The following is a 115,343-nucleotide window of genomic DNA, read 5'->3' as shown; positions in this document are numbered from 1 at the left end:
TCTCCGAACAGCCGAGAAACCAGCAAGATGAGAAACAACGCCATCAACAGCGTCTCGATTGCCACGGTTTTCCTCCGCTTTTTCCCTGCTTTGTTACACTTAGTATAGGGAGGAATGTGAGATTCCTCACAAACGAGTGGCGCGATTTCCACTCATCAAACCGTGCAAATTGCGGGAGTCACATATGAGTAAGTTATTTATCATTGAACCGCAGGAAGCCGCGCAAACAGATGTCATCGCAAAAGGAGTTGAGCTAGCAAAGTTACTCAATAAAGAGCCACAGGTATTTGCGTATTGTTATGAGTCTTTGCCGCAAACCGTTGTTTATGAAGAAGCTGAACAACAGATTCTGGCGCATAAAAAACGTCAGATGGCAGAGAAGATGCAGCGAATGGGCGCTGAAGATGTACCGGTGAATGTCACCTGGTATAAGTACTTATGCGAACACGCCGTTAATTATTCGAAGGAAAATGACTTCGATTTAATTGTCAAAGGCATGTGCGAAAGTGACCATATGTTGCCAACCGATTGGCATTTACTGCGTACCACCAAAGTCCCGGTGATGTTGCTCACCGAAAATCCACTCAACCAAGGTAGCGGCGTTTTGCTGGCGCTGGATCTCGATACGATTAAGCCGGAAAAACTCAGGCTGAACGAGCAGATCCTGCAGCAAGGTCGGCAGTTGGCCGAAGCCACCGGCAGTGAATTGCATGTCGCCCATATTGTGCGGGTGCCGAAGATCATTCGCGATCTGGAAGTGCTGAACATGCAGCAACTGGTGAAGGAGGCTTATCAACGCCACCAAACCCTGTTGGATGATTTAGGTCTGGATAAAGAGCAGATCCACATTATCTGTGGCGATCCGGCGCAGTGCCTGTATCAACTCACGTGTCGTTTACGCAGCCAATATCTGGTGATGGGGGCTTGTCAGCGGCAGGGCTTAATGGGCTGGGTTATCGGTAATACCGCGGAAGCGATTTTGCATCACATCCGCTGTAATGTGTTGGTGATACCGACGACTAGTTAGTTTTGCGCAGAATGGTGCGACGACTTAACGTCAGCAAGGCATCTGCCGCTGGCGTTAGGGGTAGATTGTTGCGCCAGATTAAGCCGATCTGCCAAGTCAGCTCTCGCTCCATTGCTCTGAAGATTAGTTTATTACTGCCGAGTTTTTGGCAAATAGGTTCCGGCATAATTGCTAGACCCATGCCTTCTTCCACCATAGAGCCAATAAAGTCCCACTGACCACTTCGAAACGCGATATTGAGGTTGATGCCTAGCTCGCGGGTAATGCGGGAGAACTGTTTGGTCAGCGAGAAGTCATCGTTATACACAATGAAAGGATACTGGGCCAAGTCGTGCCAGCTGATCTTCTCTTTCTCTGACAACGGATGGTGTTGCGGCAGGCAGACTTTCAGTGGATAGGCCTGCAGCAGGGTTGAGGAGAGTTGTTCCGTGTGGGTCACTGGCAGCGCGGTAAAGCCGATATCGATCATATCGGCCAGCAGGGCTTGTTCGCTGCCAAAGCCACCAAACTCCTGCATCTGCAATTCGACACCAGGGTAGGCTTTACGGAATTCGGTGAGTAAATCGATAGTGAGGCTGCTCATCATTGGACACACGCCTAAGCGTAGATGCCCCGATTTTAAGCCGCTGAGGTTTGCCAAATCTTGTTCCATACGATGCCACTGGCCCATGATTTGACAGGCACTGGCATGAAACAGCTGTCCGGCTTGTGTCAGTTCCACTTTCTGGTTGCTACGGATAAGTAGCTGCTGCTCCAAGGTTTCTTCTAACCTTTGGATCATCTTACTCAGAGTCGGTTGCGTCAGGTATAGCTGCTCCGCGGCACGGGTAAAATTGCCAATCTCTACGAGGCGTAAAAAGCAGTGTAACGTCTTGATTGGAACATTCATGCTATTTGGGCATCCCTACTATCAATTTAATTCATTTTACCTATTACGGTATCAGATATTAATCTTTAGTCGAATAAATTGACAGGGGTATTTCCATGAAAGCTTATCAAGGTGGTTGGGTTAGTGCGTTATTTGACGCTGCGGTTGCACCAGTTGAAGCCAAAGCCAAAAAAGACGTGACTAAATCACAACGCAGCTCTCACGTGCTGACACCAAAAACCGTGAAACACGCATAAAAAACACCCGGAAAACCCGGGTGTTTTTTTATACTCAATATTTACGCGATCACGTCATTCACGACTTGGATCTTGCGGCCTTAGGCTTTTTTAACGAACTCAGATTTGAGTTTCATTGCACCAAAGCCATCGATTTTACAATCGATATTGTGGTCACCTTCCACCAGACGAATATTCTTCACGCGAGTGCCCACTTTCAGCGGGTTCGATGCGCCTTTTACTTTTAGGTCTTTAATCACGGTAACGGTATCGCCATCAGCGAGCAGATTGCCGTTGGAATCTTTGACAATCAGTGTGTCTTCGTCGGCCGTTGCAGCTTCTGCAGGATTCCATTCATGGCCACATTCAGGGCATACCAGCATGCTGCCATCTTCATAGGTATAAGCAGATTCGCATTTTGGGCAGTTCGGCAGTTCACTCATGGTTAAATCTCTTTTTATCTCGATTAACGTCCGCCCTTGGGCGCACAACTAAATAGGAAAACTTAACTTGAGGTTAGCGTTAAGCTCCTTTGGGCGCGGGATTATAACCATAAACTCAGTAGGGATTCATTGTTTGTCGTTATTTTTTCGCCGAAGCGTGATTTTGACAAAGATGAGCTACAGCCGCAGAAATGCTAAAGTGTGCGCCATAGCAGTTTATTGGCGAACGTGATGACATTGATGCTCAAATGCCCACTTTGTGGTGATACTCAGGAAAAACAGTTAGTTGCTACGCGGGTAAAACGTGACTACTACCATTGCAGCCATTGTCAGCTGATTTTTATGGCACCTAAATGCCACCTGAGTCTAGCGGAGGAGCAGGCCTATTATGCGACCCACGAAAATAATCCCGAAGATGTCGGTTATTTGAAGTTCTTGTCACGCTTAGCTACGCCAATGCGCCAATATCTGCGCGCCGGAATGCAAGGACTGGATTTTGGCTGTGGCCCAGGACCCGCTATGCCAACACTCTTTGCTGAGCAGCAGGTTAGCTGTGATAACTACGATCCCTACTTTTTCCCGATACCCCTTAAACATCAGTACGACTTTATTGTCTGCAGCGAATGCTTTGAGCATTTTCATCAACCGGCAACTGAACTGCAGCAACTGGCCAGCCTGTTGCCAAAAGATGGCTTGCTTGGTGTGATGACCGATAGCTGGCTGTCGTTTGAACACTTCTATGATTGGCACTACACCCGCGATCCCACTCATGTGAGCTTTTTCCATCGACAGACGTATGACTGGATTTGTCAGCAATACGGCTTTGAACTGCTTGAGTGGCAGGCGCCTCGGGTGGCGATTTTACGTAAGTGCTAGCAGGGACTGTCAGATAAAGAAGATGAGGCCATAGCGTTATTGACTATGGTCTCATCGTTTTCCCCCGTTACCTCGTCATTCCTTGATGCGGTAAACGGTCATCGTCCGCTGCCAGGAATCACCAGCAGACGATGTTTGACGCGTTACATCTTGAAGCTGTTACCGACTAAGGCACCCTTGTTGTCGGCCTGCGGCACATGGCATTGCGTGCAGAAATAGTTCTTACCATTTAGCGTGCCCTGCGCATCAATTACATGCGATTTCGCCACCGGCGTGGCTTTCATGCGCTCGGCTTTATTCCACGCGTGGCAGCTCATACAGCTATTGCGATCCAAGCTGATACTGTAATCCGCCTTGTGCGGGATCAGCGGTGGCTGCTCAGCAAAGTTACGGCTAATGGCATGCCCTTTTTTAGGGTAACTTGCCATTGCCGCAGCGTCCTGAGTCACAGGCACTGGTTGGTTACCGGCCAGTGATTGCACGTTTACCGGTGCAGTGGCTGCTTGATTTTGTTGGCCGCTGCAGGCTGATAACATCAGCAGTGCAGCAACAGTTATAAATTTTTTCATCATTCTATCTCCGCCTGTTGAGGGCAAATTAGCGTGTTGATTCAGCCACTATCAGGCTTTCACTACCTTCACCGGACATTTCTTAAAGTCAGTTTCTTTGGAGAGTGGATCGGTCGCATCCAACAACAGCTTATTGACCAACTGACGTGCGTCGAAAAATGGCATAAACACCACACCGCGCGGCGGTTTGTTGCGGCCATCGGTTTCCACTCGCGTTTTGAGTTGACCACGAGGAGATGACACCATGACTTCATCACCGCGTGCTACGCCACGGGCTTTGGCATCTTCCGGGTGCATAAAGATTTGTGCATCGGGGAAGGCGCGATATAACTCGGGGACGCGCGCGGTCATGGTGCCGGTGTGCCAGTGTTCCAATACGCGGCCGGTACTCAGCCACAGATCAAACTCTTCGTTTGGCTCTTCTGCCGCAGGTTCATAAGGCAGGGCGAAGATGACGGCTTTGCCATCGGGTTTACCGTAGAAGCGGAAGCCTTCACCTGCTTTGACATAAGGATCTGAGCCTTCAACGAAACGGCGTTTGGTTTCCTGACCGTTCACTACTGGCCAGCGCATACCGCGGCTTTCGTGGTAGGCATCGAATTTGGCTAAGTCGTGACCGTGGCCACGACCAAAGGCAGCGTATTCTTCAAACAGGCCTTTTTGAATGTAGAAGCCGAAATCTGCTGCTTCATCATTCATCTCACCTTTACAGTCACTGCTTGGGAATTGATTAACTTTGCCGTTGGCAAACAGGATGTCGTACAGCGTTTTGTCGGCGTATTCTGGTTTTTGCGCCACTAACTCGGTAGGCCAGACGTCACTGACTTTAAAGCGTTTGGCAAACTCCACGACTTGCCACAAGTCTGACTTTGCTCCCTCGGGTGCTTTCACTTGCTGATGCCACATATGGGTACGACGTTCAGCGTTACCATAGGCACCTTCTTTCTCAACCCACATTGCGGTTGGCAGAATCAGATCGGCACTTAACGCGGTCACCGTTGGATAGGGATCTGACACTACAATAAAGTTGGCTGGGTTACGGAAGCCCGGGTAGATCTCCTCGTTGATGTTAGGTCCCGCCTGCATGTTGTTGGTACACATGGTCCAGTAGCAGTTGAGTTTGCCATCCTTCAGCATGCGGCTTTGCAATACGGCGTGGTAGCCGGGTTTCGGTGGAATTGTGCCTGTTGGCAGTCCCCAAGCGCTTTCACAGATATCGCGGTGTTCTTTTTTCGCTACCACCATGTCGGCTGGCAGACGGTGGGCAAAGGTGCCCACTTCACGGGCAGTACCACAGGCCGATGGTTGGCCGGTCAGTGAGAATGGGCTGTTACCCGGTGTCGCGATTTTACCGGTCAACAGGTGAATGTTGTACAGCATGTTATTGGCCCACACACCACGGGTATGTTGGTTGATGCCCATGGTCCACAAACTCATCACTTTCACGTTTGGATCGGCGTAAGACTTAGCCAGCTCCAGCAGTTGCTCTTTTGGCGCGCCACTCATTTCGCTAGCGTATTCCAGGGTATAGCTGCTGACGAACTTGGCGTACTCATCAAAGCTGATTGGCGTAGATTTGCCGTTCCCTGGGTTTTTGGCTTTTTTCTCCAGCGGATGATCGGGGCGCAGGCCGTAACCGATATCGGTGGTACCCAAGGCAAACTTGGTGTGTTTGTTAACAAACTCGGTGTTCACCGCGTTGTTTTGAATAATGTAGTTGGCGATAAAGTTCAAAATCACCAAGTCAGACTGCGGGCGGAAGATGATGGCATTGTCGGCCAAGTCAAAGCAGCGGTTTTGGAAGGTCGACAGGACGTGCACTTTGCCGTTGGCATTGTTCAAGCGACGGCCAGACAAACGTGCCCACAGAATTGGGTGCATTTCGGCCATGTTCGCGCCCCACAATACAAAGTGGTCAGCGGCTTCAAAGTCATCGTAACAACCGGCTGGCTCGTCGATACCAAAAGTGCGCATAAAACCGCCTACGGCTGAAGCCATACAGTGGCGTGCGTTCGGGTCGATGTTGTTGGTACGGAAACCGGCTTTGTGCAATTTCGCAGCGGCGTAGCCTTCCCAAATGGTCCATTGGCCGGAGCCAAACATGCCGACTGAGGTTGGGCCTTTGGTCTGAATGGCGTGTTTCCATTTCTCCGCCATGGTGTCAAACGCCACATCCCAAGAGACTGGCGTAAACTCGCCTTCTTTATCGTATTTGCCATCTTTCATGCGCAGCAGTGGCGTGGTTAGGCGGTCTTTGCCATACATAATCTTCGACAGGAAGTAGCCTTTGATGCAGTTAAGTCCGCGGTTAACTGGGCTTTCTGGATCGCCTTTGGTCGCGACAACGCGGCCATCGCGGGTGCCGACCAATACCGAACAACCTACACCGCAGAAGCGGCAAGGGGCCTTATCCCATTTGATGTTATCGGCTTGCTCAGCAGCTTCGACCATTTTTACCGGCAGCGTGGCGCCAACGACTGTGGCGGCGGCGACAGCAGCATTGGCTTTAAGGAACTCGCGGCGACTAATGCTCATGGTGTTTCCTCGTTTTTCTTGATGTTATTTAGTGGCTGACATTGTCAACTTGGTGATAGATCAGGCTGCTGGACAAGACGCCAGCGAGGCCGTTAATTGTTTCAACCTGGTCGAGTAACTGTTTTTGCGAATCACCTTCGATGGTGACCACCAATTTGCCGTCGGCAGTACAGGCATGTACCTCAGTACCGGCCAGCCCATTGAGGATGGTGGTGAGTTGCTGTTGCTCAGCAATGGCTGCGTGGATCACCAGACTGGTGATATGGAATTCCGCTTCGGCTGCGTGAGACATGACGTCAGTCCTCGACTTATGGGCAGTGTTTAGCTCGCCCTGTTGTTAAGTTAGGAAAAGTCTAGAACTTACAAAATGTGCGGGAATATACCTCAAGGGAGGTAAACGCGGCGTTTGGCGATCCGCATCAAGTTTTTGGCGTGATCCGCTTCGCATAACCGGATGATTTAGGTGGCACTCATTTAGCTTTTGCTTCGTAGTGGGGGAGAAATACAGGGAGTGGTTATTTCGTTAACCCGCAGCTGAGCTGGAGTGCCAAACTTGCCGCGAGTTTCATGATTTCTTCGCTGCAATGCCTTCAGCTGCACTGCACTTTTCGCCATCTCACAGATGCTAAAGTAAGTTTCAGTAAAGTAGCTAAACGTTCTTTATGAAATAAAAAAACGTAATAAATCGGCTTTTTTAAGCTGCTATGTCGATTAAAGCTGAAAATTAGTGCGATTTTCGTATTTATATTACAAATTTTTAGGCTTCTGTGATTTAGATGACGGAAAATTTATTGACGCGAATATACCATGTGAACAGTTTCCTAAAATCTTGAGAGCGATCCGCAATGTCAAGTACTTCTGAGCGTGTAATCACAGTAAAAAAGGGCCTTGATGTGCCCATTTCTGGAGCGCCCAGGCAGATCATTGAACCGGCCGCCACTACCTCACAAGTTGCGCTTTTAGGCAGCGACTATGTTGGCTTAAAGCCAACCATGTTGGTAGAAGTTGGTGATCGGGTCAAAAAAGGCCAGGCGCTGTTCGAAGACAAAAGCAATCCGGGTGTACGTTTTACCGCCCCTGCTGCAGGTGTTGTGTCTGCGGTTAACCGTGGTGAACGTCGCGTGCTGCAATCTGTTGTTATCGATTGTGATGGTGATGACGCCATCGATTTCGGTGCGGCAGAGACCAATACGCTAGACCGTGAAGCGGTGCAGCAAAAGCTGCTCGATAGCGGTTTATGGTCAGCACTGCGTACCCGTCCATTCTCCCGTGCGCCAAAACCGGGCTCTGCTCCGGCTGGCTTATTCATTACCGCTGTTGATACCAATCCGTTGGCGGCTGACCCTCGTGTCGTGATTAACGACGCGGCCGATGATTTTGCTTATGGTATCAAGGTGCTGCGGTTACTGACCGACGGCACAGTGTTCTTGTGTCACGACGGTAAGGACTCGCTGCCGGGCAGTGATATCGACGGTGTTGAAAGTTATGGTTTCCAAGGTGTGCATCCAGCAGGCTTGGTGGGTACCCATATCCATCATCTGATGCCGGTGAATCTGGAGCGTCAGGCTTGGCACATTAACTATCAAGACGTTATTGCGGTTGGTAAATTGTTTGCCACAGGGCAATTGGACAGTAGCCGCGTGATTTCGTTGGCAGGTCCTTCAGTGCTCGATCCTCGTCTTATCCGTACCGTGATTGGTGCGAGAGCCAGTGAACTGGTGGCCGGACAGATCAAAGATGTTGAGCTTGCTCGAGTCGTATCCGGTTCAGTGTTATCCGGCCATAAGGCTGAAGATGAACTGGATTTCCTTGGCCGCTTTAAGCTGCAACTGTCAGTGCTCAAAGAAGATCACACGCAAGGCGTTTTACCTTGGGTGCGTCCCGGCGCCGATAAATTCTCCATCACTCGTACCGTTATTTCTCGTTTCCTACCAAGCAAGTTGTACGACATGACCACCCATGTTGGTGGCGCTAAGCGTGCCATGATGGCGTTTGGTCAGCTCGACCGAGTGATGCCGTTGGATATTCTGCCGACCTTGTTGGTACGTGATTTGGTGGTGCGTGACACCGATGAAGCGCAACTGCTGGGCGCTCTGGAGCTGGATGAAGAAGATCTGGCGCTGTGCACCTTTGTCTGCCCAAGTAAGTACGACTTCGGTCAGGAGCTGCGTGCTTGTCTGACGATCATCGAGAGGGAAGGTTAATGAGTAACTCCAATAAACCCGGTGCTCAGGACGCCTATTACGCGCCTGGTAGCACGATTAAGGATTTTTTCCGTTCGCTGTTTATCGGCCACGGTGGCAGTACTCAAGATACAGTGCATGTGCGTGATGCGATTGAAGTTAAACGTACCATGACCATCGTTGGCATGTGCCTGCTACCGGCCATTCTGTTTGCCATCTATAACATCGGTCTGCAAGCGCAGTTGGCATTGGCGGGTGGTGCTAAGCTGCCTGACACTTGGCATCAGGCCATTTTTGCCGCGCTGTTTGGTCCCTTATCTGCCGAAACCGGTGTTGCTGGGTTGGTGGTATATGGGGTGATTTACTACCTGCCAATTTACTTAGCGGCCTTAGTTACCACGCTGTTTTGGGAAGTGGTGTTTGCCAAAGTACGGAAGCAGCAGTTGCATGAAGGCTTCTTTGTTACTGCGTTACTCTTTAGCTTGTGTATGCCGGCCAACATCGCCTTGTGGTTGGTCGTTATGGGCATCAGCTTTGGTGTGGTGGTGGCGAAAGAGCTATTTGGTGGTATGGGATATAACTTCCTGAACCCTGCGCTGGCGGGTCTTGCCTTTATCTACTTTGCCTATCCAACTGAAGTGTCCACTGCGCATCAGCTAGTGGCCGTTGATGGCTATACCAGTGCTACCACGCTGGAAATTGCCGCTAAAGGTGGCCGACTGGCACAGAAGCTGAGCTTCGCGGGGGCTGACTACAGCTGGTATCAGGCATTTTCCGATGCTAACTGGTGGAATGCCTTCTTAGGGTTTGAAGTGGGCGCCGTGGGTGAAACCAGTGCCTTGGCTTTATTGCTGGGTGGTTGTGTGCTGCTTATCACTCGTTTAGCTGACTGGCGCATTGTGGCTGGTGTACTGCTGGGCATGATCGTGACTGCAACTGCATTCAACCTGTTTGGCGATGCGAAAAACGTTTACTCCTCCATGCCTTGGACATGGCATCTGGTCACAGGTGGCTTTGCTCTGGGGATGATGTTTATGGCGACCGATCCGGTGACGACCGCTTATACCCGTCCGGGCAAACTGATGTTTGGTTTGTTGGTGGGTTTTATGGCCGTAGTGATCCGCGTTGCTAACGTCAAGATGCCTGAGGGCATCATGCTGGCGATTCTATTTGCCAACTTGTGGGCGCCGTTGATGGACTCGCTGGTGGCACGTTTCAATATCAAACGGAGGATGAAACGTAATGGCATTCAATAAAGACAGTATTGTGGGCACTATGGTGTTCACCATTGTGCTGTGCCTTGTGTGTTCCTTCATGATCACTGGCACTGCCGATGTGCTCAAAGAGCGTAAGCTCGCCAAGCAACGCGATGAACTGATGCGTAACGTGCTGGTGGCAGCCAATGTTGAAGGCGTCACCCATGATAACTTCCGCGATATTTTTAAGGCCAAAGTCACCCCGGTATTAGTCAATCTGGACAGTGGTGAGCAAGTGCCAGCAGAAGATCTGCTTGATTTTGATACCCGCATGGCGGCGATCAATCCAGAGACTTCTAGCACGATTAATAAAGATATCGCGCGCATCAAAACCCGCGCAAACAACATTCGTATCTTCAAAGTGAACGACGACCAAGGTCAACTGCAAACTGTGGTGTTACCGATTTACGGTAAAGGTTTGTGGTCAATTATCTATGGTTTTATTGGCATGGAAAAAGACCTGAATACCGTTGAAGGCATTGTGTTTTACGAACACGGTGAAACCCCAGGTATTGGTGACTTTGTTAACCGTGAAGAATGGCGTACTACTTGGCATGGCAAGCAGATCTATGACAACAGCGGCGATGTGGCGCTGAAAATTGTTAAAGGTGGTGCGGCGCCAGATGATGTCAATGGTGTTGATGGTGTCAGCGGTGCAACCCGTACCGGTGCTGGTGTGCAAAAGCTTATCCAGTTCTGGTTTGGTACAGAGGGTTACGAAACACTGCTGCAAAAGTTAAAAGCGGCGGGGGTGTAACATGAGCGCACGTTTATCAACCCGTGATTTAGTTGTTTCACCGATCTTCGCCAACAACCCGGTTGCCATGCAGGTGTTGGGGGTGTGCTCGGCGCTTGCGGTCAGTAACTCAATGCAAACCGCATTGGTCATGACACTGGCGGTAACCTTTGTGTTGGTGTGTTCCAACCTGTTTATTTCGGCGATTCGTCAGTTCATTCCTAACAGTGTGCGCATTATTGCGCAGATGACCATCATCGCGTCTTTGGTGATTGTGGTGGATATGGTGCTGCAAGATATCGCGCCAGATCTCTCTAAGCAGCTGTCGGTATTTGTTGGTTTGATTATCACCAACTGTATCGTGATGGGCCGGGCTGAAGCCTTCGCGATGAAAGAGCCGCCACTACTGTCTGTATTTGACGCTATTGGTAACGCAGCGGGTTACGGTTTTATTCTGCTGTCGGTCGCCTTTGTTCGTGAGCTGATTGGTGCTGGTTCGTTGTTTGGCCATGAGATTATCAAAACCGTGGCCAACGGTGGCTGGTATTTGCCGAATGAGATGTTCAAGTTGCCGCCAAGCGCCTTCTTCTTGATTGGCGTGATTATCTGGGTGGTTAACATTGCCCGCCGTAAGCGCAAGTAAGGAGCCGACATGGAACACTATATTAATCTGTTTATTCAGGCGACCTTCATCGACAACATGGCGCTGTCGTTCTTCCTCGGTATGTGTACCTTTTTGGCGGTATCGAAGAAAGTGTCTACGGCGTTTGGTCTGGGCGTTGCCGTTATTGTGGTGATGCTGCTGGCTGTGCCGGTGAACCAGTTGATTTACACCTGGGTACTGAAACCGGGCGCATTGGCATGGGCCGGGCTGCCTAATCTGGATTTGAGCTACCTGCAGCTGATTACCTTTATCGGGGTGATTGCCGCACTGGTGCAAATTCTGGAAATGGTGCTGGATAAGTACGTACCTGTACTGTACCAAACGCTGGGGATCTTCCTGCCGCTGCTGACCGTGAACTGCGCAATTTTCGCTGGGGTTATCTTCATGTCAAACCGTGATTATAACTTTGGTGAATCGGTCGTATTCGGCACTGCAGCTGGTACTGGTTGGGCGATTGCCATTGTGTTGCTGGCAGGTATTCGTGAACGATTGAAGTTCAACAATATCCCAGAAGGCTTACAAGGCATCGGTATTACATTTATCTCCACAGGTTTGATGGCGCTTGGCTTTATGTCATTTGCTGGTATCACCCTGTAAGGCAATCAACAGAAGGTACATACAGATGGAAATGATTTATGGCATCGGCATGTTTACCCTGGTGGTATGCCTGCTGGTAATAATTATTCTGTTTGCCAAAAGTCGTTTGGTGGAAAGTGGTGATGTCACCCTGCGCATCAACGACGATGACGACAAGAGTGTCACTGTGTCGAGCGGCGGCAAGCTGCTGGGCGCATTGGCCAGTAAAGATATCTTTGTGCCATCAGCTTGTGGTGGCGGTGGTACCTGCGGCCAATGTCGCGTGCATGTGAAATCTGGTGGTGGCGATATTCTGCCAACAGAACTGGAACACATCACCAAGAAAGAAGCTAAGCAAGGCTGTCGCTTGGCCTGTCAGGTGGCAGTGAAATCTGACATGGACTTGGAGCTGGAAGAAGAGATCTTTGGCGTTAAGAAGTGGGAATGTGAGGTAATTTCTAACCGCTCAACTGCGACTTACATCAAAGAGCTGCTGCTGAAGCTGCCAGAAGGCGAAGAGGTCAAATTCAAAGCTGGCGGCTACATTCAGATTGAAGCACCTGCGCATACGGTACATTACAAGGATTTTGATATCCCTGAAAAATTCCGTGAAGACTGGGAAAAACACCACCTGTTTGACATCGTCTCTAAAGTCGATGAAGAGGTGATGCGCGCCTACTCCATGGCCAACTATCCGGCCGAGAAGGGCCGAATTATGCTGAATGTGCGGATTGCGACACCGCCAAACGATAAAGTGCCACCCGGACAGATGTCGTCTTACATCTTTAACCTGAAAGCGGGTGATAAGGTGATTATCTCTGGGCCGTTTGGTGAGTTCTTTGTCAAAGAAACCGATAACGAAATGGTGTTTATTGGCGGTGGTGCAGGTATGGCGCCAATGCGCTCGCACATCTTTGACCAACTGAAAACTCGTCAAACCAGTCGTAAGATGACCTTCTTCTACGGTGCGCGTTCACTGCGTGAAGTGTTCTATCAAGAGGACTTTGATGCACTGGCCGCCGAGTTTGATAACTTCAACTGGCACTTGGCGTTGTCTGAGCCGCTGGCAGAAGATAACTGGACTGGATACACCGGCTTTATTCACAACGTGGTGTACGAGCATTACCTCAAAAACCACAAAGCACCGGAAGATTGCGAGTTCTACATGTGTGGCCCTCCTATCATGAACAGCTCAGTTATCGCTATGCTGGAAAGCCTTGGCGTAGAGCGTGATAACATCCTGCTGGATGATTTTGGTGGCTAGCACATCAGTCTGAAACAACGCCACTGCTAACGTGGCGTTGTTTTTTTAATGTTACTTATTGTTGCGTATGTTTCACCTTTTAGGCATGATGTTTTACATGGTGTTTAACACAGCAAATAGCCTGAAGTACTGTAGTCGTGCTATTTGGCGATTAACTGGTTCAGGCAAAAGGAATTGTTCATGCAACGGTTAAAATGTCCATTTACTATCGCAGCCGCGATCCTGCTTTGTGTGTTTGTGTATATGTTTACTGCACATAAAGATGCCATTCATCAATGGCTGATGCCTGATAACCACAGCTCGATATCCCAGCAAGCCAGCACCACATCCACAGCAGCTAAACACGCCTCCGGCCAGCACTAATATTTACCTTGTCACAAAACCATCAAGTGGATGTCACGGCGCTGTAAAACCTAATGCCTAGTCTGTTGCTGCCGAAAATACAGCAAGGAATCGTTGGGCATGACGCAGACATTTACCGCCTACCATCGGGCGATTTGGCTTTCTGATCTACACCTTGGCGAAAAACACTGTAAAGCAGAATACCTGCTTGCCTTCCTTGAAAAACATCACGCGGAACAACTGTTTTTAGTGGGCGATGTGGTCGATATGCAGGCGTTGAGTCGACGCCATTATTGGCCTGAAACGCATCAGCAAGTCTTTGAAACACTACGCCAGCGGGCGCGCAACGGTTGCAAGGTGATCTATATTCCCGGTAACCATGATATGCAGATGCGGCAGTATGTGGGCGGCGCGTTTGATCTGATTGAAATTCATCAGCAATACATCTACCAAAGTCCGCATCACGGGCGACTGCTGCTGTTGCATGGCGATGAGTTTGACCGCCTATTATGTTCCAGCAAGTTGGAGGCTTGGTTTGGCGACCGTGCTTACGATTTGGTGCTGTTTCTAAACCGTATCTGGAACCTGTTCCGCCGCAGTGTTGGCTGGCAATATCAGTCAGTGGCACGCATGTTAAAACGTTGCTCCAGCAAAGCTGAACGCGCCATGGCGCGGTTTCGTAATGCGGCGCTGCAACGTGCTATTGAGGCGGATGTTGATGGTATTGTGTGCGGCCATATTCATTTTCCCGAATTGCTTGAGCAAAACGGCAAGCTGTATATCAATACCGGCGATTGGGTAGAAAATTGTACTGCAGTGATAGAGCATCTTGATGGCCGTCTGGAGCTGAATCATTACAGTGAAGCCAAAAAGCCGCTATCGCGCTTAGTACCACAACAAGCCGTGGTTACTGGCTGACGTCATTGCGCTACATGAGAAAAATGGCAGTCAAGGCTGCCATTTTTGCATCGCTCGTTATCCCCACTTAGCTGTATCGGTATGGCCGTTTGAAGTAAGCAAATAATTGTTTCAGTTGCTGTTGGCTAGTATTGGACAGGTCCTGGAATCTTAGCCCGTAGCTATAGTGGTCTTGGGTCTTGGCGGTGTGCACAATTCTTGCGGTTACGCGCAGCTTGCTGGCACTACTGGCGAAGTCTTTCGGCAGATGAAATTCAATTGCTACTGGGTCTTTTTCTGAAAACTTATCGCTGGAGCGCAGCTTCATACCTTCCATACTGATGTCACTACTCAAACCTTCGCCGACCAGCGCTCCTTGAATCACATTGGCACGTAACTTATTGTCGGCGCGAGGTGTGCGGCGTTGCTCATTCTGCGCCATTGGAATCGACTCGCTTTGTTCGGTAGTAAAGCCACGCAGCTGCTTATCTAGTTGCTCCGAAATTTCATACAGGTCACTGGCAACCAGAGAGGTGGTTTTCGCTTTACCACTACTTTCCTCAAGTACCATAAACAGTTCCTGCAGCTTGTCATTCAAATACTCAAGACTGTTCACCTGCTCCTGGTTTAGCTGGGCGATGGAATTAGCGCGCTCGGTCGTATTGCTGACACCATCTGACATGCTGGTGAAAGACTCGACGGTTTTTTGCGACGTTTGTTGTGATTGATGCACAGCGTTTACCACTTGGTGCATGGAGTTGACTGAGGTGCTGACTTTGCTGGTTAATTGGGTGATGAGTTCTGAGATTTCGGTACTGGAACTGGAGGTTCTGGCGGCGAGGTTGCGCACTTCATCTGCAACCACTGCAAACCCCCGGCCTTGTTCTCCTGCACGAGCGGCTTCAATGGCAGCGTTGAGTGCCAGCAAGTTGGTTTGTTCGGCAATATTGCGAATCGATTCAGTGATTTCACTAATCTGCTCGGTAAAGTTTTTAAGCTCTTCCATCTGCTCAGCGGTGTGATTTACTGACACCACGGCATCGCTTAGTTGGGCAATGCTATCGTTCACCAGCAGAATGCCATCTTGCGCCGTTTTCAGGGTGCTTTGCGAGAGTTTGGCGGTGTTGTCGATATTATCGCTGACGACTTTTGAGGTATCGAGCAGTGAGGTGATTGCTGAAAGCACATGGGTTGAGTTTTCTTGCTGAAGCATGCTGCTATGCGAAATCTCTTCTGATACATCAGAAACTTGGTGCGCCGAGTGGGCCATCTGCCGTCCTTCTTTTTGGACCACATCAATCACATCGTGCAGTGCGATGCGCATATGCTCAATATTGGCGGTTAGCTCTCCCAATTCATTATCCAGATGGGACTGCTCTTCATAATCTTTTAGATCGCCGTTGGCGATACGTTTCGTGGTACGCAATGCTTGATGCAATGGCTTAAGAATACTGTTGCGAATGATGATCGACAGCAGGATCACCACCGCTAAAAAGATGCTGGTGATCAGTAGTTGATTGCGCTCCATTGCGGCAATTTTGGCTTCCGAGTCGTCGCTCAACATCACCACGGCTTTATTCATATTTGCCAGCACTTGCACACTTAGCTCGCTTAAGGCTTGTAAATCGGCGGCGCTATAGGTGGTTTGTGCGAGCTTGCTGATGCTGCTTTTCTGCTGTTGCCACAGTTGTTTCACTTGTTCGAGTTGCGTTGCCACTGCTGCTGGTGCTGCGGGAAGGGTGACCGCATTTTTCATCGTCAAATCGAGATAGCTGGTGCCACCATTGGTCAATGAATTTAGAGAAACATCAAACAGTTGTTCAGATTTCTCGACGGCAGACAAATTCACTTTGCTGTCATTTTGCTTGGCCAGTTGCAGCGCGAGAAAAAATTCTTTGGTGATCTTCTGTGACAACATGCGTTGGCGCCCCGCAATGTTGATCACCAGAGCATCGTTTTCCTGTTGCTTGATTGAGAGTAGCGTGTAGGTAATTAAAATCGCGATGGCGGCAATGAATAGCAGGGTCATCAGTTGCAGCTTTCGTTTGACACTGAGATGGTCAAACCATGAGGTGAGCTTCGCAATGGAGATCATTTGTTGTCCTTAACTTTCTATTTGCCGATCACAGCTTATAAATAAAGTACAGCTGAAGGATTTCGCAAATACATTTGATGTAACAGATTCAGTCGCTGCGCTTGGAAAATAAGTGACTAACGCGATGATGCTTCGGTAAATCACCATCGCGTAGCTGTTTGCGGATTAGTCGCGGGTGGCGTGATATATCACTTGGTCTATCGCTTGTACCACCTGCAAACTGGCATCTTCCATTGTTTTGAGTTGCCGTACCATTTCGGCAATATTGCCATTCCGTCTTGCACTGAGCGCTTTGCTGCCAGACTCATGCACCAATTTGTGCGGTGCTTCTAAGTCGCGAAAGCCGCGCAGAGTTTGATATTGCTCGGCGCCTTCACCACGATAATACCATTCCCCTAAACGACACTGTTGATGCGTGTTGACTGCTTCATGCATGTCTTGTTGTTCAATCAGCTTATAGATGTGGTTTTTCCATACGGCATGGTCAAGTTTGGTGGTGGTCAGAAAGGCAATGGTGGCACTATGACCAATGACTTGCTGCATTTTTTCTGCGTTGTTAAGCACCTGAGTCACCACCGAGTCGATTTGATCGGATGAGCTGGCAACTTGGGTAGCACATTCAAAGGTATGGCCAGACACGTCTTGAATATTTTGTGCTTGTTGCATGATCTCTTTCACCAAGCTTTCAATCTGATCGCTGGCTTCATGCGCTTTGGCGGCAAGATTGCGCACTTCATCAGCAACGACGGCAAAGCCGCGTCCCGCTTCTCCGGCGCGTGCAGCTTCAATTGCGGCGTTTAATGCCAACAGGTTGGTTTGCTCTGAAATCGCCTGAATATCAGTAATAAAACGACTGATGCTATTGGTGCTGTCGCTGAGCTGAGAAACTGACTGCCGACTCTTTTGTGAGTGGCTATTAAGATCTTTAGCGCGGCTGTTGAGGTGGATAACGGCCTGTTTGGTTTGTTCAAATACCGCGCTCATTTGCGCCAGATTTTGATTCTCATGCTGCAAATTTTCTGAGTTATTGAGCATGGCCTCACGGGTTGAATGCAACATCTCACCGCCCATGATTTGACAAGCCATTGCTTCTGCAAAGCCGTGACTGGCGGCCGCTTGCGTCTGTTGGTTTTGTTCGTATTCCTGAATAGTTTGATGCAGCTCGGCAATTTGCTGCTGGTGGTGAGATTGTTGGCTTGCAAGTTGTTGTTCTAAAGAACTAATCCGCTGTCGATATTTAGCAGTAAACCACATGATTAGCCACACTCCTATGACCAAAAGATATGCTTGAAAATGTAGCACATTGTCTTAGTCATAGGAGGGTTATTAGCTAAAAGATGTAGTTTTAATGCGTAATTTGTGCCCGTTGCAGCTTAAATAACCATCTTCCATAGAGATAAATGCCAACCGCAGAGAAAGTGCCGATGGCGGCGATGATGTACCAAGCATAGCCGATGTTGTGGGTTTGATAGAGTAACTCGGTCAAGGTTCTTGGCTGCTCGCCAGTAAAACTGACTAAGCTGGTAAAGGCTTCCCCTTGTGGGATTTGCTCAATTTGCCTTTGCGGCATGCCACGCTCGGCCAGCAATTCGCGGGAGAACAGCTCTTTTGAGGCAAACATCTCATACAGCTTGGGGCCAAAGTAGCCTTCTAAACTCCAACCTATGCCTTGTGGCAGCATGACAAAACCTAAGTACATCGCCTTTTTGCCTTCGGGCGCGATATTACTCATAAACTCGTTTTTCTTTGGGCTGATCATCATCTCACCCAGTGAAAACATGGCAATCGCCAACACAATGAACCACGCCGCATGGGTAAAACCAATCAGTACAAAGGCAAAGATACTGAACAGGCAACCGACCAGCATTGCGGTGGTAATGCGATACTTGGCGGTGATAGCGGCGATTAAGAAACAGCTGGTCATAATCATGCCTGCATTGAGGTTGAGCATGCCCTCAGGCATCACCTTAGTGCCAGCGTTATTCAAACCAAGCCAGAATTGCAGTACACCATTTGAGGTGCCTTGTTCGCCAAATAGGCCGGTGACGATGACGCTAGTATCGACCCATTCGGAGATGTGGATGGGCAACACATCAAACAACGAATTGAACAGAAACCAGAAACCCGCAAACACCAACATATAGTTGAGTACAATAGGTTTCCTCAGTTCATGCCAAGCATCTTTCCATAAAAATTCCTGTTTGATTTCACCACGTTTGATTTTGGCTTGACGGGCTAAACGTGCTTCTTTGCCAGGTTCTCTGTAGGCCAATAGAAACAGGAAGTTGAGTGAGATAATCGCGGCGCAGGCATAGAACACCTTATCCCATGACATTTGGCGCATATGCACCGCCACCAACGGACCGAGGAAGCCACCAATATTGACCACCTGGTAGAAAATCCCCCATGCCATAGACGAGTTATTACGTTGGGTTGAGAGTGCTAATGTGCCCTGAATTCCGGGTTTAAAGATACCCGTACCGCCTGCGAGCAGCATGGCGCCAACTAAAAATCCCCAAAAGTTGGGAAACCACGCCATACAGAGATAACCACTAATCTTAATAATGGTGGAAGCAAAGATTGTTTCTTTATAGCCAACACGGTCTGAAACTCCGCCGCTAAATACTGGCACAAAGGTTTGCAAAAATGCCCATACCGACACGATGATGCCGTAATCGGATAGGCTGATGCCTAGGCCGCCTGCAGACTCGGGCGCTTTAGCATATAAACCGGAACTGGTTTTCACGCCGTAATAGGCGATACGCTCGACCAGCTCCATGCCGCCGACAAGCCAAAAGACGTAGCTGAGACTGACGATAGACGCCCACATACCCAACTGTTTTACCTCAGAGAGATCGTTACCTGTGTACTGGTTACTTGTTGTCATATTTCTTTCCAGGCTGAATGCTGCGACTCAGCGTTGCAGATAGAATCGGTCGCGCGACACTTTACCGATACTCACTGTAAAATCAAAATTAGTGCAGCAAAACTGCTAGCTAACTAGCGGTTTTGACCTGTAGTAAGCAAGATTTTTTGATAAATAATCCAGATATTTTTATTTAAAAACAATGTTGTAATGTCATTAATAGTGATTATTGGTGCTTTTATTAATTCAAGCTTAAGTTGTGCTGTTTGCAGATGGATTTGTCGCGAAAAGAGTCGCACTCGTTGCAAGGCGCAACGGTGCTGATTGAATACTGTGACCTAGGCACTTTTTTGCTATAATCCGCGCTTCGCTAATATTGGAAGCTTCTCAACATGGTGCAGATTTACACGCCATCTCAAGACATCATTCTGGATAACAAATTGGAATTGTTGTCGCCAGCCAAAAATGCCGACTACGGTATTGAAGCCATTCGTCACGGCGCAGATGCTGTGTATATCGGTGGCCCAGCCTTTGGCGCACGAGCAACCGCTGGTAACAGCGTCAGTGATATTGCCCGTTTGAGTGAATTTGCCCACGGCTATGGCGCGCAGGTGTTTGTCACGCTGAATACCATTATGTCTGATGCTGAGCTGGAGCAAGCCAGTACGCTCATTCATCAACTGTATGATGCCGGCGCAGACGCGCTTATCGTGCAGGATATGGGCGTACTGCAGCTAGATTTGCCGCCAATTGCCTTGCATGCCAGTACCCAAACCGATAACCGCACTCCAGATAAAGTCGCATTTTTAGAACAAGTGGGCTTCTCGCAGGTGGTGTTGGCGCGCGAGCTTAGCTTGCAGCAAATTGCCGATATCTCCGCCAAGGTGAAAACCCGTTTGGAGTTCTTTATTCACGGTGCGCTGTGTGTCAGCTACTCAGGTTTGTGTAACTTAAGCCATGCATTTTCGAAGCGTTCTGCCAACCGTGGCGAGTGCTCGCAGATGTGTCGCTTGCCATGTAATCTGAAAACCCGCGATGGTGAGCAGCTGGCCGAAAACCAACATCTGCTATCGCTGAAAGACAACAACCAAACCGATAACTTAGATGCGCTGATCAACGCTGGTATTCGCTCATTTAAGATTGAAGGTCGCTTAAAAGATGTGAGTTACGTGAAGAACGTGACGGCGCATTATCGTCAGCAGTTGGATAAAATTCTCGAGCGTAATTCATCGCTGCAGGCAGCATCCCATGGCCGCTGCGAATACACTTTTGTGCCAAATCCAGATAAAACGTTTAACCGTGGTAAGACCGACTACTTTGTCAATCAACGCCACGGTGGCTTAAACGACTTCCGCACCCCTAAGTATCTGGGGCAACCAGCAGGTAAAGTTACTGCGATTGGTAAAGATTGGTTGGACGTCGATCACACGGGGAGCGAAGTCGAGCAACTGCATAATGGCGACGGCTTATGTTACTTCACCATCGATTTTGAAAAAGCAATCCACTCCGATGCTAAATTGAGTGGGCTGCGCGTTAACCGTGCTGAAGGTAAGCGGGCGTATCTGGCTGGAAATGTTCCTGCCGATCTGCGCGTGGGTATGGAGCTGTTCCGTAACCTTGACCATGACTTTGAATCGATTCTCAGCAAAGAATCTTCTAAGCGCTTGATTGAAGTGGATATCACCCTGTTTGATACCGACAATGGCTTGGGGGTGCGCATTCAAGACGATCACGGCCACCAAATTGAACTGACCAGTGCGCTCGACAAGCAAGCAGCCAATGATGCTGACAAAACCATTGCCCAACAGCAAAAAGGTTTGGCCAAGCTGGGTGGCACCCGTTATCACGCCCGCAAGGTCGATATTGCCACCTCACAGCCTTGGTTTGTACCTGCTGGGCAGCTCAATGCGCTGCGCCGTGAAGCGATTGAGGCGTTCGAGCAATATCGAATCGACAATTATCAACGTCCGCCGGTATGGCCGCGCAGCGCAGACGCGCAGTTCCCGCAAAAGCATTTGAACTTCCTTGGTAATGTGCTGAACGATAAAGCGGAAGCGTTTTATAAGCAGCATGGCGTGATTGAAGTTGATGCGGCATACGAAAAGAACCAAGTACTGAACGATGCGCCCTTGATGATAACCAAGCACTGTTTACGCTACAGCTTTAACCTGTGTCCGAAAGAAACGCCGGGGATTAAAGCGGAACCTATGGTACTTGAAGTCGGTAAGGATACCTTGAAGCTGGTGTTCGACTGCCAGAAATGCGAAATGATGGTGGTAGGCAGTAATCGCCTGTAACGCATAGAGAGTCATTGCTGAGCTGTGATTACATCGAACAAGCCGACATTATTGTCGGCTTTTTTCATGGCAATTTATGCCGAGGTTCAGCTTGGCTGGGATATAGTCGTTACCTTTGATTTTCGTAGCTAACGCTCGCGGGCGGTAATGTAAGGGATTAGAAATTTATGTGGCAATGGATGGTGAAGTATCGCGTATGGATTTTGCTCTGGTGTTTGGTGGTGTTGCCATTACTGGAGTCGTTATATCCTGGCACACTTTGGGGGCTTAACTGGCAGTCACCGATGTTTACCGCTTATGCGCGGGCTTATCTATTGCTGCTAAAACTGGGCATGTTGTTTATTGTCGGGACTGTGCTGTTAGCCCTATATCCATACCTCAAGCCAAAGCTGAAACGACCAATAATACCTGTCTCAGTATTAACAGGGTTATGCCTCATACAACTGCCCTTTGTGTTGCTTGGGGTGATGTTAAATCTGCCAACCGCTGGTTACCTTGAACACTTTCATCAAGAGTTTTCACTAGATGGGCAACCATTTTACGTCTACACCGCAGATCCTGGTGCTTTTGGGACGGCTTATCACTATGTGTCACGAGTGTGTCCGCGTCCACTTGGACGCTATCAACTGAAGCCGCTTGGCCGTTTAGATTGGATGGGGGATATTCAGTTTCATCTTGAGGGAGGTGAGTTAGTCGCGACTGGGGAAAGCTCGCCACATAAACCGCGGGAGCAACGTTTGTCTCTGCTGAATAGCGATTGTTAATCGGCCGTCTTAATTAAGACTAAAGTATTTGCTCGCATGTAAAGGTATTGTCTTTTTTTTGAACTAGGTCAAATCTGTTATCGACAAACTCTTCTAAGGTGTAGTTGTGTATCACAGGCCAACAAGAGGTATGTATGCGCAACTTCTCCGCTTTCAGCGACCATCCGTTTCGGCTTCCAATTACTTTGTTCATTGCCTTGTTGCTATGGTTTTCTGTAGCACCATCCCTGTCACCGGAATTGCCCAAATTTCCAAACTGGCAATTCATCGCAACTGTGTTGTTTATGGTGGGTGTTGGCATTTGGGCGATGCAAATTGGCGGTCGAGCACTGTGGGCATTACCCCTGACTTTTTCGGTGTTGTTACTGTGTGGCTTTGCCGCCGAACACACCTCCATCGCAATGATATTTGCAGAAGAGGGGATGTTATTAGCAGTGTTTTTGATCGGTATGTTGATTGCGGGCAATGTGCGATGGTCGGTACACGGGGCGATAGCGTTAACGGGCGTCTTGGCCTTTGCCTTTGGCTATCGTTTTGCTCATCTTGAACCCTTAGCATCAGTGGATGTAGGCCATCAGTTGCTACTCCTTGGTGCACCGTTGGTAACAGCGGGCGTTCTATGTTGTGTGTTTGGTGAAAGCGCTTGTTATGCACTGTTTAAAACTCAGCACCGCAATATTGCGTTTGGTTACGGAGGGATGATGTTGGCCGCTGGATTTTTGTTGGTGCTATTGCGCTAACTTTAGGTGTTATTACAGCAAAGACCGCCTTTTGGCGGTCTTTTTTTGTGGCAATTTACGCCTGATGTTTCTTCAAAATACGTTCAGGACTGGTACGCACATGGGTAAAATACAGCGGTAAACCCACCAGTACAAAACCGCCGACTAGGTTGCCTAGCGCGGTTGGGATTTCATTCCAGACAATGTATTCCATAAAGGTAAAGTTGCCGCCCATGATCATCGAGAATGGGAACAGGAACATGTTCACAATCGAATGTTCAAAGCCCATGAAGAAGAACAGCATGATCGGCATCCACATCGCCATCATCTTGCCGCTGGCAGAACTGGAGATCATCGCCCCGACGACGCCCATCGACACCATCCAATTACACAACATGCCGCGAATAAAGATGGTTAGCCAACCATCAAGCCCTTGCGCTTTGTAGCCCAAAGTACGGGCTTCACCGATTTTTGCCACCTTGTGGGCAATGGCGCCGCCATCGACGTTATAACCGTAGGTCAAAATGAACGACATCATAAAGGCGACGCTAAGTGCGCCGGCAAAGTTGCCAATAAATACCAGTCCCCAGTTGCGTAGCACTTGTTTAACTGTCACCCCCGGCCGTTTATCCAGTAGCGCCAATGGCACTAAGGTGAACACGCCAGTCAGTAGATCAAACTTCATCAAATACAGCATGATAAAGCCCACCGGGAATAGCACCGCCCCCAACAGTGGTTGGCCAGTTTTAATCGCCACAGTGATGGCAAACACTGCCGCCAGCGCCAAAATAGCCCCCGCCATAAAGGCACGGATGAGCGTATCTTTGGCAGACATATAAACTTTAGACTCACCTTGGTCGACCATTTTGGTAACGAATTCACTCGGCTCTAAATAAGACATGTTGCTGTTCCTCACTAAGTGTCAAGTTGCACAGGATTACGCGGCACTGGGCTTATTTTTTGAATTTCAGGCATAAAAAAACGCCCTATGTATTGCGTGGTTACACGTAATACATAGGGCGCCATTACCCGGTGACACTTTCAAATTCAGTGCACTCATGCTGAATTTGAAGGTTACACATTCCGATTTAAGCCACAGACTTCAATGCCTGTTTTATAGTTCACTTTGTATAAAGCAGATAGCGTGCCAAATATTTAAATCAAATAAAATCAGCATCTTAATGGTATTTGTCGTGTTTTGGGGAGGGGGGCTTATGCACCAAGTTGGTGAGTCACTGCTTTATCGAAGTGCATTGGACGATGAATAGCGATATTGGCATTTTTTAGTCGGGAGAACTGAGCTGCCAAGGAACACGAGTGTATATGCGCTTGGTTGATATGCGAGTTCACACAATAAAAGTAAGGGATATGAGAACCATGTCACAAATAAGTATTTGCTAATTTTCGTCTATAAACTAGCGCTTAACTGTTTAATTGGTGATGTATGTCACATTGTAATCTTTTGACACGGTAACATTGATACAAGGTGGACATTTTATCCGGTCAAAATGTCCATATATGTTTTTGTATAATTTAGTTTAAATATCTATTTATTGTTTAATTTAAGGTTTAATAATCCGGTTAATCTAATAAAATCAGGTGTAAATTCTTTCGGTGATTAAATGTGATAATTATCACATGTCGTTATTTGTTATTTGAAGTCATTTTTATAGATACTCGTGCCATGAGTTTAGACAAGGCTAAAACTCAAGCCTGCGGCACACTCGCCGCAGTAGGAAAGCACATAAAAAGAGAGTGTGTGAAATGACAATGAACAGACGACAGTTTTTCAAACTCTGTGCCGCAGGAGCTGCAACTTCTGCCATCTCTGCACTGGGCTTGATGTCTGAAAAGGCATTTGCTGCAGTAAGAGAATTTAAACTGCTCAGAGCTAAAGAGACACGCAACAACTGCTGCTATTGTTCTGTGGGTTGTGGCTTGTTGATGTACAGCCACAGCAGCAACGGAAAAAATGCTGAGCAACACATCTTCCACATTGAAGGTGATGCAGATAACCCAATCAACCGCGGTGCATTATGTCCTAAAGGCGCTGGGTTGGTGGATTATGTTAACAGTCCACACCGCCTGAAATACCCTGAAGTACGTAAACCAGGCAGCAATGAATGGCAACGTATTAGCTGGGATGAAGCGTTCAAACGTATCGCACGTTTGGTGAAAGACGAACGTGATGCCAACTTGGTGGAGAAAAACGCCAAGGGTCAAACCGTTAACCGTCTGACCAGCCTCGGGATGATGACCTCATCAGCGCAAGCGAACGAAGGTTGTTTTGTTACCCATAAATTTGGTCGTGCCATTGGTATGCTGGGCTTAGATAACATCGCCCGCGTATGTCACGCACCAACGCCTGCTGCGATGGCACCGACCTTTGGTCGTGGTGCGATGACCAACCACTGGGCCGATATGAAAAATACCGACCTCGCGATTGTGATGGGCGGTAATGCGGCAGAAGCGCATCCGGTTGGCTTTGGTTGGGTAACTGAAGCGATGGAACACAACAATGCGCGCTTGATCGTGGTTGACCCTCGTTTCAACCGCAGTGCGGCAGTGGCTGATACCTACGCACCTCTGCGTTCCGGTACTGATATCGCCTTCCTGCTGGGTATGATCCGTTACCTGCTTGAGAAAAAACAGATCAACGTTGAATACGTGAAAGCCTACACCAACGCGCCGTTTATCGTGCGGGAAGACTTTGACTTCAACGAAGGCCTGTTCAGTGGTTTTGATGACACCACTAACACCTATGACCAATCTTCTTGGTTCTATGAGTTGGATGACGATGGCTACGCCAAAGTTGACCCAACCATGACCCACCCACGTTGTGTATTAAACCTGTTGAAAAAACACGTTGATCGCTACGATCCAGACACAGTATCTAGCATCACTGGTACGCCAAAAGAAGCTTACTTGGATGTGTGCCAACAAATTGGTGCCACTCACGTAGACAACAAAGCGGCCACCTTCCTGTATGCACTGGGCTGGACCCAACACAGTGTGGGTGCACAAAACATTCGTACCATGGCGATGATCCAGTTGCTGCTGGGTAACATGGGTATCATGGGCGGTGGTGTGAACGCGCTGCGTGGCCACTCCAACGTACAAGGCGCGACCGACTTAGCACTGCTGTGCCAAGGTCTGCCAGGTTATTTGAAACTGCCAAACGACGCCGATATCAACCTTGAAGCCTATTTGAACCACTACACACCAAAAGCGTTGCGTCCTGGTTCAACTAACTACTGGCATAACACCCCAGCATTCACCGTATCACTGTTGAAATCTTTCTACGGTGAGCACGCGACTGCTGCAAACGACTTCGGTTATGACTGGTTGCCAAAATGGGACCAACAGTACGATATCAGCAAACAGATCGACATGATGGTGCACGGTGAAGTACACGGTTACTTCATTCAAGGTATAAACACCCTAAACTCTCAGCCAGATAAACAAAAAGTCTCTAAAGGTTTGTCTAACCTGAAGTTCTTGGTGATTCTGGACGCGCTGGCTAACGAAACTTCGAGCTTCTGGCGTAATGCGGGTCAGTTCAACGACGTTGACACTGCCAACATCCAAACTGAAGTATTCCGTCTGCCGACGACTTGTTTTGCTGAAGAAAGCGGTTCTATCGCTAACTCTGGCCGCTGGTTGCAATGGCACTTTAAAGGCGCCAACCCACCGGGTGAAGCAATGTCAGATCCAGCTATTCTGTCTGGCATCATGCTGGAACTGAAACGCTTGTATCGTGAAGAGGGTGGTCGTCTGCCTGAGCCAATCGAAGCCATTAAATGGGATTACGCGATTGAGCACGAGCCAAGCTCAGAAGAGATTGCCAAAGAGATGAACGGTTACGATCTCACCACTGGCAAACTGCTGAACAGCTTCTCTGAATTGAAAGCCGACGGTTCAACCGCTTGCGGTATCTGGATCTACACCGGTCAATGGACCGAAGAAGGCAACATGATGGCCCGCCGCGATAACAGCGACCCATCAGGTAAAGGCATTACCCCTAACTGGTCATTCGCTTGGCCGGCTAACCGCCGCATTCTGTACAACCGCGCGTCTTGCGACGTTCACGGTAAACCACGTGACCCAAGCCGTGTGCTGCTCGAGTACAAAGAAGGCAAATGGCAAGGTATCGACGTACCTGACTTCAACGCCAAGTTGAATGCTGAAGATTCAGCCCATCCATTCATTATGCAAGCGGATGGTACTGGTCACTTGTTTGCGCTGCGTCAGTTGAAAGATGGTCCGTTCCCTGAACACTACGAACCATTTGAATCACCAATCGGTAGCAACCCGCTGCATCCGAAAGTCACTAACAACCCAGTGGCACGTATGTTCCAAGGCTTGCGTGAAAGCTTCGGTACCAGCGAAGAGTTCCCATATGTAGGTACTACCTACTCAATGACTGAGCACTTCAACAACTGGACCACACACTGTCGTTTGGCGGCGATTACTCAGCCACAGCACTTCATCGAAATCGATGAAACCTTGGCGGCCGAGAAAGGCATCGCTAATGGCGATTGGGTGAAAGTGACTTCTAAACGTTCGCACATCATCACCAAAGCGTATGTGACTAAACGTCTACAACCTATGTTGGTACAAGGTAAAAAAGTACACACCATCGGTATTCCGCGCCACGGCAGTTATGAAGCGCTGACGCAAAAGAGTTATATCGTCAATGAGCTGACCTCAGCAGTGGGTGATGCCAACACGCAAACTCCTGAATACAAAGCATTCCTTGTGAATATTGCGAAAGCGGAGGGCTTCTAATTATGGCTTCTCAAGATATTATCCGCCGCTCAGGTACTACCGATATCACGCCGTCTGCGCAAGCGCGCACCGGTGCGGTAAAAGAAGTAACTAAGCTGTTTGATGCCACTAAATGTACTGGCTGTAAAGCGTGCCAAGTGGCGTGTTCTGAATGGAACGACCTGCGTGATGAAGTCGGGACTTTCCAAGGCAGCTACCAAAACCCAATGCAGTTGTCGCCAGAAAGCTGGAACATCATGCAATACCACGAAGTGATGGATGACAACAAACTGCGCTGGCAGTTTACCCACACCGCCTGTATGCACTGTGCTGACCCAGCTTGTTTGAAAGCCTGTTCTACCGGCGGCGCTATCGTGCAACACGCCAACGGTACGGTGGATTTCGATTCAGACAAATGTATCGGTTGTGGTTATTGCGCCAGTGCCTGTCCGTTCAACGTGCCAAAAATCAGCAAAACAGATAACAAAGCCTACAAATGTACTTTGTGTTCTGACCGCTTGGCCGTGGGTTTGGAACCATCATGTGTGAAAACTTGTACTGTGGGCGCACTGCGCTTTGGTACTCGCGAAGACATGCTGTTCTACGCAGAAAAACGTGTCGCGCAACTGAAAGAACGCGGTCACAAAAACGCGGGTCTGTATAACCCAGACGGCGTAGGTGGCACCCACTACATGATGATCCTACACGACATCAACAAGCCAGAAACTTACGGTATGCCAGCAGATCCTGTCGTACCTGCAGCAACTGAAATCCGTCAAGATTGGCTGAAACCATTGGGTACCGCTGGCTTGCTGGCGACCGCAGGTTTCGCACTGATGCACCGTATCGCGGTAGGCCGCAACATTGTTGAGGAAGATCAGCCAGGCTATGTTGACGCCGCCGCTGAAACCGAGGAGGACAAACAATGAGTAACAACAAAGAGTTGATTGTTCGTCACAAACTCATTGACCGTCTGTGTCACTGGACCATTGTGTTTGTCGGCTTAGTGACCTTTTTAACTGGGTTTTCATTCTTCTTTCCATCGTTCCAATGGTTGAGTGGCATTGTGGGCACGCCGCAACTGGCAAAAATCATGCACCCGTTCTTCGGTATCGTGATGGTTGCATTGCTGGCGGTGATGCTGATGCGCTACTACGGCCATAACAAATGGAACAAGTATGATCTGCCATGGATGAAAGCTGTGGTGTGGGTACTGCTGCAAAAAGAAGACAACATTCCACCTGTCGGTCACTACAACCCAGGTCAAAAAATGTTGTTCCGCTCATTCGTGATTTTCGTTATCGCGTTCATCGTGACCGGCATCATGATGTGGCAACCCTACTTTGCGCCAATGTTCGCACCTGAAACGGTGAACTGGGCAACCCTGATCCACTCAGCTTGCGGCATATTGATGCTGATTGCGCTGGTGGTTCACGTGTGGATGGCATGCTGGATTGAAGGTTCTATCACCGGCATGTTGTACGGCAAAGTGTCAAAAGCTTGGGCCCGTAAACACCACCCAATGATGTTAGAAGATCACGAGGATAAATAATCATGACCATTGCCAGCGAGATTCCATTAAGCTTTGCCGATAAATCCCCTTTGGCGATCAAGCCGGTTATTGCCGCAGATCAGCAAGCGGTTTATCAGCACCGTGCAGAGCGGCTAGCCAAGCTAGCTGAGGATTCGCCGCTGGCAGATTATTTAACGCTGTGCGTCAGCTTGGTATCAACCCAGCAAACCCTTTGCGATACCGACATGGGGCCAGCACCTGAGGTCAACGTGAATCAGGCGATGCCGCTGCAAGGTCACGGGAGCAACCAGTACTGGATTGTGCAATTACAGCTGTTGCTAACCCAGTTACTGGACAAAGTGCCAAGCAGTATTTCGCCTGTAGTAAAACGGTTAATGTGCCAAACGCCGGAGCAGTTGCAAAAGTGGGGCAACTGCTTATGGCGTGGCCATTTTAGCCAAGTTCCAGCCGAGTATCGTTTGTTCATATGGGCCGCACTGGCGGTGTACTGGGGCCATTGGGCGCCTGCAGTTATCGCACGTATGGATGTGAATCAGATCAAGCAGCAAACCAAGTGTCCGGTATGCGGTAGCCATCCAGTGGCCAGCGTGGTGGTGGATAAACCCCGCGAAGGTCTGCGCTACTTGCATTGCAGCTTGTGTGATAGTGAATGGCATTACGTACGGGCGCACTGCACTAGTTGTAATCAGTCAAAAGCCGTGGAGTTATGGTCGTTTGAGTCGCATCAAGCGCCGATCCGCGTTGAAAGCTGCGACGATTGTGACGGGTACACTAAGATGTTGTTTTTAAACCTTGCGCCACAAATGGACGCCGTTGCAGATGACTTAGCCTCTATGGGCTTGGATGCTAAGTTAGCTGAAAAAGGCTTCCACGCAACCACGGTGAACCCACTGCTGTTAGCAGATGAGGTGGCACCTTAATCCTTTGCAAAACTCCATTGCAACAAACTGTTGTAACCATCAGTTGTAACAGTCCATTGTAACCAAAGCGCGGTTCCATATTTGCCATGACAAAAAATACTACTCCTTTGTCATGGCTTTTTTCTTTCTGGTGCTAACTAACTTTCTGCCGCTATTCGATGCGCACTCGTTGCTGTCGAAGCTTACAGGGCCAACAGCTGCAGCTTACTCGCCAACGCAAATAGGCCGTTACTTCGCGATGGGCTAAGCTGCCCGGCCAAGCCAAGTTCGGCAAAGTATTGCTCCGGCATAAACGCCGCAATTTCAGCGCTGGATTTACCGTTCGTTTCTGCCAGCAGCAACACAATCAAACCTTTGACGATGCGCGCTTCACTGTCCGCCAGATAGAAGTGCTGGCCGTCGATTTCACAGTGATACAACCATGCGGCACTTTCACAACCATCAACTCGCGCGTGTTCCGTTTTCAACGAATCTTCCAATATCGGCAGCAGTTTGCCCAGTTGCATCAGCAAGCGGTATTTGTCTTGCCAGTTACTGGCCTGCGCCAGTTTATCGCGGGCGCTCAGTAGCTTATCTTGCTGCTGATAAAAGGCGCTAAATTGCGCCGCGGGCAGGATGGGTAACGCGTCAGTCACGATTAAAAATCCTCATTCAGCAGTTCAAGGGCTTGCTTCAGCGCCGCTAAAAACTGCTGAATATCTTGCTCGTTAGTGTAGATGCCAATGGATGCGCGGCAGCAACCGCTGAGTTGTAGCAGTTCCATCAACGGCATGGCACAGTGATGGCCGCAGCGAATGGCTACGCCTTGCTGATCTAGCAGCGCGCCAATGTCTTGATGATGTTCACCGCGCACATTAAACGCCACTGCACCGCAGTTATCGCTGTGGGCGCCGTATAACTCGATTTCTGGCAATTGGGCCAAGCCTTGCTGCAGCAGCTGCAGCATGTGTTGCTCATGGGCGTGGCTGTCGTTGTTGGCATGTTGCTTGAGAAACTCAAGCGCCGCGCCAAGGCCAATAATCTCGGCAATCGGCGGTGTGCCCGCTTCTAACCGATGCGGCAGCGCGCCAAAGGTGGTACCGCTGAAACTCACGGTTTTGATCATCTCGCCGCCGGTCAGCATCGGGGTTAACTGTTCGAGTTCGCTGAGCTTGCCCCACAACACGCCAACGCCGGTTGGACCATACATTTTGTGGCCGGAAAACGCATAAAAATCGCAGCCGATGGTCTGCACATCCACGTTTAAGTGAGCAATCGCTTGCGCGCCATCGACCACTGTAATTGCGCCCGCGTGCTTCGCCAGTTGGCAAAGCTGAGCGACATCATTCACGGTGCCGAGCACGTTGGAGACATGACTCAGCGCCACCAGTTTTGGATTGCGCGCGAGCTGGCTTTTAAAGGCTTCGATGTTCAACCGTTGCTGGCTATCCAGCGCAATGGGTTCAACGATTGCGCCAGTGCGCAGTGCCAGTTGTTGCCACGGCACAAGGTTGGCGTGATGGGCGGCGCTATCCACCAAAATCACATCGCCAGCAGTCAAGTGCGGCGTTAAGCCATAAGCCAGCAGGTTGAGTGATTCGGTGGTGCCGTGAGTAAAGATGATTTCTTGTCGTGCGCAAGCATTGATAAAGCTTACCAACTGGTCGCGCACCGCTTCTACGGCGCTGGTGGCGCTGGCAGATAACTGGTAGGAACCGCGATGCACATTGGCATTTTGCTGGCGATAGTAGTTATCCATGGCAGCTATTACGCATTCAGGTTTCTGCGCGGTCGCGGCGGTGTCGAGATAACACAGCGGATAGTCACCTTGGCATAAGGTCAGCAGCGGAAACTGCGCGCGAATAGCAGCGTGGTTCATGGATCAGTGCTCAGCGTTGCAACAAAAGAATAGGCGGCAGATCTTCAAAGATTCTGCCGCCTATTGCAAGGGCTTTAGCCGTGCGTGGCGCGATTCGATTTACGGGCAGGGCAGGCGGAACTCATCGGAAATCTGCTTCAGTGACTGCAACACCTCTTCGTCCAAGGTTAAATCCAGACTGCCGATGTTCTCTTCTAACTGCTGCACGCTGGTGGCGCCGATAATATTACTGCCCACAAAGGGGCGACTGTTAACCCAGGCTAGCGCCAATTGCGCCGGGCTGAGATTGAGTTTTTTCGCCAGCGTGACATAGGCTTCAGTGGCTTTGAGCGCTTGTTGGCTGTTGGTGTAGCGCGAGAAACGTTTAAACAGACTCAGCCGAGCATTATCCGGTTGTTGGCCGTTGAGGTATTTGCCGGTGAGCGTACCAAACGCTAGCGGCGAGTAGGCCAGCAGCGGCAACTCTTCGCGGTGGCTGATTTCACTCATGCCCACTTCAAAGCTGCGGTTCAAAAGACTGTAGGGATTTTGCACCGTGACGATACGCGGCAAGCTGTGTTTTTCTGCCAGTTGCAGATACTTCATTATGCCCCATGGCGTTTCGTTCGACACGCCGATATAGCGCACCTTGCCCATGCGGATCACTTCCGCTAGCGCTTCCAGTGATTCCAGAATCGAGGCTTTGGTTTCGCGGGGATTTTCTGGGTAATACAGCTCGCCAAAAAAGTTGGTATCGCGTTGCGGCCAATGGATTTGGTACAGGTCGATGGTATCGATACCTAACCGTTCCAGCGAGGCATCCACCGCGGCGTGAATATTGTTCCAATCCAACGCCATATCGGGGCGAATATAATCGCAGCGGCCAGGCCCAGCGATCTTAGTGGCGATGATCAGTTTGTCGCGATTTTTACGGCTGCGCAGGTACTCACCCAAAATGGTTTCAGTGGCACCTTGGGTTTCCGGTTTGGGTGGTACTGGGTACATCTCGGCAGTATCAATAAAGTTGATCCCTGCACCAATGGCGCAATCCAGTTGCGCAAATGCGTCCGCCTGACTATTTTGTTGACCCCATGTCATGGTGCCGAGGCACAACTGGCTGACATCAAGGTTGGTATGGGGGATTCGGCGATACTCCATCAAACACTCCCTTTGCTTAGATAGGATCTCAAGCTAGCAAGTTTTTTGAAGGCTGCCCAGTAGCTAAGCGTTTGGCTGGTTTATTTTTATACAGTGACTAATGACATCTGCATCGGAATTTCACAAGCGTTATGGCCAGTATTGCCTAAATGCTGTGGTAGTTCACGAAAGCCTAGATGGCGATACAATCTGAGAGCCTCGGGGAGTAGGTAAGTGGTCTCTAGGTAGATCTTGTCATAGCCGCAGCGGCTGGCGAAATTCATACATAGCTTGCTGATCGCATTTGCTAAACCGCGTCCACGAATTTCGGGTAAAAAATACATTTTTTGCAGTTCGCAGGTATCGTCAAATCCCTGCAGTGCACCTATACCGCAGCCACCCACGATATGGCCTTCTTTTTCCACCACCAAGTAGATATGACGTTCCGGCGCGTATACCGCGGCAAGATTATCCAGAGTGGGATCGGCCACACTGTAGCCTTTATCTGCCGTGAGTTCATATTCAGCAGAAACTGCACGAATCAGCTGAGCGACAGCGGCATTATCGGCAGTGGTCATCGGACGAATGGCAATTGTTGGAGATACACGCCAGCGCCACGCGCTTTTTTCCGGCGTTAGTCCTTTGGGCGGAATTACATGAGAGCGGTCAGGCATCTTGGCTGTTTCTGAACAAGTTTTCACTGAATGAAGCAAAACATAGCCTGCGTTTTCCCCAAGTGCAAGCTGAGCAAATCAATATAGCTCAGCGTAGCGCAATGGTGCTGTCGCCAGAACTAACGCCGCGGTGTAAATACTCTCACGATTTGCATTTCCGTTAGTCAGCAAACCAATAGCGCCGCCAGCCTGTTTGACGTTCACGGTATTAAACAGTGCATCCATGATATCGCCGAGTTCTTGCTCACCGAGTTTGTCGAACACTTGCTGTGGCAATGGCAGGTGTGCAGTACGACCAACGCAAAGCTGTGTGTCGGTGGCAATGGTGACATAGGCAAAGGTCGCTGGGCCTTGTTCAAATAAATCGACCCCACCTTCCATACTCAGATAATAATCAGCTTGATAGTGTTCGCGACACCATTCCACTCGATTAATGGCCCCTAGCTTAGTTTCAGCATCCGTCATCGGTTGATCGGCAACTCCTGACGGGGCGCTGACCGCTTCTACTTCGATACTGGCTTCTGGGTGCAACGTCGCCACAGCCGCTCTTGCGGCATTAATTTTCACCGGGTTATGTGAGCCGACCACAATATGAACTTTATCTGTCATGGCCCATTACTCCGGTTTTTCTTCGAACATTAAATAGTGGCTTTGCTCCATACCTAGCTGTTGGTAGGCTTTTTGAGCAACGTGATTGTCGTGTTCGACATAAAGGCGATAACTAGCCGCACTGCCATTGGCGTCCGCGAGCTGTTTAACCTTCTGATATAAGGCGCGATACAAGCCCTGCCGACGAAAAGCGGGTTTTACGTAGACGCTTTGGATCCAGTAATAGTCTTTGGCGCGCCAGTCACTCCATTCAAACGTGACCATCAATGACGCTGCGATCTCACCTTCATGCTCCGCCACCAGATAAAAGCCGCGCGTGGGTTGTTGCAACAGGGTTTGCACACCGGTGATCAGGGTATCGGCATCTAAGCTTAATCCCTCTGTTTCAAATGCCATGGCCTGATTAAATGCGACAATATCGGCTAAATCCTGTTGGGTTCCCTTACGTATCAACATACTACTGTGTTCTTGGTGATGAGATTTGAATGGCGACAATCTAACAGTGCGCACGCTTGGGTGCAAACTTGAAACCTTGCATTTGGTTATAGCAAATTCTTATTAGACTAAAGTCTATGTCTTTGTATACTTGTATAGTAAACGGACAGTGACCCGCAGGTACGGGAATGTTGTTGATGTAGTCAATCCGGGGCAAAGCTGTGAAAAGAATAGAAGAATCAAGCCAAGCAGATAACCAACTCTTTTGGACCAATATCCTGCACTTTGTGTTGACCACAGTTACTGTCGGTCTGTGGGCGCCTATATGGTGGTGGTCGATTAACCGTGAAGAGATTAAAAAGTCCGGGCTATTCCACCAATTTGATAATGACTACTGGGATTACATCGTCGAACGTGATGAACCGCCAGCAGCTTTGTATCCATTGCGTTTCGACTTAGCGGACGAAATTCGCTTTGATGCCTGAGCAGCTCAATAAATCCAAGTTGTTTCTCTCGATACAATAAAAAAACGCCCAGTTAACGGGCGTTTTTTTATTGTATTCGCGTCAATTGCAGTATCGGATGACGCTTGGCGTCAAGCAAGGTGAGCTTATCATCCTGCATGTGCAGTTGTGTAATTCGTGGCAAGACTTGGCTAAATTGCTGCTCTTGCTGCATCAAGGCATCGACACATGCTTTAAGCGTACCTTGTTCAGCATTGAGATTGAGCTGGTTGCCTTGTAGCTGATAGTGGCCGCCAAACTGATTACAGCTATTGTTACCACTCAGTACACCATCTGCTGAGAAGGCGAGATAAGCCGTACTATAGTTGAGGGTTGCCTGCTGATTGATGGCGTTAATGTGCCATTTTCCAAGCAGATCTGCAGCGAGTTGTGGACCACTAATATTTGACTGACAGGCGCTGATGAGTCCAACCAACGCCATGACGACTACAGCTTTTTGCATGGGACGAAAAATAAATTAAGGCTGGCCGCTAGTTTGGCAATTCTTGTCGCAAAGTAAAAGCGAAAAAGGTGCTTAAAGCACCTTTATTAGGCCTAGGTACAGTTTGTCAGCAACATTGCTATCAATGTTGCTACTCTGTGTCATGTTTAAAGGGAGCAAATTCAGATGATTTGAGCCCGGCCTGAGCACTTTCGAGCATTGGCGCTAATTTGGCAGTGGAGTCTGGGGCGAAGAAGCAGGCACTGGAATCAAGTGTTAGCGGCATTGGCGATTGGGCAAACTGCTTTTCAACGCGACGAATAATATGTTCCAGATCGCGCTCCATATCGATAAACACCAGTAATACAAATTTAGTTTCATCAAAGTGTGCCGCCATATCTGCAGCGCGTAGGGTTCCAAGTAGCAGATTTGCCAGTTCGCGATGACCACGTTCTTGGACCTCTTGCTCGACATCGCCATTTGGCAACAGCTCGAAAAAGATAATGCCGCAATGCGCACCAAAGCGACGACCAAGGTTGAGCTGCCTTGGTGCCATCATGATGAATCCATAACTGTTGAGCATACCTGTGGTTTGATCGCGCATCGACAGTGCTTCAATACGATGGTTTTGGCACAACAATGCCAGATCTTGCTGCAGAAGAATCTGAAACGGCTCCAGCATCATAGGCGACACATTCTGTATTTCGTTTGCATGAGCATTGACGACGCAGAGACAGCCAAATTCAGAACCATCCGGCCAGCTTACCGGGCGTGATAGGATACACAGCGCATTGCTATATTCTTTCGGTAGCTCTTCTGAAACGGTTTTAGTGAGATCGAGATTAAGCCCTTCAACACTACTCGACGTCATTTTTTGTAGGATTGGGCTGTTTAACTCAAACTGCTTACCGGGAGCAAAGCGCAAACCGCTGTCTGCAGCACTGACAATAATTTCAAAACCCGCATCAGTTTTTTGCAGCACAAAAACTTTATCTGCCTGATAATAGTGTTTCATTAACTCGCACTGTTGCATCCAGCGTACGAGGTTGAGTCCGTGGTTGTCTTGTTCCAGCAAACTTCTTCCTGGTTTCACTGTATCGGGCAGCATAAGGTGTTTCGCCTATGTTATTGAGTTACAGGTAAGTGTGGTGATTTTGTTGCTATTTTGCAACTTTATTCCGTAGCTTCACGCTAAAGTGTGTGGCGAGTAGGTTTTTAGGTAATTGGTCGAAAAATTAATATGTTATGCAAGTAAGATGCGCTGATATACATGATGTTGCCGTAATAAAAACGTTGGAAAAGTTAGCCGTTTCAGATGAATTTTCAGATATTGAGCTTCGACACGGCATATCTGGCGACTTTTTTGATGAGCAGCAGTTGAACACGCTGATAAAACAGCGCGCCATTTGGTTGATTTTTGATAACCAAATTGCGCTAGGCTATTTGGTGTTTGCTCGCTTTGAGTTCCACCTGAAAAACCCACTATATAAGCAGCTACAACAGCGATATCAACATGATGAGGTTGCGTTAGACTGGCGCAGTTTGCACGTTTGTGGTCCTGTATGGCTTGATAATCGCGCCAGAGGAACAGGGGCATTTAAGCAACTTTATGATGCTGCCGAGACTGAGGCGAATGGCCAAGTCATTGCCTTGATTGCCGATCATAATGAACGTTCAATTAAGGCGCATTGTCAGCATGCAAAGATGCGCATTGTTGATTTTCAAACACTTGCAGGACGAGACTTCTATCTGCTGTTGGCTGACTAGCTACGTAGGAAATACGCGTTATGGCATCGGAGAAGGCCGAAATGACTCATTTATCATCGCATCAGCGACTCGAATCTAGCTTGGCTCAACTGCAGCAATTGCCGTTATCCAGCTATGATTTAGCGCGATATCTGTTCTCGCAACTGGCGCTAGAACAACGCTCATCCGCAGTGTATGAGGTGAGGCTTGTCGATGCTGAACGGCATCACTTTGCCGTACAACTGGATGATGTTTGGCTGGATTGCGGTGCTGATAATGCGGCAAAGGCGAATCCCAGATTGCTCATGCCATCCCAGTTGGTTGAGCAAATAAGTCAGTTAGAAGTGGTGGCCTTGTCTGAGATGCAATTGCAGTTTATGACGATGGAGAACGCCCATTTTGATCATTGTTATTAGCAAAGTGTTTGCAGGCTGAGCTGAGGATCAGATAAAAATAAAGCCGCATCGCTGCGGCTTTATTTTTTAGCATCGTAGTGACTGTTGAATTACAGGCCTGCGTCTGCTTTCAGGATTTCAACCTTATCGGTTTGCTCCCATGGGAACTCTTCACGCCCAAAGTGGCCATAAGCGGCAGTGCTTTGGTAGATAGGACGAGCCAAATCCAACATTTCAGTCAGGCCATATGGGCGCAGGTCGAAGTGTTGACGTACCAGTTGTACCAATTTGTCTTCAGGCAGTTTACCTGTACCAAAGGTCTCTACGCTGATAGAGGTAGGCTCAGCCACACCGATTGCGTAAGACACTTGGATTTCACAACGGTCAGCCAGACCCGCTGCTACCAAGTTTTTCGCTACATAACGTGCGGCATATGCTGCGCTACGGTCAACTTTTGATGGGTCTTTACCTGAGAACGCACCACCACCGTGACGTGCCATACCACCGTAGGTATCTACGATGATTTTACGGCCTGTCAGACCACAGTCACCCATTGGGCCACCGATAACGAAACGACCGGTTGGGTTGATGAAATATTTGGTGTCTTTGTTCAACCATTCAGCTGGCAGAGTAGGTTTGATGATGGTTTCCATCACGCCTTCTTGCAGCTCTTTCATGGAGACATCTTCGCCATGTTGCGTTGACAACACGATCGCATCGATACCGACAATCTTGCCTTCATCGTAGGCGAAGGTGACTTGTGATTTTGCATCAGGACGCAACCAAGGCAGAATGCCTGCTTTACGTACTTCAGACTGACGTTTTACCAGTGCGTGTGCGTAAGTGATAGGCGCTGGCATCAGCACGTCAGTTTCGTTGTTGGCGTAACCAAACATCAAACCTTGGTCACCGGCGCCTTGCTCTTTTGGATCTTGACGATCAACGCCTTGGTTGATGTCTGGCGATTGCTTACCAATGGCGCTCAGTACCGCACAAGAGTTGGCATCAAAACCCATTTCTGAGCTGGTGTAGCCAATTTCGCGAACGGTTTTACGGGTCAATTCTTCGATATCAACCCATGCAGAAGTGGTGATTTCACCTCCAACCATTACCATGCCAGTTTTGACATAGGTTTCACATGCGACGCGGGCCTTCGGGTCTTGGGCCAGAATGGCGTCGAGCACCGCATCAGAAATCTGATCGGCGATTTTATCTGGATGTCCTTCTGAGACCGACTCAGAGGTAAACAGGTGTCTTGCCATAATAGGGAAAATCTCGTTAGTGAGTGTAACGCGGTAAAAGCAGTTTAGATGCTTTTCCATCTAGACGGCTATTTTAATCAAAATTGGGGCTGATAACACCCCCAATGTCAGAAATTGTGCATTAGCTACTGTGCAAATTATTGAACATTCCGTCGACAGCGGTAATAGAGGGAATAGATTGTGCGTGATGCAGGTCTGATATTTTCGATTGGAAATTAGTATTTGTTAATAAGATTTCAATAATGTTGTGTATTTTATAGTCATTTGTATGTTTTTATGACTAAAGCGCAATAAGTTAACGTTGAAATTTATTTGATTCATTAGTCACTCTGCGTGAAAATGATGCACATCACATTTTATCCTCTAAGACCTCACACATAAGCAGGAGAGAGCATGTCTTCTCGGAAAGTACTCGCTAACGCTATCCGTGCACTCAGTATGGACGCAGTTCAAAAAGCAAAATCAGGTCACCCAGGCGCCCCAATGGGCATGGCAGACATTGCTGAAGTGCTGTGGAACGATTTTTTAAAGCACAATCCGAATAATCCAAAATGGTCAGACAGAGACCGTTTCGTACTGTCGAACGGCCATGGCTCAATGCTGATTTATTCGCTGTTGCACCTAAGCGGCTACGATCTGGGAATTGAAGATCTGAAGCAATTCCGTCAGTTGCACTCAAAAACCCCTGGTCACCCAGAATATGGTTACACCCCAGGTGTTGAAACCACTACAGGTCCGCTGGGCGCAGGTATTAGCAACGCGGTAGGTATGGCAATTGCTGAAAAAACGCTGGCGGCACAGTTTAACCGTGATGGTCATGACATCGTTGATCACTACACATACTGTTTCCTCGGCGACGGTTGTTTGATGGAAGGTATCTCCCATGAAGCCTGTTCACTGGCCGGTACTCTGGGTCTGGGTAAGCTGATTGCGTTCTGGGATGACAACGGTATCTCTATCGACGGTCACGTTGAAGGCTGGTTCACTGATAACACGCCAAAACGTTTCGAAGCTTATGGCTGGCATGTGATTGCCGATGTGGATGGTCACGATAGCGATGCGATTCGTGCTGCAATCGAAGCGGCTAAAGCCGTGACTGACAAACCAACCATGATCTGCTGCAAAACCATCATCGGTTTTGGTTCACCTAACAAATCTGGTAGCCATGATTGCCACGGTTCACCACTGGGCGAAGAAGAAATCGCCGCAGCACGTGAATTCTTGGGCTGGCCATATGCGCCGTTTGAAATCCCTGCTGACGTTTATGCGGGTTGGGATGCCAAAGAAGTCGGTAAAGCTAACGAAGCTGCATGGGATGAAAAATTTGCCGCGTACGCAAAAGCTTACCCTGAGTTGGCGGCAGAATATGAACGCCGTGTGATTAAAGGTGAACTGCCAGCAGATTTCGAAGCAAAAGCACAAGCCTTCATTGAAGAATGCCAAGCGAAAGGCGAAGGCATTGCTAGCCGCAAAGCATCACAAAATGCAATTGGTGCCTTCGGTGCGTTGTTGCCGGAATTGCTCGGTGGCTCCGCTGACCTCGCTGGTTCTAACCTGACCTTGTGGTCTGGCTCAAAAGGCATTCAAGAAGATCCAGCCGGTAACTACGTATTTTACGGTGTACGTGAGTTTGGTATGAGCGGCATCATGAACGGTGTATCGCTGCACGGTGGCTTCATCAACTACGGCGCAACTTTCATGATGTTCATGGAATACGCGCGTAACGCGGTGCGTATGTCGGCACTGATGGGCATTCAAAACATCTTCGTTTACACCCACGACTCAATCGGTCAAGGGGAAGACGGCCCAACTCACCAACCTGTTGAGCAACTGGCTAACCTGCGAATGACCCCAAGAATGGCGGTATGGCGTCCATGTGATGCGGCAGAAACCGCGGTTGCGTGGAAAGCTGCGATTGAACGTCGTGATGCGCCAACTTCACTGATCTTCAGCCGTCAAAACCTGCAAGCGCAAGCGCGTACTGGTGCACAGCTGGCTGACGTAGCAAAAGGTGGTTATGTGCTGCAAGATTGCGCCGGCACTCCAGATTTGATTCTGATTGCGACCGGCAGTGAAGTGCAGTTAGCGGTAGATGCAGCTGCAGCTCTGACCGAACAAGGTAAAGCGGTACGCGTAGTCTCTATGCCATCAACCACTGAGTTTGACGCTCAGGATGCAGCCTATAAAGAGTCGGTATTGCCTAAAGCTGTGACCAAACGCGTGGCGATTGAAGCAGCGCACGCTGACTACTGGATCAAGTATGTTGGCTTTGATGGTGCCGTTGTGGGCATGACCACCTTTGGTGAGTCTGCGCCAGGCGCAGCACTTTTCAAAGAGTTCGGTTTCACTGTTGAAAACGTTGTTGCTAAAGCACAAGCGCTGTTTGCGTAAAAATATGCTGAAGTGTTAGCTGGCGTCTCGCCAATTACAACGGCCTGTCATATGATAGGCCGTTGTTGTATTTACTCTTTGTTGGAGCAATAGTCGTACGAATGATCAGAGTGGCAATCAATGGTTATGGTCGCATTGGCCGGTCGGTGCTGCGCGCACTGTATGAATCAGGTAAGCGGCAGCAGATCCAAGTGGTCGCCATTAATGAACTGGCCAAGCCAGAAGCAATGGTTCATCTCACCAACTATGACACCACTCATGGCCGTTTTGCGCTGCGTGCTGAGCTCAATCAACAACAGATGCAGATTGGTAACGACAGCATTATTTTGTTGCATCAGGCTGATACTACTCAGTTGCCATGGAAGGAACTGGATATTGATTTAGTTATTGAAGCCACTGGTGCTCTGCATGACAGAGCAAGTTGCGAAACGCATCTGCAAGCCGGGGCGAAGAAAGTGCTGATCAGTCATCCGGCATCCGCTGATGTCGACGCCACCATTGTTTATGGCGTTAATGAAGAACTTATTCAACAAAGCCATCGCGTTGTCTCCAATGCCTCGTGTACGACCAACTGTATTATTCCGGTGATTGCTGAGCTAGACCGCCAGTTTGAAATCAAAAGTGGGGCGATTACTACTATTCATGCCTCAATGAATGACCAGCAAGTGATTGATGCTTATCACGATGATCTGCGTCGTACCCGAGCCGCCAGTCAATCAATTATCCCGGTGGACACCAAACTTGCTCGCGGAATTGAACGCATTCTGCCGCATATGAAAGATAAGTTTGAAGCCATTTCAGTAAGAGTGCCCACCGTTAACGTCACTGCCATTGATGTATCGCTGACAGTGAAAAAACGGGTTGATATTAAGACAGTCAATGAAGTATTGAAACGTGCGGCTGGTGGCAAGCTGGAAGGGATCTTAGGATTTACCGACGAGCCTTTGGTATCATGCGACTTTAATCATGATCCACGCTCAAGCATTGTCGATGGCACTCAAACGCGCGTGAGTGACGGGCATTTGATTAAGTTGTTGCTTTGGTGCGACAACGAGTGGGGTTTTGCCAATCGTATGCTCGATACAAGTTTGGCGATGTTTGCTGCTAACGAGCAGTAAAGGCGATATTCGCCCAGAATTTTCAAGCGTGGCAGGGATGGCGGCGCTAACGAAAACCGAATTGTTTTTGTGTAATTAAGGAAGTTGAAATTATGGCAATTATTAAGATGTCGGAACTGGATCTGCAGGGTAAGCGTGTACTCATCCGTGAAGATCTGAACGTTCCTGTGGCTGCTGGTGTGGTGACCAGTGATGCACGTCTGCGTGCTTCACTGCCTACTATCAAGCTAGCGCTAGAGAAAGGCGCAGCTGTGATGGTGATGTCACACCTAGGCCGCCCAACTGAAGGTGAATATAACCCCGAGTTCTCTTTGCAACCTGTGGTTGATTACCTAGCAAAAGCACTGGATTGTCCAGTACGTCTGGCAACAGACTATCTGGATGGTGTCGACGCAGCTGTTGGTGAAGTTGTCGTGTTTGAAAACGTGCGTTTTAATCCAGGCGAGAAGAAAAACGACGAAGCGCTGTCGAAGAAGATGGCAGCCCTGTGCGATGTATATGTGATGGATGCCTTTGGTACCTCGCACCGCGCGCAAGCGTCAACTCACGGTGTTGGTATGTTCGCGCCAATCGCGTGTGCTGGCCCACTGTTGGCAGCTGAACTCGAAGCGCTTGCCAAAGCGATGGACAATCCAAAGCGTCCTTTAGTGGCGATTGTGGGTGGCTCTAAAGTCTCAACTAAACTTACCGTATTGGAAAGCCTGTCAAAAATCGTTGATCAACTGGTAGTGGGTGGCGGTATCGCTAACACCTTTATCGCGGCCGCTGGCAATGGTGTGGGTAAATCTCTGTATGAAGCTGACCTGATTGATGAAGCTAAGCGTTTGGTCGCCAATGCTCAAAGTCGTGGCGGTGATATTCCAGTACCCACCGACGTTGTGACCGGTAAAGAATTTAGCCCAACAGCGGAAGCAACATTGAAAGCGGTAAGTGATGTGGCTGATGATGATATGATTTTCGATATCGGCCCAGACAGTGCTGAAACCTTGGCTAAAATCATCATGGAAGCGGGCACCATCGTATGGAATGGTCCAGTGGGCGTGTTTGAATTTGACCAGTTTGGTGAAGGTACCAAGCGTATCGCGCAAGCGATTGCTGAATCAGCTGCGTTTTCAATCGCGGGTGGTGGTGACACTTTAGCTGCGGTTGATAAGTATGAGATTGCTGACAAAGTGTCATATATATCGACTGGTGGTGGCGCTTTCTTGGAATTCCTCGAAGGCAAGGAACTGCCAGCCGTGGCGATGCTGACCGCACGCGGCAACTAAAAAGATAACCATAAGCTCCCGGCAATGACCGGGAGCATTTTATAACGATAAGCAGCGGCAATGACCGTTAGCAGCAATAACCATTCGCTCAGGCAGATCTTTGCCGAGGGCAACACAATTTAAATAATGACATCGGTGATTGACCATCACCTCATTATGGAGATAAGAAGAGATGTCCCTAATTTCCCTTCGTCAATTGTTGGACCATGCGGCGGAACACGGATACGGCGTTCCAGCGTTTAACGTAAACAACCTAGAGCAGATGCGCGCCATTATGCAGGCCGCAGAAGCAACTGATAGCCCGGTTATCGTGCAAGCGTCAGCCGGTGCGCGTAAATATGCTCGCCCACAATTCTTAAAATATCTGATGGCAGCAGCATTGGAACAGTATCCTGATATTCCAGTGTGTATTCACCAAGATCATGGTACTCACCCTGACGTATGTCAGCGTTCAATTCAGCTCGGCATGTCATCAGTGATGATGGATGGTTCGTTGATGTCTGATGGTAAAACGCCAGCCTCATACGACTACAACGTCGATGTTACTCGTCGTACCGTTGCCTTTGCCCACGCTTGTGGTGTTTCGGTAGAGGGTGAAATCGGTTGTTTGGGTAGCTTGGAAACTGGTACTGCCGGTGAAGAAGATGGTGTCGGCGCAGCCGGTATTCTGAGCCATGACCAACTGCTGACCAGCCCTGATGAAGCGGCGCAATTCGTTGCCGATACTCACGTGGATGCTTTGGCAATTGCTATCGGTACCAGCCACGGTGCGTATAAGTTCAGCAAAAAACCATCAGGCGATGTGTTGCGTATCGACCGCATCAAAGAGATCCACGCGCGTATCCCTAACACTCACTTGGTCATGCACGGTTCTTCATCAGTACCGCAAAACTGGCTGGAAATCATCAACCAATATGGTGGTGAAATCCCAGAAACTTACGGCGTGCCAGTGGAAGAAATTGTTGAAGGTATTAAGCACGGCGTTCGTAAAGTCAACATTGATACCGATCTGCGTCTGGCATCAACTGGGGCTATTCGTAAGTTTATGGCGGAGCACCCAAGCGAATTTGACCCTCGTAAGTTCCTCAAAGCATCAATGGATGCAATGGCGGAAATCTGTACTGAACGCTATGAAGCTTTTGGTACTGCAGGTATGGGGTCGAAGATTAAGCCATTATCGCTACAAGCCATGTATAAGCGTTATCAAACTGGCGAGTTAGATCCAAAAATCAATAGATAATTCGCAGTTGTATTCACTAAAAAGCCCGCGTTTGCGGGCTTTTTTATACAGCAACTTTGAGAGTGTTGAGTAACTGTATTTCTGCTGCCGTCAGCGCGCGAAAGCAGCCTTCAGGCAACTTCCCTAGTGCCAGCTCGCCGATGTGAGTACGTAGCAAATCAATCACTCGAAACCCAAAGTGGCGGCACATACGACGTATTTGGCGCTTTTTGCCCTCGGTGAGAGTAATAGCAAATAGCTCTGGGCCGAGTTGTCGAACTTCACAGGCTTTAGTGAGCCCCTCACCGTAATCTACCCCAGCTGCCATCAATTCAAGAAAATTGTGATTGAACGGTTTATCGACGCGAACTTGATAGTGCTTTTGATGCGCAAATGCCGGATGCATTAGTCGCTGCGTTAGCTCGCCATCATTACTAATCAATAATAGGCCGCGCGAATCTTTATCGAGCCGTCCGACGGGGTAGCAATGGGTGCTGGCGGGCAAGCGATGCCGCAGACTGCTGGCATCATTGTCGAGTAGACGGCAGTCGATGCCGATAGGCTTATGGTACAGCCAATAGATAGGGTGATGCTTGAGTGTAATCGGTTGGCCGTCGAGCGTAATTGGCTCGTGGTCACTTAAGCTAATGCGTTGATGATGAACGCCGATAGTGCCATTGACACTGACGCGTTGCTGTTGGATTAAACGCGCTGCCTGCCGTCTGGAACATACACCCGCTAATGCGAGAAAATGCGCCAGTCTGACGCCGTTAACGCTATCGGGGGACTGCATCATAAATTACTGGCGTTGGCTTCACGTGACAGCCCAAGCCGTATCACAGTTGCCGCCATCGACAGTGCTGTGAAAATAGCCATTAGCGAGTGGCCCCACATCACCGGGTAAAGTGCGCATTCACTGCTGTTACACACCTGATAGTCTAAATCGTGGGGGTTGACGTGGCTGAGTAGTTCTACCCCCGTGATGAATCCCAATATACTCAACGTCAAGGTAATCGGGCCACACAGTGTCTTGCAGTAAAAAAAGCTGTAAATCAGCATGGCAAACACCAGAATGCTGCCGCTGACATAAATCATTTCACCCACCTGATGGGGCTTAATGTCATTGTAGGGATACCAGCCAGTTACCATTAAGCCAATGCCAGTAATGGCGCCAAAGATAGCGAGCACATCGGTACTGCGGTTAAAGCGTTGGCGAATTAAGCCACCCATCGCAAACGCAAAGAAAGCGCCGCATAACAACAGCGAGATATTAAACACGTAGGCAAGTGGCGAATTGAGGTAATCACCCAGTTGGTCGATGCGCATATTGAGTACATTGCTGCCATGTTGATGGATGGCAGCAAACACCGACAGAAGAATACCCATGACGGCGATTACAACACCGAGTACAGATGAGTAATAAGCAAATCGATTAAGATCATGCTGATGGAATGGCTCGTAAGCTGACATAAATATCGCCCGAATAAAAACAGCCTGCCATCCCTTGGCAAAAAATTTAATTGTTAAAAATCAATCGCTTCTTGGGCGAAAAATAATCACCGTCAGCGATACTACGGCCAGTATAATACAATACCAGACACATGAAACGGCCTGCAGCGGAGAAATTTTAAAGTTAGCCGCTGCAAGTAGCGCTTGGGCGCCATATGGAATAAGCCCCTGGATAATACAGGCAAAAATATCCAGCACGCTGGCGGCGCGTTTAGCTGACACTTCATGCTTTTGCGCTAGCTGTTTAGCGATTTCACCAGATACCACAATTGAAACGGTATTGTTGGCGACGCAGGCATTGGTCATGGCGACAATGCCAGCCATTCCCAGTTCGGCGGCGCGGCATGAGGCATCACCTTGTTTGCTTGAAAAACGGCTAATCAGCTTTTCAATAATACCGCTGACAAACGCGAGTCCACCTTGTTGCTGCATCAACGCGGCTAAACCACCGACAAACATCGACAGCACAAAGATCTCTTGCATATTGCTGAAGCCTTGATAGATGTCTTTGGTGAACTTCAAAAACTCATAATCGCTGGTGGCAATGCCAACGGTGCCAGCGAGCACAATGCCAAGCATCAACACGACAAACACGTTGAGTCCGGCAACGGCTAAGATCAAGATGCTCAGATAGGGCAATACCTTCATGAAATCAACTTGGTGTGCAGTGATCTGTGCCTGACCATCTGATACAAAGGCAAATAACAGCAGGGTAATAATGGCGGCAGGAATCGAGAACACCAGGTTTTCACGAAACTTCTCTTTCATGCCACAGCCTTGAGTACGCGTTGCGGCAATAGTGGTATCCGAGATAATCGATAAGTTATCACCGAATAGCGCCCCAGACATGACAGCGCCCGCCATTAAAACATGGGAAATATTGGCTTCTTCTGAAACACCGAATGCAATCGGCGCCACGGCAGCAATGGTGCCCATGGAGGTCCCCATCGCCGTCGCAATAAAGGCCGCAATAATGAAGAATCCCGGCAGCAGGTACTGTGCCGGAATAAATTGCAATCCCAAGGCAACGGTTGCATCGACACCGCCAGTGGCTTTAGCTACGGCCGCAAATGCGCCAGCCAACAGATAGATCAAGCACATGGCGATGATATTGCTGTGGCCAATACCGCGCATGAAGGTTTCTAAGGCTGCATTAAGTTTCTGTTTAGAAATGATAATGGCCAAAATAATTGGCGGAATAATCGCAATTGGCGCAGGCACTTGGTAGAAGGCGTAATCCACACCTTCAGCCTGAAAATAAACACCGGCACCAATAAACAGCACCAAAAATATCAGTAGCGGCAATAGCGCAATAAATGAGCCTTTTACTGGCACGGCAGTATCGTTAGACAAAACGGATTCTCTTTTATATTCAGGTGCTCACCTGAAGGGGGTTATTTTTCGTCTGACAGCGTATTGAGACAGTACTGCCAATATTGCGCCAGCATAAAAAAAAGCACCTTTTTTGTCAATTTAGCCGTCTAGATGTTTTTACTTCTATTTATAATTTATCCGTTCCAGTCAGTGCACATTCACTGACAAGCCGCATTGGTATCGCTAGAATAAGCCTCAGACTTTTCAGCAGGATTTATGCATGCACGTTCACATTCTTGGTATCTGTGGCACCTTTATGGGCGGCTTGGCTTTATTAGCGCGCGCCATGGGCCACAAGGTGACTGGCTCAGATGCTAACGTTTACCCGCCTATGAGCACCCAGCTAGAGCAGCAAGGTATTGAGTTAATTCAGGGATTTGACCCTGCGCAGTTAGATCCCGTACCGGATCTGGTGGTGATCGGCAATGCAATGAGTCGTGGTAATCCTTGTGTGGAAGCTGTGCTAGAGCAGGGCATGCGTTACACCTCTGGGCCACAATTCCTGCATGACCATATTCTGCCGGAGCGCTGGGTACTGGCGGTAGCGGGAACGCACGGTAAAACCTCGACTGCCAGTATGTTAGCTTGGGTGTTAGAGGACTGCGGTTATCAACCGGGTTTTCTGATTGGCGGAATTCCCCTGAACTTTGGTGTGTCGGCACGGCTTGGTGACTCACCATTTTTTGTCGTCGAAGCCGATGAATACGACAGCGCCTTTTTCGATAAGCGTTCTAAGTTCGTACATTATCAGCCGCGCACCTTGGTGATTAATAACCTTGAATTTGACCATGCCGATATCTTTGACAACCTCGCCGCGATTCAAAAGCAGTTTCATCATTTGCTGCGTTTGGTGCCTAAATCTGGCCGAGTGATTTGGCCTGCCGATAGCCAAGCCGTCAGTGATGTGATCGCTCAAGGTTGTTGGAGCGAACAGGAAACTTTTAGCCATCAAGATAATCGTGGTGACTGGCATATTGCGCCACTTAGCGAAGACGGCGCGCACTTCTCGATTAGTTTGAATGGTGAGTTACAAGGCGAGCTCGAATGGTCGCTGCTCGGCCGTCACAATATGGAGAATGCGCTGATGGCGATTGCCGCGGCGCGACACGTCGGCGTTCTGCCAAAAGATGCCATAAATGCACTCAGTAGATTTATGCCACCTAAACGTCGGCTGGAGTTGCTAGCCAATGTCCATGATGTGACCGTGTACGATGACTTTGCTCATCATCCCACGGCGATAGCCACGACTTTGCAAGGTTTACGTGCTCATGTCGGTCATAAGCGCATTTTAGTGGTGCTGGAGCCGCGCTCAAACACCATGAAGCGCGGCGTGCATCAGCACACCTTGGCAGCATCAATGGCTCAGGCTGATATCGCCTATCTCTACCAAGCTGATAATGTGCATTGGGATATGCAGGGGGCGATGCAGCAAGCCGAACTTCCGGTCAGCGTCTATGCTGAACTCGATAGCTTAATCAAAGAGGTGGTGGCTGAAGCGCGCCCAAGTGATGCGATTGTGGTGATGAGCAACGGCGGCTTTGGTGGTGTGCATGGCAAAATTATTGAGGCACTGCAGCACAAATTTGCGGGGACTCTATGAGCAAAACCATTAGCTTAGCTTGGACTGGTGCATCGGGCGCGCCCTATGGCCTGAAACTGCTTGAGTGTCTGCTCGTTGCTGATTATCGCGTGTATTTGATGATCTCTAGTGCTGCACGGGTGGTGTTGGCCACCGAAAATGATATTAAGCTGAGTGCGGCGCCAGAAAAGGCCACCGCGCAGTTAAAAGCCATCATGCCGCAAACGGGTGAGTTACAAGTGTTGGGCAAAGATGATTGGTTTTCATCGCCAGCGTCTGGCTCTGCCGCCCCTAAGCAGATGGTGATCTGCCCGTGTTCAACTGGCACTCTTGCCGCGGTTGCCACAGGTATGAGTAATAGCCTGCTTGAACGCGCCGCTGATGTGGTGCTTAAAGAGCGCGGTCAGTTGATTTTGGTGCCGCGGGAAACCCCCTTCAATGCCATCCATCTGGAGCATATGCTGAATCTGACCCGTTTAGGTGCGACCATCATGCCAGCCGCGCCCGGCTTCTATCACCATCCCAAATCGATCGAAGATCTGATAGACTTCGTCGTCGCTCGCATTCTCGATCATTTGGGCATTGCGCATACATTAACTGGACGTTGGGGTTACAACACACCTCAGCAGGCTTCACAAGACTGAGATGGCTATGAAACACACCACAGAAATGATGATTTCTGCGCAAGAAATCGATCAAAAACTGGATGAGTTAGCAGCGCGGATCAACGCGCATTATGAAGGCAGCGATAAGCTGTTGATGGTTGGGTTGCTGAAAGGCTCGGTGGTGTTTATGGCGGATTTGTGCCGTCGCATCAAAGGCCATGTGGAAATCGATTTTATGTCGGTATCAAGCTATGGCAGCGCTATGACCAGCAGTCGCGACGTGAAAATTCTTAAAGATGTGCAATCAGATATCGATGGCCGTCATGTGTTGATTGTGGAAGACCTGATTGACTCAGGCAACACCTTGAATAAAGTGCGCGAGATGCTGCGCCTGCGTGAACCTAAGAGTTTGGCTATTTGTACCTTACTCGATAAGCCGGATCGTCGTGAAGTCGATGTACCGGTCGATTTTGTGGGATTCACTATCCCAGATGAATTTGTGGTAGGTTATGGTATCGACTATGCCGAGCAATATCGCAATTTGCCTTACATCGCTAAGGTAATTCCGCAAGAATAATTCTGCCACCTCGGCATTTTCACTTCTTCAGTTTTAGGCTCCCGCACTCAGCGGGAGTTTTGTTTCATTCGACAGAGGTACACGACATGACGAAAAGTCTGGCGTTGGAACTGGACAACCTAAAAAAAACCTATAAAGGCGGCGTTGAAGCCGTTAAAGGCATTAATTTGCAGGTCGAAGAGGGAGACTTCTTCGCGCTGCTTGGCCCTAACGGGGCGGGAAAATCGACCTCAATAGGGATTATCAGTTCGCTCGTGCATAAGTCCGGCGGTAAGGTCCGCGTCTTCGGGCTTGATATTGATGACCATTTAGAGCAAGCCAAACTCTGTATTGGCCTAGTGCCACAGGAGTTTAACTTCAACCAATTTGAAACCCCCTTACAAATTGTGGTCAACCAAGCTGGTTATTATGGCGTGCCGCGCGCAGAAGCGGTTAAGCGAGCAGAGAAATATCTTAAGCAATTGGATTTGTGGGAAAAGCGTAATGCCGCAGCACGGCAGCTTTCGGGCGGTATGAAACGTCGTCTGATGATTGCACGGGCCTTGATGCATAACCCGCGGTTGCTGATCCTCGATGAACCTACGGCGGGGGTAGATATTGAACTACGTCGCTCAATGTGGGAATTCCTCAAGGAGATCAATGCCGAAGGTGTGACCATTATTCTGACCACGCACTATCTTGAAGAAGCCGAGATGTTGTGTCGCAACATCGGCATCATCGATAAGGGGATTTTGGTGGAGTGCACCAGCATGAAAGCGTTGCTGGCCAAGCTGGACATGGAAACCTTTGTTCTCGACCTTGAGCAAGCTATTGAGAGCGTGCCGCAGTTGGGTGGAATGGAAGGCCGTCTGCTGGATGCCACGACACTTGAGGTCGATGTGGCTAAAGCCCAAGGACTGAATGCGGTATTTGCAGCGCTAACGCAGCAAGGTATTGAGGTGCTTTCAATGCGCAATAAAACCAACCGTCTTGAGGAGTTATTTGTGGAACTGGTGGAAAACGCCAAGGGAGGTAAGGCATGAGAGGTTTGTACTTTATCGCCTTTAAAAGCATTCTAATCAAAGAGATCACTCGGTTTACCCGTATCTGGATCCAGACATTGTTGCCGCCAGCCATCACTATGACCTTGTACTTCCTGATTTTCGGTAATCTGGTCGGCAGTCGTATCGGTGAGATGGGCGGCGTGTCTTATATGGAGTTTATCGCACCCGGTCTTATCATGATGTCAGTGATTACCAACTCCTACTCTAATGTGGCGTCGTCGTTCTTTAGTGCGAAGTTTCAACGTAACTTAGAAGAGATTTTGGTGGCGCCAGTGCCGCATCTGGTGATGATTGCCGGTTATGTTGCTGGTGGTGTGGCGCGCGGCCTGTTGGTCGGTTTGATTGTCACTTTAGTGGCGATGTTCTTTGTGGATTTTCAGCCTCAGCACCCGTTACTGGTTGTTCTCACTGTGTTCCTGACCTCGATGCTGTTTGCTCTAGGCGGTTTAATCAATGCGGTATTTGCCCGTAGCTTTGATGACATCAGCATTATTCCAACCTTTGTGCTGACACCGCTGACCTATCTGGGTGGGGTATTTTACTCACTGTCGCTATTACCGGATTTCTGGTTAGGCGTGTCTAAGCTGAACCCTGTGGTCTATATGATTAACGTATTCCGCTTTGGTTTCTTAGGCTTTGCCGACATCAGTGTTACCACCTCACTGATTATTATCGGCTTTTTCTGTGTTGCGCTGTGGGGTATTGCCTACTATCTGGTATCTCGTGGTATCGGCCTGCGCAGTTAGTCTGCCTTGCCGAGCGCATCCTCTTTGTGCTGCAACAACAAGGCGAGTTTATTGTTGTTGTAGCGCTCTTGCTCGTCGTAGAAGTTATTCAACTGCGTGACTTGTCGCTGAAACTCTTGGTCATCTTGCTCTTGTTTGTGCCAAAAACGTTGTCGTTCCAGCTTTTTCAACTCACTGTCACGGACGAGTTCTAGGTAGCTGTTCTGCTGCTGTAAGCGAAATATTTCCTGGTCAATCTGCTGCACAAACTCATCTTGAGTGAGGCTGCGGTTTTCGAGCAGTTTCTGAATCGGATCTTTTGCTGCTTCATCAGAATCGGTAACCGTGGTAACACCATATTTATAATCGAGTCGATGTTCCTTATATTCCGCCGAACAAGGTTGCTGGCTAAATACGATTTTGTCCTGATTTTCACACTTGTAGAAACTCGCGGCTGCGGCGCTACTACTTAGAGGCGTGAGTAAACCCGCCAACATCCCAATGGCGCAGGTTACTGAAAATGGGAGACGGTTGCTCAGGCTGTTCATTCCTTTCACCAAGAGAAATCTGTCTGTTAAAAAACAATTTGTAGCACAATTAGCAAAAAAGCAACATGTTAACGCGCCAGAAAATTGGCAACCTTTACATTTTTGACGAAAATGAAAAGTTATCAGCAATAAAAAAGCCTCGCAATTGCGAGGCTTTTTAACAAAATCATTTGCTTAGCGTGTAAATGGCAGGTTATCAATCAAACGTGCTTTACCCAGATACGCCGCTGCAAGTACGACTAATTGTGTATCGTCAGCAGTGGCTGGCGCAAGCGTGCTAGCGTGGCGCACTTCGACATAATCAGGCGTCAGCCCAGCTTGTGTCAGCGCCGCTTTGCATTGAGCAATGGCGTTATCAATTGGCTCACCCGCAGTGATACTGACGGCTAAGGCATCCAGCGCTTGTTTTAACGCGGGCGCTTTGGCTTTCTCTTCAGCTGTTAGATAGCCATTACGACTACTCATTGCCAGGCCGGAGGCTTCGCGTACGGTATCGACGCCAATCACTTCCACCGGCAAAGACAGGTCTTCCACCATAGTGCGAATGACTTGCAGTTGCTGATAGTCTTTACGGCCAAACAGTGCCATATCCGGTTGTACGATATTAAACAGCTTGCATACGACAGTGGCAACACCACGGAAATGCCCCGGACGCGTTGCACCGCAAAGCTCACTCGAAATGCCGGGCACTTCGATAAAGGTCTGCTTATCCAAGCCTTTGGGATACATGATGGCCGGCGTGGGGACAAACAACATCTCGCAGCCAGCATCCACCAATTTGGCCTGATCTGCTTCCATGGTGCGCGGATAACCGTCGAGATCTTCGTTCTGTCCAAACTGCAATGGGTTAACGAAAATCGATACCACTACGTGGTCAGCGCGTTGCTTCGCTTCCTTAACAAGAGTGATATGGCCTTGATGCAGGTTGCCCATAGTGGGAACGAAAGCGACGCTTTCGCCTTGATTGCGCCAACACCTAATACGAGCGCGGATCTCTTCAACCTTAGCGGTGGTTAACATGATGAACTTGTCCTGCTGAATCAGTTAAAAATGTGCTCTTCACCTGGGAATACACCCTGTTGCACCTCTTCGATATAGGCGCGAATCGCGGAGCGGATCTCCCCGGTCTGAAGCAGATAGTTTTTCGAAAAACGTGGAATATAGCCGCTGGAAATACCTAATACATCGTGCATTACGAGGATTTGACCATCGGTATCTTTACCGGCACCGATGCCAATCACTGGGATCTGTACTGCTGCGGTGATCTCTTTCGCCAGTTTAGCCGGGATACATTCTAAGACGATGAGTTGAGCACCTGCTTTTTCAAAGGCGATCGCTTCGTTAAGAATACGTTTGGCATTATCCTCGTCGCGGCCTTGTACTTTAAAGCCACCAAACACGTTGACGAATTGTGGCGTAAGGCCAATGTGGGCACAGACGGGAATGCCGCGCTCAGTAAGCTTAGTGACGGTTTCTAACATCCATTCGCCACCTTCTAATTTCACCATGTTGGCACCGGCCTGCATGATTTTAGCCGCATTTTCCATGCCCTGTTCTGGTGTGGCGTATGACATAAATGGCATATCCGCAATCAGTAACGCACGTTTGGTACCACGACGTACACAGCGAGTATGGTAGACAATATCATCAACGGTAACTGGTAGCGTGTCATCATGGCCTTGCAGCACCATGCCCAGAGAATCACCCACTAACAGCGCATCGATCCCTTCTTCATCAAATGCAGCGGCAAAGCTGGCATCGTAAGCGGTGAGTGATGTGAACTTTTTTCCTTCCTGCTTGTATTTCAGCAGGGTAGCAGCAGTGACTTTTGACATAAAAATAATCTTCTAATGCAAGAGTGAACAGTGTTATATGCCAACTATAAGGCTGGCGCAAATATTCGCTGTCGAAACTCAGACAGGCGTTTGTAAAGGATGCAGTGATTGACGCATCACTTCAGTGATAAGTGCCGCAAGCTGAGTACCATCGGGTAATTGCAACTCTGGCTGTAATTCATACAAGGGCAACAACACAAAAGCACGTTGTTGCATATCGTAGTGGGGGATGGTGAGCCGAGGATGCTGCAGTTCTAAATTATCGTACAGCAGTATATCGAGGTCGAGAGTGCGAGCCCCCCAACGTTCATGGCGCTCACGGCCATGGGCAATTTCTATCGCTTGTAATGCGTCCAACAATGCCAGCGGAGCAAGCATTGTGCTAAAACTCGCGACCGCATTAATGTAGTCAGGTTGGTCCATGCCAGCCATCGGTTTGGATTGTACATAACTTGATATGCGGTAACTGTTGGCGTCGGCTAATTCAGCCAGTGCTTGGCTGGCTGAATTGAGTTGTTGCACTGGCTGGTCGAGATTAGCACCAAGTGCGACAAACACTTGTGCCATTATTCGGCAGCTCCATTAGCTTTATTGCTGTTTCGACGTGGCGGACGACGACGGCGTTGCTGCGCATTGCGGTTGCGTTGACCACTACGGCTGCTGCCACTGCCTTTGAGTAACTGTTGACGTTGATCGTCATCGCCGTCGACAAACTGTTGCCACCATTCGGCTAGCTTGGCGGTGTTGCCACCTTCTGCGGCAGCTCTTAGCAGCAACAAATCATATGCGGCACGGAATTTCGGATGTTCTAGCAGCTTAAAGGCGCGTCCATTCTTGGAACGTTCAAAGCGTTGTTGTAGCTGCCAAATATCACGTGCAGGTACGCTAAATCGGCGTGGAATACTGATGGTTTGGCATTGCTGCTCAAACACGTCCCCCATGGCGGCGAACATCGCGTCATAGGGGCTAAGACCACTTTCCATTGCAATATCTTGTGCGCGTGCTTGTAGTGGGTACCACAAGATCGCAGCATAAAAGAAGGTTGGCGTAACAGGCTTATCTTCGGCGATGCGGGCATCTGTATTCTGCATCACTTCTGCCAACAAGCGCATTGCAGGGCCTTTAGGCTCATCTTTGAGCTGTGCTTCTACAATGGGAAACAGCGGTGCAAACAAATGATATTCGCGCAACATTCGCAGATTCTGTACCGCTTTACCCGCAAAGAACAGCTTAAGTACTTCTTCGTACATCCGCGCTGCTGGAATGTCTTTTAGTAGTGGTGCCAGTTGTTTGATTGGTGCACCGGTGTGCTCATCAAGCTGCATCCCGAGTTTGGTGGCAAAACGCACCGCACGCAGCATACGTACCGGATCTTCGCGATAACGTGTTTCGGGATCGCCGATCAGACGCAGGGTACGCGCATTAAGATCCTGAATGCCACCACCGTAACTACGAATACTGTAGTCACCGATGTTGTAATAGAGTGCATTCACGGTGAAATCGCGACGTTCTGCATCTTCGTCGATGCTGCCGTAAACGTTGTCACGCAGTAGTCGACCGGAAGCATTAGTTTTCGAAATCTTTTCATTAGATTCAGTGTGATGACCACGGAAGGTCGCGACTTCAATGATTTCGCGGCCAAACATTATATGCGCTAAACGAAAACGACGTCCCACTAACCGGCTGTTACGGAATAATTTTTTGATATCTTCCGGCTTGGCGTCAGTCACTACGTCAAAATCTTTTGGCTGGTGTCCCAACAACAGATCGCGCACGCCGCCGCCAACTAAGTAGGCTTGATAGCCAGCCTTATGCAGTCGATACAGCACCTTGAGCGCATTTTCGCTGATTTGGCGACGAGATATATTGTGGCCGTCCCGGGGAATGATCTCCAGGCTTAGCGAACCATCTTCATGGGTAGATTGGGGATTTTTGGCCGTCTGAGCGTCGTCAAACAACTGCTTACAGAACTGCGTGATACGGCGAAAAATAGTACACCTCTGAATAATTAACACAAAATCGGCGGAAAAAACTGGCCGCTATCATATACCAATTGTGGCGCGATGAGTATATCAGTTGCCGATGAGTATTTCGGTTTTACTCGGAATTGCTAGTAATTGAAACTGTTCTACTGCCTGTGCCAGCATACGTTGCGGCGTATCTAGCACCACTTGCGGTTGGCCTAAAAATGCTAACGCGGCAGCTAACTCTGCTTGTGGCTGCTTTTTATTGAGGGCTGTCGCATGATTTTGTTTTGATAACTTAAAGCCGGGCTTAGTTGATGCAAGTGGCAAATGAATAAAGCTTGGCTCAGGTAAGCCAAGTTGCCGATACAGGGTCAACTGGCGGCAACTGGCCTCTAATAAGTCAGCACCGCGGACAATTTCGGTAACGCCTTGGTAGGCATCATCTAGCACCACAGCGAGCTGATAGGCATATAAACCATCGCTACGCTGAATAATGTAATCTTCGCTGGCAAATTCGCTTGATACCTCAATAGTCCCAAGCAGCAGATCATCAAACGTAGATACCGCTTGTTGGTTGAACAAGCGCACCGCACCATCGGTATGTTGTTGCTGGCGACAATGTCCATTGTAGATGCCATGCATCTCTTGCTGTATCAGCTTGCGACTACAGTGGCAGTAATAAGCTTGATGCTCGGCGAGCAGGGTTTGAATGGTGGCGTCGTACGCATCAAAGCGTTGGCTTTGATATAACACTCGCTCATCCCACTCAAAACCAAACAGCTCTAGCGTACGACGAATATCATCGGCGGCGCCTTCAGCTTCTCTCGGCGGATCAATATCTTCGATGCGCAACAGCCATTTGCCATTTAAGGCTCGAGCACGCAAATAACTGCCAACAGCGGCAATAAGAGAACCAAAATGGAGAGAACCAGAGGGAGAGGGGGCGAAACGACCAACGTAGGAAGAGAACATCTTATCGGACATAAGACACAAACGTGCTAGCGGGACAACGCAAATGTGTCCCGCCGGAAGCGACGTCTTAACCAGCCATCTGCTTTTCTTTGATTTCTGCTAAGGTTTTGCAGTCAATGCAAAGATCGGCAGTTGGGCGAGCTTCGAGACGGCGGATGCCGATTTCAACACCACAAGATTCACAGAAGCCGAAATCGTCTTCTTCAATTTTTTGCAGTGTTTTTTCAATCTTCTTAATCAACTTACGTTCACGGTCACGAGCGCGGAGTTCCAAACTGAACTCTTCTTCCTGCGCTGCGCGATCGACCGGATCAGGGAAGTTAGCAGCTTCATCCTGCATATGAGTAACGGTACGATCCACTTCGTGACGCAGTTGATTACGCCAGGCTTCGAGAATGGTTTTAAAATGACCCAACTGCTGTGGGTTCATGTATTCCTCACCGGGAGATTCCTGGTAAGGGCTCAAACCAGCGATAGCGAGTACACCAAGTGTTTTAGTGCCTTCAGGCATAACGCATCTCCTGTTTTCGTTTGCGTCATAGGGCGTTTTCTAGAAACGGCCGCTATCTATAGCAGAATATGAATACCTAGGCAAACATTTCCACATTTCAATAACAATATATTTGAATATGCTTGCTAAATCGTAATGCCGTCAACTTTTGTCGTATTTCCTTTTCGATTTAACGTAAAAATGGCACTTTGCGAGTGACCTTAAATTCGTTGTAATTCAGTTCACTACAATATGCTAATACTTCTACTCCCACAGAAAGGGCGGTTTCGAGCAATTCAGCATAGGCGCTATCAATATGTCGTGCCGCTGCCACATCATGAATGCCAGTATGTTGTACTATAAACAATAGCACTCCGCGCTGACCTTGATTGACCACAGACATCAATTCTCGCAGGTGTTTCTGTCCACGTTCGGTGACAGCATCAGGAAAGAAGCCATGTTCTCCCTCTAATAAAGTGGCACTTTTGACCTCAACATAACAATCGGGTTGCTCACCATCTGTAAGCATAATGTCGATACGGCTATTTTCGCTGCCGTAACGCACTTCGCGTTTAAGCGTTTTATAGCCTTTCAGTTCTTTGATAATGCCATCGCGAATCGCCTCTTCGGCAAGCTGATTGGCGCGGCCGGTATTAATTCCAATCAGGTCACCGCTGGGAGTCTGCATCAGTTCCCACGTATAAGGATATTTGCGCTTGGGATTGTCTGAGCTGCTAAACCATACGCTTTCACCAGGAAACAGGCAGTTCTTCATTGAGCCTGTGTTCGGGCAGTGAATAGTGGTGACGCTGCCATCAGCTAATTCAATATCAGCCAAAAAACGCTTATAGCGTTTTAGTAGCCGTCCTCGTTGCAGTGGTGGTTCAAAATGCATCCGGGGCTTCCCAGCAGAATAAAGAGGGCTAGCCTAACAGTCGGCAGCTTTACAGACAATCTTGTGCCGATAGCGGCCGCTATTCGGTAAGCCTCACAATTTGCTGTACAATGTCGCCACATTTTTCATCTGTGATGAAAGGAAATCCGATGAGCGAATTATTTAAGGTTGTCTTGTCTCATGACGCGCCAGCAGCCTATTGGGGCAAAGCTGATGTCAGCTTTGAGCAGCAAACAGCGACTATCCATTTAAAATCCGCTATGCCATTAAGGCAGATCCAAATGGCGGCACGAAAGCTGCGTAACCAAGGGCTGTCAGCCGTTGTGTTAGCGGGCAATGGCTGGGACGTTGACCGTCAATGGAGTTTTTACCAAGGTTTTGTGACCGCTAAAGGTGGGTTCCAAGTCGAGTGGAGTGGTGATGCTGCCCAAATCAATGAGCTTAAACAGCGTGCTATCAGTGCTAGCTTCGTTCGGCAACTGACGAATGACACGCCTGAGAACCTCTACCCGGTGAAGCTCGCCAGTGACACTGCCGCATGGTTAGGTTCATTAGCACCAGAAAAGGTCAGCTACCGTATTATTAGTGGTGATGAACTCCTGCAACAGCAGTGGATTGGTATTCATGCGGTTGGCCGCGGTAGTACGCGATCACCTGCATTGCTTGAGCTGGATTACAACCCGTTTGATACCGATGCTCCGGTATCCGTCGCCTTGGTTGGTAAAGGCATTACCTTTGACTCTGGTGGTTACAGCATTAAGAGTTCAGAAGGCATGTTGGGCATGAAAGCCGATATGGGCGGTGCCGCAACGGTGGCGGGTGCACTTGGTTTGGCGATTCAACGTGGTTTGAAACAGCGGGTGAAACTTTATTTATGCTGCGCTGAAAATTTGGTGAGTGGCAATGCCTATAAACTCGGAGACATTCTCACCTATAAAAATGGCACTACGGTAGAAGTCGTCAATACCGATGCGGAAGGGCGTCTGGTACTGGCTGACGGCCTGCAAGCCGCGAGTGAATCTGGTGCGCGCTTTATTATTGATGCAGCCACACTTACCGGTGCTGCAGTGATGGCGGTGAGCAGTCAATATAATGCGATTTTTTCACCACAACCTGCGGTGTTGGCGTTGACACAACAGAAAGCTGCTGAAGTGGCTGAAAACGTTTGGCCATTGCCGCTAGATCCTTGGCATCAGGATGCTTGCCCGTCGGCATATGCTGATACCGCCAATAGTCGTGCAGTTAAAGGCGGTGGTCCAGGTGGCGCTTCAAATGCCGCCGGATTCTTGTGGCGTTTCGTGACCCCGCAGGCGGATTGGTTGCACATCGACCTTGCCGCAGCGTTTGAAGATAACGCATCAGCTATGTGGGCCGCTGGTGCGACGACGCACGGTATGCTGACTATTGCGCAACTGCTTGATAGTGAGTAACTTTAGGAATTCGACGCAGATTGTTTAAGCTGCTGTAATCCATTATTAAATGCGCTCGGCATCGCCGGGCGTTTTTATTGGTGTAATAAAGGAGAAGCTGTGACCATTCGAAAGTTGCGTGCAATCGACACGGATGAGGTGTGGCAACTACGTAATGCCGCCATCTTACGCGGATGCGCTGAAGTCTACGACGCCAAAACGCTGGAAATTTGGACCCCAGACGAAACGCCAACGGGCTTTGCTGAGTTAGTGACGCGTGGCTTTTACGGCTTAGAGCAAGACCAACAATTGGTGGCCGTTGGGATGCTTGATGAGGATAGTAATAAAATAGAAGGACTGTTTGTGTCACCGGAATATATGGGACGCAAACTGGGGGCGCAAATGTTAGCGTTTTTAGAACAGCTCGCCGTCGCCCGCGGTATCAAGGTGTTGTCGCTGGATGCCAGTTTAAATGCCGCTAACTTTTATCTGCGGTGTGGCTATCGCATTATTCGAAACGAAACCTACCACTCTCCAGCAGGCATTAATCTGCCCAGTGTGCTGATGGAAAAACGCCTTACCGACGTTAGTTAGCCAGTGACATACCAAGCGGCCAGCTGTGCAGAATAGGGTATTGCACGCCGTCGCCTAAATTGACTGACTGATAGAGATGGAGTTCCCGAGGTGCCAAGGTGAGTGTCGGGACTTGCATTGCATCGTAGTCGGGAGGCAATTTTGCTTTGCGTGCAAGGGTGATATGCGGGCGATACTGCGAATGCTGCTGCAACGTCAGTAAATCAGCCGCAATATGGCTGATAGTTTGCTGCAACTGCAGCAAACTGCGATTCACTTCATCATGCGTTAGACAGAGGATTTTGGGTTTTGGCCAGAAGCTGAGCCGCGTTAACGGCTGCTGAAACCGGGGTAAATCCAGCTGTTGAATCTGCGTCTCAAGTCGCTGACGGTTTGTTGCTGTGACATTTCCTAAAAATAGCAAGGTCAGGTGCAGGTTTTCCGAGGGCACAGGCTTGCCATCGGCGTGCGCCAACTCAGCTTGCAGCTGAGTTAACTGGCGGACTTGCGCCTGTTCGAATGAAAATCCTAAAAAAAGTCGCTGCACAGCATCATTATTCGTCGGCATCGCTCAACTCTGCTACCAAATTGCGCTAACTATACTAGGCTGTAATTCAGGGAATGTCTCGGTTTCAGCGCAATCAAGGAGGGCATATATGGCGCAGCAGGTCACGGCCTCGTTACAGCAAACGTTGATGCAACTTTTTGACGATGCGCCGTTGGTGACGCTTGAGCAAAATGTTGACCGTGCACTCGAATTAATTTCGGCGCAATTGGCCTGTGATGGTGTATTTGTTTTGTCGCCCGTTGTCACGCCCGGCTACTTAGTGGCGCGTAACCTTTATCTCAAATCTCAATTTAATACGGGTCAGGGCGTTCGCGAATGGGCACTCGGGCATACGCCATTTTTTCGCGCGCTGGTTAAACAGCCTAAGCTATTTTCGCTAACATCGCTGTCGCAACTTCCCAAAGATGCCATTGCTGAAAAGCAGATGCTGCGCCAATGGCACGTCAAAAGCCTGTTGGTGTTACCTCCGGTAAAACTGGGGGAAACACATATCGCCGTTGGCGCGGTGAATTGTCAGCAGGAGTGTGAATGGAGCGAGCACTTCATTGAGCAATTACAACAGTCACAGACGTTAATTGCTGCGGCAATGGAGTTAACCCGAATAGCACAGGCATTACTTGTCAGTGAGCGGCGTTATCACGAGTTATTTCATCAGTTACCGCTGGCCTGCGCTCAACTGAATCGAGGTGATGAACTGGTGATGATGAACCGCATTGCTGAGCAAACGTTGCTGAACGGTGATTCCTGCAACCTATTACGCTCGGTGCGCGAGGAAGACCGCGACAACCTGCGCGACACATTAGCTATGGTGCGTGACGGCGTGCTCGGACAGGCTTGGTGCGAAGTTGGTATTGAACATGCCGCCGAGATGACGTGGCAACGTTTGGGGCTGTACCCTGCGCAAAGTGACCGCCGCAACCTGATTGTGATTGCCGAAGATGTTAGCGAGCGACGGCGTCTCGCCTCAGAACTATCGTTTCACGCAAATTATGACGCACTGACCGGACTGCCCAACCGCACCCATTTTGAAGATCTGCTGCAGCGTTTGTTGATGGAACATGATCAAACGCCAGTGTGTATTGCCTTTGTCGACTTAGACCAGTTTCGCGTGATCAATAATATGAGCGGCCATATGGCCGGCGATCGACTGATTTGCCAGATTGCCGAGCGGCTTAAGTTACTGGTGCGCAAAGGGGATATTGTGGCCAGACTCGGCGGCGATGAATTTGGTATCCTTATGCATGCGTGTAATCGTGACTCTGCTACCGTGATTGCCGAGCGTATTTGTAGTCAGATCCGTGGTCATCAATTTAGCTGGCAAGGACGTGAGCATAAAGTCTCTGCCAGCATCGGCATCGCGCCCATGGAGCGTTCAGAGGACGATATCTATACCGTAATGGCGCAGGCAGATGCCGCTTGTCGTTTAGCTAAAGATGCCGGACGCAATCAATACCAAGTTTACGATGAACGCGACAATCGCTTTAAGCGTTTTTATACCGAGATGACGGCATCACTGGAGATTATTGAGGCGCTGGCCAATGACCGCTTTCAGCTTTACTTTCAGGAAATCCGTGCCGTGAATCGGCCCGCAAACGGGCTACATTTAGAAATCTTATTACGGATGAAACGTGACAACGGTGAACTGCTGTCGCCGGGCGTATTTTTCCCGGCGGCGGAGCGCTACGACTTAGTGGCGCGAGTTGATCGCTGGGTGATCGATAACCTGCTGCGCTGGGGAAATACCCATCCTGAACTTTGGCAACAATGTGAACAGATTTCGGTCAACCTGTCTGCGGCCTCAATCGGTGACCACGAGTTTATGGAGTGGTTGGAGAAACAACTACTTGCCGAAGCCGATTTGGCGAAAACCTTGTGTTTTGAAATTACTGAAACTGCAGTGCTTACTCAAGTGGAGCAAGCTTGTAAGCTGTTAGATATGTTGCAGTGCTTAGGATGCAAATTAGCGATGGATGACTTTGGCGCAGGATTTTCATCATTTTCCTATCTTAAAAAGCTCGCATTAGATTACGTGAAAATTGATGGGCAATTTGTAGTGAATCTCTGCCAAGATAATGCCGACAGAGCCATTGTGGCGGCCGTTTGCCAGCTCGCGCAAGAGTTGCAATTTGCGACTGTGGCTGAGTTTGTCGAGTCAGCGCAAATCCTCACCGAGCTTGAACATATTGGCGTAGATTACGCTCAAGGTTATGCGATTCATAAGCCGATGCCGCTGACCCAAATAACCTCATTACTCAAGTAACTCAGTTGCCCAACAATTCACCCACTGCGTTAGCTAGTCACTAGCAAACTGGTTACACTAGGCCTTTCTCTCGTCACTCATCGTTGATTTTGGAACATCTACCCATTCAAGTCCTGTTGCCAGCTGTGCGCCAAGCCCTGTCAACGCAACGACAATTGATCATTGAAGCGCCTACCGGTGCAGGTAAATCGACGGCGTTGCCATATGCCATGCTCGATTGGCCCGAAATTGACGGTCGCATTCTGTTACTGGAACCGCGTCGAGTCGCAGCTCGTAGCATCGCCCATTTTTTGGCAAAACAACGTCAGCAAGCATTAGGCGAGCAGATAGGTTACCGTGTCCGCGGTGAAAGCCGAGTGAGTGCTAACACGCGGCTTGAAATCATCACCGAGGGTGTTCTAACGCGCATGATCCAGCAAGATCCAACGCTGGATGGTGTGGCGATGATCATCTTCGATGAAATCCACGAGCGGCACCTGAGCACAGATTTAGGCTTAGCATTAGCGCTAGAGGTACAACAATCGCTGCGCGATGATCTGACCATTGTGGCAATGTCAGCCACCCTTCAAGGTTTACCGCTGGCAGAGCTGATGCCGCTGGCATCGAAATTGGTCAGTGAAGGGCGAAGTTTTCCCGTCACTATTGCTTATCAGGCACCCAAAGTGCAGGCAAGCCCAAGTGCGATGCCCGAGTGGTTACTGCATATGGGCAGAATGATCACCGCGTTACTACAGGTCGATACGGCACAGGCTTTAGGGGCTTCGGCGGAGCAAGCTGCAGGTTCGCTGCTGGCATTTTTACCGGGTAAACGTGAGATTCTGCAGTTAGCTGAGTATCTAAACGGGCGCGTGGCCGCGCATGTAGCTATTTATCCTCTATATGGTGAACTGGACGCTGCTGAGCAAGACGCGGCGATTGCGCCAGCGCGCGCAGGGCAGCAGAAAGTGGTGCTATCCACAAATGTCGCAGAATCCAGTTTGACCATCGACGGCATTACTATGGTGGTCGACAGCGGTTATAAGCGACACGCCAGTTTTAACCCTAAAACTGCGGTCACCCGCTTAAGCTTAAAGCGCATAAGCCAAGCATCTGCCACTCAGCGCAGTGGCCGCGCGGGGCGTTTGAGCGCGGGATTTTGTTTGCGCTTATGGAGCCTAGAGGAACAAGAACGATTACTGAACGCTGATGAGCCCGAAATCGTGACCAGCGATCTGCTGGGCATGGCGTTTGAAGCAGCGAATTGGGGCGTTAAGTCGATCAGTGACTTGCTGCTGTTAACCGCACCTAATGCTGCCAACGAAAGTGTCGCTTGGGAATTACTGCAAAATCTTGACTTAGTCGATAGCCAGCGCAATATGACAGCGCTTGGACGTCAAGCTTACGGCTTGGGCGCGTCGGTACGCTTAGCGCATATGTTGGTTAAAGCCCAAGCTTTGGCATCAAGCCGCCAACAGCCGCAATTGCTGGGATTAGCCTGTTTGTTAGCGGCCTTGCTGGATGGCAATGTCAGTTCGAACAGCTGTGATATTCAGCGCTGTCTCGCCAGTGCTACCTCTGGTTTAGCCGGACGTTTGTGTCGTAATTGGTTGCAGCGTTTTCATCTGACACTGTCACCGAGTGAATTGGTACAAGCGGCTAACCGACATGATGTGGCGATGCTACTGGCGTTCGCTTTTCCGGATCGCATTGCCAAAGCTCGTGGCCAACAGGGCTTTTTATTGGCTAATGGCACTGGGGTGGAATTGCCGCAGCACGATGCTCTTAATCAGGCTGATTGGTTAGTGGTGGCGGATTTTCAAGAACAACAAGGTCGCAGTGCTGGCCGTGTTTGGCTTGCGTGTGAATTGCCTGAAAGCTTGTTTACCGAAGAACTTGCCTATCTGTGCCGATGGCAAGAGGTTGCATTATGGCATGAACAACGTGGCCGTATGCAGGCGGAAAGACAACTGTGCCTTGGCAAGTTAATTCTTAAAACGGACACCATGCCACTCAGCGATGAACTTCGAGTGAGCGGTTTTATTGGCTATATTCGCCGTAAAGGTTTGTCGGTGCTTAATATGGATGAGCGCACAAGACAGCTACAGTACAGGTTGGCCATTGCAAGATCTGTCGATGCGAGTTTCAACGCCATGGATGACACTTGGCTATTGGACAATCTGGATATTTGGCTGGCGCCGTTTCTGACCGATATTCGCAATGTCACTCAGTTAGCTGGACTTAATATCGGCAGTACATTACTGCATGCGCTGGAATGGTCTAAGCGACAGCAGCTTGACCAATGGCTACCGGAGCTTTGGCCGATGGCGACGGGAACACGCGCGCCAATTCGTTATGACAATGCGGGCAGGGCATTACTTAGCGTTCGCCTGCAAGAAGCGCTGGGTATGGCGCACAGCCCAAGACTATTAAACGATACTCTGGTGGTCACGATGGAGTTGTTATCTCCGGCACAGCGACCATTGGCATTAACCTCTGACTTAGCCAGCTTTTGGGCCGGGCCTTATGTGGAGGTGAAAAAGGAGATGCGTGGTCGCTATCCTAAGCATCTTTGGCCAGATGATCCGGCTAATACGCAAGCAACTAAATTCACTAAAAAACGCACACTGAATCAGTAGGCTCAGCAATAACTAATGGCAAAAACAACCAAAAAAACTCAGGGAAAGCCGCGCGCTAACAAATCAACAAAGCCATCGGTCTGGCGCAAGCTGTGGTCGATAGGCTGGAAACTCGCGTTAGTGGTTATCGCAGTGCTGGTGGTTTACAGCATCTATCTTGATCAAATCATTGCGCGCAAATTTGAAGGGCAAAAATGGTATTTGCCAGCGCAGATCTTCAGTCGTTCTATGTCGATCTATCCCGGTGCGCCGGTGAGCCACCAACAACTGATTGATGAGCTAAAACTGCTTGGCTATCGCAAGGTGGCCAATCCTCGTCAGGTTGGCGAGTTCTCCGCATCAAGCAGTAAAGTGGACGTATGGCGTCGTCCTTTCTTGCACCCTGAGGGCAAACAACCCGAGCAGCGGGTAATGATCAGTTTTGACAGTAACGGCGTCACCTCAGTGAACCGTGCTGAAGATAGTCGGCAACTGGCAGTGTTTCATCTTGAGCCTGTGCTGCTCGATAGGATTGTCACAGGTGACGGCGAAGACCGGTTATTCGTGCCAACAGCCGAGATGCCACCTATGGTGATAGAAGCGCTGATTTTGACTGAAGACCGTACCTTCTATGAACACTTTGGGATCAATCCGTTGGCAATTCTGCGCGCAGCGATGGTGAATATTACGGCTGGCCGCACTGTACAGGGCGGGTCGACCTTAACTCAGCAGTTGGCGAAAAACTTTTTCCTTAGCAGTGAGCGTTCGCTCATTCGTAAGGTGCGCGAAGCCTTGATGGCATTGATTATTGATTTCCGCTATAGCAAAGAGGAAATTCTCGAAGCGTATCTTAATGAAGTCTATATGGGCCAAGATCATAGCCGTGCCATTCATGGTATGGGGTTGGCCTCTCAGTTCTATTTTGGGCGGCCAATCGGTGAGCTGACCTTAGCGCAGCAGGCCTTTTTGGTGGCGGTGATTAAAGGTCCGTCATATTACAACCCGTGGCGTTACCCGAAACGGGCGCAGCAACGCCGTGACCTGGTGCTGCGACTGTTGATGGAAGGCGGCAAAATCACCGCTAAGCAATATCAGCTAGCGGCATCATCTCCATTAGCGCTACGTGATGCCGAGCGGCCAGTGCATCAAAAGCTGCCGGCGTTTTTTGCGCAAGTGAAGCAAGAGCTGCGCGATCGCTACGGTGAAGCATTGTTAAAACAATCGGGAGTTAAGGTTTACACCACACTCGATCCGTTGGCGCAGGAAGCGGCAGAGAAAGCGGTACAACAAACCTTAACGTCGCTCAATGCTGAAAAATATCAGTTGCAAACCGGCATGGTGGTGAGCGACCGATATTCGGCTGGAATTGCCGCGATGGTGGGAGATCGTGTGCCTTCTTATTACGGCTTTAACCGCGCCAGCGATATTCGTCGTCCCATTGGTTCATTGGTGAAACCGTTTGTTTATGCAACAGCGTTGTCGCAGCCTGGGCATTACAATCTGGTGACGCCATTGAAAGATGAGCCAATTACACTGACCAACGAACGTGGCGAAACCTGGTCACCGCAAAACGATGACCGCCAGTTTAGTGGCCAAGTGCCACTGCTGACAGCACTGAAAAAGTCGATGAACGTACCCACGGTTAACTTAGGAATGGCGTTGGGGCTTGATGCAGTCGCTACGACACTGAAGCAGGCAGGCTGGCAGGACAATATCAACCGCTATCCGTCGATGTTGCTTGGCGCGATTAATGGCTCGCCATTGATGGTGGCGCAAATGTACCAAACCATTGCTTCTCGAGGGCGTTACCGTCAGTTGGCGGCAGTGACCCAAGTGCTGGATAAAGATAATCAGCCGATTACTGCGACAGCCTTAGCGCAACATCAGGCGATAGATCCGAGCGTCGATTATCTGGTGCAATACGCTATGACCAAAGTGGTGGAATCTGGCACGGCGGCAAAACTCGGTGAAGCCTTCCCTTATGTCACCCTTGCGGGGAAAACAGGCACAAGTAATGATCGCCGTGATTCCTGGTTTGCTGGCATAGATGAACGTAACGTCGCTGTTGTTTGGGTGGGTCGTGATGACAATGGTAAAACATCGCTCTATGGCAGCAGTGGCGCCATGGCGGTTTATCGTCAGTTTCTGCGTAATCGGGCGCCATTGTCGCTGCGATTGCCACCAGAAAATGGCATAGTTCAAGGCTATTTTGACCGTGATACCGGGGCTGCGATGGGCGCAGATTGTGGTTCTGTGGTAAAGGTGCCTGCCTTAGCCGACAGCTATCACCCTGCGGCTAACTGCGGCAAACCAAAGTCGTGGTGGCAGCGTTTACTGGGTAATTGAAGACAGCGAATACATGCACACAAAAAAGGCCTCAATTGAGGCCTTTTTACTGGTGAATCTAATCATTAACTGAGACGACGACGGCTAATGGCCGCCATGCCAGCAAAGGCTAAAAATAACCAACCGACGCTACCGCCTGATTTCTTTTCAGGTTTCTCGGTTGCGAGGTAGTCCATCAGCTCCGTCAGCTCGGCAATCGACTTAATCTCTTCCAGATTGATGCGGTATTTATCATTAACGATAAAGGTAGGGATTGAATCAATACTGAAGGTATTTTGTTGTTGGCGCCAGCTATTGATCATATCGGTGGTTTCGCTGCTATCCGCGATTTGGTCATATTGCGCGGCATCTACGCCAGCAGTGGCGAATACTTGCTTGATATCGTCACGGCTTTGGATAGTGGATTTGTGATTATGGTTGTGTTCATCTTCGCCTTGAATCGCAGTGAACATGGCAGGTGTCAGTTGCTTTTCCAATCCCAGCGTTTTCATTACAGCCAGTGAGCGCATCACTTCAGTGCCGATCGCACTATTCATAAAGTCGACATGTGCATCATCAAAGGCGATTTCCGGTTTGATTTTCGCCTTGATAAAAGTGATGTATTTCTTCGACATCATGTTGCAATGTGGGCAATAAAACGAGAAATACTCAGTGACTTTGGGAGTGTCACTCGCTTTGTCAGCCACCTGAACATATTGTTTACCTTCAACAAATTCTGTGGCGTGGGCAGTAACAGAGGCACCAGCGAGGAGTAGCACGGCCAGAGCAGGTTTCAGCAAAATAGACTCCTTGATTTCGCGAACTAATAGGCTTGATTGGATTGAGATTAGGTATTTTGACTTAATCCAATATTAAACAATGATTTTTTAGTGATAACTGTGAAATGGCACAGGTTTCAGCTGGCTTTGAGCGCCTGCCAAGCCTCGCAGATCTGGCGGAATTTTACTGCATCGCCGTCCGGGCGATCAGGATGCCAACGCAGCGCCAGTTTACGCCATTGGCGGCGAATATCACGATCGCTGGCATCAAGTTCCAGCTCCATGACTTTCAGCGCATCCATATGCGCAAGGCGTTTGGGATTGGCACCAATATATTTTTCGTAGGAGTGCCAGAACGACGCCAGCATCTCTTTAACCACATTGGCGCAGGTATCGTAGTTGCGCCAGTCAAGGTAATATTCTCTTAATGCTTGGTCTTGGTGTTGCAGCAATAGCACGTTAGATGGCGCTAAACGAAATAGCTGAATGTCCATCGATTTGACCTGTAGCCATTGTTCGGGCAGCAGCATTTCTTGTAATTCATAGAGGGCATTCATCAGTAAAAAATTACGTTTGAACAGGTCTTTTTCGGGAGAGTCGTCGAGGTGATGCATGAGGCCGCGTTGCTGCAGCTCAGTGGCAAGATGATGCACTTTCCAACTGCGCACGGATGTCTTAAAGAGCGTCATCAGTGGCCAAATCAGCGGATTGTCTTCGCGCAGACATTTGATGTCGGCATTCGCTTCCTGAACTTTCTCAGCAATGGCGGGTTTAGCAAGCAACATGGCGTCATTCATCCTGAAAGTCGATTTTTTCTACTATGCCACAGTGGATCGTGAGTGCAACCAAAATGTGAACTGACGCAGAAAGGGGCGATGAGGTATGTATCAAACCCGCGTTGACGCAGGCATAACCTCACAAGGACGTAACATAAAGTTGAGCAAATGCGCCGTAAAAGTAGCGGCTTCAATGTTCGTTATAAATGCGTTACCTTTGATGCGGTAGTGCAAGGTTGGCAAATTTAGCGATTGGCGAACATCTACCCACATTAATTTGCCGCGTCTCACAAAAGTGGTGCGATAAAGCGAAGCATCGGCGGCGGATTTGCGTTAGAATTCGCGCCCAACATCCCAAGGCGCGTAGCCAATGCGCCTTGTCTGTCCGCATGACACTGCGGCAAATTATCTCTTTGTTAACATTCGGGGTCGTGGCGATGATCGAAAAACGCTATATCACAGCTCAGGAACTGCTAGAGGATTCATTCCGACTGGCTGCTCAGGTTTACCAAAGTGGCTTTCGTCCACAGTTTATCGTAGGGATCTGGCGTGGTGGTGCTCCAATCGGTATCGCAGTGCAGGAATACTTTGATTACAAACAAGTCGAAACTGACCACATTGCCGTGCGTACGTCTTCTTACTACGGTATTGGTACCGATAAGCAAAGCAAAGAGATCAAAGTTCATGGTCTGCATTACATCATCGAAAACGCTAACGCCGATGATGGCTTGCTGATTGTTGATGACGTATTTGACTCAGGTCGTAGCGTACATGCGTTGAAAGAAAAACTGGCGCAAACCATGCGCCTGAATCTGCCAAAAGATATCCGCATTGCGTGCCCATATTACAAGCCAAAAAATACTGCTGTGCCAATGAAACCAGACTATTTCATTCACTCGTCTGATGAATGGTTGGTGTTCCCGCACGAAGTATCAGGCTTAACGCCGGAAGAGATTTCAGAGGGCAAGAACGATTTTCGCAATATTCGTGATCTGTTTGATTAACGCTTATTGCATCTCTAAAAAAGAAGCGCCTTGGCGCTTCTTTTTTTATGTCTGTGATTCAGCTTAAGCGGGCAAGTGTGGCGCTAATATTGCGCCTGCGAGGTAAATGTTAGGAAAAAGTTACCGTTCATCGGTGAGATCACAGTAGGATATTGACTGGAAAAAAGATTAACGTTGCACGATATGCATGGGCACAAGGAACTGGCAGGTGAATTCTCAGGACAAGCACTATCAATCGGCATTGGCGACATGGCGTGCAGGTAAAGAAACGCGCGCGATTGTCACCCCATTTGCATTTAAAATTGATCAACAGTTACTGGGGATGCGGCTAGCAAAACCTTGGCGTCGAGCATTGGCGATGTTGTTAGATCTGCTGCTTGTTGGACTGTTGAGTTATGTGCCAGGAGTATTGGTAGCGTTTTTAGCGGCCGTGGCGACTTGGGTGCTGAGCAAGCGCCATGAACAAGTGGTGTCAGCCTGGGCCAGACGTTGGTTACGCGTTATCAGCGCGGTAGTGATTTTTGTCACTGTGTTAAGTTTTGTGGGTGAACTGACCGATGACAAAAAAGACGACGATTCGGGGTTGGTGAGTAACAGCAATGTCGAAACATTAGCGCGTACCGGTGCCATTGTATTATTGGCGGCAAAGCTAGACAGTTGCTCAGACAGCGCCTGTATCGATAATCAGATTCCAGTCCTTGAAGAGCAATTAAATGCGGTATACGCCGGAAAGCCCGCTGCGCGAAACGAGTTAGTGAACTCTCTATTCGATGACATTGCCTTTCTCTCTAACCAACAGAAGCAACAATATGTCGAGCGCTTGCTTGCGCCTAAGCTCAGTTCTGCCGCGAACTCAGATGGCGCTGAGCCAACATCGGCCGTGACGCAAGATGCGTCCTCGGCATCTGAGTCGACGCCTGCGGTATTAAATCTAAATCGGCATGATGCGGAAAAACCATCATTAATCGCTTGGGTCAAAGGCGTCATTGCTGACCTCGGTCTTGGCCTCAGTTGGGCTGCACTCTACTTCACCCTATTTACCGCACTGTGGCGTGGGCAGACGCCGGGCAAACGTGTGCTGGGCCTGCGTGTGGTGCGGCTCAATGGTGAGCCGTTATCCTTGTGGGGCGCCTTTGGTCGTTATGGTGGCTATGGTGCTGGTATTGCGACGGGGCTGGTTGGTTTCCTGCAGGTGTATTGGGACAACAACCGCCAATGCATACAGGACAAGATTGGTGAAACCGTAGTGATCCATCAGGCTCATGGGGAACCGGTTCCTGTGCATAACGAACCAGCGAACAGCGCTAGTGACGCTAACGTAAATGCTGCATCTAAGCCGACATCGTCGCCAGTTGATTAACGCTGTTGTACCAATTATTCCTAATAAAAAAGCTGCCAATTTGGCAGCTTTTTTGGTGTTGATGCGGGATTATTGCGTCATCTTCTCACTGACGAGTACGCAGCGTTGCTCGCCCTGTGCAATCTCTTTCAGCGTGCGCATCGTCATGGTCGACAGCTGAGGATTCGCCTTGATGGTCTGTTGTAAATCAGCCACGGATGCCTGAGTACAATCTTGTGGGATCAAGTTCGGAGCGTAGGTACGCATAAACACTCGGCCCTTTGTGCTGTCCATTTCTGCCAGCGTTTGCAGACGTTGTGCAGCGGTTTGTCGTTGCAGCTGTGCTTGCTCTGGCGGGTACAAGTTGTTCATCGCAATACGCAATTTCGGATAAGGTGCCGATTCGTCTGTAATACGGCGCAGCCATTCGGCTTTTACCGCTGCATCAGGACGAATGACTTGCGCGGCTAACGCCGCTTTTTCGCCTGAATCACTTTGGTCTGCCTTCGCTTCTGCACGCAGTAATTGCTCGCTACCTTTGAAGTTATAGCGATTCAGCTGGCGTATAATATTCCAGCGCGTATCTTGATCGAGGGTAATGCCGTCTAAGGTCGCGTCACCTTGCAGCAACTGCTTCAGATGTGACAATGACATATCGTCGCTGGCGAAGCTGATGTAAGCACCAAACCAACGGCGCTGCATATCGCTGTTGCCCACATTTTCCATCGCTAAACGCAGGCTCATCTGTGCCATAGCGCGCTGTGCACTGGCGGCATAGCTGCTGTGCAAAGATTGCATGCTTTCCAACCAGTATTTACTGCGATGCAGCGCCCCCAATACTTGGCCAACAATGGTGTAGTCATGCTCTTTCGGCAGGTTAACGAATACAGTGTCGAGGTAATCATTTAACGGCAATGCACCGCTTGTTACACCGTCCCACAGGCTTTGCCATAGCATTGAACGCAGAAACGGATCTGCTACTTTGGCTAAATCCGCTTGGGCAGTGGCAAATGAACGTTGATCCAGTTGCACTTTCACAAAGCCCCAATCTTCATAGTTTGGATAAACCAGATCAGGACATTGAGCACCTATCAGTGATGGTACAGAGGTTTCTGCACCTTGGTAGGTGACTGGCACTTTTTGGAGCAGGTGCATTTCGTGACGGCCCTTAACCAACAACGCTACCTGAACTTTTTGTTCGCGTAGTGTTGGCTGACCAGTTTCTGCCACTGATTGCAGCAGCTTGAATGAATCAATACGGTCACCGGAGCAAGTATATTGCGCCTGCAGTGAGTTTACCCCAGCAGCATAGAGCCAATCCTGCGTCCACTGTTCAAGATTGCGGTTAGCGGCTTTCGCGAGGCTACCGATAAAGTCCTGCAGTGTCGCATTGTGCCACTGATATTGGTGCAGGTAATTTTGCACACCTTTTTGGAAGACGTCGTCGCCCAGCAGGTGACGCAATTGCTTCAATACCGACGCACCTTTTTGGTAGGTGATCGCATCGATGTTATCAAATGCGTTCGCAGTGGTCGGTACTGGCACCTCAATCGGGTGGGTAGTGACTCTGCTGTCTTTTTCATACGCCCCTTGTTTGCCACCGGCATAGAAACTGCGCCAAGCGTAATCAAATTCGGTGGCTTTGGCGGTTGCCATGGTGCCCATAAATGACGCAAAGCTCTCGTTCAACCACAGGCCGTTCCACCATTTCATGGTCACCAAGTCACCAAACCATTGGTGTGCCATTTCGTGCATGATAACGCCGGCAAGACGCTGCTTCTGCTCTGACGTCATCTCGGCGTTGTACAGGAAGCGTCCTTCTGCGAAGGTGATTGCGCCTGCGTTTTCCATCGCGCCATAAAGGAAATCAGGCACCAGAATTTGGTCATATTTCTTAAATGGATAGTTGATGCCAAAGTAGTTATCAAAGAAACGCAAACCCGCATCTGTGTACTTGAACCAATCTGCCGGATGGACTTGATTTGCTACCGATTGGCGAGCAAATAGGCGCATTGGATATTTGCCGCTGTTGTCTTGCCACATATGGTATGGGCCAGCATGCATCGCGAAGTTGTATGGGCTTAGCTTAGGACTGAGCGGGAAATGCCACAGATTTTTATCGCCGTTTGCATCGATAGCCGTTTCGCGGGTAGCACTGATCACTTGCCAATCTTTCGGTGCCGATACTGTCAGCTCGTAAGTGGCTTTTAAGTCCGGTTGATCAAATACAGGGAACATCTGTTGTGCGGCAGCGGGCTCAAAGTGCGAGTACAGATAGACTTTGCCATCGACCGGATCCACAAAGCGGTGTAAACCTTCACCGTTGGTGGAATGTGGACGGTTGTATTCAATATGGATTTGGTTCAAACCGCTGTTAAGCATTTGCGGATTAATGGCCAAAAACAAGCCGTTATATTTTGGATACAGTGGATGGCCATTGATGACTAAACGGGTAATGGTCGCTTTGTTCAAATCAATGGTCAGTGGACTGTTGGTATCCTGCAGTTGAAAACTCAGATCAGTCACACCGCTGAACTTTTCACTGCCATCTAAGTTGAAACGTAACTTGTAACTAACATCACTGACACGCGCCGAACGTGCCATCGCTTGTTGTTCGGTCAGATAAGGATTATCTGTACGAGCGGGGGTGTTAGTAGGGGAGGTCGCGCAGGCACTAAGCCAAGAAATAGTGAGCAGTAGCGCACTGCTTTTTGCAATCTGTCGAAGCGAGTTCACGCTGATGTCCTTTTTGTGATAAAAACAAATGGATTTCCAGCGCTATAAGGTAACGTAAATCGTGCTTTTCACCAAAAGTGAAGTGTTACAAAAAAGCCACCTTGCGGTGGCTTTCTGCACTAACTGTTTGTGTCTGTTAGATTAAAGACCAAACAGAGTTTTTGAACGCTCTTTGCGAATTTCTTTTTCATCCGCCCATTCAATTAAACCGGTTTCCAGATCCATTAACCGCATGGTCATTTTGTAGTAAACATCTTTGGTGCTGCCTTGCTGTTTAACGATGCTCGACAAGTTGCCGTACAGCATATATTGCGCACCAATTTGGCGACCAAACTTAATCGCCGTAGATGGATCAACCATCCCTGCGTTATTTTGGTAATCCAGTTGTTTGCGGACTGCGTCAACCTTGGTCATATCGATAAAGCGGAATTTTCCTGACTGCAGCAATTTTGTGCTGATAGAGTCAGTGACCGATTCAGTATCGATGTGCTCAGAGGTTTTATTTTTGACGCTATCGACAAACATAATAGGGCGTTTGTTGTTGGCTGTTAGCATCATCACTGACGGCGTGGTCAGCATGCTGTCGACCATTTTGTCTGTGATAGCTTGCAGATCAGTTGAACCGAAATTCTCATTCACAGTTTCTACTGCATCAGCATTGCCATACTCAACTTTGTTGGCGCAGGCGGTCAGTCCCAAAGCCATCGCGGCGATAAAGATCAGCTTCAGTTGTTTCATATCCGTTCCCATATTTCCATTGTTACAGCGATTTTGTATAAAAACGCACCATATTGCCAGTATCTACTACCCATACCAGTGTAGTCCTTCCAGCGGCTATCGACACCGTTTGCTGTTGGGCTCCGTAGTGCAGCTGATATTGGCCTTGTTGAATAAAGTTATCAAGCAAATCCACCTGTGCTGGCAAGGTGAGCCAACTACGTTGATCCGCTTGTTCGGTTACCACATTAAAAATCTGTACTAAGGCATTACCGAGCATGGCGGCTGGCGTGTCGCGATCGGTTTGGTTAACAAGTGATGTCTTAGTGACCAGTCGTGCCGCTTGGCGCAGATAAATATCTGGTAAGCGCGCGCTTAATTCTGCGGCTGCCACACTTGAGATATTGCTTAGCTGAGAAAAGTTCAGTGTGGTTGCACCTATCGTTCCGACCGGAATGTTGGGCAACTCCGGAATGGTGCGGTAGGTTGGCAGTGACATGCTCATCAATTTATCGCTGATTGGCAGCGTCAAAGAAAACTTCTCTTTGGCGGCGACAAAGCCGCGTTCAACCATCATCACCAGACGGCCTTGGCTGCTGCTTGGTAATTTAGGTTCGCCCCAACGGCCACTGAATTCTTCAAGCTGTGGCATCTTGAGTTGCTGGGCTAAGCGCAGCAGATTTTGTTGCAGCGCAGTGTTGCCAGGATTAAGTTCGGCGGCTTTGCGGTAATCGATATAGGAGTCGTTAGGTTGATTAAATAGCTCGTGCAGTAAACCTGTCACGTAATAGCCGGAGGGATTCAGCGGTGTTGTTCCCAAGGCTTTTAGGCGATTCACTTCATTGCTGATTTCACCACTGGCCAGTTTTTGTGCCTGTTTATCATTTTGCTCTAAGGCCCGTTGTTGCAGAGCTTGTAACTCATTAGTTTTGCGTAGCTCGACTTGGGCGGCTCGTATGTCATCGATAAACAAATAATTCAGTGCCTGATATTGGTGTACCATGATGCGTTCACTGGCGTTGCCTTCGTAGGGGATTACCTTGTCGTTGACGAAGTAACTGCCGCTGTTGGCACCAACATTCGATAAGCTGACGAGGGCACGATCATCTAGCTTTTGATAGCCATTAATGGCCTGTTTAAAGTAGTGAATGCTGCCATCAAAATCACCGCTAATTTGCGCTGCTCGCCCAGTCTCTTCGGCATATAGCAGCTTGTCTGCAGAATCGAGTTTACGCTGTAACTCATTGACTGCTGTTGCGGGCGCGCTGCTGTCCAGTTCAGCTTTAATTGGTGCAAGCGTGGTGGGGTAACTGGTTAGTACACCTTGATAGGCACACCCCGACAGCGCTAATAGCAGCGGCGGGATAACTCCTAAGTGGCCTAGCTCCTTCAGGCGTTTCAACATCATGCTTGTTCCGACATCCGTTCTCTGAGAGTAATACCTTGTAGGTGGTCAAATTCATGTTGGAAAATGCGAGCGACAAATCCTGACAGCCATTCCTGGCACCACTCGCCGGAGATATCCTGATATCTTACTTCTATCGATTCAAATCGAGCAACCTGACAACGCTCTTGCGGTAGCGATAGACAGCCTTCCTCCCCCCTTATTTGCTCTACTGACGTTTGCAGGATTTGGGGGTTGATCACTACCTGTGGTGCCATCATTGGCGCATCGGAATAGCGTGAATTCGGATTCGACGCCATGATAAACATCTGCAATGAACGGTGTACTTGCGGGGCGGCAATACCAACACCATGTGCTTGCTGCATGGTCGCCAGCATGTCATCTGCGAGCGTGTGCAGTTGATTGTCAAATACTGTTACCGGTTCAGCCTGTTGGTTAAGTATTTTTTCGCCGTAAATTGCAATGGATAACATGGTTTTTCTCCATCAATAATGAGGGGGAGGCGTCTCTTCAGATTGTGATGCAATATTACTCGGCTCAATGGCTTTGAGTTTGGTCACAATCAGTTGTAGTTGATATTGTTGCTCAGCCACAATTTTGTTCAACGCAATCACTTCGTTGTTGAGCTCGTCGATGGTGGCTTCCTGAAATGCCAGTTTGGTTTCCAGATCTTCGACTCTTTGGCCCAGTCCTTCCATTATTACCTCTGCTATGGATGTTGCCAGCGTTCCAGCAAACCGCTGGAGCTGATAGTTTGAATGCCGTTACCATCCCATTGTGACACAGCGTAGACTACTGCGCCCGGAGGTTGTGGCTTTGGCGGTGTGGCTACGCGCCAACTGGCTAACTTTTCTCCGTTCTTTACCTGCCATAGTTGTGATTCGCGGTTTGGGGTGCCGGTAAGTAATTGCTGTTCATCTTGGATGAAGCTCATAGCGGTAAAGTTCATTTGTCGTGTGGTGATTTTCAGACGACTGATACGCTGTTGGCCGGGAATGTCCCAAATAAAAGCGTTGCCGGTACTGTCGGAGACAAATGCGAGCTTAGCGCTAGGTGAAATAGCCGTCGCTAACACCCGTGATTCTGTGTTCCATTGCTGAACAACTTTGGCATCCGTCGTGCGCCATAGCAGCGCCTTTGCATCGTTGCCGCCAGTGAGTGCTAGGCTGCCGTCAGCAGTCAAGGCAACGCTATTCACCTTTTCGCTATGCCCCATAAATTTTATCAGCCGGTCACGGCGGGGTGACAAATAAAATACGCTGGTATTGGCCGTGCCAACCAGTAGCTGACCACTGTTCGCCACGGCGACACATTGTGCCTGTCCGTCGATAGACCACCATCCCACCGATTTGCCATCACTGAGTTGCCAGAGCACCACAGAATCACTGCTGAGTGTCGCGGCAAATTGATTGTTGTTAGACAGAGCAACTGCGATGACATTGTCACGTCGATCACCTTGCCACCATTGATACTTGGCTTGTTGCTGCGCAACATCCCAAAGGGTGATGCCTTGACTGCTGCTGACCAGCGCCAGCGAGCCATCTTGAGAAAGTGCGGCAGCATAATTACCCGCTGGGCTCAGGTTCATGATCGGTTTGCCTGCCGGAGAACAGGCTGAAATCAGCGAAATTAACAGTGCAAACGTGGAAAATTTAAACAATCGGAGCAAATTCATGAACTCTCGCCTGTTTTGCTTGCCTTATGCTGGAAGAATAGAGTTGGCGACCAATACCTTTAATGAGATTATCCCATTTTGAATAAAGAAGATAACTGTTATAGAGTGGAGCGCCTCTTAACATTGTAGGTTATCTGAAACCGCCCCAAGTCCTAAGGAAGAATTGAATGAAGAGCATGTTGAAATACTCGTTGGTAGCACTGGCTGTGGTTGGCTTGGCTGCGTGCAATCAAGAACAAAAAGAAGCGCCAGCGGCAAAAACCGAATTAAAAACGGATGTGCAAAAACAAGGTTATGGCATCGGTGCTTCTGTTGGACGTTATGTGGCACAACATGTTAAAGAACAGCAATCTCTGGGCTTTGACGTTGATAAAAACGCTATCGTCGCGGGTTTTAAAGAGAGTCTTGATGGTAAGTCAGCAATGACTGACGAAGAGATCAAGAGCACGTTGGAAGCTTTAGATAAAGTCGTTGGTGAGAAACGCGCCGCTAAAGTCAAAGAAGTTGCAGATAAAAACTTGGCCGACGGCAAAGCCTATTTAGAAAAGAACAAAGCGAAAGAAGGTGTTGTAACCACAGAATCTGGTCTGCAATACGAAGTGCTGCAAGCGGGTGAAGGTGATAAGCCGAAAGCTGAAGACACGGTAAAAGTGAAATACAAAGGCATGCTGATTGACGGTACTGTATTTGACAGCACTGAGAAAAATGGTGGCGAGCCTATCGAATTCCCGTTGAACCGCGTTATCGCTGGTTGGACTGAAGGTTTGCAACTGATGTCAAAAGGCGCGAAATATCGTTTCGTGATCCCATCAGCATTGGCATACGGTGACCGCGACATGGGTGATGTTATTCCTGCAAATTCAACCTTGGTTTTCGAAGTTGAGCTGTTGGATTTCAAAGCGCCAGAAGCTGCACCTGCTGCTAGCAAATAATATTACTCACTCTTCGTTAGTGAAAAAAAGAGCACCTTGGGTGCTCTTTTTTATTGGCGATATTTGACTGCCTGCAAATCTTTCCCATCGGCATGATTGTTCTGAATTCTAATTTATCTCTAGCAACTTTTGCCTAGCTCACCTTATTCCCTATGACTAAGCACATCAGAAACAAAATGAGGCGCAAGCTCTTCTGACTGATGTCTTTGATAATAATCTGAAAATTAAAATAAAATTAATAATGTGTCGCTTATTTTTCACCAGCCTTTGCCTAAGTTAATAAGCTCATCATGATGCAGAATTGTTCGGCTTTTTGAGGCAGTGCAGATTTGGTAATTCCGCATTTGTTGTGTTAGCTTGAAAAAACGGTCGTAAAGCGGTCGTTTTTTGAACGTTGTCATCATTATCCTGTATCGCAGGGTAATCATTACAGCGATGCATAATCTCTACTATCTCTGTCATTTGGGGATTTGCAGGCGCAAACCCTATGCTGTCAGAACTTTTTTGGAATAGAAGTCGAACACAGGTTAAAAACATATTTCGCGAAATATAACGGTTGTAGAACAAATAACCTGACGTGATATTCGACTCATCTTACGGAGAAGAAGTCTATGCAGCTACAACAGGAAGGCCCGGGGCTTTATTTAGCGTTAATCAGCGTTCACGGGCTTATTCGTGGCAAAAATCTGGAACTCGGACGGGACGCCGATACTGGCGGCCAAACCAAATATGTCGTCGATTTGGCTAATGCGCTAGCGCGTCAACCCGGAATTGAGCGGGTAGATTTGATTACTCGCCGAATTGTGGATGATAAAGTCCACTGTGATTACAGCATTCCTATCGAACCGCTAGATGAAGATGGTGCGCGTATCGTCAGAATTGACTGCGGCCCAGAACAATACCTCGCTAAAGAGAAGCTCTGGGAGCATCTCGATACCTTCTCAGATAATCTCCTTGAATACTTTCACGAACAAGAGCGCATGCCAGATCTGGTGCATAGCCATTATGCCGATGCGGGTTATGTGGCGACGCAAATTAATCATATTTCCGGGATCCCGTTGGTCCATACCGGACACTCGCTAGGGCGAGATAAGCGCAAGCGCTTAATGGCGTCGGGCATGGTGTCGCGTGATGTGGAAAAACGTTACAACATGCGTCGTCGTATTGAAGCTGAAGAACAAGTACTGGCCAATGCCTCCTTGGTGATCACCAGCACTAAGCAGGAGATTGAGGCGCAATACGAGCTTTATGATTATTACTCGCCGGACAGTATGCGCGTCATTCCGCCCGGCACTGACTTAAGCCTGTTTCATCCGCCGGAATTGGGTGAAGCCCCCACACAGATCACCAGCGCTATACGCCGCTTTCTAGATGAACCCGACAAACCCATGATTCTGGCATTATCTCGGCCTGATCCGCGGAAAAATATTGCAACGCTAATGCAGGCTTATGGCGAATCCCCCGAATTGCGTGAAATGGCCAACTTGGTGATTATTGCCGGTAATCGCGACGATATTCGCGAGATGGATAATGGGGCGCAAGAGGTGTTATCAGAGCTGCTGGTATTAATCGATTACTACGACCTTTACGGTAAGGTCGCCGTGCCGAAGAAACATCTACCATCTGAAGTGCCTGCTATCTATCGCATGGCGGCCAATGCGCGCGGCGTGTTTATCAATCCAGCGCTCACTGAACCGTTTGGTTTGACGTTGCTTGAATCTGCAGCGTCGGGATTACCTTTTGTTGCTACCGAAAACGGTGGGCCGCAAGATATCGTAGAGAACTGCGAAGCAGGGTTGTTAGTAGATCCGCTGAGTTCACGGGATCTGGGTAATGCCATTAAAAACCTGCTGCTTGATGGCGATATGTGGCGTACGTTTTCGGCCAACGGTATTAAAAACGTGGCGCTTAAATATAGTTGGAACGCCCATGCGCGCGCCTACTTAAAACAGATTACGCCGCTGGTGGCCGCTCACAAGCCTCAGCAATATTCCCCCGCCATTGTCAAAGCGTCGCGTTTTGCCGATCGCATGATCGTCTCCGATCTGGATAAAACCCTACTGAGTAACCCAACCGGGCTCAGAGAGTTTTGTCAGTTGATCCGCGATCGCCGCAAAGAAGTGGCGTTTGGTATCGCCACCGCAAGACGTCTCGATTCCGTGCTGAAGGTATTGAAAAAGTACCGTATTCCTAAACCGGATATTTTGATTAGCAGTCTAGGGTCGCAGATCCATTATGGCCGAGAACTGGAAGTCAGCACCGATTGGGAAGAACACGTCGATCATGATTGGAACCCGCGCGCAATTCGCCGCATTTTGCGTAAAGTGGAAGGCTTGTCGTTGCAGGATGAGTCGGAGCAAAGCAAATTTAAAATCTCCTTTCATATCGACCCTGCGTATCAAGACAGCTTAACCCGCGACAAACTGATGAAGTTGTTACGCCAAGAGGAGCAGAGCGTTAACGTATTTATCACTGCGGGACAGAATCTGGATATCACGCCTTCACGTGTATCGAAAGGACTTGCACTGCGTTACGTGGCCTCAATCTGGGGCATTCCATTAGAGCATGTGCTGGTTGCTGCCGGGGCGGGGAGCGATGAAGATATGATTACCGGCAACACCCTGTCGGTGGTGGTGAGTAACCGCGCCCATGAAGCTATTAGCACCACCAAAAAGCAAGATCATAAGATTTTCTATGCCAGTCAACCCAACGCACTTGGCATCCTCGAAGCGATAGAGCATTACAAATTCTTTGAAGAGGAAGAGGGGGCATGTTGTGCTTGAGTTGCTCTGTACCGATCTCGACCGGACATTGTTACCCAACGGTGAGCAGCCTGAATCCGATAATGCCCGCCGCCTGTTTACCACATTGGTTAGCGCTTCACATTGCAAATTGGCGTATGTCAGCGGCCGCGATTTAGGCTTGATGCAACAGGCGATTAGCGACTACCAACTGCCGTTACCAGATTACGCCATCACGGATGTTGGCAGCATGATTTATGTGCGAAGCGGTGACAGCTACCTGCCACTATCGAGTTGGCAGCAGTATTTAGAAGCGCAATGGCCGGGCGAAAGTTCGGCGCTGGCAGCGTTATTGGGTGAGTTTACGCTACTGGAGCTGCAAGAGGACGCGAGACAAAAGCCGTTCAAGTTAAGCTATCAGATCACCCCAGCTAAGGCCTTGAGCAAGGCGTTAGACGAGGTCAAAAGCCGTTTAGCTGAATTGGCGTGGCCGGTTAATCTGATTGCCAGTGTTGATGAAACGTCGGATGAAGGTTTACTCGATCTGCTGCCCGCTAATGCAGGCAAGCGGGCCGCGATTGATTTCCTCGTTGCTGAACTCGGGCTTTCCGATGATGCGGTATTTTTCAGCGGCGACAGTGGTAATGATTTAGATGTGTTAGTCAGTCCTTATCCGTCAGTGCTGGTAAAAAATGCCATTACTGATGTGGTGCTGCAAGCCATGACTCGCAGCAAAATTGCCGGGCTTGAGGAAACATTATGGGTCGCGCAAGGCGATGAATCTCTTGGACTAAATGGATATTACAGTGCCGGGATTGTGGAAGGGCTACTGTATTTTTACCCAGAACTAGAAAGCTGGTTAACAGTGGAGCAAGATGAACAATGAACGAGTGTTTACCCATCTATATCTTCGGCGAAGTGCTGTTTGATTGCTTCGCTGATAGTGAGCCGTTGTTGGGCGGCGCCCCGTTTAATGTGGCTTGGCATCTACAAGCCTTTGGTGTCAATCCGCGCTTTATTTCTGCCGTTGGTGATGACGATGGCGGACGCTTAATTCTGCAAAAAATGCAACAGTGGCAGATGGCAACGGACAGTGTAGCGGTGGACCCATTGCATGAAACCGGACGGGTGCAGATCACGCTGCAAGACGGTGAACCTAGCTATGAATTTGTGCTGGACACCGCCTATGACCATATCGAACCTAAGAATCTGTCAATGCCGATAGGTGAACACTTGTTCTACCATGGCACATTAGCTGCCCGTTGTAGCACCAGTCGCGAGTCGCTGGGACAGCTAAGGGATTGGCCGGGACAGAAAGCCTTTATTGACGTCAACTTGCGCGATCCTTGGTGGGAGCTGGAGTGGATTCTGGCCGAAGTACATGGTGCACATTGCGTCAAACTCAATCGCCAAGAACTGATTTTATTGTCGCAGGTAGAAGAGACCCAAGAGGATATTGAATGGCTACAGGAGCTAGCGCGTAATTTCCGGCTGGCGAATAACATTGCCAATTTGATCGTCACGCTAGGCGCCGATGGCGCGTTTTTGGTGTACGAAATGGGGCAGATCATTACCCACAGTTTGCCGCCGCAAACAGCGACCGTCGTCGATACCGTTGGCGCCGGTGATGCCTTTTCGTCAATCGTCATGCTCGGCATGTTACACAACTGGCAATGGGAAACCGTGTTAGAACGAGCTCAGCAGTTTGCTGGCTTTATTGTCACGCAACAGGGGGCGGTGTCTGACAATCCCGCAATTTACGGCGACTTCAAATGCCTTTGGGGCATGATCTAATTCTTTAGGACAAGGGGCTCACTATGTATGAAGAGGTATCCCATACCCTGCTGAACCGCATCCTCGACGAACTTAAACCGGCCATCAATGCGACTGATCTGCGGTTTTTCTATAGTCGACTTGGCGCTAACTTTTATGCCATCTATTCACTGTTCAATAAGCTTTATGGTAATCGTCGCGATTTTGAAGAACAGCTCAAGAGCTTAGTTGAGGTGATGGCGCGCAACTATAGCGAGCGTGATGCCAAATTTAAGCAGGTTGACCGTCAGCGCGAGGCCGACCACAACTGGTTTCTGCATCAGCGCTGGGTGGGGATGGCACTCTATGCCAATGGCTTTGCTAAAGACTTGGGCGACTTGTGTGACAAAGTAAATTACTTTGCCGAACTTGGCGTTAATTTGGTGCATATTCTGCCGATTTGCGAATGTCCGGTAGGTAAAAGTGACGGTGGTTATGCCGTCAGTAATTTCCGTAAAGTCGATTCGCGCATGGGCTCAAATAAGATCTTGCAGGAGATTATTGATGGGCTGCACCAACAAGACTCCTTGATTGCGCTCGATATCGTGGTGAATCACACCTCAGATCAGCACGAATGGGCAAAAAAGGCGAAGCAAGGCGATGCCAAATATCAAAGCTATTTCTACATGTTTGACGATCGCACCATTCCCGATATGTTTGAGCAAACCATGCCGGAAGTGTTCCCGGAGACTGACCCGGGTAATTTCACTTGGAATGAGCAGGTGAATAAATGGGTTATGACTGTTTTCCATAAATATCAATGGGATTTGAACTACACCAATCCAGAAGTCTTTATGGAAATGCTGGACGTGATTCTATTTTGGGCCAATAAGGGCGTCGATGTGTTGCGCCTTGATGCAGTTGCCTTCTTGTGGAAAAAAATCGGCACCGCCTGTCAAAATGAAGCCGAAGCGCACAAAGTTTTGCAGCTCTTTAAAGATTGCTGCCAGGTGGTGGCGCCGGGCGTTATCTTTATTGCCGAAGCGATCGTCTCACCGTCTGAAATTATTAAATATTTTGGTGAAGATGCAGTTGTCGCCAAAGAGTGTGATATTGCCTACAACGCGACTTTTATGGCACTGCTGTGGGAAACGGTAGCCACCAAAAATGCGCGCTTACTTAACCAAGGCCTCAAGAGTTTACCGGCCAAACTGGAACGTGCGACTTGGCTCAATTATCTGCGTTGTCATGACGATATTGGGTTTGGCTTCGATGACAAGGATATTGGTTTGGTGGGCTATAACCCGCCAATGCACCGCAAATTTTTGGTGGACTATTTCACTGGAGAATTTGATAACAGCTCCGCGCGCGGCCGTCCATTTGGTAAAAACGAGAAAACCGGTGATGCGCGTATCTCGGGTTCATTAGCATCGTTAGTGGGGTTGCAGGCGGGTATCGAAACCGATGATGAGATGCTCATGCGTAATAGCCATAAACACATAGTGATGCTGCATAGTCTGATTATGTCGTTTGGTGGGATTCCGCTGCTGTATTACGGCGATGAAGTAGGGACACTCAACGATTACAACTACGAGCGCGATACTGATAAGTCGGCCGATAGTCGTTGGCTACATCGTCCTAAGCTAGATTGGTCGGTCATGGAAAAACGCCACGAGCCGGGCTCAATTCAGCAACAACTGTTTACCGATATGAAAAAGCTGATCGAGCTGAGAAAGCAGACAGATGCGTTTGCTGACTTCAATAACCGTGAGCTGTTGGAGCTGGGAAATGATGCGGTATTTGGCTATGTACGCTACAACTACGCCAATCCGTCAGACAAGGTGGTGGTTATCGCCAACCTGTCGGCAGAACCTCAGCGTATAGAGTTAGAACTGCTGCGGCAAAGCGCTTATGTCGATCCGTTAATGTTGGAGGATTTGTGGACCGGACGTTCGCCCGCAGTATTTTCCAACCAACTAGTGTTGGGCGGATTCCAGTTTTATTGGCTGGTGCTATCGCAAAGTCATGGGGTGTTTAATCGGCGTTAGGCGAACAACAAGACTGGTTCAACAGCTGATTTAGGCGGCTTTTTGTACAAAAGACATATTATGTCTTGTAAATTTGACCATTACATCTTGGCTACAAAAATCAATGTGCTATGGTTAGCGCCAATGGATTTTTATCCATTTGAAAAGGCTAATGTTTAGTTGTAGTCAGGCAGGATGCCACCGAAAGGAATTGCCTAATGCGCACCTGTCACAAGGAGATAAAATGGAATATTACATTGACGCGTTTAAGAAGTACGCTGATTTTACTGGCCGCGCGCGCCGCAAAGCGTTTTGGATGTTTGCTTTAATTAGCTTTATTGTGTCCATCGTATTGCAGGTTATTGATGCTGCCATGGGGAGTTTCTGGTTAGCCGCTGTTTATGGTTTAGCGGCATTTCTGCCCAATATCGCCGTTGCTGCTCGTCGCTTGCATGACACAGGTCGTTCAGGCTGGTGGCAGTTGATTGCGCTCATTCCGGTTATTGGCTGGATTGTGCTGTTGGTGTTTTATTGCCAAGACAGTGAGCCGGGCGAAAACGTGTTTGGTGCTAATCCAAAGGGCGTTGACGCCGACAGCGATATTGAGATGACGAACGTTTAAGCGCAAGATTATCATGTTGATAATGGGGGTAAGTCGATGACTTACCCCCATTATTTTTTGGGTCATAAATAGGTTGGACTTTTAGCCGCCTAGATGTCTATAATGCGCATCCCTTACGGGATTATCATACTTATTTAGTCAACCTTTAGTGGTGCCCGTGAGTAACGGGATAATCGGGAAGTCGGTGAAATTCCGGCACTGCCCCCGCAACGGTAAATGGTGAGATGCTGGCGCGCTACCGCGTTATAAAAGTCAGCAGCGCGCGCTCGTCGCATAGCCAAAGTCCGGAGACCGGCCCTTAAGGTATTTCGCGTATTTCGGTGGGCAGAACGTGAAATGGACTCATGTCTTCATGGGTTGTGGCGCATGCCCCGTTTCCCTTCAGGAGCAAAAGGAAATGGGATTTAAACCAACCTCTCTTGCCATGCTATGTGCTATGGCGACTTCGCTGCCTGCGTTGGCAGAACCGCAACAAACAACAGATGAACAGATGGTGGTCATTGGCCGTCAGCTAGAAACGCCTCTTGATATTGCGGCTAATGTGACCGTAATCGATGCTAGCGATATCGCCATTAGTGGCGCAACAAATTTGACCGAAGTGCTGCGTGGGCGTTCAGGTATTCAAATTTCAGATAGTAATAACGGCGCGGTGTTTGCCATGCGCGGTTTTAACTCTGGGACAGCCGTCAATAACACGCTGATTTTGTTAGATGGCCGTCGCTTAAACAATATCGATATTGCCGCTGCCAGCATTAAAGCGATTCCACTCAATCAGATTGAGCGAGTTGAGATTCTCAGTGGTAGTGCGGGGGTGTTGTACGGCGATCAAGCGGTTGGCGGCGTCATTAACATCATTACCAAAGCGCCAAATGCCACTGGCGGCAATATCAGTCTTAGTGCCGGTAGCTTTGATAGCTATGAAGGCAAAGTCGATCTTGCTGGGGCTATTAATAGCGAATGGCGTTATTTCTTGGCGGCTGACTATAACAGCAGCGATAACTACCGCCACAATAATGACAATGATACTAGCTCAGTGCTGGGGCGCGTGCACTATGACAACGGCACTCGTCAGTTCTTTATCGAAGGCAGCTACTACGATAATAAACAGCAAACACCGGGCGCATTGACGTTGGATGAATTTAAGGCCGACCCTCGCCAAGCCAGTGCATGGCAACTCGGTGATTATATCCATGAGATGACAGATGCATGGCGGGCACATCTGCAGCAGCAGGTCAGCAAGCATTGGCAACTGGCTGGTGATGTTAACTACTCTGACTCGCTGGTGAGCAGTGTAAGTTACGGCTCACTGGGGCAAAACACTCGCTCGTTGTTGGAGTTCAATCCAAAAGCGATTGGCGAATATGCCACCGATAAAGGCCCGTTGACTTTGGTTGTGGGTGCCGATTTGCATCGTGGTAAGGCGGATTTTGATCTAAGCTCCACCGATCGTCACAACACCCAAACGCTCACCAGTGCTTATGTGCAGGCGACAGTACCACTGACAAATGAACTGGATTACGTGGTGGGTGGTCGTTATGCCAAAGTGAAAGATGAGCTATATGACGCTGCTGTTTACGCTGATGGCATCGATCTCGATGAGCATGCGCATGCGCTGGAGTTTGGTCTGAACTATCGTCCCTTGGCGGGGCAACGTTTCTATCTGCGTGCCGAGCAAAACTTCCGCTTTGCCAAAGTGGATGAGCAGGCTTACACGCCACCGGACGTATTTGGACTGAAACCGCAAACGGGTGACTCTTTTGAAGCGGGGTGGGACTGGGTTGCGAGTCAATACCAGTTGAAATTAAACGCTTATCGTCTCGACCTTGATGATGAAATTGTTTATGACAACAGCGCAGAGCCACCCGCGGGAGGCGCATTTGCTGGCGCCAATATCAATGCTGATGCCTCTCGTCGTTACGGTGCCAGCGTTGCTGCTGATTGGCAGGTACTCAGTAACTGGACACTCGGCGCTGAATATAACTATATCAACGCTAAGTTCACCGAAGGCGCTAACGACGGTAAATCGCTTTCTTGGGTTGCTAAGCATTCCGGTCGCGTTTATAGCAGTGTCGACCTCGCGAAAGCTTGGCAATTCTATGCGGAAGCTCAGTATTTGGGCGACCGCTACATGGAAGGCGACAACGCCAATGCGGGAGACAAAATTGCCAGCTACTGGCTAGCCAATATCGCGATTAACTTCAATTATCAGCAATGGGATGCCAGTTTGCGTGCCGATAACGTGTTTGATAAAGAGTATGTTAGTTCTGGCTATTACAGTGAATGGGGCAACGGTTACTACTCTGGTACTGGGCGCGCACTGCGTTTGACCGTGAATTATCGATTTTAACGGAATCTAGACTCCTTGGTCAGTAAAGCCGCGCTTGTCAGTGCGGCTTTTTTTACGGCATTATGAAAGCGCTAACCGCTTGTTAACCGGAGTAGAATTCCATGCGAAGGATAGTGCTGTTACTGCTGTTATGTGTCAGCGGTTGCTCAAAACCCTCATTGCCGCCTCTGGATAGTCAGGCCACAGTGTTGGCTTTTGGTGACAGTCTTACTGCTGGTGTCGGCGCTGGTGCAGGCGATGATTATCCAACGCAACTGGCACATCTGTGTGGTTGCCAAGTGATCAATGCAGGAGTTTCTGGCGAGACCAGTAGCGAGGGCGTGCTACGCCTGCCTGATGTGCTTGATGAAACTCAACCTGATTTACTGCTTCTGCTCGAAGGTGGTAACGATATTCTGCGTAATCACTCAAAGCAGCAACTGCAGCAAAATTTAGCGTCGATGATTGCGGCGGCTCAAGGTCGTGGCGTCAGTGTGGTGCTATTATCTGTACCTGAAAAGAGTTTGTTGTTGTCGGCATCGCCTATTTATAAGGCGCTGGCTGATGAATTTAACGTGCCACTAATGGATGACACCATTCCAGATTTGCTCAGTAATTCAGCGCTGAAATCTGATGCTGTGCATCTCAATGCCGCCGGATATCAACAGTTAGCACAACAAATTTTTGCAAAATTGCAGCAGGAAGGCGCCTTTTCGATGTGAGTTATCGAGAATGCGCGAATCAACTTGACCCTCAGGGGCGTTTTATGGGTAAATTCCTGCCATACTGAACAAGCATTAATACGGACAAATACAGCAGGTTAAGATTGCCATGACAGATCTTGAACAGCAGGTGTTGACTCAGGTACGCGCGATAATTTCCAACGAAGAACAGGTGATTGGTCGCCGAGCAACCTTAGTACCGCTGAAAAAAGCCATCATCGCCGATGGTGATATCCGTAATGTAATTGATATCGTCTCTACCGATCCCGCCTTAGCCGCTCATTTGTTGTGGCGTTGCAATTGCGCATCGGCACCGTCTGTAAAAACGGCTAATCGCACCTTAAAAGATGCCTTGATCCGCCTCGGCCAAGTGAATATCTATCGTTATGCTTTTACCTTCTATTTGAAGGAGCGTTTAGATGAATTGCCACAGCCATATCGCAAGTTAGTGCAGGGCTATTGGCGTCTAACGGAAAGCATTGCCACCGAAGCAGTAGACAGCCTGCATCAGATGCAGGGGGTCAGTATCGATCCGGATGAAGTACAAACGCTGGCACTATTCAGTGTGTTTGGGCAGATTATTGCATTAACCGCATTTGCCTATATGAACGCCGAAGCCGAGCAATGTTTTCCGCTGAGCATCATCAAAAGTTTGATTGATACTCAGCAGCAAACGCTCACGCTAGAGGCATTTGAATCTTTGGGCCTAGATGATGAGCTAAAGCATGAATTTATGATTGCTCATAACCTCAGACAAACCCGCGATGCTAACTCACCTGGGTTAGTGTTACGCCGCATTCTGTCAATGCGTGGTCTACTGCTAAATCCGCTGTAACTCAGGCTAAACCGCGACGGCTTCGGTGCGGGTCGCGTTCGCTATCAGCTGCATGACCCGGCTTATCAGCGGGTTGTGCTTCGCTTGAGTATCGTGTCTTATGGCGGCATACAGCGGCCGGAACAGGCCGTTTTCTCCCAATCTTACTGTGGTTAAGCTCAAGCCTTGCGCTTCAGTCAAAGACCAATTTGGCAGACTGGCGACGCCTTCACCACAGGCGATGCGCTGCAGCAGCATATTGGTAAGATCGCAGGTTTTTTGTGGCCCGGGTGCTACGCCTGCTGGCGCCAGAAAATACTGCACTAAATCTAAGCGTGACAGCGGTACTGGATAACTGATGATAGCTTCGCCTGCCAACTGTGTTGGTGTGACATAATCGCACTTGGCTAATGCAGTATCTTTGCCTACCACCAATTTCACCTCAAATTCGGACAAATGTTCAAAGTGCAGTGAATGATTTGCGATGGGATCTGAGGTCAGCACCAGATCTAACTCCCCTTGCTCAAGCGCATCGAGTGCATCAAACGAATAGCGACTAAGCAGGTCAAGCCGTTCATCCGGAAATTGCTGTTTGAACTGTGCCATCACCGGCATCAACCAACGATAACAGCTATGACAGTCGATACCGATACGCAATGGTGCATGTTCGTCGTTGCTCGCCGCTTTTAGCTGCTGTTCGGTCGCGCTGACTTTAGGCAGAATATCTTCCGCCAAATCGACCAGTTTTAATCCTTCTTCGGTAAAGGCAAGCGGCTTGCTTTTGCGCACAAACACCTTGGCTTCAATGCGAGATTCCAGCTCTTTCAATTGGTGTGACAGCGCCGATTGCGTGACAAAGCACTTACTGGCGGCAGCCGCCAAACTTCCTGTTTGTTTGAGTGCCAGCACCGTTCTCAGGTGGCGCAGTTCAATCATTGCCATGGGGTTGAATCCTGCTCATGTTGTTGATGAAAGCAATTCGTTTGAATGGGTGCAGCCTATCATAATAAACTTCTAGACGTCCAGACGCCTAAAACAGTTTTGGCGATCATCCCATTACCGATAAAGGATTTGCTCATGAAATTAAACAGCCTCGGATTTCCCCGCATTGGTTGCGAGCGTGAATTGAAGTTCGCCTTAGAAAAATATTGGCGCGAAGAGATAACGCAACCTCAGTTGTTGGCAATTGCAGAAGAGTTACGTCGCACTCATTGGCAGTGGCAAGCCGAAGCCGGGGTTGAACTCCTGCCCGTGGGGGATTTTGCTTACTACGATCAAGTGCTGACGCTTAGTGCAACGTTTGGGGTGATTCCAGAGCGTCATCAAGCAGGCGATATCGATCTTGATACCTTGTTTCGAGTGGCTCGTGGTCGTGCGCCAAGCGGCACGCCAGCGGCAGCAGCTGAGATGACGAAGTTCTTTAATACTAACTATCACTACATAGTGCCTGAACTGAATGAGCAACAGCAATTTAGCTTGAGTTGGCCGCAACTGCTGGATGAAGCGGCAGAAGCACTCGCCTTAGGCTATCAGGTAAAACCCGTTATTCTTGGTCCGGTCAGCTATCTGCACCTAGCAAAAACGGTAGGTACTAAGTTTGATAAATTACAGTTGTTGCCCGATTTGTTAGCGGCTTATCAGCAACTGCTTGAACGTTTTAAAGCGCTTGGTATTGAGTGGGTACAGCTCGACGAACCAGTGCTGGCATTAGAGTTGGATGACGCTTGGCAGCTGGCTATTCGTCAGAGTTATCAGGTTTTGTCGCAAGTTAATCTGAAGCTGCTACTTGCCAGTTACTATGGCAGTGTGGCGCATCATCATGCGCTCATCAGCCAGTTATCGGTCGCCGGGATCCATCTGGATTTGGTGGCAGATAGCCATCAGTTGGCATTGTTTGCCGACACGTTGGCACCCGGGCAAGTGCTATCCGCTGGCGTTATCAACGGGCGCAATGTATGGGCGGCAGAGTTGGATTTGTTAGCCGAGACGCTATCGCCATATGCCGAGCTGTTGGGAGAGCGTTTATGGCTGGCACCGAGTTGCTCTTTATTGCATACGCCAGTGGATCTCGACTCTGAGCAGCAACTCACGCCATCACTGAAAGCCTTGCTGGCGTTTGCCAAGCAGAAATTGCGGGAACTGAATGAGCTGCAGCAGTTGCTGATTGCACCGTTAGCGGCAGCGTCGCAACTTGTCTGTCAGCGTTGTCAGCGAGTAAGAGCTGAGAGACAACAGGCGCGTGATGTCGTGGTTGCACAGCGTTTGGCACAGCTCAGCGAAGCTGATTATCAGCGCCAACACGCATTTGCCGTGCGGCAACAAGCGCAGCAACGCAAATACCAGTTGCCGCTGTTACCAACGACGACCATCGGCTCTTTTCCTCAGACTCAAGCGGTAAGACATTTGCGCAGTCGCTGGCGCAAGGGCGAAGTATCTGCCGACGATTACCAAACGCAACTTGAGTTGGTGACTAAAGACACCATTGAGCGCCAGTTAAAGCTCGGAATTGATGTTCTGGTACATGGTGAAGCGGAGCGTACTGATATGGTGGAGTACTTTGGTGAGCAGCTCAGTGGCGTTGGCTTTACTCAATTCGGATGGGTGCAAAGTTATGGCTCGCGCTGCGTAAAACCGCCGCTCATTTATGCGGATGTCAGTCGCCCACAACCGATGACACTTGAGTGGGCCAGCTATGCTCAAAGTTTAACTGAAAAGCCGGTGAAAGGTATGTTGACCGGTCCTGTGACCATTTTGCACTGGTCTTTCTGTCGCGAAGATATTTCCCGCGAAACCGTTGCGCAGCAGTTGGCGCTGGCGATCCGCGATGAAGTGGCAGATCTGCAACGGGTTGGCATTGGTATTATCCAGATTGATGAGCCCGCTTTCCGCGAAGGTTTACCGTTAAAACGCAGCGAATGGCAGCATTATCTTGATTGGGCAGTAGCGGCATTTCGCCTCAGTGCGAGTGTGGCCGATGATGACACACAAATTCATACTCATATGTGCTACAGCGAATTCAACGATACGATTGAAGCGATTGCGGCCATGGATGCGGATGTGATTACTATTGAAACCAGTCGCTCGCATATGGCGTTACTGGATGTGTTTGAAGCTTTTGACTACCCGAATGAAATTGGTCCGGGTGTATACGACATCCATTCCCCGAACATTCCGACTGAGGCGGAAATGGTCGCCTTGATGGAAAAAGCGGCCGAACGTATTCCGCTGCGACAGCTGTGGGTGAACCCCGATTGCGGCTTGAAAACCCGTCAGTGGCATGAAGTTGAGCCGGCGCTGAAAAACATGGTGAATGCTGCGCGCGAACTGCGCCGTCGCTTAGGTTAGCCGCTCACTCCTAAGCACAGCGACACTGACTATACTGTGAGTGTCGCTGTCATTTGAGGAGTCATATATGAGCCATGTCTATAAGATAATTGAGCTAACCGGTTCTTCGCCCATCAGCTCTGATGATGCCATCAGAAATGCCATCGCTGCCGCCAGCCAGTCGTTACACCATCTGCGTTGGTTTGAGGTGGTCGAAAACCGTGGTCATATTGAGGCGGGCGTGGTTGCCCATTGGCAGGTGACCATCAAAGTCGGCTTTACCTTAGACAATGAGTCTTAGGCGCGTTAGGCGTCGCGGGGTAAACCTTTCTCAATAATCCGTAGCAGACGCTGCTGTTTGCGGTTGTCATGACTTTGCGTCTGCTGCTTGTGCAATTGTTGCTGCAGTGCCCACTCAATATGTTCTAGCACGAGTGTGCTGGCACTGGCACTGACTTTGGCAGTGGTAAGCGCGGCGACTATCTGGTCATCAAATGGGGCATTTCCCAACGCTACCGCAATATTACGTTGCCAACGTTCATGGCCGATACGGCGAATTGCACTGCCTTCAGTTTGTTTCAGAAAGGTGGCTTCGTTCCAAGCAAATAAAGTTAACAGTGACATCTGTTGTAGTTGCGGCCGAATATGGAAGTCTTGCTCGGCGGTTAATGGTGCTGCGCGATTGACCGGGCATACCAGTTGGCAATCGTCGCAACCATAGATACGGTTACCGAGCAGTGGCCGTAATTCCTCTGGAATCGCCCCTTGCAGTTCAATGGTGAGATAGGAGATACAGCGTCGAGCATCGACCACATAGGGCTCGACAATGGCGCCAGTCGGGCAGGAGGTGATACAGGCCACGCAGTTGCCGCACTGCTCGGTCACCGCAACATCGACAGGCAACGGCAGATTAATCAGCAACTCACCGAGGAAAAACCAGCTGCCAGCCTCTTCAGCGAGGATTAGCGAATGTTTGCCTGTCCAGCCAATGCCAGCCTTTTCCGCTAACGGCCGCTCCAAAATCGGTGCCGAATCGACAAATGGGCGATAGCCACTGTCCGGCAGAGAGAATGCTGCTAGCGCTTGGTTGATTCTTTCTCCCAGCTGCTTTAGGCGATTTCTTAGCAGCTTGTGATAATCACGCCCGCCAGCATATCTTGAAATATATGCCATTTTGGGGTCTTTCAGATTGGTGGCAAACCGCGCCTGAGGTGGCAGGTAATCCATGCGTACGGAAATGACTCTCACCGTGCCGGGATGCAGCTCTGCCGGGCGCGCACGCATCATACCGTGGCTTGCCATATAGCCCATTTCACCGTGATAGCCCTTATCCAACCATTGCTGTAATATCGGCTCTTCTGCCGCCAAGTCAATATCGCAGATGCCCACTTTGGCAAAGCCAAGCTCTTGCCCCCACTGTTTTATGTCGCGGGCAAGCTGATTGAGAAGGCTGGCATCAAACGGTGATGGCGTATTGGTCATGCAATCGGCTGTCAGGTTAGGTGAAATCGAAGCTGGCGCCATGATAGCAAATTCACTCGGCTGACGGCAGTGAATCGCTGCTATTGGCACCGACGCAATGCTATACTTGCCGCCGATTTTTATTGGGAGTGCATATGAGCGAACAAACCACTGAATATCGCGAGCAGGCTTACGCCGCGGCGGTCAACATCTGTGCCACGGTTTTACCGATGGACAAACTGCCGCAAGGCTTGCGTGAAGCTTATGATAGCTTGTTTGACGAGCTGCTAGCAGACAGAACTGCCACTTTTGAAGAAGCGTGGCTGGGGCTGCCAGCCAGTGCGACCAAGCTGATGTCAAAAGCACATTTTCATGGCTTCTTTATTGCTGCCGCTTGGTTGCAATTGAGTATGGTGGGGCAACAGCTTGCTGAAAAACAAGCGGATAGTGAGCAAGAGATCTCCCAGCAAGATACCGATGGTATCTACGCCCGTATTGCCAAGGATGCGCTGCGTGAAAGTATTCGGAAGCTGAAGAAAGCCCGCACCGATCGTCGTTTGCTCAATAGCATGCGCGAAGTTATTGGCCTAACAGCTTAATTTGGTGATTGTGCCAAAATAAAAACGGATGCCTTGGCATCCGTTTTTGCTTGCAACCTTAGGTTTAGAACGAGGTACGGCGGTAACGACGATATTCTGGTCTCCAGAAGTTATCTTCAATCGCCTGTTTGAGCAGTTCGTCCGTTTTTGGCAGGGCATAACCCTGTTCAATCGCAACTTTACCGACTTCAAAGGCAATATATTTACTTACCGCATGAATGTCTTCCAGACGCGGTAGCAGAGAACCTTCGCCGTTCTGTGCCAGTGGTGAGCATTCAGCTAAGGCGCGGCTCGATGCCATCAGCATCTCATCTGAAACTCGGCTGGCGCCCGTTGCCAGTACACCTAAGCCGATACCGGGGAAGATATAGCTGTTGTTGCACTGGGCAATTTCATAGGTTTTACCATCGACAACGACTGGCTCGAATGGGCTGCCGGTTGCCACTAATGCTTGTGCATCGGTCCAATAGAGAATGTCTTTTGGCGTTGCTTCTACGCGGCTGGTCGGGTTCGACAATGGGAATACAATCGGGCGAGCACAATGGCTATGCATCGCTTTGATGATTTCCTCACTGAAGAGACCTGGCGCGCCAGAAACCCCAATCAGAATGGTCGGCTTAGCATTGTTGACGACATCCAGCAGTGAGATGTTGTCGCAGAAATTGCTCCAATTCTCGATATATTCACGCTTCTGCGCCAAGGCGCTTTGGAAGTTGTGCAGGTTAGGCATGTTGTCTTGCAACAGACCCCAGCGATCCACCATGAATACTTGGCGACGCGCTTGTTCGTCGCTGATGCCTTCTGACACCATCTGCGCGATAATCGCTTCGGCGATACCACAACCGGCGCTACCCGCACCGAGGAAGGCGATACGTTGTTCGCTCAGTTGAGTATTGGCCGCTTTACAGGCCGCCAGCAACGAACCGACAGTCACGGCAGCAGTGCCTTGAATATCGTCGTTAAAGCAACAGTACTTATCTTTGTAGCGTTGCAACAGTGGCATGGCGTTCTTTTGCGCGAAGTCTTCAAACTGGATCAAGGCATCAGGCCAGCGACGATGAATGGCTTCCAATACTGAATCAACAAATTCAGCATATTCTTCGCCGCCCATACGCTTATGGCGCCAGCCCATGTACATAGGATCTTCCAGCAAGTGCGGATTATCTGTGCCGACGTCTAAGGTGATCGGTAGCGTATAAGCCGGGCTAATACCGCCACAGCTGGTATATAGCGACAGTTTACCAATCGGGATCCCCATGCCGCCGATACCTTGGTCACCCAACCCTAGAATGCGTTCACCGTCGGTAATCACAATCACTTTCACCTTATGGCGGGTCGAGTTATTGAGAATATCGTCAATACGTTCTTTCGCCGGGTAAGAGATAAACAGTCCACGGTTACGACGCCAGTTTTTTGAGAAACGCTCACACGCCAGCCCCACAGTTGGCGTGTAAATAATCGGCATCATCTCAGAAATATGGTTTTGTACCAGACGATAGAACAAGGTTTCGTTGGTGTCTTGAATGTTACGCAGATAAATGTGTTTATCTAAAGCGTTATTGAAACTGCGGAACTGGTCATAGGCGCGTGACGCCTGTTCTTCAATGGTCTCAATGTAGTATGGCAGCAGGCCTTCGAGGTTGAACGAAGTACGTTCTTCTTCGGTAAAGGCGCTGCCTTTGTTGATCAAGGGTGCTTCGAGAAGTGCTGGACCCGCAAATGGCATATAGAGCGGGCGTTTGTTGTCGTCCATAGCGAACCTTTTATTAGATTTATGACAGGTGGAGATTCGTGATCTGAATGCGCATAGATTAGCACGAAATGTGACCTTTGTTTGGTTTTTGAGGCTTTAGTGACTTTATTTCGTTTGAAAAACGGTCACTTGATAGGTTCGCTAGGTTAGGCCTCGAGCGCGGCTATTTACCGCGCAGTTTTATCGACAGTCCTTTGAGGAAGTTACGCATTACCTGATCGCCGCAATAGCGGTAATTTTTCTGGTCCGGATTGCGGAACAATGCAGACAGCTCTGACTTACTTAAACGGAAATTGGCCAGTGCCAGCATTTCGATAAAATCTTCCTCTTTATACTGCAATGCAATGCGGATTTTTTTGAGGATGATGTTGTTGTTCAGCTCGTTCGTTGGCTGCGGTACACCCGCGCCCGGCTTCATGCCGCGTTTTTCGATGATCAGCGCATCGAGAAACTGGCATAGGGTACGGTTATCACAAGGGCGGTAATCTTCTTCGTCCTCTTTTTTCATTAGCGCCAGTAACAGCTCTGGCTCCATTTCGCGATGAACCCGCGCAAACATGCGGATCATCTTGCTGTCGTGAATATTAAGGGCGAAGCGCAAACGGCGCAGAATATCATTATTGGTCATGCTGTTATCTTTTGACTGAGCCGCGATTGCATAGCCTTCGCAGCGTAAAACTTACAATTGGCTAGCAGCCCATTTGGCGCGACTTTCACGACTTTCGCCAAGTCCGGCTTGTTCACGAAATGCTTTATAACTGTCGACGTCGAGCGGTACTAAACCGATCTCAACTTCCAACACCAGTTTACACTCTTTTTTAATGCGCCAAGCGGCGGTGTTGTACAACTCTGTCACGGGTAGCAAGCTGATAAATTCAGGGTTGTATTGCGTATAGAGTGCTTGAGTTGGATACACGACAAATGCCAAACGACGTTTTGGTTCTTTTTTAAACATGGCTTCAATTGAGTCACAGGTATTGAGTACTTGCATCTCAATGGTGTCATCAATCTCCAGCAGTTTTTTCTCGGCGAGTTCAGGAATCGGCTGTTGGCCAAGTTCCCACTGTTGTAACTCTTCAACGCTGCATTTGAGTACTTCGGCAGCTTTGGTTTCATCCAAACCCAGCGATAAACGTAAGCATTGAAACTCAAGCGGATTAAGGGCGTATTTCGCCATAACAATTACCTTTATTGGTTAGCTTTGCAGCCAGACTTCTTCGACCCACTGCCAGAATGATTCATAGGCGTTGTCTTCATCAAGAAATCCGTCTTGCCAAAAGTAGACGATGCCTTCTTCATTGACGCAGTAAAAGTCATCTCCAATCTGACAGATCGGCATCAAATGACGCGGCACTCCAATGGACCATGCGTAGGCGGTGACTTCTGGCAGATAGGTGTGCGAATAAGGGTCTGCGACGGTGACCGGTTCCAGTGAACCGACAATCACATCACTGGCATACATCAAGTATTCTTTCACTTCTGCCGGAATCGGCAGCAAAATCTGCTCTTCAGCTTCGACAATCTGATCAAAGCTCGGAAGCTCCAGCGGCACGGGTACAGTTTCGCTTTCTTGCTGCAGCTGTTCTATCACTTCATGCATGGCATTGCCCTCAAATGGCAGTTAAGGTGCGAGAGTATAACGGCTTGGCAAAAAGGCACAAGTTTTGTGCGAACACAGTGATAATAGAAACGAAAAAGGCGCTTTGCAGCGCCTTTTTACATCGATAAACCAATTACCAGATTTTCACCCGTTTCGCAGGCTCAATGTACATGCCATCACCCGGTTTTACATCAAAGGTGGTGTAGAACTGTGGCATATTTTCCAGAGACCCTAACGCGCGGAATTTCGCTGGTGAATGCGGGTCGGTCGCAACACGGTTACGTACCGCTTCCTCTTTGAACTTACCACGCCAAATTTGCGCAAAGCCCATAAAGAAACGTTGGTCGCCAGTAAGGCCTTCAATCTCAGGTGCTTCTTTACCATTAAGTGACTTTTTATACGCCTTATAAGCGATAGTCACACCTGACAAGTCACCGATGTTTTCACCCAGTGTCAGCTCACCATTGACGTGCAGATCCGGGTAAACGAAGAAACCGTTGTACTGTGCTACCAAGGCTTCGGTTTTTGCGTGGAATGCATCTAAGTCAGCCTTAGTCCACCAGTCACGCATATTGCCATCGCCATCATATTTGGCACCTTGGTCGTCAAAACCATGACCCATTTCGTGGCCGATCACTGCACCAATACCACCGTAGTTGACGGCGCTATCTGCCGCCATGTTAAAGAATGGCGGTTGCAGAATTGCTGCAGGGAATACGATTTCGTTCATGGTTGGGTTGTAGTACGCATTTACGGTTTGTGGCGTCATATGCCACTCATCGCGGTCGATTGGACCACCCAGTTTATCCAACGATTTTTGATGCTCTACCTGACCAGCACGCATTTCGTTGCCAACCAGATCATCGGCAGCAATGGTCAACTTGCTGTAGTCTTCCCACTTGTTTGGATAGCCGATCTTCGGATTAAATTTGGCCAGTTTGGCTTTAGCGGCCGCTTTGGTTTCTGGCGTCATCCAGTCCAGCTCATCAATGCTGTCTGCATAAGCTTGGCGCAGGTTTTCTACCAGTTGTTCCATGCGGGCTTTAGCTTCTGGAGTGAAATGACGTTTTACGTACACTTTCCCGACGACTTCACCTAGCAGATTGTTAACCTTACTAACGCCGCGCTTCCAACGTGGCTCAGGCTCTTCCTGACCATTTAATTTGCGGGCAAAGAAGTCAAAGTTTTCTTTATCAAAATCACTGCCGAGATCACCGGCAAAGTTGGTCAGCAGGTGCCAACGCAGATAGGTTTTCCAAGTGGCGATATCTGTGTCTTTGATCAACTTACCTAAGTCGGTAATAAAGCTTGGTTGACTGACAATAATGTCTGGTTGCTTATCAGCACCCAGCGCTTGGAGGTAGCTGTTCCAGTTGATTTCTGGTGCCAGTGTTTGCAGATCTGCCAGTGCGTACTTGTTGTAGGTTTTGGTGCTGTCACGACTTGCCACAACATCCCAATGCGCTTTCGCAATCGCCGTTTCCAGCTTCATGATCGCTTCAGCACTCTTGCGCGGTTTGTCCCAACCAGCCAGTTTGAACATGTTGATCATATGCTGTACAAACTGCTCACGGATTTTGACAAAGCGTTCAGCGTCGTTGAAGTAGTAATCGCGCTCTGGCAATGACAGACCGTATTGCCACAGGTGAGTGGCGTAACGGCTGGAATCTTTAGAGTCGATGTCGATGAAGAACGCTAGCGGCGTACCGCCACCGATGATTTGGCTTTCACCAAAATAGGCAACCAGTTCATCGGTAGATTTAATCGCATCAATTTTGGCTAACTCTGGCTTGAGCGGCGTGATGCCTAATTTATCCAGGGTTGCCGTGTCCATATAAGAGCGATACAGATCCGCGACTTTCTGTTCATCAGTGCCAGCTTTAAGATCTGTTTTGGCGGCCACATCTTCGATAATGGCTTTGATATCACTTTTGGATTTTTCACGCAGATCGTAGAAGGCGCCTACAGAGGTACGGTCAGCCGGAATTTCAGTTTTCTTAATCCAGCCACCGTTTACGTAGTCGTAGAAATCATCTTGTGGACGAACGCTTTTATCAAAATTGGCAAAGTCGATGCCTGATGTCAGCGCTGCTTTTACGGCAGTCGCCGCTTGGGTTTGTTGTGCTGGCGCTGCAGCCGCTGCCGTGTTCACTTTAGCTTCGTCATTACAGGCGCTTAATCCTGCAATCATGGTGGCACACAGGCCGCCAATCAGTAACTTATTCATTTTTAGTCCTTTATGGCTTTGCGAATATTGAATTGTCTGCAAAAAGCCTTCGCGATCTTGATTATCAGCCTGTGGCTGTCGCTTTGCAGTTGGCTAATGTTAAATTGTTATTACATTTTGTCTCAAGTATTGCCTGCTGCGAAATTGTCATCGAATGTTATCGCGTTTGTTCTTAGGCGTGCTTTCGCGGATAATGCGCCACCATAATTTGGCCTGTAATGAGTAGTGAACGTGCGACTGGATAAATTTATATGTGAGGCGACTGGCTTAACCCGTAATCTGGCCAAACGTGCATTAAAGCAGGGCGATATTGCTGTCGATGGCATCCTCGTAAAGGACGCTGGTTTTAAGCTGCATCCTGAGATGCAGGTGACGCTGGAAGGTGAGTTGCTGAGCTTAGTGGGAATGCGCTACATCATGCTGCATAAACCGCTTGAGACCCTCTGCTCCAATGTCGATGAAGTCTATCCGAGTGTGCTGAATCTGCTGGATGAACCGCACATTGAACGGTTACATTTTGCCGGCCGCTTAGATGCTGACACCACCGGACTTTTACTGATTACCGATGACGGACAGTGGTCCCATAAAGTGACCTCGCCAAAACGTGAATGCGGCAAACGTTATCGTGTCTGGCTGGCTGATCCTTTGTGCGATGAGGCGGAACAACTGTTTACTGAAGGTGTGGCACTTAATGGTGAAAAAGAGCTGACGCGTCCCGCAACACTGGAACGTGTGAGCGCTACCGAAGTCGTACTGACGATTACCGAGGGCAAATATCACCAAGTGAAACGTATGTTTGCTGCGCTGGGAAATAAAGTAACGGATTTGCATCGAGAGGCCATTGGCGAGATTGAATTGGATGAGGCATTAGCTCCCGGTGAATGGCGCTATTTGACCGACGCCGAAATTGCCAGCGTCGATCAATCCGCATAAGAGATTACACCTGCTTACTGGCGTTTGAGGGTAATGCCGCCACTGATGGTGGTGATGTAGAAATCTGCTTTGCCTGAACCCAATTGAAACTTGAGATTTTCGGCACCAGTGTACTTAGCTTTCACAGGTTTATCATCGCTGAGTTTATTGTGAATATCGCCACCTGGACCACCATTGATGCTGAATTCAACATCGGGCATGGTGCTGAAAATCAAATCAATATCACCACTGACGCTGTCTAATTGGGCCTTGTTGCTGATATTCGCCAAGGTCACCTTAATATTGCCGCTGACGGCGTGCAGTTCCAATGAGTCCAGTTGGCTGAGTTGTATTTCAGCACTACCTGATACCACGTCGGCGTACAAGTCGGTGGCACTGCTGGATGAGGTTAAATCACCGCTGACGACACGGTAACGGGCGGAACCACTGCTGTTTTGGTCGTGAATATTGCCTGACACGCTCTCGAGCATCAGCTTGCCTGCGACATCTTTGGTGTTGATATCGCCTGAAACACTGCGCACGTTAATATCACCCTTTAAGGTATTAAGTTTGATGTTGCCACTAATGCTGGCGGTGTCAATATTGCCTTCAAGCTGCTGCAGTTGATAGTTAGCCGAAATCCCTTTGATTTTTAAGTTGATCTGCTTAGGCACAAAAATTTGCAAGGCTGAGCCATTATCATCTGAACCTGAGAGCCGGTGCGGTAGCTTATCTTCTACGACAAAATTATTGCCCTTTTGCTGAAAGATAAGCCCTTCACTGCGTGCGTCCAAAGAGCCTTTAACGGCAATTTCGTCTTTGTCCCAACTGTTGACCTCAACATTGCCCCGTTGCACGCGAATATCGACTTTAGCGCCAGCACTAAGCTGTGCTTGTTGATCCACTTGCTGAGCAGCGAATAGAGCAGGGCTTAGCAACCCTGATACCAGCAGTAATACAGTGGCTAATTTCATATTTGCAGTCCTTGTTGTACAGAATTCATTTGCGTTGGCAGTTGTTGGCCTTGCGTCAGCAATTCAATCTGACGCTGTTGGGTCCATAACCACAATTGCCATAATTGTTGGTCACGCGGATTTTGTTCTAAGGCGTGATAGATCTTGTCAGAGGCTTCTTGTAATTGACTGACACCTTGGCTAAGTGGCGCGGTTAAACTCGCTTTTTGCCATTGACCGAAGTGTCCGCTTTGTTCTAACAGCGCTATCTGTTGTTGATGCTGTTGCTTTAAGGTCGCGAGCATTGCCAGCATTTGCGGGTCATTGTCGACGCGGTGCTGCGAAAACTGGTAACCCAGCAATGCCGCAAGCAACAATGAACAGGCAATAGATAATCCTCTCCAGGAAACGTTTAATGCCGGTTTTGATGCTGCTGATTGCTCAAGCTTGGTGGCAATGTCGGGCCACAAATCCCTTTCGGGGCTTAGTTCGGTAGGCGTTTGCTCTATTAGTTCGTCGAGTGTTGGCTTACTCATGACAACATCTCCTTAAGTAATGCTCTGGCTCTGTGATATTGCGCTTTACTGGTACCGGCGCTGGTGCGCATCAGTTGGGCAATCTCTTCGTGGCTGTATCCTTCGATGGCAAACAGAACAAAGACAATGCGGGCGCGTTCCGGCAGTTGCAATACATGTTTGTCTAACAACATGCTGTCGAGCAGTTCTGTTGTTGGGGCCGTAGATTCAGCGCCTGAACTTTCGGGTAAAAAACGGGCCCAGAAACTCCGTTGTTTTTTTAGTGTGGTAAGCGCTTGGTTCACACTTAGGCTGTGTAGCCAGGTGCTGAATTTACTGTCGCCACGAAACTGCTCGAGTTTTTCCCAGGCGCGGATAAAGCAGTCTTGCGTCATTTCTTCTGCCAGCGGCACTTGCCCGGCAATACGAAAACACAAGGCATAAACGCGCTGATGATGCTGCTTGTATAACTGCTCAAACGCCTGTGTATCGCCACGGCGTGCTCGCTGGACCAGTCGTTGTTCGTCATCATTATTGGTTAACGCAGCACTTGCAGTCACACGATTCCTTGTCAACGTTTGTTGTAATTTGCAGATTAGATAATGGCAGTAACCTAAATGGTTTAAAAACAGTAGAAAAATTTTTTCAATACCGCGTTAGCGGGGGACTGTGCCCGAATTAACGCGTTAGCATCCCTCAGTTAAAAATAGTCGGACATTTAGCGGAAATCTCGCCGTTGAACTATGTTTTGATCTCCAGCAGAAATTCTACCTATACAGGGAATTAAGCTATGCTGATTCGACATAAATTGGTTCTGAGCGCTGTGGTGTCGGTGGGTGCTCTGGTGGCGATGTTTATTCTCAAGCAGTATTCATCGTCGACTGAGTCTGAACTATCACGCGCATCTGCGTTAGTGCAGCAACTTGATAATCAGGTATTGACGCTACGCAAACACGAAAAAGACTTCTTTGCCCGTCTAGACATGCAGTATGTCGAGAAGCATCAAGCCACGTTTCAGCAATTGTCCCCGTTAATGCAGGAACTGACTACTTTGTTTCGGCATTACGATATTCCCACTGCCGAAGCGGATAAATTAAACGGTGATCTCAGCCGTTATGCACAACTGTTTTCCGACGTGGTGACTTTGCAACAACAGATTGGGCTTACGCCAAAAACAGGCCTCTACGGTGGGCTGCGTGATGCCGTGCATCAGGTCGAAAGTCTGTTAGACAAACACGAAAGTAATGCTTTATTGGTGCGTATGTTACAGCTGAGGCGTAACGAGAAAGACTTTATGCTGCGGCGCGATATGAAGTATGTCGACACCTTCTCTGGTAACTACGATAAATTCTTACAGCAGTTAAAAATGAGCGGATTGGACGAGGATGTTAAAGCCAATATTCGCCAGTTGATAGCCCAGTATAAATCCTCCTTTATGGCTTTGGTTAATGGCGAAAAAACCTTAGGGCTTGATGAAACCCAAGGCAAAATGGCGCTGTTGCGGGATGCCATTACGGCCACGGAAGATTCAACCCAACAACTTATGTTACAGGCTAATGCCCGTATTGCGGCAGAGCAGCAAGCCACCTTTATGTGGGGCATTATCTTGTTCGGGTTAATCACCGTGATGTTGCTTTGGGGCACCATTCTCATTATCCGCAGCATTGTGAAGCCAGTGGATAGCATCAGTAAAGCGATTGCCGATGTGGAGCAAAGTAAGAACTTATCGCTTCGCTGTGAAATCCGTCGCGAAGATGAACTCGGACAAATTGGGGCTCACTTTAATAATATGGTGAGCAGTTTTCAGGACGTCATTCGACAAGTACTGGATTCGGTCGCGACTATGCGTACTGCATGCGACCAACTCTCCAAAAATGCGCGCCAAACCTCTTCTGGGGTGATGCAGCAACTGAACGAAACCGACATGGTGGCGACCGCCATTACCGAAATGGGCTCTACTGTTGAAGAGATTGCACGAAATACTGAAAAAGCCGCCGCTCGCGCCTCACAAAGTCATCAAAATGCGTTGCTTGGTCAGCAAGGCGTAGAACAAAGTATTGAGCAGATCCAAGTGTTAGCCGCACAGTTAAATGAATCGGCCAAAGTCGTGGCGGAATTAGAGCATGACAGCCAAACCATTGGCAGTGTGTTGGAAGTGATCCGCGGTATTGCGGAACAAACTAACTTGCTGGCATTGAATGCGGCGATTGAAGCGGCGCGGGCTGGTGACTTAGGCCGCGGCTTTGCCGTGGTCGCGGATGAAGTGCGTAACCTTGCGATGCGGACTCAGGAATCGACTGAAGAGATTGCGGGCATCATTCATACACTGCAAAACCGTACTGGCAGCATTGTAACCATCATGCGCCAAAGTCAGCAGCAGGGCACCACCAGTGCCGAACAATCAGCGCAGGCGGGGCAGTTATTACATGAAATTACTGGAGATATTACCGAAATCATGGATATGAACACGCAAATTGCCGCAGCGGTAGAAGAGCAAAGTACCGTTGCCGCTGAGATTAACCGCAATGTGGTGGCAATCCGCGATATCGCTGACTCGTCGGCTCAAGCGGCTAATGACAACTCTACGGCTTCTGAAGAGGTGCGGCATCTAGCGGATGGGCTGCATCACGCGGTTAGCCAGTTTCGTATTTGATGAGGATAGTTCGGCAGGGATGCCAATGACGAAATTTAGATACAAAAAAACCTCGTAAAAACGAGGTCTTTAGTTGGTACAGGTGAGAAGACTTGAACTTCCACGCCCGTGAGGGCACCAGCACCTGAAGCTGGCGTGTCTACCAATTCCACCACACCTGCACAACAGAGTCTCAGGATAATCGATTTTATATAGTTGGTACAGGTGAGAAGACTTGAACTTCCACGCCCGTGAGGGCACCAGCACCTGAAGCTGGCGTGTCTACCAATTCCACCACACCTGCACAACAGAGTCTCAGGATAATCGATTTTATATAGTTGGTACAGGTGAGAAGACTTGAACTTCCACGCCCGTGAGGGCACCAGCACCTGAAGCTGGCGTGTCTACCAATTCCACCACACCTGCACTGTACTTAACTATATTTTTCGGTTTCCCGACACCTTTAAAATAAAGGTGGTGCCCGAACCCGGAATCGAACCAGGGACACGCGGATTTTCAATCCGCTGCTCTACCAACTGAGCTATTCGGGCGACGGCGTGCATTAAAAGGCTTTTGTGGTTTTGAGTCAACTCTTTTCTAAGAAATATTTCAAAACATCGAGCGTTTGAGCAAGTTTTATTCGAAAAGAATTCGCACTGTGCTTCGATGGCGTAAAAGCGCCCATTTATGCGCCTTTCCGGCGGATTCAAAGACGTGGGTTTTGTCGTCTAGCGCAAAGATTTAAGCGACAATCCCAATAAAAAAGCCCCTGTTATAGGGGCTTTAGTCTGGGTTTAACTATTAGCCGTTATTTGCCACTAATTCATTGGCAGGGAAGTTGGCCTTCATTACTTCTAATACGTGTTGACGCATCTTGGTCTGTCCGAGTTCTTGGTAGGCTTGCGCCATAATTTCCAGTCCACGTTCAACGTAAGGCGTGTCGCTATAGGTTTCGAGTACGGTTTGTGCGCGAACGGCTGCTGCGCTCCATGCATCAATCTTGATGTAGTATTCCGCCACACGAATCGCGTAACTTGCGAGACGGTCTTTCAAATACTGCATGCGTTGCTGTGCATCGGCTGCATATTTGCTATTCGGGTAACTACGTAATAAGCGGTTGAAATCTTTGAAGGCATCCTGCGCATACTGAGGATCACGGTCAGTACGGTCGATGTTCAACATATTGTGCAGGAAATAGTTATCGGCCTGCATGTTCACCAGACCGCGCATATAAATCACGTAGTCACTGTTGGGATGGGTCGGGTTAAGTTTTAAAAACTTATCAATGTTAGCCAGCGCGTCAGCAGTGCTGTCCTGCTTGTAGTATGCATAAATCAGATCCAGTTGAACCTGATCTTTATAGGCACCAAACGGGAAGCGAGAGTCCATCTGCTCCAATGTTTTTGCTGCTTTAGCAAAGTTGCCATTGGTCATAGCCGTTTGCGCTTGGCTGTAGAGCACATCAACTGTCTCTTTGCCGGTAAAACCGTCATCTGGATTGCTACTACATGCTGCTAGGGCCAATGAAAAAAAGGCGATGGCAGCGCCTTTGACAAATATATGCATACTTCTATTGGTGTCTTTTTGAAAGTTGTTGTTAAGAAATTCACCATTTCGCGATAAAATGGTCAATTCCCGTGTTTAACTGAATTAACACAGTTCTATGACCCCAATATTTGGGGACGGTTCCTATGACGCAAGAGATTAATCTAAAAAGCGAGATATCAGCAACCCAAACAGGCCAGAGATTAGATCAGGCTGTGGCCGAATTGTTTGCTGATTATTCCAGAACACGCCTCAAAGAGTGGATTCTGGCTGGTAATGTAAGCATTGATGGCGAGGTTGTCACTCGTCCTCGAGAAAAAGTGCTCGAAGCACAGATTATTGAAATTAATGCGCAGATTGAAGAAGAAACAGTCGCCGAAGCGCAAGCCATCGACCTCGATATTGTTTATGAAGATGACCATATTTTGGTGATTAACAAACAAGCTGGGTTGGTGGTACATCCCGGCGCCGGTAATCATGATGGCACTTTGATGAATGCTTTGCTGCATCATTGTCCCAATATCGAGCATGTCCCGCGTGCTGGTATTGTGCATCGTCTCGACAAAGACACCACAGGTTTGATGGTGGTGGCGAAAACCGTTGAGGCACAAACCCATCTGGTTGCTGCACTGCAAGCGCGTGACATCACTCGTGAGTATGAAGCGATAGTCATGGGCACCATGACGGCTGGTGGCACTGTGGATGAACCCATTGGCCGCCATCCAACCAAGCGCACGCACATGGCAGTGCATCATAGTGGTCGTCCGTCGGTAACGCATTATCGTGTAGCGGAAAAATTCCGTGCGCATACGCGCCTGCGCTTGCGCCTTGAAACTGGCCGTACTCACCAAATTCGTGTGCATATGGCGCATATCGGCCATGTGTTGGTGGGCGATCCAGTTTATGGCGGTCGTCCAAAACCGCCAAAGTCGGCCAGCCCAGAATTTATTGAAGTGCTGAAAGGCTTTAAGCGCCAAGCTTTGCATGCGATTCGTCTGGAGTTAGTCCATCCCATCGATTTGGAAGTGATGAGCTGGCAAGCGCCAATTCCTGATGACATGGTGGCACTGACCAAAGCATTACGTAAAGATACGGAAGAACACCCAGAGGATATGCTCTATTGATCCCCGCTGACTGGTTTATCCCATCAGGTGTCCATATTGCCTTTACTGATCGCCATGGCGGCGTCAGTAAGGCGCCATATGATAGCCTTAATCTAGGCGACCATGTTGAGGATGATCCAATCGCAGTGACTCGCAACCGAGAGCTACTGCAAGAGCAGTTTGCATTGCCTGCGATGCCGCAGTGGCTAACACAGGTGCATGGTGTCGATGTCGTTGATGTCGACTCTGATGCCAATCGGCGTGCTGATGGAGCCTTTAGCCAACAAGCGCAAACCGTATTGGCCGTGATGACCGCAGATTGTCTACCGGTACTTTTATGTGATGCGAGCGGGCAGCAAATCGCAGCATTGCATGCAGGCTGGCGCGGGCTCTGCAATGGGATTTTGGAAGCGGGCGTGGCAAAATTTGCCCAAGGTAGCGAGTTGTATGCTTATCTTGGTCCTGCGATTGGTCCAAAAGCTTTTGAAGTCGGGTCAGAGGTGCGGGCGGCTTTTTTAGCTAATACCCCTAATGCTGCATTGTGTTTTCAGCCCTCAACCATGGCCAATTCCGCGGGGAAATATCTTGCTGATTTAGCCAAGCTTGCGCAGTTGCGCCTTGAAGCGGCAGGTGTTGTCCACATCTATTCATTGGGTGATTGTACTTACACGCTTGATACGCGTTATTTTTCATATCGCAGAGAATCGGTTACTGGCCGCATGGCGTCGCTTATCTGGCGTGATTAAAGCGTAAGTCGCAGCGGTTTCGTCAGCAAAATTGTTCAGCGAACAAGCAAAATTCTTTCTCCTCAGGCTTGAATTAGCCCCAATTACCCCCACATTTAAAACAACGAAGTTATTCCTCTATTTTGAGATTGTTAGGAGGGGATATGCGACTCGATCGTATGACCAACAAATTCCAAATTGCTATCTCAGATGCACAGTCTCTGGCGCTAGGACGCGATCATCAGTTTATAGAACCTGTCCATCTGATGATGGCTTTGTTAAACCAAGATTCTGGCTCGATCCACCCTTTGCTGACGCAGGCGGGGATTCAGGTCAGTACCTTGCGTTCGTTATTGACCCAAGAGCTGGAACGTCTGCCACAGATTGAAGGTACTGGCGGTGACGTGCAACTGTCACAGGCTTTGATCCGTTTGCTAAATCTGTGTGACAAGCTAGCGCAAAAGCGTAGCGATAAATTCATTTCTAGCGAGCTCTTTGTACTCGCCGCATTAGAAGGCGGTGATGTGCTGGCAAAATGCTTGAAACAAGCTGGTGCCACCAAAGAGCTGATGGAAAAAACCATCGAGCAGATCCGTGGCGGTCAGAAAGTGGATGATCCCAATGCCGAAGATCAGCGCCAAGCTCTGAAAAAATATACTGTCGATCTCACCGAACGCGCCGAACAAGGCAAGCTGGATCCGGTTATTGGCCGTGACGACGAAATTCGCCGTACCATTCAGGTGTTACAACGCCGCAGCAAAAATAACCCGGTGTTGATTGGTGAGCCTGGTGTCGGTAAAACCGCCATCGTTGAAGGTTTAGCGCAACGTATTGTTAATGGCGAGGTTCCCGAAGGTATCAAAAACAAACGCGTATTATCGCTGGATATGGGATCGTTAGTGGCCGGGGCAAAATATCGCGGTGAATTCGAAGAGCGCTTGAAAGCAGTGCTTAATGAATTGTCGCAGGAAGAAGGCCAAGTCATCCTGTTCATTGATGAACTGCATACTATGGTGGGGGCGGGCAAATCTGAAGGCTCGATGGATGCCGGCAACATGCTCAAACCGGCGTTGGCGCGTGGTGAACTGCACTGCGTTGGCGCGACCACATTAGATGAATATCGTCAGTATGTGGAAAAAGATGCTGCATTGGAGCGTCGTTTCCAAAAAGTGCTGGTGGATGAACCTAGCGTGGAAGACACCATCGCCATTTTACGTGGTTTGAAGGAACGCTATGAGCTGCATCACCACGTAGAGATCACCGATCCGGCGATTGTGGCAGCAGCGACCATGTCGCACCGTTATATCTCCGACCGTAAGCTGCCGGATAAAGCTATCGATCTGATCGATGAGGCAGCCTCAAGCATTCGTCTACAGATCGACTCTAAACCTGAGCCGCTAGATAAATTAGAGCGCCGAGCCATCCAATTGAAGTTGGAAGAGCAAGCGTTGGTAAAAGAGAACGATGAAGCCAGCCGTAAACGCCTCGACCATCTGCGTACCGAGTTGGATGATGTTGAACGTAAAGCGGCAGAACTGAACGAAGTGTGGTTTACCGAGAAAGCCGCGTTAGCGGGAACTCAGCATATTAAGGCTGACCTCGAACAAGCGCGTATGGATTTGGAAGTGGCTCGTCGTGCCAGTGACTTAACCCGTATGTCTGAGTTGCAATATGGCCGTATTCCAGAGTTGGAAAAACAGCTGGATCTGGCGGCACAAGCAGAAATGCAGGATATGCAGTTACTCCGTAACAAGGTTACTGATGTTGAGATTGCGGAAGTGCTATCGAAAGCTACCGGCATTCCTGTGTCAAAAATGCTGGAAGGTGAGCGCGAAAAGCTGCTGCATATGGAAGATGCGCTGCATGAGCGAGTGATTGGCCAAAGTGAAGCGGTTGATGCGGTGGCGAATGCGATTCGTCGTAGCCGCGCGGGCTTAGCCGATCCTAACCGCCCAATTGGTTCGTTTCTATTCTTAGGGCCTACCGGGGTCGGGAAAACCGAGCTGTGTAAATCGCTAGCGAAATTCCTGTTCGATACCGAAGGCGCAATGGTACGTATCGATATGTCGGAATTCATGGAGAAACACTCTGTGTCGCGTTTGGTTGGCGCGCCTCCGGGATATGTCGGCTACGAAGAAGGTGGTTATCTGACCGAGGCTGTTCGCCGTCGTCCATATTCAGTGATTCTGCTCGATGAAGTAGAAAAGGCGCACCCTGATGTGTTCAATATCTTGCTGCAAGTTTTGGATGATGGTCGACTGACTGATGGACAAGGCCGCACAGTGGACTTCCGCAATGCGGTGGTGATCATGACATCTAACTTAGGTTCCGATGTGATTCAGGAACACTTTGCTACCGCATCTTATGATGAGATGAAGCAGCAAGTACTGAACGTGGTGCAGATGCACTTTCGTCCTGAGTTCTTGAACCGTATTGATGAAACCGTAGTGTTCCATCCGTTGGAAGCTGAACATATCAAGAGTATTGCGGCGATTCAGATTGAAACTTTGCGCCAACGTTTGGCTGAAAAAGAGTATCAATTGGACATCAGCGATGCTGCTTTGGACTTTATTGCCAAAGCCGGGTTTGATCCTGTCTATGGTGCGCGGCCGTTGAAACGCGCCTTGCAGCAAGAGGTGGAAAACCCATTAGCGCAAAGCTTACTGCAAGGTAAGTTGTTGCCAGGCAAAACCATCCATGTTGATTTTCGAGAAGGTGAGCTGACTTTCCGTCAATAGGGAAAATGCTAAAAAGGAGCGCGTTGCGCTCCTTTTTGTTTGGGATAGCCAACAAATGCTTAAGATTTGCCACAGAACAATTTAATTCGCTCTTGTTGTGTGGCGATTTGCTGTTGTCGCTCTTCTTCTGTCATCTGTACAGTTTCACCTGTGGCGGGATCAGTACGTTGTAAGCGCGTGTGAGTGTTGAGCACATTTAACTGAAAGGTGGCTTGTTCACAAATAGACTTTGCCTGCTCAGCATTTTGCACAGTGGCTTTACTCGTAGCAGTCTCAGGTGCTGCAGCAGGTTCGCTTCTCTCTGGAGCAACCGTGCCTATTTTCTTCGGTTCCATGCTGGCTGCATCGAGTTGCTGAACTTGTTCGCCTTCGGCTGGTGGGTCCTGACTAAAATGAGCAACCCCATTTTTATCAACCCACTTATAGATAGTGGTGGCGTTGGCGATTGGCAGCGCTAGCATTGCTAGCATGACGACTAACAAACTGTTCCTTAACATTGTTCAAATCCGTCCGTCGGTTATGCACAGATGAGTATTTACTGTGCTATCTTTGGCCACTATGCATCGTTATAACATGTCTTGGATAAGTGTATGCAAAATTCTTCTATGCCAACAGTAAAAAACAAAGGGATTTATCTGTTACCAAACCTGCTTACAACTGCAGGACTATTTTCCGGATTTTATGCCGTTATTGCGTCGATGAATGATCGCTTTGAGGCTTCAGCCATCGCTATCTTTGTCGCGATGATATTCGATGGCCTCGATGGACGAATGGCACGCCTGACCAATACTCAAAGTGCCTTCGGTGCTGAATATGATTCGATGGCGGATATGGTGTCCTTTGGTATGGCGCCAGCATTGATTGCCTACAATTGGGGATTATCTGAATTAGGTAAAATAGGTTGGCTAGCTTGCTTTATCTATTGTGCAGGCGCTGCGTTACGTCTGGCACGCTTTAATACACAAGTGGGTATTGCTGATAAGCGTTATTTTCAGGGACTAGCTAGTCCGGCAGCGGCCGCAATTATTGCAGGCTCTGTTTGGGTTGGACAGGACTATGGGGTTGAAGCGACTTCTGTGTCTTGGTTATTTGGGCTGATAACGGCGGCAACGGGGTTACTCATGGTCAGCAATTTCCGTTATGCCTCATTTAAAGAGATCGATTGGCGCGGCAAAGTTAACTTCTTAGTCATGTTATTGGTGGTTGCTGTATTTGTGGTGATTTCAGTAGACCCTGCATTAATCCTCTGTTGCCTCTTCTATCTATATGCGTGCTCAGGTCCTTTTACGACACTCAGAAGTGTAGAAAAGCTAAAAGTCTCGGATGTTATTGGTGATGAGGATGTCGATACTATTATACCGACTGCTGAATCTATGCCGGAATCCCAGCAACAAGAGAAGCATTAAGTTAATTGATAGGTGGTTTTGTTATTGTGTAAAGACCTTTGTGCTTGCCTTTAGTTTTCAATGTGTAATCAAAATGTTTAATCGTGCATTTATTACGCTGTTGAAAGATATTTTTAATATTTCCGCTTGCGCACTTTTCTGATGTCCCTATAATGCGCACCCACT

106 protein-coding genes, 4 tRNA genes, 1 pseudogene and 1 riboswitch (1 of these 112 running past the window's edge) are annotated in these 115,343 nt (G+C 49.0%); of the genes and pseudogenes, 55 read left to right on the top strand and 56 right to left on the bottom strand.

Annotated features, from left to right (window positions below; translation table 11 throughout):
- Window positions 1–65, bottom strand: the start of a protein-coding gene (locus HR45_RS10260) for a cation:proton antiporter (RefSeq protein WP_052074670.1). It extends 1,132 nt beyond the left edge of the window; only the first 65 of its 1,197 coding nucleotides appear in the window; its start codon is at window positions 63–65; the stop codon falls past the left edge of the window.
- A 119-nt stretch (window positions 66–184) separates the two neighbouring features.
- Between HR45_RS10260 and HR45_RS10255 the strand changes: the two genes are divergently transcribed.
- Window positions 185–1,027, top strand: coding sequence for a universal stress protein (locus HR45_RS10255; RefSeq protein ID WP_037442596.1), 843 nt, complete (start codon window positions 185–187; stop codon window positions 1,025–1,027).
- Here the strand turns inward: HR45_RS10255 and HR45_RS10250 are convergent.
- On the bottom strand, window positions 1,020–1,916 hold the full coding sequence (locus HR45_RS10250; protein WP_037442594.1) for a LysR family transcriptional regulator: 897 nt from the start codon (window positions 1,914–1,916) through the stop codon (window positions 1,020–1,022). The two genes, HR45_RS10255 and HR45_RS10250, sit on opposite strands and share 8 nt — an antisense overlap.
- Before the next feature lie 95 nt (window positions 1,917–2,011).
- Between HR45_RS10250 and HR45_RS19415 the strand changes: the two genes are divergently transcribed.
- The gene (locus tag HR45_RS19415; RefSeq protein WP_156104055.1) at window positions 2,012–2,152 is read left to right on the top strand and encodes a hypothetical protein; all 141 of its coding nucleotides are present in this window, start codon (window positions 2,012–2,014) and stop codon (window positions 2,150–2,152) included.
- An 80-nt stretch (window positions 2,153–2,232) separates the two neighbouring features.
- Here the strand turns inward: HR45_RS19415 and HR45_RS10245 are convergent, their stop codons facing one another.
- Complete coding sequence (locus HR45_RS10245; protein ID WP_037442592.1) at window positions 2,233–2,574, bottom strand: zinc ribbon domain-containing protein YjdM; 342 nt, start codon at window positions 2,572–2,574, stop codon at window positions 2,233–2,235.
- 231 nt (window positions 2,575–2,805) lie between these two features.
- Here HR45_RS10245 and HR45_RS10240 point away from each other — a divergent pair, with 231 nt between their 5' ends.
- Complete coding sequence (locus HR45_RS10240; protein ID WP_063266200.1) at window positions 2,806–3,450, top strand: class I SAM-dependent methyltransferase; 645 nt, start codon at window positions 2,806–2,808, stop codon at window positions 3,448–3,450.
- 143 nt (window positions 3,451–3,593) lie between these two features.
- Here the strand turns inward: HR45_RS10240 and HR45_RS10235 are convergent, their stop codons facing one another.
- Genes HR45_RS10235 through HR45_RS10225 form a run of 3 tightly spaced genes read right to left on the bottom strand, consistent with a single transcriptional unit; the run spans window position 3,594 to window position 6,846 of the window.
- Window positions 3,594–4,019 carry a nitrate reductase cytochrome c-type subunit gene (locus tag HR45_RS10235; RefSeq protein WP_037442816.1) on the bottom strand — a complete coding sequence of 142 codons (426 nt, stop codon included), beginning with the start codon at window positions 4,017–4,019 and terminating at the stop codon, window positions 3,594–3,596.
- 51 nt (window positions 4,020–4,070) lie between these two features.
- The gene (napA, locus tag HR45_RS10230) at window positions 4,071–6,554 is read right to left on the bottom strand and encodes a nitrate reductase catalytic subunit NapA (RefSeq protein WP_037442590.1); all 2,484 of its coding nucleotides are present in this window, start codon (window positions 6,552–6,554) and stop codon (window positions 4,071–4,073) included.
- A gap of 28 nt (window positions 6,555–6,582) precedes the next feature.
- Window positions 6,583–6,846, bottom strand: a complete 264-nt coding sequence (locus tag HR45_RS10225; protein WP_037442588.1) for a chaperone NapD — start codon at window positions 6,844–6,846, stop codon at window positions 6,583–6,585.
- A gap of 553 nt (window positions 6,847–7,399) precedes the next feature.
- Here HR45_RS10225 and HR45_RS10220 point away from each other — a divergent pair.
- The 8 genes from HR45_RS10220 to HR45_RS10185 all read left to right on the top strand — a co-directional run bounded on the left by HR45_RS10220 (window position 7,400) and on the right by HR45_RS10185 (window position 14,493).
- Window positions 7,400–8,758 (top strand): Na(+)-translocating NADH-quinone reductase subunit A, encoded by a 1,359-nt coding sequence (locus HR45_RS10220; RefSeq protein WP_037442586.1) that lies wholly within the window; start codon window positions 7,400–7,402, stop codon window positions 8,756–8,758.
- Window positions 8,758–9,993: an NADH:ubiquinone reductase (Na(+)-transporting) subunit B gene (locus HR45_RS10215; RefSeq protein ID WP_037442584.1), complete on the top strand. Its 1,236-nt coding sequence runs from the start codon at window positions 8,758–8,760 to the stop codon at window positions 9,991–9,993. Before HR45_RS10220 ends, HR45_RS10215 begins: the two co-directional genes overlap by 1 nt.
- Window positions 9,980–10,750 (top strand): Na(+)-translocating NADH-quinone reductase subunit C, encoded by a 771-nt coding sequence (locus HR45_RS10210; RefSeq protein WP_037442581.1) that lies wholly within the window; start codon window positions 9,980–9,982, stop codon window positions 10,748–10,750. Before HR45_RS10215 ends, HR45_RS10210 begins: the two co-directional genes overlap by 14 nt.
- A 1-nt stretch (window position 10,751) precedes the next feature.
- A complete protein-coding gene (locus tag HR45_RS10205) occupies window positions 10,752–11,372 on the top strand; it encodes an NADH:ubiquinone reductase (Na(+)-transporting) subunit D (RefSeq protein ID WP_037442579.1) in 621 nt (206 codons plus the stop codon).
- Window positions 11,373–11,381: 9 nt separating this feature from the next.
- Entirely contained in the window at window positions 11,382–11,990 is a 609-nt protein-coding gene (nqrE, locus tag HR45_RS10200; RefSeq protein WP_037442577.1) for an NADH:ubiquinone reductase (Na(+)-transporting) subunit E, read from the top strand.
- 25 nt (window positions 11,991–12,015) lie between these two features.
- Entirely contained in the window at window positions 12,016–13,233 is a 1,218-nt protein-coding gene (nqrF, locus tag HR45_RS10195; RefSeq protein ID WP_037442575.1) for an NADH:ubiquinone reductase (Na(+)-transporting) subunit F, read from the top strand.
- A gap of 180 nt (window positions 13,234–13,413) precedes the next feature.
- Window positions 13,414–13,596: a hypothetical protein gene (locus HR45_RS10190; protein ID WP_037442573.1), complete on the top strand. Its 183-nt coding sequence runs from the start codon at window positions 13,414–13,416 to the stop codon at window positions 13,594–13,596.
- 99 nt (window positions 13,597–13,695) lie between these two features.
- Complete coding sequence (locus HR45_RS10185; protein ID WP_037442572.1) at window positions 13,696–14,493, top strand: UDP-2,3-diacylglucosamine diphosphatase; 798 nt, start codon at window positions 13,696–13,698, stop codon at window positions 14,491–14,493.
- Between the two features lie 67 nt (window positions 14,494–14,560).
- On the opposite strand, the gene HR45_RS10180 is transcribed toward HR45_RS10185, so the two are convergent.
- From HR45_RS10180 to HR45_RS10170, 4 genes and pseudogenes are all read right to left on the bottom strand, one after another.
- The gene (locus HR45_RS10180; protein WP_037442570.1) at window positions 14,561–16,567 is read right to left on the bottom strand and encodes a methyl-accepting chemotaxis protein; all 2,007 of its coding nucleotides are present in this window, start codon (window positions 16,565–16,567) and stop codon (window positions 14,561–14,563) included.
- 165 nt (window positions 16,568–16,732) lie between these two features.
- Entirely contained in the window at window positions 16,733–17,110 is a 378-nt protein-coding gene (locus HR45_RS19810) for a CZB domain-containing protein (protein WP_430742022.1), read from the bottom strand.
- A gap of 30 nt (window positions 17,111–17,140) precedes the next feature.
- Window positions 17,141–17,551 (bottom strand): annotated as a pseudogene (locus HR45_RS19805) (methyl-accepting chemotaxis protein); the annotation flags it as partial.
- Window positions 17,552–17,912: 361 nt separating this feature from the next.
- Complete coding sequence (locus tag HR45_RS10170; protein WP_037442566.1) at window positions 17,913–19,454, bottom strand: MFS transporter; 1,542 nt, start codon at window positions 19,452–19,454, stop codon at window positions 17,913–17,915.
- A 371-nt stretch (window positions 19,455–19,825) separates the two neighbouring features.
- On the opposite strand from HR45_RS10170, the gene HR45_RS10165 reads away from it, so the two are divergent.
- The 3 genes from HR45_RS10165 (at window position 19,826) to HR45_RS19045 (ending at window position 23,234) form a co-directional block, all read left to right on the top strand.
- Window positions 19,826–21,730, top strand: coding sequence for a peptidase U32 family protein (locus HR45_RS10165; RefSeq protein ID WP_037442564.1), 1,905 nt, complete (start codon window positions 19,826–19,828; stop codon window positions 21,728–21,730).
- Window positions 21,731–21,897: 167 nt separating this feature from the next.
- Complete coding sequence (locus HR45_RS10160; RefSeq protein WP_037442562.1) at window positions 21,898–22,494, top strand: hypothetical protein; 597 nt, start codon at window positions 21,898–21,900, stop codon at window positions 22,492–22,494.
- Between the two features lie 134 nt (window positions 22,495–22,628).
- Window positions 22,629–23,234, top strand: coding sequence for a HupE/UreJ family protein (locus HR45_RS19045; RefSeq protein WP_052074669.1), 606 nt, complete (start codon window positions 22,629–22,631; stop codon window positions 23,232–23,234).
- Window positions 23,235–23,289: 55 nt separating this feature from the next.
- Here HR45_RS19045 and HR45_RS10150 read toward each other — a convergent pair whose 3' ends face one another.
- A complete protein-coding gene (locus HR45_RS10150) occupies window positions 23,290–24,114 on the bottom strand; it encodes a formate/nitrite transporter family protein (RefSeq protein ID WP_037442561.1) in 825 nt (274 codons plus the stop codon).
- 869 nt (window positions 24,115–24,983) lie between these two features.
- On the opposite strand from HR45_RS10150, the gene fdnG reads away from it, so the two are divergent.
- The 4 genes from fdnG to fdhE are packed head-to-tail and all read left to right on the top strand — an operon-like array spanning window position 24,984 to window position 30,434.
- Window positions 24,984–28,001, top strand: a complete 3,018-nt coding sequence (gene fdnG / locus HR45_RS10145) for a formate dehydrogenase-N subunit alpha (RefSeq protein ID WP_081933448.1) — start codon at window positions 24,984–24,986, stop codon at window positions 27,999–28,001.
- 2 nt (window positions 28,002–28,003) lie between these two features.
- On the top strand, window positions 28,004–28,909 hold the full coding sequence (gene fdxH, locus HR45_RS10140; RefSeq protein ID WP_037442560.1) for a formate dehydrogenase subunit beta: 906 nt from the start codon (window positions 28,004–28,006) through the stop codon (window positions 28,907–28,909).
- Window positions 28,906–29,532: a formate dehydrogenase subunit gamma gene (locus HR45_RS10135; RefSeq protein WP_037442559.1), complete on the top strand. Its 627-nt coding sequence runs from the start codon at window positions 28,906–28,908 to the stop codon at window positions 29,530–29,532. The genes fdxH and HR45_RS10135 overlap by 4 nt, the downstream gene beginning before the upstream one ends.
- Before the next feature lie 2 nt (window positions 29,533–29,534).
- Window positions 29,535–30,434 carry a formate dehydrogenase accessory protein FdhE gene (gene fdhE, locus HR45_RS10130; protein WP_037442557.1) on the top strand — a complete coding sequence of 300 codons (900 nt, stop codon included), beginning with the start codon at window positions 29,535–29,537 and terminating at the stop codon, window positions 30,432–30,434.
- A gap of 182 nt (window positions 30,435–30,616) precedes the next feature.
- Here fdhE and HR45_RS10125 read toward each other — a convergent pair whose 3' ends face one another.
- The 6 genes from HR45_RS10125 to HR45_RS10100 all read right to left on the bottom strand — a co-directional run bounded on the left by HR45_RS10125 (window position 30,617) and on the right by HR45_RS10100 (window position 35,147).
- Window positions 30,617–31,069 carry a SufE family protein gene (locus HR45_RS10125; protein ID WP_037442555.1) on the bottom strand — a complete coding sequence of 151 codons (453 nt, stop codon included), beginning with the start codon at window positions 31,067–31,069 and terminating at the stop codon, window positions 30,617–30,619.
- 2 nt (window positions 31,070–31,071) lie between these two features.
- The gene (locus HR45_RS10120) at window positions 31,072–32,292 is read right to left on the bottom strand and encodes an aminotransferase class V-fold PLP-dependent enzyme (protein WP_037442553.1); all 1,221 of its coding nucleotides are present in this window, start codon (window positions 32,290–32,292) and stop codon (window positions 31,072–31,074) included.
- A 99-nt stretch (window positions 32,293–32,391) separates the two neighbouring features.
- Window positions 32,392–33,429 carry an NADP(H)-dependent aldo-keto reductase gene (locus HR45_RS10115; protein ID WP_037442551.1) on the bottom strand — a complete coding sequence of 346 codons (1,038 nt, stop codon included), beginning with the start codon at window positions 33,427–33,429 and terminating at the stop codon, window positions 32,392–32,394.
- An 86-nt stretch (window positions 33,430–33,515) separates the two neighbouring features.
- Window positions 33,516–34,082, bottom strand: coding sequence for a GNAT family N-acetyltransferase (locus HR45_RS10110; protein ID WP_081933447.1), 567 nt, complete (start codon window positions 34,080–34,082; stop codon window positions 33,516–33,518).
- Between the two features lie 78 nt (window positions 34,083–34,160).
- Complete coding sequence (gene yjjX / locus HR45_RS10105; RefSeq protein ID WP_037442549.1) at window positions 34,161–34,691, bottom strand: inosine/xanthosine triphosphatase; 531 nt, start codon at window positions 34,689–34,691, stop codon at window positions 34,161–34,163.
- A 6-nt stretch (window positions 34,692–34,697) separates the two neighbouring features.
- The gene (locus tag HR45_RS10100) at window positions 34,698–35,147 is read right to left on the bottom strand and encodes a GNAT family N-acetyltransferase (RefSeq protein ID WP_037442547.1); all 450 of its coding nucleotides are present in this window, start codon (window positions 35,145–35,147) and stop codon (window positions 34,698–34,700) included.
- 200 nt (window positions 35,148–35,347) lie between these two features.
- Between HR45_RS10100 and HR45_RS10095 the strand changes: the two genes are divergently transcribed.
- Window positions 35,348–35,611 (top strand): hypothetical protein, encoded by a 264-nt coding sequence (locus HR45_RS10095; RefSeq protein WP_052074668.1) that lies wholly within the window; start codon window positions 35,348–35,350, stop codon window positions 35,609–35,611.
- Window positions 35,612–35,678: 67 nt separating this feature from the next.
- Here the strand turns inward: HR45_RS10095 and HR45_RS10090 are convergent, their stop codons facing one another.
- Window positions 35,679–36,071 carry an META domain-containing protein gene (locus HR45_RS10090; protein WP_052074667.1) on the bottom strand — a complete coding sequence of 131 codons (393 nt, stop codon included), beginning with the start codon at window positions 36,069–36,071 and terminating at the stop codon, window positions 35,679–35,681.
- Between the two features lie 151 nt (window positions 36,072–36,222).
- Window positions 36,223–37,179: a GGDEF domain-containing protein gene (locus HR45_RS10085; RefSeq protein WP_037442541.1), complete on the bottom strand. Its 957-nt coding sequence runs from the start codon at window positions 37,177–37,179 to the stop codon at window positions 36,223–36,225.
- Window positions 37,180–37,316: 137 nt separating this feature from the next.
- Between HR45_RS10085 and HR45_RS10080 the strand changes: the two genes are divergently transcribed.
- Complete coding sequence (locus HR45_RS10080; protein WP_037442539.1) at window positions 37,317–37,838, top strand: hypothetical protein; 522 nt, start codon at window positions 37,317–37,319, stop codon at window positions 37,836–37,838.
- 20 nt (window positions 37,839–37,858) lie between these two features.
- Window positions 37,859–38,233, top strand: coding sequence for a hypothetical protein (locus HR45_RS10075; protein WP_052074666.1), 375 nt, complete (start codon window positions 37,859–37,861; stop codon window positions 38,231–38,233).
- 89 nt (window positions 38,234–38,322) lie between these two features.
- Here the strand turns inward: HR45_RS10075 and metK are convergent, their stop codons facing one another.
- Window positions 38,323–39,474: a methionine adenosyltransferase gene (metK, locus tag HR45_RS10070; protein ID WP_037442806.1), complete on the bottom strand. Its 1,152-nt coding sequence runs from the start codon at window positions 39,472–39,474 to the stop codon at window positions 38,323–38,325.
- Window positions 39,475–39,867: 393 nt separating this feature from the next.
- On the opposite strand from metK, the gene tkt reads away from it, so the two are divergent.
- From tkt to fba, 4 genes are all read left to right on the top strand, one after another.
- A complete protein-coding gene (tkt, locus tag HR45_RS10065; protein ID WP_037442537.1) occupies window positions 39,868–41,865 on the top strand; it encodes a transketolase in 1,998 nt (665 codons plus the stop codon).
- Between the two features lie 101 nt (window positions 41,866–41,966).
- The gene (gene epd, locus HR45_RS10060; protein WP_037442535.1) at window positions 41,967–42,983 is read left to right on the top strand and encodes an erythrose-4-phosphate dehydrogenase; all 1,017 of its coding nucleotides are present in this window, start codon (window positions 41,967–41,969) and stop codon (window positions 42,981–42,983) included.
- Between the two features lie 92 nt (window positions 42,984–43,075).
- Window positions 43,076–44,251: a phosphoglycerate kinase gene (locus HR45_RS10055; RefSeq protein ID WP_037442534.1), complete on the top strand. Its 1,176-nt coding sequence runs from the start codon at window positions 43,076–43,078 to the stop codon at window positions 44,249–44,251.
- A gap of 172 nt (window positions 44,252–44,423) precedes the next feature.
- Window positions 44,424–45,491 carry a class II fructose-bisphosphate aldolase gene (gene fba, locus HR45_RS10050; RefSeq protein ID WP_037442532.1) on the top strand — a complete coding sequence of 356 codons (1,068 nt, stop codon included), beginning with the start codon at window positions 44,424–44,426 and terminating at the stop codon, window positions 45,489–45,491.
- 43 nt (window positions 45,492–45,534) lie between these two features.
- Here the strand turns inward: fba and HR45_RS10045 are convergent, their stop codons facing one another.
- Genes HR45_RS10045 through HR45_RS10035 form a run of 3 tightly spaced genes read right to left on the bottom strand, consistent with a single transcriptional unit; the run spans window position 45,535 to window position 48,332 of the window.
- Complete coding sequence (locus HR45_RS10045) at window positions 45,535–46,266, bottom strand: pseudouridine synthase (protein ID WP_037442530.1); 732 nt, start codon at window positions 46,264–46,266, stop codon at window positions 45,535–45,537.
- Window positions 46,263–46,940, bottom strand: coding sequence for a hypothetical protein (locus HR45_RS10040; RefSeq protein WP_037442528.1), 678 nt, complete (start codon window positions 46,938–46,940; stop codon window positions 46,263–46,265). Before HR45_RS10040 ends, HR45_RS10045 begins: the two co-directional genes overlap by 4 nt.
- 60 nt (window positions 46,941–47,000) lie before the next feature.
- A complete protein-coding gene (locus HR45_RS10035; RefSeq protein ID WP_037442526.1) occupies window positions 47,001–48,332 on the bottom strand; it encodes a Na+/H+ antiporter NhaC family protein in 1,332 nt (443 codons plus the stop codon).
- A gap of 241 nt (window positions 48,333–48,573) precedes the next feature.
- Between HR45_RS10035 and mpl the strand changes: the two genes are divergently transcribed.
- The 5 genes from mpl to HR45_RS10010 all read left to right on the top strand — a co-directional run bounded on the left by mpl (window position 48,574) and on the right by HR45_RS10010 (window position 52,903).
- Window positions 48,574–49,953, top strand: a complete 1,380-nt coding sequence (gene mpl, locus HR45_RS10030) for a UDP-N-acetylmuramate:L-alanyl-gamma-D-glutamyl-meso-diaminopimelate ligase (protein ID WP_037442524.1) — start codon at window positions 48,574–48,576, stop codon at window positions 49,951–49,953.
- Window positions 49,950–50,576 carry a flavin prenyltransferase UbiX gene (locus tag HR45_RS10025; protein ID WP_037442522.1) on the top strand — a complete coding sequence of 209 codons (627 nt, stop codon included), beginning with the start codon at window positions 49,950–49,952 and terminating at the stop codon, window positions 50,574–50,576. Before mpl ends, HR45_RS10025 begins: the two co-directional genes overlap by 4 nt.
- A gap of 7 nt (window positions 50,577–50,583) precedes the next feature.
- Window positions 50,584–51,114: a hypoxanthine phosphoribosyltransferase gene (gene hpt / locus HR45_RS10020; protein ID WP_037442804.1), complete on the top strand. Its 531-nt coding sequence runs from the start codon at window positions 50,584–50,586 to the stop codon at window positions 51,112–51,114.
- An 86-nt stretch (window positions 51,115–51,200) separates the two neighbouring features.
- On the top strand, window positions 51,201–52,136 hold the full coding sequence (locus HR45_RS10015; protein ID WP_037442520.1) for an ABC transporter ATP-binding protein: 936 nt from the start codon (window positions 51,201–51,203) through the stop codon (window positions 52,134–52,136).
- Entirely contained in the window at window positions 52,133–52,903 is a 771-nt protein-coding gene (locus tag HR45_RS10010) for an ABC transporter permease (RefSeq protein WP_037442518.1), read from the top strand. Before HR45_RS10015 ends, HR45_RS10010 begins: the two co-directional genes overlap by 4 nt.
- On the opposite strand, the gene HR45_RS10005 is transcribed toward HR45_RS10010, so the two are convergent.
- From HR45_RS10005 to sfsA, 8 genes are all read right to left on the bottom strand, one after another.
- Entirely contained in the window at window positions 52,900–53,430 is a 531-nt protein-coding gene (locus HR45_RS10005; protein WP_052074665.1) for a hypothetical protein, read from the bottom strand. The two genes, HR45_RS10010 and HR45_RS10005, sit on opposite strands and share 4 nt — an antisense overlap.
- Window positions 53,431–53,604: 174 nt before the next feature.
- Window positions 53,605–54,450, bottom strand: a complete 846-nt coding sequence (panC, locus tag HR45_RS10000) for a pantoate--beta-alanine ligase (RefSeq protein ID WP_037442516.1) — start codon at window positions 54,448–54,450, stop codon at window positions 53,605–53,607.
- A 20-nt stretch (window positions 54,451–54,470) separates the two neighbouring features.
- On the bottom strand, window positions 54,471–55,265 hold the full coding sequence (gene panB, locus HR45_RS09995) for a 3-methyl-2-oxobutanoate hydroxymethyltransferase (protein ID WP_037442514.1): 795 nt from the start codon (window positions 55,263–55,265) through the stop codon (window positions 54,471–54,473).
- Window positions 55,266–55,343: 78 nt separating this feature from the next.
- A complete protein-coding gene (folK, locus tag HR45_RS09990) occupies window positions 55,344–55,832 on the bottom strand; it encodes a 2-amino-4-hydroxy-6-hydroxymethyldihydropteridine diphosphokinase (RefSeq protein ID WP_037442510.1) in 489 nt (162 codons plus the stop codon).
- Window positions 55,832–57,151 carry a polynucleotide adenylyltransferase PcnB gene (locus HR45_RS09985; RefSeq protein ID WP_037442800.1) on the bottom strand — a complete coding sequence of 440 codons (1,320 nt, stop codon included), beginning with the start codon at window positions 57,149–57,151 and terminating at the stop codon, window positions 55,832–55,834. The genes folK and HR45_RS09985 overlap by 1 nt, the downstream gene beginning before the upstream one ends.
- A gap of 186 nt (window positions 57,152–57,337) precedes the next feature.
- Complete coding sequence (gluQRS, locus tag HR45_RS09980; RefSeq protein ID WP_037442508.1) at window positions 57,338–58,216, bottom strand: tRNA glutamyl-Q(34) synthetase GluQRS; 879 nt, start codon at window positions 58,214–58,216, stop codon at window positions 57,338–57,340.
- 55 nt (window positions 58,217–58,271) lie between these two features.
- A complete protein-coding gene (dksA, locus tag HR45_RS09975; protein ID WP_037442506.1) occupies window positions 58,272–58,715 on the bottom strand; it encodes an RNA polymerase-binding protein DksA in 444 nt (147 codons plus the stop codon).
- A gap of 169 nt (window positions 58,716–58,884) precedes the next feature.
- The gene (sfsA, locus tag HR45_RS09970) at window positions 58,885–59,589 is read right to left on the bottom strand and encodes a DNA/RNA nuclease SfsA (protein ID WP_037442504.1); all 705 of its coding nucleotides are present in this window, start codon (window positions 59,587–59,589) and stop codon (window positions 58,885–58,887) included.
- 149 nt (window positions 59,590–59,738) lie between these two features.
- On the opposite strand from sfsA, the gene pepB reads away from it, so the two are divergent.
- Complete coding sequence (gene pepB, locus HR45_RS09965; protein ID WP_156104054.1) at window positions 59,739–61,019, top strand: aminopeptidase PepB; 1,281 nt, start codon at window positions 59,739–59,741, stop codon at window positions 61,017–61,019.
- Between the two features lie 99 nt (window positions 61,020–61,118).
- Window positions 61,119–61,592 carry a GNAT family N-acetyltransferase gene (locus tag HR45_RS09960; RefSeq protein WP_052074663.1) on the top strand — a complete coding sequence of 158 codons (474 nt, stop codon included), beginning with the start codon at window positions 61,119–61,121 and terminating at the stop codon, window positions 61,590–61,592.
- Here the strand turns inward: HR45_RS09960 and thpR are convergent.
- Window positions 61,585–62,139 carry an RNA 2',3'-cyclic phosphodiesterase gene (gene thpR, locus HR45_RS09955; RefSeq protein WP_037442502.1) on the bottom strand — a complete coding sequence of 185 codons (555 nt, stop codon included), beginning with the start codon at window positions 62,137–62,139 and terminating at the stop codon, window positions 61,585–61,587. The genes HR45_RS09960 and thpR overlap by 8 nt on opposite strands.
- Before the next feature lie 88 nt (window positions 62,140–62,227).
- On the opposite strand from thpR, the gene HR45_RS09950 reads away from it, so the two are divergent.
- The 3 genes from HR45_RS09950 (at window position 62,228) to mrcB (ending at window position 69,339) form a co-directional block, all read left to right on the top strand.
- Window positions 62,228–64,399: a putative bifunctional diguanylate cyclase/phosphodiesterase gene (locus HR45_RS09950; protein WP_037442500.1), complete on the top strand. Its 2,172-nt coding sequence runs from the start codon at window positions 62,228–62,230 to the stop codon at window positions 64,397–64,399.
- An 89-nt stretch (window positions 64,400–64,488) separates the two neighbouring features.
- The gene (gene hrpB / locus HR45_RS09945) at window positions 64,489–67,014 is read left to right on the top strand and encodes an ATP-dependent helicase HrpB (protein WP_037442499.1); all 2,526 of its coding nucleotides are present in this window, start codon (window positions 64,489–64,491) and stop codon (window positions 67,012–67,014) included.
- 15 nt (window positions 67,015–67,029) lie between these two features.
- Window positions 67,030–69,339, top strand: a complete 2,310-nt coding sequence (gene mrcB / locus HR45_RS09940; protein ID WP_037442498.1) for a penicillin-binding protein 1B — start codon at window positions 67,030–67,032, stop codon at window positions 69,337–69,339.
- 65 nt (window positions 69,340–69,404) lie between these two features.
- On the opposite strand, the gene HR45_RS09935 is transcribed toward mrcB, so the two are convergent.
- Complete coding sequence (locus HR45_RS09935) at window positions 69,405–70,118, bottom strand: DsbA family protein (RefSeq protein ID WP_037442497.1); 714 nt, start codon at window positions 70,116–70,118, stop codon at window positions 69,405–69,407.
- Window positions 70,119–70,234: 116 nt separating this feature from the next.
- Window positions 70,235–70,882, bottom strand: coding sequence for a DNA-J related domain-containing protein (locus HR45_RS09930; protein WP_052074662.1), 648 nt, complete (start codon window positions 70,880–70,882; stop codon window positions 70,235–70,237).
- Window positions 70,883–71,310: 428 nt separating this feature from the next.
- Between HR45_RS09930 and HR45_RS09925 the strand changes: the two genes are divergently transcribed.
- Window positions 71,311–71,877 carry a phosphoribosyltransferase gene (locus tag HR45_RS09925; protein ID WP_037442793.1) on the top strand — a complete coding sequence of 189 codons (567 nt, stop codon included), beginning with the start codon at window positions 71,311–71,313 and terminating at the stop codon, window positions 71,875–71,877.
- Between the two features lie 208 nt (window positions 71,878–72,085).
- Window positions 72,086–73,237, top strand: coding sequence for an RDD family protein (locus HR45_RS09920; RefSeq protein ID WP_052074661.1), 1,152 nt, complete (start codon window positions 72,086–72,088; stop codon window positions 73,235–73,237).
- Between the two features lie 69 nt (window positions 73,238–73,306).
- Here HR45_RS09920 and pepN read toward each other — a convergent pair whose 3' ends face one another.
- The 6 genes from pepN to HR45_RS09890 all read right to left on the bottom strand — a co-directional run bounded on the left by pepN (window position 73,307) and on the right by HR45_RS09890 (window position 79,749).
- Complete coding sequence (gene pepN, locus HR45_RS09915) at window positions 73,307–75,952, bottom strand: aminopeptidase N (protein ID WP_241461093.1); 2,646 nt, start codon at window positions 75,950–75,952, stop codon at window positions 73,307–73,309.
- A 141-nt stretch (window positions 75,953–76,093) separates the two neighbouring features.
- On the bottom strand, window positions 76,094–76,690 hold the full coding sequence (lpoB, locus tag HR45_RS09910) for a penicillin-binding protein activator LpoB (protein WP_156104053.1): 597 nt from the start codon (window positions 76,688–76,690) through the stop codon (window positions 76,094–76,096).
- Between the two features lie 22 nt (window positions 76,691–76,712).
- Window positions 76,713–78,077: a COG3014 family protein gene (locus tag HR45_RS09905; RefSeq protein WP_037442493.1), complete on the bottom strand. Its 1,365-nt coding sequence runs from the start codon at window positions 78,075–78,077 to the stop codon at window positions 76,713–76,715.
- Complete coding sequence (def, locus tag HR45_RS09900) at window positions 78,074–78,547, bottom strand: peptide deformylase (RefSeq protein WP_037442491.1); 474 nt, start codon at window positions 78,545–78,547, stop codon at window positions 78,074–78,076. Before def ends, HR45_RS09905 begins: the two co-directional genes overlap by 4 nt.
- 12 nt (window positions 78,548–78,559) lie before the next feature.
- Window positions 78,560–78,772, bottom strand: coding sequence for a SlyX family protein (locus HR45_RS09895; RefSeq protein WP_037442490.1), 213 nt, complete (start codon window positions 78,770–78,772; stop codon window positions 78,560–78,562).
- Window positions 78,773–78,783: 11 nt separating this feature from the next.
- Complete coding sequence (locus HR45_RS09890; protein WP_052074660.1) at window positions 78,784–79,749, bottom strand: WD40 repeat domain-containing protein; 966 nt, start codon at window positions 79,747–79,749, stop codon at window positions 78,784–78,786.
- Window positions 79,750–79,916: 167 nt separating this feature from the next.
- Here HR45_RS09890 and fkpA point away from each other — a divergent pair, with 167 nt between their 5' ends.
- The 9 genes from fkpA to HR45_RS09845 all read left to right on the top strand — a co-directional run bounded on the left by fkpA (window position 79,917) and on the right by HR45_RS09845 (window position 91,706).
- Window positions 79,917–80,681, top strand: a complete 765-nt coding sequence (gene fkpA, locus HR45_RS09885; RefSeq protein WP_037442488.1) for an FKBP-type peptidyl-prolyl cis-trans isomerase — start codon at window positions 79,917–79,919, stop codon at window positions 80,679–80,681.
- 611 nt (window positions 80,682–81,292) lie between these two features.
- Window positions 81,293–83,464, top strand: coding sequence for an HAD family hydrolase (locus HR45_RS09880; protein ID WP_037442486.1), 2,172 nt, complete (start codon window positions 81,293–81,295; stop codon window positions 83,462–83,464).
- Window positions 83,457–84,308, top strand: coding sequence for an HAD-IIB family hydrolase (locus tag HR45_RS09875; RefSeq protein WP_037442479.1), 852 nt, complete (start codon window positions 83,457–83,459; stop codon window positions 84,306–84,308). The genes HR45_RS09880 and HR45_RS09875 overlap by 8 nt, the downstream gene beginning before the upstream one ends.
- On the top strand, window positions 84,305–85,216 hold the full coding sequence (locus HR45_RS09870) for a PfkB family carbohydrate kinase (protein ID WP_037442478.1): 912 nt from the start codon (window positions 84,305–84,307) through the stop codon (window positions 85,214–85,216). The genes HR45_RS09875 and HR45_RS09870 overlap by 4 nt, the downstream gene beginning before the upstream one ends.
- 23 nt (window positions 85,217–85,239) lie before the next feature.
- Window positions 85,240–87,222: an alpha-amylase family protein gene (locus HR45_RS09865; protein ID WP_052074659.1), complete on the top strand. Its 1,983-nt coding sequence runs from the start codon at window positions 85,240–85,242 to the stop codon at window positions 87,220–87,222.
- Window positions 87,223–87,445: 223 nt separating this feature from the next.
- On the top strand, window positions 87,446–87,823 hold the full coding sequence (locus tag HR45_RS09860; protein ID WP_037442476.1) for a DUF805 domain-containing protein: 378 nt from the start codon (window positions 87,446–87,448) through the stop codon (window positions 87,821–87,823).
- Window positions 87,824–87,955: 132 nt separating this feature from the next.
- A riboswitch (cobalamin riboswitch) is annotated at window positions 87,956–88,137 on the top strand.
- A gap of 83 nt (window positions 88,138–88,220) precedes the next feature.
- Entirely contained in the window at window positions 88,221–90,170 is a 1,950-nt protein-coding gene (locus HR45_RS09855) for a TonB-dependent receptor family protein (protein WP_037442474.1), read from the top strand.
- Window positions 90,171–90,271: 101 nt separating this feature from the next.
- Complete coding sequence (locus HR45_RS09850) at window positions 90,272–90,871, top strand: GDSL-type esterase/lipase family protein (protein WP_037442472.1); 600 nt, start codon at window positions 90,272–90,274, stop codon at window positions 90,869–90,871.
- A gap of 109 nt (window positions 90,872–90,980) precedes the next feature.
- Entirely contained in the window at window positions 90,981–91,706 is a 726-nt protein-coding gene (locus tag HR45_RS09845; protein WP_037442470.1) for an HDOD domain-containing protein, read from the top strand.
- 6 nt (window positions 91,707–91,712) lie between these two features.
- On the opposite strand, the gene HR45_RS09840 is transcribed toward HR45_RS09845, so the two are convergent.
- Window positions 91,713–92,621 (bottom strand): LysR family transcriptional regulator, encoded by a 909-nt coding sequence (locus HR45_RS09840; RefSeq protein ID WP_037442782.1) that lies wholly within the window; start codon window positions 92,619–92,621, stop codon window positions 91,713–91,715.
- 141 nt (window positions 92,622–92,762) lie between these two features.
- Here HR45_RS09840 and metE point away from each other — a divergent pair, with 141 nt between their 5' ends.
- Together metE and HR45_RS09830 are read left to right on the top strand one after the other, a co-directional pair.
- Window positions 92,763–95,030: a 5-methyltetrahydropteroyltriglutamate--homocysteine S-methyltransferase gene (gene metE / locus HR45_RS09835; protein WP_037442467.1), complete on the top strand. Its 2,268-nt coding sequence runs from the start codon at window positions 92,763–92,765 to the stop codon at window positions 95,028–95,030.
- A 67-nt stretch (window positions 95,031–95,097) separates the two neighbouring features.
- Complete coding sequence (locus HR45_RS09830) at window positions 95,098–95,310, top strand: dodecin (protein ID WP_037442465.1); 213 nt, start codon at window positions 95,098–95,100, stop codon at window positions 95,308–95,310.
- Window positions 95,311–95,315: 5 nt separating this feature from the next.
- Here the strand turns inward: HR45_RS09830 and queG are convergent, their stop codons facing one another.
- A complete protein-coding gene (gene queG, locus HR45_RS09825) occupies window positions 95,316–96,491 on the bottom strand; it encodes a tRNA epoxyqueuosine(34) reductase QueG (protein WP_037442781.1) in 1,176 nt (391 codons plus the stop codon).
- 134 nt (window positions 96,492–96,625) lie between these two features.
- Here queG and HR45_RS09820 point away from each other — a divergent pair, with 134 nt between their 5' ends.
- On the top strand, window positions 96,626–97,069 hold the full coding sequence (locus HR45_RS09820) for a DUF3069 domain-containing protein (protein WP_037442463.1): 444 nt from the start codon (window positions 96,626–96,628) through the stop codon (window positions 97,067–97,069).
- Between the two features lie 64 nt (window positions 97,070–97,133).
- Here HR45_RS09820 and HR45_RS09815 read toward each other — a convergent pair whose 3' ends face one another.
- From HR45_RS09815 to HR45_RS09795, 5 genes are all read right to left on the bottom strand, one after another.
- A complete protein-coding gene (locus HR45_RS09815) occupies window positions 97,134–98,822 on the bottom strand; it encodes an NAD-dependent malic enzyme (protein ID WP_037442461.1) in 1,689 nt (562 codons plus the stop codon).
- 163 nt (window positions 98,823–98,985) lie between these two features.
- Entirely contained in the window at window positions 98,986–99,450 is a 465-nt protein-coding gene (locus tag HR45_RS09810) for a YehS family protein (protein WP_037442459.1), read from the bottom strand.
- Between the two features lie 51 nt (window positions 99,451–99,501).
- Window positions 99,502–99,999, bottom strand: a complete 498-nt coding sequence (locus tag HR45_RS09805) for a DUF4447 family protein (protein WP_037442457.1) — start codon at window positions 99,997–99,999, stop codon at window positions 99,502–99,504.
- An 18-nt stretch (window positions 100,000–100,017) separates the two neighbouring features.
- The gene (locus HR45_RS09800) at window positions 100,018–100,422 is read right to left on the bottom strand and encodes an SMI1/KNR4 family protein (RefSeq protein ID WP_037442456.1); all 405 of its coding nucleotides are present in this window, start codon (window positions 100,420–100,422) and stop codon (window positions 100,018–100,020) included.
- A gap of 133 nt (window positions 100,423–100,555) precedes the next feature.
- Window positions 100,556–102,649 carry a M13 family metallopeptidase gene (locus HR45_RS09795; RefSeq protein WP_037442454.1) on the bottom strand — a complete coding sequence of 698 codons (2,094 nt, stop codon included), beginning with the start codon at window positions 102,647–102,649 and terminating at the stop codon, window positions 100,556–100,558.
- 231 nt (window positions 102,650–102,880) lie between these two features.
- Here HR45_RS09795 and rsuA point away from each other — a divergent pair, with 231 nt between their 5' ends.
- Window positions 102,881–103,582, top strand: coding sequence for a 16S rRNA pseudouridine(516) synthase RsuA (gene rsuA, locus HR45_RS09790; RefSeq protein WP_037442452.1), 702 nt, complete (start codon window positions 102,881–102,883; stop codon window positions 103,580–103,582).
- Between the two features lie 14 nt (window positions 103,583–103,596).
- Here rsuA and HR45_RS09785 read toward each other — a convergent pair whose 3' ends face one another.
- The 3 genes from HR45_RS09785 to HR45_RS09775 are packed head-to-tail and all read right to left on the bottom strand — an operon-like array spanning window position 103,597 to window position 105,589.
- A complete protein-coding gene (locus HR45_RS09785) occupies window positions 103,597–104,535 on the bottom strand; it encodes a DUF4097 family beta strand repeat-containing protein (RefSeq protein WP_037442450.1) in 939 nt (312 codons plus the stop codon).
- Window positions 104,532–105,050 (bottom strand): hypothetical protein, encoded by a 519-nt coding sequence (locus HR45_RS09780; RefSeq protein WP_037442448.1) that lies wholly within the window; start codon window positions 105,048–105,050, stop codon window positions 104,532–104,534. Before HR45_RS09780 ends, HR45_RS09785 begins: the two co-directional genes overlap by 4 nt.
- Window positions 105,047–105,589, bottom strand: coding sequence for an RNA polymerase sigma factor (locus HR45_RS09775; RefSeq protein ID WP_052074658.1), 543 nt, complete (start codon window positions 105,587–105,589; stop codon window positions 105,047–105,049). The genes HR45_RS09780 and HR45_RS09775 overlap by 4 nt, the downstream gene beginning before the upstream one ends.
- A gap of 230 nt (window positions 105,590–105,819) precedes the next feature.
- On the opposite strand from HR45_RS09775, the gene HR45_RS19710 reads away from it, so the two are divergent.
- On the top strand, window positions 105,820–107,682 hold the full coding sequence (locus HR45_RS19710) for a methyl-accepting chemotaxis protein (protein WP_037442445.1): 1,863 nt from the start codon (window positions 105,820–105,822) through the stop codon (window positions 107,680–107,682).
- A gap of 74 nt (window positions 107,683–107,756) precedes the next feature.
- Here HR45_RS19710 and HR45_RS09765 read toward each other — a convergent pair.
- The 5 genes from HR45_RS09765 to HR45_RS09745 form a co-directional block, all read right to left on the bottom strand.
- Window positions 107,757–107,843, bottom strand: a tRNA-Leu gene (locus HR45_RS09765).
- 35 nt (window positions 107,844–107,878) lie between these two features.
- Window positions 107,879–107,965: transfer RNA gene (locus HR45_RS09760), tRNA-Leu, on the bottom strand.
- Between the two features lie 35 nt (window positions 107,966–108,000).
- A tRNA-Leu gene (locus HR45_RS09755) sits at window positions 108,001–108,087 on the bottom strand.
- 49 nt (window positions 108,088–108,136) lie between these two features.
- Window positions 108,137–108,212: transfer RNA gene (locus HR45_RS09750), tRNA-Phe, on the bottom strand.
- Window positions 108,213–108,462: 250 nt separating this feature from the next.
- Window positions 108,463–109,227, bottom strand: a complete 765-nt coding sequence (locus tag HR45_RS09745; RefSeq protein WP_037442444.1) for an outer membrane protein assembly factor BamD — start codon at window positions 109,225–109,227, stop codon at window positions 108,463–108,465.
- 125 nt (window positions 109,228–109,352) lie between these two features.
- On the opposite strand from HR45_RS09745, the gene rluD reads away from it, so the two are divergent.
- The 3 genes from rluD to clpB all read left to right on the top strand — a co-directional run bounded on the left by rluD (window position 109,353) and on the right by clpB (window position 113,772).
- Window positions 109,353–110,330 (top strand): 23S rRNA pseudouridine(1911/1915/1917) synthase RluD, encoded by a 978-nt coding sequence (rluD, locus tag HR45_RS09740; RefSeq protein WP_037442442.1) that lies wholly within the window; start codon window positions 109,353–109,355, stop codon window positions 110,328–110,330.
- A complete protein-coding gene (pgeF, locus tag HR45_RS09735) occupies window positions 110,327–111,055 on the top strand; it encodes a peptidoglycan editing factor PgeF (RefSeq protein WP_052074657.1) in 729 nt (242 codons plus the stop codon). Before rluD ends, pgeF begins: the two co-directional genes overlap by 4 nt.
- A gap of 143 nt (window positions 111,056–111,198) precedes the next feature.
- Entirely contained in the window at window positions 111,199–113,772 is a 2,574-nt protein-coding gene (gene clpB / locus HR45_RS09730) for an ATP-dependent chaperone ClpB (RefSeq protein ID WP_037442441.1), read from the top strand.
- Between the two features lie 59 nt (window positions 113,773–113,831).
- On the opposite strand, the gene HR45_RS09725 is transcribed toward clpB, so the two are convergent.
- Window positions 113,832–114,269: a DUF4124 domain-containing protein gene (locus tag HR45_RS09725; RefSeq protein ID WP_037442440.1), complete on the bottom strand. Its 438-nt coding sequence runs from the start codon at window positions 114,267–114,269 to the stop codon at window positions 113,832–113,834.
- A gap of 93 nt (window positions 114,270–114,362) precedes the next feature.
- Here HR45_RS09725 and pssA point away from each other — a divergent pair, with 93 nt between their 5' ends.
- Complete coding sequence (pssA, locus tag HR45_RS09720) at window positions 114,363–115,178, top strand: CDP-diacylglycerol--serine O-phosphatidyltransferase (RefSeq protein WP_037442439.1); 816 nt, start codon at window positions 114,363–114,365, stop codon at window positions 115,176–115,178.
- Window positions 115,179–115,343: the final 165 nt, after the last annotated feature.

The sequence above is a fragment of the Shewanella mangrovi genome (assembly GCF_000753795.1).
Lineage (GTDB): Bacteria > Pseudomonadota > Gammaproteobacteria > Enterobacterales > Shewanellaceae > Shewanella > Shewanella mangrovi.
Note: the sequence above shows the minus strand (reverse complement) of the source record. Positions and strands in the feature narration are given on the sequence as shown.

What these genes read in the sequence shown, in the direction of transcription:
- HR45_RS09925 (WP_037442793.1), top strand. Translation starts at nt 71,311, where the DNA reads ATGATCGAAAAACGCTATATCACAGCTCAGGAACTGCTAGAGGATTCA.
- HR45_RS10185 (WP_037442572.1), top strand. Translation starts at nt 13,696, where the DNA reads ATGACGCAGACATTTACCGCCTACCATCGGGCGATTTGGCTTTCTGAT.
- rluD (WP_037442442.1), top strand. Translation starts at nt 109,353, where the DNA reads ATGACGCAAGAGATTAATCTAAAAAGCGAGATATCAGCAACCCAAACA.
- yjjX (WP_037442549.1), bottom strand. Translation starts at nt 34,691, where the DNA reads ATGACAGATAAAGTTCATATTGTGGTCGGCTCACATAACCCGGTGAAA.
- HR45_RS09800 (WP_037442456.1), bottom strand. Translation starts at nt 100,422, where the DNA reads ATGCATGAAGTGATAGAACAGCTGCAGCAAGAAAGCGAAACTGTACCC.
- clpB (WP_037442441.1), top strand. Translation starts at nt 111,199, where the DNA reads ATGCGACTCGATCGTATGACCAACAAATTCCAAATTGCTATCTCAGAT.
- HR45_RS09865 (WP_052074659.1), top strand. Translation starts at nt 85,240, where the DNA reads ATGTATGAAGAGGTATCCCATACCCTGCTGAACCGCATCCTCGACGAA.
- HR45_RS10135 (WP_037442559.1), top strand. Translation starts at nt 28,906, where the DNA reads ATGAGTAACAACAAAGAGTTGATTGTTCGTCACAAACTCATTGACCGT.
- HR45_RS10045 (WP_037442530.1), bottom strand. Translation starts at nt 46,266, where the DNA reads ATGATGCAGTCCCCCGATAGCGTTAACGGCGTCAGACTGGCGCATTTT.
- HR45_RS10220 (WP_037442586.1), top strand. Translation starts at nt 7,400, where the DNA reads ATGTCAAGTACTTCTGAGCGTGTAATCACAGTAAAAAAGGGCCTTGAT.
- HR45_RS19415 (WP_156104055.1), top strand. Translation starts at nt 2,012, where the DNA reads ATGAAAGCTTATCAAGGTGGTTGGGTTAGTGCGTTATTTGACGCTGCG.
- panB (WP_037442514.1), bottom strand. Translation starts at nt 55,265, where the DNA reads ATGTCAAAAGTCACTGCTGCTACCCTGCTGAAATACAAGCAGGAAGGA.
- HR45_RS09785 (WP_037442450.1), bottom strand. Translation starts at nt 104,535, where the DNA reads ATGAAATTAGCCACTGTATTACTGCTGGTATCAGGGTTGCTAAGCCCT.
- HR45_RS09950 (WP_037442500.1), top strand. Translation starts at nt 62,228, where the DNA reads ATGGCGCAGCAGGTCACGGCCTCGTTACAGCAAACGTTGATGCAACTT.
- pepB (WP_156104054.1), top strand. Translation starts at nt 59,739, where the DNA reads ATGAGCGAATTATTTAAGGTTGTCTTGTCTCATGACGCGCCAGCAGCC.
- fdhE (WP_037442557.1), top strand. Translation starts at nt 29,535, where the DNA reads ATGACCATTGCCAGCGAGATTCCATTAAGCTTTGCCGATAAATCCCCT.
- HR45_RS10245 (WP_037442592.1), bottom strand. Translation starts at nt 2,574, where the DNA reads ATGAGTGAACTGCCGAACTGCCCAAAATGCGAATCTGCTTATACCTAT.
- HR45_RS10110 (WP_081933447.1), bottom strand. Translation starts at nt 34,082, where the DNA reads ATGCCTGACCGCTCTCATGTAATTCCGCCCAAAGGACTAACGCCGGAA.
- napA (WP_037442590.1), bottom strand. Translation starts at nt 6,554, where the DNA reads ATGAGCATTAGTCGCCGCGAGTTCCTTAAAGCCAATGCTGCTGTCGCC.
- HR45_RS09805 (WP_037442457.1), bottom strand. Translation starts at nt 99,999, where the DNA reads ATGGCGAAATACGCCCTTAATCCGCTTGAGTTTCAATGCTTACGTTTA.
- HR45_RS09795 (WP_037442454.1), bottom strand. Translation starts at nt 102,649, where the DNA reads ATGAATAAGTTACTGATTGGCGGCCTGTGTGCCACCATGATTGCAGGA.
- HR45_RS09855 (WP_037442474.1), top strand. Translation starts at nt 88,221, where the DNA reads ATGGGATTTAAACCAACCTCTCTTGCCATGCTATGTGCTATGGCGACT.
- HR45_RS10150 (WP_037442561.1), bottom strand. Translation starts at nt 24,114, where the DNA reads ATGTCTTATTTAGAGCCGAGTGAATTCGTTACCAAAATGGTCGACCAA.
- HR45_RS10190 (WP_037442573.1), top strand. Translation starts at nt 13,414, where the DNA reads ATGCAACGGTTAAAATGTCCATTTACTATCGCAGCCGCGATCCTGCTT.
- HR45_RS10160 (WP_037442562.1), top strand. Translation starts at nt 21,898, where the DNA reads ATGTGGCAATGGATGGTGAAGTATCGCGTATGGATTTTGCTCTGGTGT.
- HR45_RS09895 (WP_037442490.1), bottom strand. Translation starts at nt 78,772, where the DNA reads ATGGAAGGACTGGGCCAAAGAGTCGAAGATCTGGAAACCAAACTGGCA.
- HR45_RS09860 (WP_037442476.1), top strand. Translation starts at nt 87,446, where the DNA reads ATGGAATATTACATTGACGCGTTTAAGAAGTACGCTGATTTTACTGGC.
- folK (WP_037442510.1), bottom strand. Translation starts at nt 55,832, where the DNA reads ATGGCACAAGTGTTTGTCGCACTTGGTGCTAATCTCGACCAGCCAGTG.
- HR45_RS09890 (WP_052074660.1), bottom strand. Translation starts at nt 79,749, where the DNA reads ATGAATTTGCTCCGATTGTTTAAATTTTCCACGTTTGCACTGTTAATT.
- HR45_RS09820 (WP_037442463.1), top strand. Translation starts at nt 96,626, where the DNA reads ATGAGCGAACAAACCACTGAATATCGCGAGCAGGCTTACGCCGCGGCG.
- nqrE (WP_037442577.1), top strand. Translation starts at nt 11,382, where the DNA reads ATGGAACACTATATTAATCTGTTTATTCAGGCGACCTTCATCGACAAC.
- HR45_RS10205 (WP_037442579.1), top strand. Translation starts at nt 10,752, where the DNA reads ATGAGCGCACGTTTATCAACCCGTGATTTAGTTGTTTCACCGATCTTC.
- dksA (WP_037442506.1), bottom strand. Translation starts at nt 58,715, where the DNA reads ATGCCTGAAGGCACTAAAACACTTGGTGTACTCGCTATCGCTGGTTTG.
- HR45_RS09930 (WP_052074662.1), bottom strand. Translation starts at nt 70,882, where the DNA reads ATGTTGCTTGCTAAACCCGCCATTGCTGAGAAAGTTCAGGAAGCGAAT.
- HR45_RS10090 (WP_052074667.1), bottom strand. Translation starts at nt 36,071, where the DNA reads ATGGCGTTGGTTGGACTCATCAGCGCCTGTCAGTCAAATATTAGTGGT.
- panC (WP_037442516.1), bottom strand. Translation starts at nt 54,450, where the DNA reads ATGTTAACCACCGCTAAGGTTGAAGAGATCCGCGCTCGTATTAGGTGT.
- HR45_RS10005 (WP_052074665.1), bottom strand. Translation starts at nt 53,430, where the DNA reads ATGAACAGCCTGAGCAACCGTCTCCCATTTTCAGTAACCTGCGCCATT.
- metE (WP_037442467.1), top strand. Translation starts at nt 92,763, where the DNA reads ATGAAATTAAACAGCCTCGGATTTCCCCGCATTGGTTGCGAGCGTGAA.
- HR45_RS10120 (WP_037442553.1), bottom strand. Translation starts at nt 32,292, where the DNA reads ATGAACCACGCTGCTATTCGCGCGCAGTTTCCGCTGCTGACCTTATGC.
- HR45_RS09745 (WP_037442444.1), bottom strand. Translation starts at nt 109,227, where the DNA reads ATGCATATATTTGTCAAAGGCGCTGCCATCGCCTTTTTTTCATTGGCC.
- mpl (WP_037442524.1), top strand. Translation starts at nt 48,574, where the DNA reads ATGCACGTTCACATTCTTGGTATCTGTGGCACCTTTATGGGCGGCTTG.
- HR45_RS10040 (WP_037442528.1), bottom strand. Translation starts at nt 46,940, where the DNA reads ATGTCAGCTTACGAGCCATTCCATCAGCATGATCTTAATCGATTTGCT.
- HR45_RS10210 (WP_037442581.1), top strand. Translation starts at nt 9,980, where the DNA reads ATGGCATTCAATAAAGACAGTATTGTGGGCACTATGGTGTTCACCATT.
- fdnG (WP_081933448.1), top strand. Translation starts at nt 24,984, where the DNA reads ATGAACAGACGACAGTTTTTCAAACTCTGTGCCGCAGGAGCTGCAACT.
- HR45_RS10015 (WP_037442520.1), top strand. Translation starts at nt 51,201, where the DNA reads ATGACGAAAAGTCTGGCGTTGGAACTGGACAACCTAAAAAAAACCTAT.
- HR45_RS19810 (WP_430742022.1), bottom strand. Translation starts at nt 17,110, where the DNA reads ATGCAGCAAGTCATTGGTCATAGTGCCACCATTGCCTTTCTGACCACC.
- queG (WP_037442781.1), bottom strand. Translation starts at nt 96,491, where the DNA reads ATGACCAATACGCCATCACCGTTTGATGCCAGCCTTCTCAATCAGCTT.
- HR45_RS10240 (WP_063266200.1), top strand. Translation starts at nt 2,806, where the DNA reads ATGACATTGATGCTCAAATGCCCACTTTGTGGTGATACTCAGGAAAAA.
- HR45_RS09780 (WP_037442448.1), bottom strand. Translation starts at nt 105,050, where the DNA reads ATGAGTAAGCCAACACTCGACGAACTAATAGAGCAAACGCCTACCGAA.
- HR45_RS09845 (WP_037442470.1), top strand. Translation starts at nt 90,981, where the DNA reads ATGACAGATCTTGAACAGCAGGTGTTGACTCAGGTACGCGCGATAATT.
- HR45_RS19045 (WP_052074669.1), top strand. Translation starts at nt 22,629, where the DNA reads ATGCGCAACTTCTCCGCTTTCAGCGACCATCCGTTTCGGCTTCCAATT.
- HR45_RS10170 (WP_037442566.1), bottom strand. Translation starts at nt 19,454, where the DNA reads ATGACAACAAGTAACCAGTACACAGGTAACGATCTCTCTGAGGTAAAA.
- fba (WP_037442532.1), top strand. Translation starts at nt 44,424, where the DNA reads ATGTCCCTAATTTCCCTTCGTCAATTGTTGGACCATGCGGCGGAACAC.
- HR45_RS10055 (WP_037442534.1), top strand. Translation starts at nt 43,076, where the DNA reads ATGGCAATTATTAAGATGTCGGAACTGGATCTGCAGGGTAAGCGTGTA.
- HR45_RS09880 (WP_037442486.1), top strand. Translation starts at nt 81,293, where the DNA reads ATGCAGCTACAACAGGAAGGCCCGGGGCTTTATTTAGCGTTAATCAGC.
- HR45_RS10255 (WP_037442596.1), top strand. Translation starts at nt 185, where the DNA reads ATGAGTAAGTTATTTATCATTGAACCGCAGGAAGCCGCGCAAACAGAT.
- hpt (WP_037442804.1), top strand. Translation starts at nt 50,584, where the DNA reads ATGAAACACACCACAGAAATGATGATTTCTGCGCAAGAAATCGATCAA.
- HR45_RS10215 (WP_037442584.1), top strand. Translation starts at nt 8,758, where the DNA reads ATGAGTAACTCCAATAAACCCGGTGCTCAGGACGCCTATTACGCGCCT.
- HR45_RS09815 (WP_037442461.1), bottom strand. Translation starts at nt 98,822, where the DNA reads ATGGACGACAACAAACGCCCGCTCTATATGCCATTTGCGGGTCCAGCA.
- mrcB (WP_037442498.1), top strand. Translation starts at nt 67,030, where the DNA reads ATGGCAAAAACAACCAAAAAAACTCAGGGAAAGCCGCGCGCTAACAAA.
- HR45_RS10010 (WP_037442518.1), top strand. Translation starts at nt 52,133, where the DNA reads ATGAGAGGTTTGTACTTTATCGCCTTTAAAAGCATTCTAATCAAAGAG.
- HR45_RS10100 (WP_037442547.1), bottom strand. Translation starts at nt 35,147, where the DNA reads ATGTTGATACGTAAGGGAACCCAACAGGATTTAGCCGATATTGTCGCA.
- epd (WP_037442535.1), top strand. Translation starts at nt 41,967, where the DNA reads ATGATCAGAGTGGCAATCAATGGTTATGGTCGCATTGGCCGGTCGGTG.
- HR45_RS09810 (WP_037442459.1), bottom strand. Translation starts at nt 99,450, where the DNA reads ATGACCAATAATGATATTCTGCGCCGTTTGCGCTTCGCCCTTAATATT.
- pssA (WP_037442439.1), top strand. Translation starts at nt 114,363, where the DNA reads ATGCAAAATTCTTCTATGCCAACAGTAAAAAACAAAGGGATTTATCTG.
- fkpA (WP_037442488.1), top strand. Translation starts at nt 79,917, where the DNA reads ATGAAGAGCATGTTGAAATACTCGTTGGTAGCACTGGCTGTGGTTGGC.
- HR45_RS19710 (WP_037442445.1), top strand. Translation starts at nt 105,820, where the DNA reads ATGCTGATTCGACATAAATTGGTTCTGAGCGCTGTGGTGTCGGTGGGT.
- HR45_RS09870 (WP_037442478.1), top strand. Translation starts at nt 84,305, where the DNA reads ATGAACGAGTGTTTACCCATCTATATCTTCGGCGAAGTGCTGTTTGAT.
- HR45_RS09830 (WP_037442465.1), top strand. Translation starts at nt 95,098, where the DNA reads ATGAGCCATGTCTATAAGATAATTGAGCTAACCGGTTCTTCGCCCATC.
- HR45_RS10250 (WP_037442594.1), bottom strand. Translation starts at nt 1,916, where the DNA reads ATGAATGTTCCAATCAAGACGTTACACTGCTTTTTACGCCTCGTAGAG.
- fdxH (WP_037442560.1), top strand. Translation starts at nt 28,004, where the DNA reads ATGGCTTCTCAAGATATTATCCGCCGCTCAGGTACTACCGATATCACG.
- HR45_RS10075 (WP_052074666.1), top strand. Translation starts at nt 37,859, where the DNA reads ATGGCATCGGAGAAGGCCGAAATGACTCATTTATCATCGCATCAGCGA.
- HR45_RS09850 (WP_037442472.1), top strand. Translation starts at nt 90,272, where the DNA reads ATGCGAAGGATAGTGCTGTTACTGCTGTTATGTGTCAGCGGTTGCTCA.
- HR45_RS10025 (WP_037442522.1), top strand. Translation starts at nt 49,950, where the DNA reads ATGAGCAAAACCATTAGCTTAGCTTGGACTGGTGCATCGGGCGCGCCC.
- HR45_RS10180 (WP_037442570.1), bottom strand. Translation starts at nt 16,567, where the DNA reads ATGATCTCCATTGCGAAGCTCACCTCATGGTTTGACCATCTCAGTGTC.
- HR45_RS10225 (WP_037442588.1), bottom strand. Translation starts at nt 6,846, where the DNA reads ATGTCTCACGCAGCCGAAGCGGAATTCCATATCACCAGTCTGGTGATC.
- lpoB (WP_156104053.1), bottom strand. Translation starts at nt 76,690, where the DNA reads ATGAAACAACTGAAGCTGATCTTTATCGCCGCGATGGCTTTGGGACTG.
- sfsA (WP_037442504.1), bottom strand. Translation starts at nt 59,589, where the DNA reads ATGCATTTTGAACCACCACTGCAACGAGGACGGCTACTAAAACGCTAT.
- nqrF (WP_037442575.1), top strand. Translation starts at nt 12,016, where the DNA reads ATGGAAATGATTTATGGCATCGGCATGTTTACCCTGGTGGTATGCCTG.
- HR45_RS10115 (WP_037442551.1), bottom strand. Translation starts at nt 33,429, where the DNA reads ATGGAGTATCGCCGAATCCCCCATACCAACCTTGATGTCAGCCAGTTG.
- tkt (WP_037442537.1), top strand. Translation starts at nt 39,868, where the DNA reads ATGTCTTCTCGGAAAGTACTCGCTAACGCTATCCGTGCACTCAGTATG.
- HR45_RS09840 (WP_037442782.1), bottom strand. Translation starts at nt 92,621, where the DNA reads ATGATTGAACTGCGCCACCTGAGAACGGTGCTGGCACTCAAACAAACA.
- thpR (WP_037442502.1), bottom strand. Translation starts at nt 62,139, where the DNA reads ATGCCGACGAATAATGATGCTGTGCAGCGACTTTTTTTAGGATTTTCA.
- metK (WP_037442806.1), bottom strand. Translation starts at nt 39,474, where the DNA reads ATGGCAAGACACCTGTTTACCTCTGAGTCGGTCTCAGAAGGACATCCA.
- HR45_RS10080 (WP_037442539.1), top strand. Translation starts at nt 37,317, where the DNA reads ATGCAAGTAAGATGCGCTGATATACATGATGTTGCCGTAATAAAAACG.
- HR45_RS10165 (WP_037442564.1), top strand. Translation starts at nt 19,826, where the DNA reads ATGGTGCAGATTTACACGCCATCTCAAGACATCATTCTGGATAACAAA.
- gluQRS (WP_037442508.1), bottom strand. Translation starts at nt 58,216, where the DNA reads ATGTCCGATAAGATGTTCTCTTCCTACGTTGGTCGTTTCGCCCCCTCT.
- HR45_RS09905 (WP_037442493.1), bottom strand. Translation starts at nt 78,077, where the DNA reads ATGATGTTGAAACGCCTGAAGGAGCTAGGCCACTTAGGAGTTATCCCG.
- HR45_RS10235 (WP_037442816.1), bottom strand. Translation starts at nt 4,019, where the DNA reads ATGAAAAAATTTATAACTGTTGCTGCACTGCTGATGTTATCAGCCTGC.
- HR45_RS10085 (WP_037442541.1), bottom strand. Translation starts at nt 37,179, where the DNA reads ATGCTGCCCGATACAGTGAAACCAGGAAGAAGTTTGCTGGAACAAGAC.
- HR45_RS09725 (WP_037442440.1), bottom strand. Translation starts at nt 114,269, where the DNA reads ATGTTAAGGAACAGTTTGTTAGTCGTCATGCTAGCAATGCTAGCGCTG.
- def (WP_037442491.1), bottom strand. Translation starts at nt 78,547, where the DNA reads ATGTTATCCATTGCAATTTACGGCGAAAAAATACTTAACCAACAGGCT.